Below are 113,099 nucleotides of genomic sequence, written 5' to 3' on the forward strand. Positions count from 1 at the left end.
ATGGAGATGCTGATGGCCACCTATCCCATGGTCTGAGCGCCCAACCAAAGCCGCCAAACAGGAGGTATAGATGGCTGCGTGTCCACAACCCAGAGCCACCAAGCCTGATGGCAGCACCTACCTCTTCAAGCTGGAGCGGGACTTCAGCTACGAGTCGGGCTGGCAGCTGGCACACCCTTTTTACTCAAGGTGGCTGGAGATCTCTCCAAGCGGCACCATCACGGTCCGCGCCCTCCCCAACTCCTGCGGCGATGAGAGCCCATCCCCCCCGAAGCCATGCCCCTGTCAGCCCGAGTGTACTGAGTGGGAACATCAGGCTCGCTATGTCTGGGATGGCTGCACGCCCAAGTGGAGTCTGTTCAACCTGTGGGTGATAGGCACCCCTGATGGCCATATTGACCACAGAACCATGAAGCCCTACACCTATTACGCCTCCCTGGTCCACGATGTGCTCTACCAATATCTGGATTCAGTACCGGTCAGCAAGGAGCAGATCGATCGGCTCTTCTTGCAGATGTTGGGCGACTTCAAGCTAAGAAAGCTCTATTACTTTTGCGTCAAACACCTGGCCGGACGCGGTGTGATCCAGCATGGGTTGACGCACAAGCGCTAACGGGGAATAACCCGGTTATGGCGCGGCGAGCTGGCGAGATAGCCACTTTTTCTCCACAAATTAGCCCGCCATCATGCATGAACCCCACGCCTGCCCCGCCCTTGACATACACTTACACAGTAGAGCGGGGCGCTTGATATCCAGCATCAGCAGCGGTCGAAGGAGGCGTGATGAGTAGAGGGCGACAAGAGCTATGCCGACTGTTCTGCGCTGGCTTATTGGCTTGGCTGCTGACAGCCAGTGGCTCCGCGGCACCCGCACCCGAACCCGCACCAACGGTAGCCCTGGTGGTGAAGTCGATACATAACGAGTTTTTCCAACAGATGCTCTCCGGCGCGCAGGAGTATGCCGTCAAGCACCCAGGGCAATTACACCTGCAGCTCGAAGGTGTGCAGGCCGAGATAGATGTCACCGGACAGGAAAATATCATCAAGCGACTGATAGCGCAGAAGGTCGATGCCCTGATAGTGGTACCGACCGATTCGGTAGCCATGCTACCTGTGCTGATGAAAGCGTTGGCTGCCGGCATCCTGGTCATCAATCTGGACAACAAACTGGATGATAGAGCGCTAGTGCTCGAGGGGGTCAATATTCCCTTTGTCGGCCCCAGCAACTTCGCCGGGGCACGCAGCGTTGGCAGTTTTGTGGTGCAAGCCTTGCCGCCCGGCAGCAAAGTGGGGTTGATTGAGGGCGCCCCCGGTTCCATCAATGCGCGCGCCCGCAGCGATGGTTTCCGCGCCGCCTTACGGGCCGCCAACATGCAGATTGCCGGGATCCGCTCCGGCTACTGGGAGAGGGCGCAGGGACAGGCGGCAGCGGCTGAGCTGCTCCAGGCCGAACCTGAGGTCAGGGCCTTGCTGTGCGGCAATGACAACATGGCGATCGGGGCCGCCCAAGCCGTGGCAGAAGCGGGCAAGCAGGGCAAGGTGTTGATCGCGGGTTATGATTATATTCCCGCCATTCGCCCCTATATAGCCGATGGCCGGGTGCTGGCCACCGCCGATCAGTTTCCCGGTAAGCAGGCCCAATATGCGCTCGACCTGGTGCTGAATGCCCTGGCAGTGAAGAGTAGTCAAGCCGATCTGCCCGGCATAGTGCAGACGCCCGTGAAACTGGTGACCCGACATTAAGAGGAGTCGGCGCGTGAAGATAAGATGGTTAGCTATCTGGGCACTTACCTGGTGGAACACGGCGCTGCCGGCCACCCCTGCCCCTATGGAATTGACTATTTACGCCGATGCCTATCCCCCTTTCATCCAGCATGAAGGGGGGCAGCTGAACGGCCCTTACATAGAGGCCTTCACCCAACTGGCTGCGGATCAGGGCATTCGAGTCCATTATCAGCCGATGCCGATAAAACGCGTGATGAAGCTGATCGCCACACAGCAAAATAGCTGTGGTCTGGCGGTCTATTTTGCCCCCGGCGAGGCAGAAACCCTGAGTTACGTGGCGCGAGTGGCCCCCATCACCCTGGCTGTCTATGCCCGTCGTGGGGAGGTGGGCAAGCTCTATAACATCGAGGCGCTACGCAATTATCGAGTGGGCGCCATGGATGTGTCCGAACTCAATGAACTGCTCGACAATGCCGCCATCCACTACGAACCACTCGCCAAAACCGCGAAGGGGATTGCCATGTTACAGGCGGGGCGTTTCGAATTACTGGTCACGGATGTACTTCCTGAATTGGTGCTATCGAGCCAAACCGGGCCCAAGATTGAGCGCGTGATGATTTTGGCTCGAGTCGAGCGTTGGCTGGCCTGTCATCCCCAATTGCCGGTGACAGAACTCAACGCCTTGCGTCAAGCCATGCATGATGGAGTCTTTGCCGATTCGGTGGCCAACATCTGGCAACACTACGGTCTGAGCCCTGTCTATGACGAGGTGCGCCGGGAATGGGGGATCCCCCATTAGTCAAACAAGAGGTGCCAAGAAATCGAGGCGATACGGCAAGCCCCTGCCACCGCTCAGTGGCTAAGTCCGTCCCCCGGAGCCACCCCAAGGCGATGCTTATCCGCCTGCGCGTCTCGTCACGCCCCAGCCCATCCCGCTTCGCGCCCGGTTTGCTCCTCATCCACCAGGTTGCGCACCCATTTTCTGGATCGCACCCGGGCATAACCCCCCCCCAGACGCACCAACTCCTCCAACGAGAGCACCAGATAGACCCAGTAGATGGGCAGTTCGAAATAGAAGGCCATGAGAAACCCCGAAGGCACACCGATAAGCCAGGTGGCCAGGGACTCCATGGCAAAGACAAACTTGCTGTCACCCCCGCTGTTCAGCACCCCACCGGCCACTATCATGTTGGCCACCTTGACCCAGAGAAACGCACAGAACACCAGCACACACAGTTGCCCCAAGTGCTGAACCCGGGCCGAGGTGTGGTAGAGAGCCACGTAATGGGGGGCAAGCCAGGCGACCACCCCGCCTACCAGCAGGGCCAACCCTATGCCGATGCGGATCAGCTTGTGGGCATAGTCGATGGCTCCGGCGAAATTGCCCGCCCCCAGACGGTTACCCACCAGCACGGCAGCCGCCCCCGCCAGACCGGAGAGCAGGCCGATGGCGAGCCCCTGTAGCGGATACGTCATGGTCATGGCGGCGATATCCTCCGTGCCCATGCGGCCATACACCACGGCATAACCACTCTCCCCCAGCACCCACAGCAGCTCCGTCAGCACTATGGGCAGCGCCGTAACCCCAAAGCGCCGCAGCTGCCCTGGCTCCATGCCCCACAATTGGCCAAGATGGGTCACGGCCACCACATGCCGTTGCCAATAGGCGACCACCAGGAGGATGAGCAGCTCGATAACCCGGGAGAGGCCAGTTGCGATGGCCGCCCCCATCAAGCCCAGCTTGGGGCAACCGAAGTGACCGAAGATCAGCAGGTAGTTGAGCAACACATTGATGACCACGGCACTGCTGCTGGCATACATGGGTAACTTGACGTTGCCGGTACTGCGCAACACTGCGGAGTAGATCATGGTGAACATGCTTGGTAGATAACTGATGGCCAGCAGTTGGACAAAGATAGCCCCTTCGCTCAGTACCCTGGGATCCGTGGTAAAAGGCGACATGGCCTGCTGCGGAAAAAAGCCGACACCCAACGCCAGCGCTCCGGCAAACAACAAACCCAACCCCAGGCCGAACCCCAGCAGCTGCCGGATACGCAACTTATCCCCCTGCCCCCAATACTGGGCGCAGTAGATGGAGATCCCTGTGGCCAAGCCCGCCAGCACCACTGAGACGATAGAGGTCAGCTTGGCGCTTATCCCCACGGCGGCGATGGCCACCTCCCCCAACTGCCCCACCATCAGCTGATCCGTCATGCTCAGCAGCGACATGATGACGCTCTGTAATGTAATGGGCAGGGCGATACGCAACAGATCGGCGTTAAACTGTTTATCCTTAAACATGCTCGTTTCCCTCTTCGCTTCCTTACTCTCTTTTGGAGGTGCGTGGCGTGGCGCGGCACCGGCTGTGGTCAGCGCCCTGTCACCAGGCCTATGCTCCTGCCCTTCAGCTTAAAATATTCCAATGAATCCCACCACCTTGACTCAGCGCCATCACACCTGAGCGACGTGTCTGGATGATGACAACATGCTAGGGTAGGGCTTACCCCCTCTATCCGGAGCCTGCAATGCCCAGTCAGACCCCCTCTTGGCGCCGCGCCTTGGCCGACTACATCCGCGCCCAGGCCAAGCCTGTCGATAAATACTCCCACCAGCCGCGCCTCTATACCCAGGCCTGCCAACTGGCGACCACCCCCGAGTTGGCTGGCATAGCGCTGGATGACGACATCCTCTACGCCGCCTGCTGGCTCCATGATTTGGGGGTCTTCATCGGCCACAGACCCGAAGCGCCGGAGGCGCTGGCGCAGTGGGACAATCTGGCTTACGTGCTGGCCCAGGCTCCTGCGTTGCTGGCGGGTTGGGGCTTTCCCGAGCAGAAGATCCCGGCGGTTCTGGCCGCCATAGCCGAACACCTGCCACACGCCCAACCCAGCAGCCCAGAGGCGCTCTTGCTGCACGATGCGGATCTGCTGGAGCAATTAGGGGCCATAGGCCTGTTACGGGCCATCTGCAAGATAGGGCGAGACACCCGCTACGCCACCTTTGCCGATGTGATACCTGTCATAGCGCGGGCCGCTACTCTGGTGGGCAAGTTGCACAGCCAGGCGGCACGTCAAGCCGCCGAGCCACGCCTCGCCCTGTTGCAGCACTTCCTCTTGGCCGTGCAGGCCGAAGCTGGAGATGGCCCCCTGTAATGGCGCCACTCCGAGCCACGCCATAAACCACTAGAACACCCAGCCAAGCAAGTAGGCGGTCACAGCGGCAGGATGCGGCGAGCTGAGTCACGGCGCGTCGTTAATAGGTTGCTTTAGCGCCGCTGACGATGCGCTCAAAGAGCCCGTTTTGCTTTATCCGCTCCAGGGCCCTTTGCCACAAGGCGATTTCGGCATCGGGAATATCTCTTGAGCAGGCAATATAGAGATCTGATTCAACGACCTTGAGATTGGTTTGAACCAGGGCATCACTGGGCAGGCCGATTTTTTTCAGCAGATATGTCACGCCAAGGGGGGAGTCGCTGATGGCCAGCTCGCATCGGCCCAGCAGCAGTTTGCGGTATATCTGTTCAGAGTTGTACGCGGATGTGTCTAAATTTTTGAAACCGGCCTCTTTCAAAATGGTGGAGACAAGTCCGGTTTGCCGGCAGGCAATGGTAGAGACCTTTTTAGCATCCTCTAAGGTGTTGATGACCAGCGGGCTGCCTTTCTTCTTGTAAAAATAGATGGCATCCCTGCCAATTGGCCCTATCCATTTATAGTGATGCTCCCGCTCCTTCGTCCGGAAAAAAGAGAACATCATGGTTCTTTTATTGTTATCCAGCATCTTTCTGGCGCGGGCGCTAGGCAGTACCTGAATAGGGTCCTCTCTTCCTAACTCGCTGAGAAGCGCGGTGACTATGTCAACCGACACCCCCTTTAGCTGCGACGCCTCACTGTAGTTATAGGGAGGCCACTCTTCGGTGAGGAGGGTGATCGGCTCTAATGGGGCGGCACGCGAGCCGTTGTGCAAGCAACCGCATACTACGAGAACACACAGTAGCATCCGGTACACTCTGGACGGCATATTGGCCATGTTATCGGTTCCTCCGTCCAGTGAAATAGCAAAAGCGCATAGCCAGTCACTCTGGCTCCGCGTTACGGATGGCTCAGGCAGTGCTCCACCTCAAGGATATGCGCCAAGCAGCTGCAGTAAGTATAGAAGGCGCGCTACTTGGCAGCGCAATAGGGTGCCGGTTTTATGCCCGAGGGTGGAACTCCTCATGCAGGGCGTTAAGGCGTTCGCGCGCCACATGGGTGTAGATCTGGGTGGTGGAGAGATCCGCATGGCCCAGCAGCATCTGCACCACCCGCAGATCGGCACCGTGATTGAGCAGATGGGTGGCAAAGGCGTGACGCAGGGTATGGGGTGAGAGCTCGACGCCTATACCCGCCCGCTCGGCATAGAGTTTGATGCGATGCCAGAAGGTCTGCCGCGTCATCTGCTGGGCGCGGTTGGAGGGGAACAGCACATCCGAGGAGCAGGTACCCAGCAGGGCGCCGCGCCCCTCCCGTAAAAAGCAGGCAATCCAGTGCATGGCCTCCTCCCCCAGCGGCACCAGCCGCTCCTTGTTACCCTTGCCCACCACCCGCACCACCCCCTGCCGCAGGCTGATATTCTCCATGGTGAGCCCCACCAGTTCCGAGACCCGCAGGCCGCTGGCGTAGAGCAGCTCCAGCATCGCCTTATCCCGCAACTCCAGTGGCTCCTCGGGGTTAGGCTCCTGCAGCAGGGCCTCCACCTGAGCCTCGCTCAGATCCTTGGGCAGGCGCTGGGGCAGCTTGGGGCCCAACAGCAAGGCGGTGGGGTCATCCTCTCTTAGTTGTTCACGAATAAGATATTGATAGAAGCGGCGCAGAGCCGAGAGCAGGCGCGCGGTAGAGGTGGCCTTGAAGCCCAGATCCAGACGCCAGGCCAAGTAGTCATGAAGTACGGCCGCTTGCAGCGTCAGCAGGGAGTAACCCCGCTCATCCAGCCAGCTCTCCAGTTGTTTCAGATCGCTGCGGTACGCCGCCAGGGTCTGCTCCGCCAGCCCCCGCTCCAGCCAGAGTGCATCGAGAAATTGTTCCACTAGCGTATGCATCATGCCTCCCGGCCACCCACCTTGCGAACTGGGCCCATCTTACACAGGCCCGGAGTAAAGGCGCAAAATATTGGCAAAGCCCCGGGGCAGAGCACGGGAATAGCCACACCATGAACTAGGCAGCAGTGCGGAGCACCACTGCCCCTGTTATCCAGATCGTTTCACTCCCTAAGTTTTGCTAGCATACCCGGCAGGTTCAACCGCGTGGTAATCAGCATGAAGATCGGCCTCTTTTATGGCTCCAGCACCTGTTACACCGAAATCGTCGCCGAGAAGATCCAGGCCCTGCTCGGCAGTGACCTGGTCACTCTGCACAATCTTAAAACCACCCCCATCAAAGAGATGGAGCACTACCCGCTGCTGCTGCTCGGGATCTCCACCTGGGACTTTGGTGAAATCCAGGAGGATTGGTTGCAAAGTTGGGATGCCATAGCGGAACTGGATCTGCAAGGCAAGGGGGTGGCACTGTTCGGCTTGGGTGATCAGGCCGGCTACGGCGAATGGTTCCTGGACGCCATGGGCTTGCTGCATGACAAGCTGCTGACCCAGGGGTGCCAACTGGTGGGCTACTGGCCCAACGAGGGGTATGAATTCGAGGCTTCCAAAGCCTTGGTGGACGAGGGGCGTTACTTCGTCGGGCTGGCCCTGGATGAGACCAATCAATATGACCTGACGGATGAGCGTCTGGCCCGCTGGTTGCCCCAGCTGCTCGAAGAGCTGGCCTCGCTGAATCAGGGCTGAATGGGATGAAGAATAACCTGTTCTGACCTTTACCCCAGCAGATTCCCGGCATAGACTTAGAGTTAGATGAACAAAAAACAGACAGCTTAGTGCAGTTTGAGGAGGAGATTATGATCATTGGCGGTTCGTCGCTACCCAGCGCAGGCTATGGCATCAGCACCTTACCAGCTAAACCAGCCCTCACCCCTGAACAGAAGAACGGGGTGCAAAATGCTGCGCTAGAAGCACAGGATGCTCGCCAAGCCCAGCAAGCAGAGCAACAGACGGCCAAGCGTAGCGCCGCAGTTGGCGTGGCGGAGGTTAACAACCAGAAGCAGGTGGTCGAGAGCTATGTGAATGCCAGCAAGGAGTCTTCCGAGAGCTCGGTGGAAACCAATAATCGCTCCGGCTACACACTTGAACTCTATCAACAGCAGCAAAAAGCTCAGCAGTTACAAACCGCGCAACAGCTTGTCAGCTCTCCGCTGCAAAAACGGCTTGATGAGATGACGGGGAACAGCATGAGCCAGGGCCTCTACGTCTCCACCACGGTATAAGCCGCCACAACTACCGATGGCATGGCTTGAACGACACCTCCCCCGCGGAGGTGTTTTTTCATCTGGACATCAGAGCACAGATAAACCAAGGGGCGTCAGCGCCGCCCCTTGAGACTCAGTGATTTCTAAGCGCGAAGAGCTTTACTCATTTACCACGCTCAGTTGTGGGCCTCGCAGCAAGAGGCAGAGCCCCATGGCACACAGCGTTGGCAACAGCCAGGCCAGCCCCAGTTCAAACAGCGGCAAGCCGTGGAACAGGGAGAGATCAAACCCTGCGCTCTTGAGGCCATCGAGAGCACCAAACAGCAGGGAGACCAGCAGCACCAAGCGGAATGCCAGTGCCGGATGGGCAAAGCGCTCCTTGAGGAAGGTCATCACCACTAGGGCGACCGCCACCGGATAAATGGCCACCAGCACAGGGACGGAGAGCGTGATGAGCGCCGAGAGACCCACATTGGCAATCAGGGTACAGAGCAGGCTCATGACTATCACCAAGGCGCGGTAACTAAACCGTGGCCACAGGGTATGAAAGAAGTCAGCACAAGCCGAAGTCAACCCCACAGCCGTAGTCAAACAGGCCAGGGAGACTATGCCCGCCAGGACCAACTGGCCAGCCGGACCAAACAGGTGAGCGACATAGACGGAGACTATCTCACCCCCATTGTTAGGCGTGGCCACTAAGCCACCGGAACTCGCCCCCAACTGAAACAGCGATACATAGACCAAACAGAGCCCGGCGGCGGCAATCAGACCGGCGCGCACCAGATACCGCGTCTGCAATACCGGATCGGATACCCCCTTCTCCTTGAGCACATCGATGATCAGCATGCCAAACATCAGGGCGCCAAAGGTATCCATGGTGTTATACCCCTCCAGTAGTCCCTTAACGCCGGGGTTGACCAAATAGTCACCACTGGCCGCGGGCACGACACCCTGAGGCGCTACCAAAACGGCTACCGCCAACACCAACAAGAGCAGGACTAGCACAGGAGTCAGCACCTTACCTATGGCATCCAGCAAGCGCCCCGGAGTCAAGGAGAGCCACAAGGAGAGGCCAAAATAGCCCACGCTAAACAGCACCAGGCTAGCCGGGCCCGCCTGTTGACCCAGGAAAGGTTTGAGCCCCATCTCATAGGCCACCAGGCCCGTACGTGGGGTAGCAAAGGCCGGACCTATGATGAGATAAGCCGCGATGGCAATCGCAGTGCCGACGCCAGCTGGCAGCAGTTTCGTCATGGTCAACAGGCCGCCCCCGGCTCGGGCCACCGCCAGTATAGTGGCCAGTGGCAAGCCGACACCGGTCACCAGAAACCCGAGCATGGCCCAGCTCATCTGCTCACCAGCCAGAAAGCCCGCCATAGGCGGAAAAATGATGTTACCCGCACCCAAAAAGAAGGCGAAGGTCATAAAGCCCAGACCGATTACATCGGCCATTTTCATGGTATGACTCACAGCGAACTCCAACTCTACATCAGCTAAAACCAGGGGAAATCGATAGTCTGTGGCGATAGGACACCACCAGCGCGAACAACCATCCGTGGTAGCCGATGCAGCAGGATCACCTGATGCCCAGCGTCGCAAATAAGAGAGGGAGGATAAAGCAATAATATTTTTCGGCAAGGATCTGCTTATAGCTTCAGATAGAAGTCCCGAACCATATCGCCATATATATCGGAATATTGTTTCCCGTCAGTTGATAACACAAGGTCACTCACTATTGCCTGGTTTTTATCCCTAGAGAGCAGCAATAAAAAGCGATTTGGAACTTTGCCAGCCACCGGAATTAATCGCTGGCATTGCTGCAAGAAGAGCCCCATTTGTTCTGCCAGCACAATCAACTGCTGAGCCTGAAGCACAGGCAACACCAGGGCAATGCGCCCACCCGGAGCCAATAGCCGGAGGGCATGCGCCAGGAGCGAGTGATGGTCCAGCGTTGAGGTATGGCGAGCCTGCTGGCGCGTTGCCGAGGCAAATGACTGGCCATGGGGAAAGTAGGGAGGGTTGGAGACAATGAGGTCAAAGGGGGGGGACACCAACTGCTGTAACGCCCCAGTCACCACAGTGATCCGTTCAGCCCAGGGGGAATCGGCAACATTTTCAGCTGCCTGCGCGGCAGCGGCATCATCCAACTCCACCGCGACGATTTGGCAAGGGGCACGGGTGCGTTGAGCCAGCATCAGGGCAATGAGTCCGGTGCCGGTGCCAATATCCAGGATGCGACGAACCTCAGCCACCGGCGCCCAGGCCCCCAACGCCACACCATCGGTCCCCACCTTCATGGCACACCGCTCCTGACGCACGACAAATTGTTTGAAGGTGAAAGAGTCCCCGGCCATTTTGCGCTATCGCTCCTCGTTTTTTTACCCGGCATCTGCCGCAAGAGGCGGATTTTATCACGCTACTGCCCTATAATGTCCGGCCTGAATGAGTAAACGAGTATCACCATGTCTTTCGACGCCCTTGACCTTGATCCCTCCCTGCTGCGTGCCGTCGCCGAGCAAGGCTTCACCCGACCCACCACCATCCAGCAACAGGTGATCCCGGTCGCCATGGACGGACGGGACATCTTGGCCTCGGCCCCTACCGGTACCGGAAAGACAGCCGCCTTCTTGCTGCCCACCATGCAGCATCTGCTGGACTTCCCTCGCCGCCGTGCCGGTTCAGCCCGGGTGCTGATCCTGGCGCCGACTCGTGAACTGGCGTTGCAGATCACCGAGCATGCCCGCGCCCTGGCCGCTCACACCCATCTGGTCATTGAAACCATCATTGGTGGGGTCGAACACGAGAAGCAGCTCTCCGCGCTGACCGAAACCACCGACATCATCATAGCCACGCCAGGCCGACTGATGGAGTACATAGAGGCGGAGAGCTTCGATAGCCGCGCCATCGAGATCCTGATCCTGGACGAAGCCGACCGCATGCTGGACATGGGCTTCATCGGTGAAGTAGACCGCATTGTGGCCGAAGCCCGCTGGCGCCGGCAGACCATGCTCTTCTCCGCCACCCTGGAAGGAACGGGCCTGGTCAAGTTTGCCAATGAGGTGCTCAAGGATCCGGAGGAGCTCAATGCCGACTCCCCCCGCAGTGAACGCCGCAAGATCCAGCAGCTGATGTATCTGGCCGACACCCCGGAACACAAGTTTGCCCTGCTCTGCAATCTACTGCGTAGCGAAGAGGTCACCCGTAGCATCATCTTCGTCAAGACCCGGGAGCGTCTGGCCGAGATCTCGGCCCAGCTACAAGCCAGCGGCATTAACTGCGCCTGGATCCGCGGCGAGATGGAGCAAGAGAAGCGCAGCGAGGCCATTCGTCGCTTCCGCACCGAAGAGGTGAATGTGCTGGTCGCCACCGATGTGGCCGCCCGCGGGATCGATCTGCCGGATGTCAGCCATGTCATCAACTTCGATCTGCCCCGCACCGCCGATGTCTATATCCACCGCATTGGCCGTACCGGCCGCGCCGGTAAACGTGGCACGGCCGTCAGCCTGATCGAGGCCCATGACATGCCGATGCTGGCCCGCATCGAACGCTATACCGGCGAAGAGCTGCGCCGTCGCGTGATTGACGAACTGCGACCCCAGCACAAGACCGCCAAGGTCGGTGGCAAGAAGAAGCCAGACGCCAAGAAAGAGTTAAAGCGCGACAAGCGTAAGGAAAACGTGGTGGAAGAGCCACGCAAGAAGGAGCGGCTGCGCGACAAGAAGAACAAGGGCAAGCCAGACTGGGCCAAGAAGAAGGCGGCCAAAGAGGCCAAGGCTGCCAAGTCAGCCCCCGAAGGCAGCGACAAAGCCTGAGCCCCTCTGGCCAGGTGACAAAAGGGTGAGCTTAGGCTCACCCTTTTACATTTTGCATATCACACCTGTCATTAGCAGCAGGGTAACTCACCCGTCCCCATGCTCCCCCTCTTAGGCTGCTACGCTGTTAGAAGATTTCCCATCGAGGAAACCGCCTCTTGCGTTCGACCGCCGAACGGCTGGTTCCCAGCCTGGGCTCGCCGCACAACCAGGCCACTTCCTCCGCTGGTAGGAGCCATACATGTTACGGTTCAGCCTGTTTTCTCAGCGTAAATTGGCCACTCGCGCCACCGTGCTGTTTGCCGGCGCGCTGCTGCTGCTCATTGGCAGCGGCCTGCTCTTGCTCAGTCTCTTCTATCTGAACGCTATCGACAGAATAGAGGATCAAAATATAAGAGCAGCCAATCACCAGGCGCAAAATGCCCTGCAGCTGAGCCTACGCCAGATGGCAGACCGCTCGGTAGACTGGGCCAGTTGGGATGAGACCTATCTTCTGCTCACCCAGGGAGATCCCCGCTTTTTGCAACGTAACCTAAGCCCGGCGATCATGCAGAGCAACGATGTAGATCTGATGCTATTTATCGATCGACAGGGTCACTACCGGGAAGGCGTTATCTTAAGCGAGAATAAAACCCAGATCAGCACACCCACTTCCGAACTACGCCAACAGCTGCTAGGCCCCCATGGTCTACAACCCCGACTGCAATCTCGACTGCCCCATCCAGAGTCACAATTAACCCCGGTCAGCGGCCTGCTCACACTGCAACGGCTCCCCTACCTCATCAGCATGACACCGGTTCTGACCAGCAGCCAGCAGGGGCCGGTGGCGGGTTGGATGATTTGGGGCCGCCGGCTCCCCGACTTCTTTCCGGCTCGTTATCAATCCCTGCTCCCGGCCCAGACAAGATTGCTCTTACCCGAACTCTCGCCAGCCAGGGCACAAAACGAAGTGACCGGTGCGCCAAATGAGATCGCCATTGAGCACCACCCCGAGATGCTGACTGCCTCTGCACCGATACGGGATATGAATCAGCAAGCGATTGCCTGGGTGGAGGTTCAGGCGCCACGGGCGCTCTATCAAGGTGGCAAACTCTCGCTGCAGGTCTGGTTCATGACCACGCTGCTGCTGAGCATACTGCTGTTTGGGCTCTTTTATCGTCTATTCCAACGCCAGATCTCCAGCCGTTTCACCCTGTTGGAGCAGGGGCTCGAACAGGTGTCGCAAGATGAAGGGGCCATCCACTTTCCTCTCGACGGCCAGGATGAAATTGCCCAGGCCAGCCATATCATAGCCCAACTGCAACACTCCCGCCGGCTATCGGAGCAGGGGCGCCAGCTCATAGAGCAGCAATTCAGCGCCCTGTTTCAGGGGGCATCGGTCGGCATGCTGCTCGTGGTGGATGAGCAACTGCAGAATATTAACCAGGCATCGCTACAGCTGCTGGGGTATGACCATCCTGGTCAGTTGATAGGCAGCCCCCTGGCCAAGCTGTTCACGCCAGAAGCGGGGAATCATCTCACCTCGCAAGCTCGATTCCAGCTATTGATAACGGAAGGTAAGCGCGCCTTCGAATGGGAGTTTGTTGGTCGGGCCGGCTGGCGAGTACCCTGTGAAATCAACCTGATCCCGCTCGGCACAGACCAACAGGCGGGCTGGCTCATTACGGCGCGCGACATCACCGAGCGTAAGAACAATGAGCACACTATCTACCGCCTGAGCCACTATGATGCCCTGACCGGTCTGCTCAACCGTCATCAGCTACTGAAGCGAGTCGATGCTCACCTGGCGCAAATCAATCCGCTGAAAAATGAGATATTTTCCCTGCTGCATATTGATCTTGCCCACTTCAAGCTCATCAATGAGACCTTTGGTCACACCATGGGGGATGCCTTGCTACAGCTGATAGCAGAGCGGTTGAGCCACCACTTCCCCGAGCAATGGCTGGCGCGGATCGCCGGCGATGAGTTTGTCCTCTTCCTCCCCCATCGCCTACACCCACTGCAACCTCTGCGCCTGGCCAAGGAGTGCCTGCGCCTCATCACCGCCTCGGCCTATATCCAGCAAACCGAGCTCGCCATCACGGCTTCCATCGGTATCGTTATCGGTACCACCGAATTTCATTGCGCCGAAGAGATACTGCAGGGGGCCGATTTTGCTCTCAACCGGGCCAAACAGCGCCGCCGCCCCATAGCTCTATACACCCGCCGCTTGCAGCAGGAGTCCATGCGGCTGACGCTGATCAAACGGGATCTCCCCCAAGCTATCCGCAACAACCAGCTACAGCTCTTCTTTCAACCCATAGTCGACGTGGCGAGCCAGGAGATAGTGGCCATGGAGGCTCTGGCCCGCTGGCCCCATCCCGATGTGGGTTATATTCCTCCCGCTCAATTCATCCCCTTTGCCGAGGAGAGCCAGCTCATCATAGAGCTGGGGATCTGGGTACTGCAGCAAGCCTGCAGCCTGGGCACCAGCCTCAACCAAAAGCGCCAGGCTCAGGGCCTGCCCAGCCTACAGATCCATGTCAATCTCTCCGCCCGCCACCTGAGCTGCCACACTCTCTTGCCCATGTTGCAGCAAATTCTGCAAGAGAGTGGCATGGAGTCCGATCAGCTCTGCATCGAGATCACCGAGAGTATGCTGCTGGAGCAACCCAGAGAGGCGGTACAACGGATGCACAGGATCAAACAGCTGGGCATTCACCTGGCACTAGATGACTTTGGCACCGGCTACTCGGCGCTCAACACCCTGTGCCACTACCCGCTGGACGTGGTGAAGCTGGATCGCAGCTTCGTACTGCGCCTGATGGAGGGAAAACAGGGGGAGTTGCTGGTACGCGCCATCATCAACATGGCTCGCGACTTGAAATTGGCCATAGTGGCTGAAGGGGTAGAAACCGAGCCTCAGCAGCGGAAACTGACAGACCTCGGCATCCGCGAGATCCAGGGCTACTTCTATCATGCCCCCATGCCAGCGGCCGCCCTGTTTGCCCTCTGTTTACCCCAGCAAGCCGTCGCGACACTCTTGAACCACGACCCGGCGTAGTGAGAAGAGCAGCACATGGCGTCACCGCTCGCCGCGAGCTGCCGCCTCACTCCGGCGAAACAGCGGTTTGTCGGGTGTAGAGAGTTCAGGGCAGTAGGCGTAACCCGCCAGATTGAACGCCAGCAGATCGGCTGGCTTATCCAGACGCTGTTTTATGAGGTAACGGGCCATCAAGCCTCGGGCCCGCTTGGCATAGAAACTGATGATCTTGTACTTGCCCGCTTTCTCATCCTGAAACAGAGGGGAGATACAAGGCCACTGCAGGCCACGGGGTTGCAGGGATTTAAAGTACTCTTCCGAGGCGAGATTAAGCAGCACAGGCGTCTCATGAGTGGCCAACAACCCATTTACCCGCTCGGTGAGACTCTCCCCCCAGAAGGTGTAGAGATCCTTGCCACGCGGATTCATCAAACGACTGCCCATCTCCAGGCGATAGGGTTGCATCAGATCCAGGGGACGCAGCAGCCCATAGAGGCCGGAGAGCATGCGCAGATGAGCCTGGGCAAACTCCAAGTCTGACTCGCTGAAATCCTCGACCGCCAAGCCGGTATAGACATCCCCCTTGAAGGCCAGCAAAGCCGGACGGCTGTTCTCTGGGGTAGACTCGGTTTGCCACTGGGCAAAGCGCGCCGCATTGAGCCCGGCCAGCGTGTCGCTGATACTCATCAGAGTGCCAAGCTGGGCCGGAGTGAGCTGGCGACAAACCGCCACCAGCTCACTCGCTTGCGAGATCAACTCAGGTTGGGTATAACGCGCCGTGATGAGCCTCGATTCATAATCCAGCGTCTTGGCCGGTGACAGAAGCATCAACATGGGGCGTTTTCCTTACTCTAGTGTGACATTAATCTACGGTAACATTGTTGAGCAGGCCCGAATCCAGATCCTGCCCGGAATCGAGCTTGATCATCAGGCGCACATCATTGGGTGAGTCGGCATAAGCCAGGGTTTCGTTATAACCAATAACCCCGATGCGATACAAGTCAAACAGCGACTGATCGAAGGTCACCATGCCCTGCTCCCGAGAGTGAGCCATCACCTCCTTGAGCCTGTGCATCTCGCCCTTGCGGATGATGTCCTTCACCAGGGGCGTAGCCAGCAGTATCTCAAATGCCGCCCGCCGTCCCGAACCATCCCGATTCGGGATCAGCTGCTGCGCCACGATCGCCTTGAGGTTGAAGGAGAGATCGTACAGCAGTTGGCGGTGCTTCTCGACCGGAACCAGGTGCATGATCCGCTCCAGCGCCTGGTTGGCGTTGTTGGCGTGCAGGGTCGCCAGACAGAGGTGACCCGTCTCGGCAAACGACATGGCAAACTCCATGGTCTCCTGAGAGCGAATTTCACCTATCAGGATCACATCGGGCGCCTGACGCAGGGCGCACTTGAGGCCAGAATCGAAGGATTCGGTATCCGAGCCCACCTCACGCTGGGTGATGAGCGAACGCCCATGCTGGTGCACAAACTCCACCGGATCTTCGATGGTGAGGATGTGCCCCTCTGTGCTCTGATTGCGATAGCCGATCATTGCCGCCTGGGTGGTAGACTTACCCGCCCCGGTCGCCCCGACAAACAGCACCAGGCCTCGCTTGGCCAAGCCGATCTCCCGCAGCACACCCGGCAGGAAGAGCTCTTCCATGGTCGGGATCTCGGTGATGATGCGACGCACCACCATGCCCGGGACCCCCATCTGCCAGAAACAACTGATACGGAAGCGTCCCAGCTCTGGGCGCTGCAAGGCAAAGTTGGCCTCATGAGCGACGCAATACTTCTTATAGGCCTCGGGGCTCATGGCCTCCTGAATAAACTCGGCCACCATCTCGGCATCCAGCCGTACCGTCCCCAGGGTGGTCAAGCGACCATGCACCTTGAGGCAGGGTTCGATCCCCACCGACAGGAACAGGTCAGAACCGTGATTGTCGATCAAAAGTCTCAATAAGCTATCGAGCTTCATCATCTTATCCTTAGATGCTGTTAGGGTCAGAGGCCTTGATCTTGGCATCCTGTACCGAGATCTGACCACGCGCAACCATCTGCTTGAGACACTGATCCATGGTCTGCATGCCATGGATCATCCCGGTTTGGATCACTGAGTACATCTGGGGGATCTTATCTTCCCGGATCAGGTTACGGATGGCGGGGATACCGACCATGATCTCATGCGCCGCAATCCGCCCCCCGCCGATACGTTTGAGCAGGGTCTGAGAGATAACCGCCCGCAACGACTCGGACAACATGGAACGAACCATATCCTTCTCCGACCCAGGGAACACGTCGATGATTCTGTCTATGGTCTTGGCAGCCGAGCTGGTGTGCAGGGTACCAAACACCAGGTGACCGGTTTCGGCCGCCGTCAGCGCCAGACGAATGGTTTCCAAATCCCGCATTTCCCCCACCAGTATGATGTCCGGATCTTCCCGCAGCGCCGAACGCAGGGCGTTACTGAAGCCTAAGGTATCCCGGTGGACTTCCCGCTGGTTAATGAGGCAGCGCTTGTTTTCATGCAGGAATTCGATGGGATCTTCAATGGTGAGAATGTGGTGGTGAAAGTTGTCATTGATGTAGTCAATCATGGCCGCCAAGGTGGTGGACTTACCCGAGCCTGTCGGGCCGGTTACCAACACCAGGCCGCGTGGCAGCTCAGAGAGCTGGCGGAAGATCTCTGGAGCAGCCAGCTCATCCAGGGTCAATACCGTGCTGGGAATGGTCCGGAATACGGCGGCCACCCCCCGATTCTGGTGGAAGGCATTCACCCGGAAACGAGCCAAGTTCGGCACTTCGAAGGAGAAGTCGACCTCAAGGTTCTCTTCCAGCTCCTTGCGCTGATGGTCATTCATGATGTCATAGACCAGAGCATGAACTTGACGATGCTCCAGCGATGGTAGGTTGATTTTCCGTACATCACCATCCACACGGATCATGGGTGGCACACCCGCGGAGAGGTGTAGATCCGAGGCTTTATGCTTTACACTAAATGCCAATAACTCTGTGATATCCATGTGTATCCAAACTCCCTTCAGCGAATAGCAGTGAGAACATGAGCGACATAGCGCAACATCTGCAGCAGGTACAAAAACAAATCGAACTGGCCGCACAAGCGGCCGGACGTCAACCACACACGGTCCAGTTACTGGCCGTCAGCAAGACCAAACCCCTGGCTGCCATCCTCGAAGCCTATCAGGCTGGACAGCGGCACTTTGGCGAATCCTATGCCCAGGAGGCCGTCGGCAAGGTGCAAGCCCTGCACGAAGCCGGTTTAACCGATATCGAATGGCACTTTATTGGCCCGCTACAATCAAATAAGACCAGAATCGTGGCCGAACACTTTGATTGGGTGGAGAGTGTCGACCGTCTCAAAATCGCCGAGCGCCTGAATGAGCAACGCCCGGAGGCCCTTGGCCCACTCAACCTCTGCATTCAGGTTAATATTAGCGGAGAAAGCCAAAAGTCGGGTACGACCGAAGCCGAAGTTTTTGCACTCGCCAGCAGGATTCATGAGCTACCAAGAGTAACGCTCAGGGGAGTGATGGCAATCGCCGAAAATACTGAGGATGGCGCCATACTGTCAGAAAGTTTCCGTCGTCTGCAACAGCTCTACCTGGATCTGCAGCAGCAATACCCGCAACTGGACACCCTCTCCATGGGCATGAGCCATGACCTGACCACCGCCATAGCCTGTGGCAGCACCCAGGTACGGATCGGCACCGCCATCTTCGGCACTCGCGAGTACGGTTCTCTCTAGCAGCACAAACTGGCATCATGGGCCAGGATATCGCATTCTCAGCGAGCAGACCCTCTGGCGCCATGAGAATACCTGACACTTATTCAACCAACTGAAGGACACCCATGCAGACGCTCTATTTTCTTCTCGATACCCTGTTCAACTTCTCTCTGATGGTGGTGATCCTGCGCATCTGGTTGCAATGGGTCCGCGCCGACTTCTATAACCCCTTGAGCCAGTTTACCGTCAAGGCCACCCAGCCCATACTCGCCCCCCTGCGCCGGATGATCCCCAGTATTGGCGGCCTGGATCTGGCGGCCGTGGTGCTGGCCCTGGTGGTGGCGCTGCTGAAATATGCCAGCCTCAAGTTGCTCGGTATGATCCAAGCCGACTGGCTGGGGCTCCTGATGGTGAGCGGCCTGCTGGTGCTCAAACAGGCGGGCTCTCTGCTGTTCTGGATGCTGGTGGCCCGCGCCCTACTCAGTTGGGTCAGTCAGGGCCGCAGCCCGATAGACTATGTGCTGACCCAGCTGACGGAGCCCCTGCTCGCCCCCATACGCCGCATCATACCGGCCATGGGTGGCCTGGACTTCTCAGTACTGGTGCTGTTCATCGGTCTGCAGGCGCTCAACTACCTGCTGAGTGATCTGTTTGGCCCCCTGTGGAGCATGCTCTGATGGCCCTGCGCCAGGAGGGCGATACCCTGTGGCTGGATCTCTATATCCAGCCCAAGGCCAGCCGCGACCAGTTTCAAGGGCTCCATGGCGACGAACTCAAACTGGCCATCACGGCACCACCGATCGATGGCCAGGCCAATAGCCACCTCATCAAGTTCCTGGCCAAGCAGTTCAAGGTGGCCAAGGGGCAGGTGACCATAGTCAAAGGCGAGCTCGGACGCCACAAAACGGTCACCATCTCGGCCCCCAAGCAGTTTCCCACCGAGATTGCCGAGCTGCTCGCGGCCAACCCCCAACCCCACTAAGCCGCAACGCTCACGCCCTATTTTTCCGAGCAGTTTTCCCCTGCAGTTTTTCAGGGCAGCAAAAAGGCAGCCAGCTGGCTGCCTTGGTTGTCAAAAACCGGACCTAAGGGACAATCATGCGTCGTGCTGATTACTCTGCTCCGGTGCCAAGCGGTCCGCTACCGCCACCTCGCCAGCGGGGCGGCGCACTCGGCCATCCAGCTCCTGCAATTTAGCCTTCATGATCGCTCGCACCTGCTCGGAACACTCCCGCACCTGATCTCGCTCCCACTGGGTCGAGTCGAGTGGCGGCAGCATCTCAATCACCACCTCGCCGTTGTCCCAACGATTCAGATCGATCTGTTTGGCATAACTGGAGGCAACAATGGGCACTATGGGAACCCCGGCTTGCATGGCCGTGTGGAAGGCGCCGGTCTTGAATGGCAAGAGACCACGGCCCAAGGAACGAGTGCCCTCGGGGAACATCCAGATGGCGAGGCGCTGGCCGCGGATCTTCTCGACCACCTGGCGTATGGTATCTATGGCCCGCGAGCGATTGCTGCGATCGATGAGGATGTTGCCGGAGAGGTAAAAGAGCTGACCAAACAGCGGCAACCAGAGCAGGCTCTTCTTGCCTACCGCCACCACACCGGGCCGCACGGCCCCGGTCATCACCATGATATCCCAGTTAGTCTGATGGTTGGCTACATAGACGGCTGGGCCCAGATCCCGACATGCGTCAGGAATGATGACTCGCACCTTGATCCCCAGTAACGGGCAGGCCTGGTGCATCATGCGGCAAGAGAGCCAATAGACGTTGGTGCGATGACGCGGACGCAGCAGACAGAGCAGCAGCCCCAAGACAAACCAGACCAGCATCAGCATCCCCAGCACGGCCAGACGCAGAATTTTGAGCATAATAGTCCCTCACTGATTAAGGGGGGCAGTATACCACCCGCCGCGCCCCTCGCCAGTATTACCCTATGGATGAGCCGCGGATCACTGGCTCCCTCCGCTGCCATCCGTTAGACTCGCTCGAATTGATTTTTCGCCCTGGAGCCGCCCATGCGCCATCCCCATCACTGTCCAGCCCCTACCCTGCTCGCACTGCTAGGGGGCTTGGCCCTGCTCGCGGGCTGTAGCAGCCTGCCTACCGAGCCACCTCAAGGGGTGAGTGCCAATGGTGAGAGTGGCCGCGCCACGCTGGTCGGCCCCATAGACTGGGCCAGCGTCCATCGCCTACGCACCCTGGTGCAGGATAAAAAGATCCATATTCTGGAGGTGGACTCCCGGGGCGGCGACAACGAAGCGGCCATGGCCCTGGGTTACTGGCTGCATGATGAGAAGATCAATCTGGAAGTGCCGCGCCTCTGTCTGGGGAGCTGCGCCAACTACCTCTTTCCTGCCGCCAACAAGAAGCTGATTGCCCCCGGCGCCATCGTCGCCTGGCAGGGCAACGTGCACTATCAACTGCTGCAACAGGAGCAGCCGGAGCTGTTCACCCGCCACGATGCCCCCCGCAGCAGCAATGAGCTGATCCGCCTGCGTCAACAGGCCTCGGTGGAGCAAATCTTCTTCCAGCGCATCGGCGTGGATGAGCGGGTCTGCTGGATCGGCAAACTGCCGCCCTACAATGCCCCCGGCCACTTCGTGCTGCCACCAGAGGACTTACGCCGCTTCCACATCAAAGAGGTGCGTACCGAGCTCGACTACTCGGCGCGCAGTGCGGCACGCTGGAGCCAGGAGTTCCAGGTGCAGAAGGTGGTCTTACCCTACGGCGGCGCCATCTAACATCGCCTCTCTCGGGCCATCACGACGCCGTTTACTCCTCGGCCCAGGGCATCTCGGGCAAAGAGGCCAGGAGCGCGCCGTAGTGGGTTTCGTCAAAGGAGCGGGACTCCTGCTCCATGGCCAGGATCTCGGCGGCCAGGGCGCAAGCCATCAGGCTCATGGCCTCCTCCCGCTCATGACCGGTCAGGGAGAGACGTAGCAGTGTCTCCTTTACCCGGATCGGGTGGTTATCGGCCAGCTGGTTCTCCAGCACCACCAGCAAGGTGGCCTCATCGAAGATCGCATCATCGCTCTGTTGTTCGGCTTGTGGTTCCACTCGTTCTCTCCTCTCGTTATGGGTTGTAACCATGGCGCGCCACTCAGCCGAAGCAGCGTTCGGCCCAACGGGCCAGGCCCGCGATGACGCTACCGAAGTGATCCCCTTCCACTATCTGGCTGCCGGCAAAGCGCTGCTGCAACCAAGCCCGGATCACCGGCGAACGCGCCGTGCCGCCGGTGACGAAGATCACCTGAGGCGTCACCCCCGCCTGGCGCACTGCCTCATCGGCCAGCTCGCCTATCTTCTCCAGCAAAGGCAGGCTCACCTCGGCAAAACGGCCGTGACTGAAGGGCACGCTGAGCTCCTCATTCAGCAGGGTGACAAAACGCGAGAAGTGCTCGTCGCCACTCATCTGGATCTTGGCCTGCTCCGCCTCCCACACCAGATGGTGGGTCTGCTTATGCTCGCGCACCCAACCCAGGCGCGCCAGCAACTTCGAGTCAGCCCCATCCAACACCAACTGCTTGAGTAGACGCACCGTCTCCGGCGCATAGAAACGCCCCTGAGCCTGGACGTCGTTGATGGACATGGCATCCCAAAACAGCTTACTCGGCATGGGCAAACCGCGACGATTGCTGGCATTCAAGCCACACAGGGGCATCAGCTCGGCCACCGCCAGGCGGATATCGAAATCGTTGCCCCCCAGACGCTGCCCCGAGTGCCCCAACAGATCCTCTTGCCGCGATGAGGCCAACACCCGCTCCGGCCCCATCCGCAACATGGAGCAGTCTGTGGTGCCGCCGCCGATATCCAGCACCAACACCACCTGCTCCTGGCTGAGGCTGGCTTCGAACTCCAGACCGGCCGCCACAGGTTCATACTGGAACTCCACCTGGCTAAAACCGGCCAGTGCGGCGGCCTGACTCAAGATCTGCCGCGCCTGGCGATTGCTCTCCTCGCCGCCCAAGCCCTGAAAGTTGACCGGCTGGCCGATCACCGCCTGCTGAATTTCCGCCTGCAGTTCGGCCTCGGCCCGCTGCTTGATGGTGGCCATCATGGCCGCCACTATGTCGCGAAATAGCTGGATCTGGGAGTCAGAAAGGCCGGTGGCCCCCAGAAAGGACTTGGGGGATTTGAGGTAGTAGCCCTCCTCCGGCGCCGCCAGATAGCAATCGGTCGCCGCTCGCCCCACCAGCAGTTGGTACTCCAAGCCCTCATCCTCAAGGTTGGCACGCAGACGCGGCCCCTTGGCAATGGCCAGCTCCCGCTGGCTAATAAACTGGGCTCGTTGAGCCGGCGCGACCTGGGGCAACAACAGATCGGCAATCGCATCGCGGTGGGGAGCATGCAGAGTCGAAGGCAGATAGAGCTCACGCCCTTCGAGAGGCAGACGCCGTACCAGGCCATCCTGCCAGAGCGCCACCGCACAATTGGAGGTTCCATAATCAAAACCAATCCGCATTCTTCCCCCTCAGCTCTGGGCTGCATTTTGCAAAAGGAGGTGATGGTAACGGAAATGGGCCGACCTTGCCCACCCTGGATGTGGTTTGACTTAGCGTTGGAGCGCCTGGTTAGTTGAAACGCCACTGCAACTGCAGCTTCACCTCATCGGGCTTGACGGTAAACTGCAACTGCTGGGCCTGATCCAGGCTCTGCATCTTGAAACGGACCTTGTTGCCATACAGGCGCACCGCCCCCCGATACTCGTCACCACGCCAGGAGAGCTCGGGGCGGGCATGTTTGAGTGTGAGCCCAGAGGCCTCACTCCGCGGCAGGGTTGAGGCCGCAGGAGAGAGATCACCCGCCGCGGCACGGGAGGCCAAATCGGAAGCGGTAAGAGGCAGGCTCAGGCTGACTCGGGCCCCGGCAGGGCCCGCTTTAAACACGGGCAACGACAGATCGGCATCACACTGGGGCCAGCACTTCTGTAGCTCTAGTGCCATGCAATCGGTACAAGCCAGCAACAGTACAGCCGCCAGCAACGCAAAGACTCTCATACCTGCCCTCCATAGCAGCCCCTCTATACTGGGTTTAGCACCAACAGCGACCAAGGGGAAAGCTAAAATCCTTATATATTTTTATCGTAAAAAAGCGGGAACTTTATAGAACTGGCTCTCATTTTACTGATAAAAATATAAATAAATAATCTCCATATTAATCATTTATATACATAAAAAGCGCCCGTCCTCCTGCAAGGAACGGGCGGGCAAAGTGGCTTCCACATGAAATTGCTTTCAGTGGCACTTTAAGCATAGTCAACCTCAGTCAAAGCAACCAGCTTCAATCACATCAGATTGCCTGCGATTAAGGGCGAACTTGCGCGTCGCCAGGCGCACAGAGCGTCAGGCGCCGACGGGCCATGGGGCTCTTGAAAACGCCACCATGTAGACCGACATCACATTTTGCAAAACTTGGCTAAACCTTGCAGACCACACTCCCTAGAATGGGCGCAATTGCCATCATTGAGGTATTTACCCATGTTCCAGCCCCGTCAACTGGCGCTGCTGACACTCTCCGCCCTGCTGGCCACCAGCGCCCAGGCCGAGACTATCGCCACGCCCCTCTATCTCTCCGTCAATAACCAGGCCAATGGACAACCGCTCAAGTACCGTGGCAACAATCAATATCTGGTGACCACCAAACTGGCCAAGGGTAGCTACCAGATCCAGATAGCCGACCAGGCCAAGAGCTGTGGTACCACCTTCGGTCCGGCCACCGCTGCGCCCCTGCCCTTCGGCAAGAACAATCCGCTCAGCAGCTGTGCCAAGGATCAAACCTATCAACTGAAGGTGCTGCTGGCCGGTGACTACGACTTCACCCTGGACAACACCAATCCCCAGGCTCCGACCCTGAAGGTACTGCGCGCCACCAAGGCCGCTAGCTTCAAGCGTCAACCACCCGCCGTCGACTGCCAGGCATGGGATGGCAAAGCGGTCAGTGTCAGCGTTGGTAAGAGCTGGCCCAATGGCACTGTGCTGCGCGATGCCTACTCAGGCCAAACCGCCACCGTCAAGGGTGGCAAGATCACCCTAACCCCGGCCCCCGAGAGTGAAGGCGTGCTACTGCTGGAGCCGGTCAAGAGCCAGGCACACCCCTTCAGTTGGGATAACGCCACCGTCTACTTTATGCTGACCGACCGCTTCAAAAACAGCGACCCCAGCAACGACAACTCCTTCGGCCGCAAGAAAGATGGCAAGGATGAGATCGGTACCTGGCACGGTGGTGACTTCAAGGGCATTACCGAGAAGCTGGACTACATCAAGAACCTGGGTGTCAACGCCATCTGGATCACCCCCATGGTGGAGCAGGTGCATGGCTTCGTCGGTGGTGGCGAGAATGGCACCTTCCCCTTCTATGGTTATCACGGCTACTGGGCCCTGGACTTCACCAAGATTGACCCCAACTACGGCGATGAAGCCGCGTTGAAAACCATGGTGGATGAGGCGCACAAGCGCGGCATCCGCGTCGTGCTGGATGTGGTAATGAACCATGTGGGCTATGCCACCCTGGCCGACCTGCAAGATGTGGGCCCCCAAGGCGTGGTCACCAATCAAGACAAGCTGCCAGCCCGCTGGTCAGAGTGGAAACCTGCAGGTCTCTATGGCAACTGGAATAGCGTTACCCAAAATATCGATTATCTGTCTGCCGAATGGAGCAAGTGGTGGGGCCCGGAATGGGTGCGCGCCGGTCTGCCGGGCTACCAACAGCCTGGTACCGATGATGTCACCAGCGCCGTGGGCGGCCTGCCGGACTTCCTCACCGAATCCACCAAGTATGTGAGCCTGCCGCCGGTACTCAAGGCGAAGAAAGATACCAATGCCAAGGATTTGCCGAACGCCACCATCACCGACTACCTGGTGAAGTGGCATACCGACTGGGTACGCAAGTTTGGTATTGATGGCTTCCGTGGCGATACGGTCAAGCACCTGGAACCCCAGGCCTGGGCCAAGCTGAAGAAAGAAGCCAATGCCGCCCTCAAGGAGTGGAAGGCCGCCAATCCCAGCAAGAAGGTGGACGATCTGCCCTTCTTCATGGTGGGTGAGGTATGGGATCACGGCATGAACAAGGATCTCTGGTTCGACAATGGCTTCGACTCCATTATCAACTTCGACTATCAGCGTGATGCCCTGAACAATGCCCAGTGCATGACCACGGCCGAGCCCACCTATGCCAAGTACGCGAACACCATCAATACGGATCCAAACTTTAACGTGCTGAGCTACATCTCCTCCCACGATACCAAGCTCTTCTTCGGTGACTATGAGGATGTTGCCCTGCAGCGCCGCATCGCCAACAGCTTCATGCTGCTGCCGGGTGGGGTGCAGATCTACTACGGCGATGAATCAGGCCGCGGCCTGATGAAGGGGGATGGGGTGTTTGATCAGACCCTGCGCTCCGACATGAACTGGAGCGAGCTGGCCAGTGGCGAGAAAGCCGAGCTGGTCAAACATTGGCAGAAGCTGGGTCAGTTCCGTAAGCAGCACCCGGCCATTGCCGGTGGTAGCCACAAGAAGCTGAGCGATGCCCCCTACGCCTTTGTCCGGGAAAAGGGCAAAGACAAGGTGATGGTGGTCTTCGCCGGCCGCAAGGGGTAACCCCCTCTCGATGAAAAAAGCCGACCTCAGGGTCGGCTTTTTTATGCCTGCTCGCCTCTTACAAGGCTTGTTCATAGAGATGGGCTATCTCCTCCACGTCAGGCTGTACTGGATTGGTAATATAACAGGGGTCCAGCAGCGCATTGCGGGCCAACAGGGGAATATCCTCGGCCTTCACCCCCAGATTGCGCAGGGGGTGGGCCAGATTGACATCACGCCGCAGACCCGCGAGCGCCGCTATGAGACGGATCTTCTGCTCTGGCTCACTAATCCCCTTCATAGGCAGCCCCATGGCTATCCCCACCTGCTGGTAACGGGCCGGGATCGCCGCAAAATTGAACGCCACCACATACTCCAGCAAGAGGGCATTGCACTCCCCGTGCGGCAGATCCAGCAGCCCCCCCAGGCTGTGCGCCATAGCGTGGACCAAGCCTAAACTGGCGGTGCTGAACGCCAAGCCAGCCAACAGGCTACCCAACATCATGGACTCCCGATACTGCAGCTCCAGAGGCTGGGCTAGCGCTTGACGCAACGAGCCAGAGATGAGTCGGATCGCCTCTAACGCATAGAGATCCGAGATGGGGGAGCTGGCCGTCGAAACATAAGCCTCGATGGCATGGACCAGCGCATCCATACCGGTAGCGGCCGTCAACTCAGACGACATAGTCGTGGTGGTGACCGGATCGATTAATGCCAGTGTGGGCACCATGGTCGGGCTCACTATGGCAAATTTCACATTGCTGAGCGTGTCAGTGATGATGGCAAAGCGCGACACTTCAGCCCCGGTGCCAGCCGTGGTTGGGATACAGATGAGGGGCGGCCCCGGTTTTGGCACCCGATCCAAGCCGGCAAACTGCAGCAGAGTGCCACCATTGCTAACCAGGGCACCAATACCCTTGGCACAATCCATGGGGCTGCCGCCGCCGACCACCACTATCAGGTCACACTCATGCTGGTGATAGAGTTCAACTCCCGCCATCACCTCGGCGTCCTTGGGATTCGGTGTCAAATGCGAAAACAACCAATACTCGACTCCGGCCCGCTGTAACTGTGGCAACACCCGATCCACCCAGCCCGCCTGAATGACGCCAGGATCGGTGACCAACAACACCCGTTTGGCCAGAAATTGCGTCAGGTAATCACCTAGCGTTTCGATGGCGCCCCCTCCCAAGAGATACTCGGGTGCCATATGTTTTCTGCACTCCATGGTGCCCCCTCGTTAAGCCATCCAGTTCATGTATCCCGACGGATATACAGATAGCCTAGTTCACCCATACATAAAGGTGTGTGGCGGTAAGCAATAAGGTGAAGTGTGATGGGTTGGATCTGCGGAGTGACCCCCAGCATGTTCATCCGCGCCCCCAATCGACCAGAGCCCCGATGCTCTTATCTACACCACTATCAAAGCTCAAGCAGAACATCTCCCTTGGGTCAGGCGTGGGAGCCGCTATCTCACTCGATTGCAATCGAGACCCAGAAGGAGCCCAACCCAGTCGCCACACAGGGCGTTATATATATAAATGAGATAAGCAAAGCGCTTTTTATTGGTTCGAGTAGATAAGCCGCTCAGGCATGCTGGCACCATTAAAATATTGTGGAGTCCTGTTATGAAGTTGTCTCTCGCCTCTTTGACCCTCTTCTCAACCCTACTTTTCCCCCTGAGTCAGTCACAGGCGGCCGAAGTGACACTGCTCAACGTCTCCTTCGACCCAACCCGTGAACTGTTTCAGGAGTACAACGCCGCCTTTGCCAAGCAGTGGCAAGCCAAAACCGGCGACACTCTGGTGGTCAACCAATCCCATGGCGGCTCAGGCAAACAGGCCCGCTCTGTAGGGGATGGTCTGGAAGCCGATGTGGTCTCCCTGGCTCTGGCCTATGACATCAACGCCATTGCCCAGACCCAACTCATCGATGCCAACTGGCAGAGCGCCCTGCCCCATAACGCCACGCCGTTTGCCTCCACCGTCGTCTTCCTGGTACGCAAGGATAATCCCAAGCAGATCAAGGATTGGGACGACCTGGTCCGCGATGACATCTCCGTTGTCACCCCCAATCCCAAGACCTCGGGGGGGGCCCGCTGGAACTATCTGGCCGCTTGGGGCTACGCCCTGAAAAAGAGCGGCAGCGAAGCCGAGGCCCAAAAGTTTGTCACCAATCTCTATCAGCATGTGAAGGTGCTGGACTCTGGCGCCCGAGGTGCCACCACCAGCTTCATCGAGCGGGGCTTGGGAGATGTGCTCATCGCCTGGGAGAGTGAAGCCCTGCTGGTGCTAAACCAGCCGGAGAACAGGGATAAGTATCAGTTGGTCACCCCCTCTGTTTCCATCTTGGCCGAACCGCCGGTCGCCGTGGTGAACAAGGTAGCCAAGAAACATGGTACCGAGCAGGTGGCCAAGGCCTACCTGGAGTATCTCTACTCGGATGAAGGGCAGCGCATCATAGCCAAGCACTACTACCGCCCTACCTCGCCAGCCATTGCCCAGGAGTTCAGCAAGCAATTTCCCCAGTTGAGCCTGTTTACCGTGCAGGATCTGGAAGGCAATTGGGATAAGGCCCAGAAGAAGCACTTCGCCCGGGGTGGTCTGTTCGACCAGCTCTATCAACAGGGGCGTTGAGCCCTTCGCCACCCACCTCGACAGGGAGTTCCAGATGGATGAGATAGTCTTGGTTCCCGGGCTGCATAATAGCGGCCCGGATCACTGGCAGAGCCACTGGCACCGCCATTTTCCCCACTGGCAGCGCGTCACCGGGCAGACCTGGGAGCGCGCCGAACTCGCCAGCTGGAGTAACCGGGTGGCCGAACTGCTGCAGTACAGCTCGGGCAAGGTGCATCTCGTGGCCCACTCCTTTGGCACCCTGGCCGCCATCGCGGCGGCCCGCCGTCACGCCGACAAGATCGCCAGCCTGTTTATCGTCGCCCCCGCCGACCCGGCTAACTTCGCCATTGCCGATCGGGAGTTGGCCTCTCCCCTGCCCTTTGCTGCCCGGCTAGTCGCCAGCCGCAACGATCCCTGGATGAGCGTGGAGCGTGCCCACTACTGGAGCCAGCAGTGGCAAGTGCCGCTGATTGATATAGGCGAAGCGGGTCATATCAATGCCCAGTCGGGCCATGGCGAGTGGTCAGAGGGGCTCACGCTGCTGGCCGAACTGCTGCAGGAGAGTCGCTTCCCCCAGAGTCACCAGGTCCGGGAATTAGCCCAGACTCTAGCCTGAGAGTGCTTATGCATTTTTGTGGCTAACCAGCCCATCAAGCTCGGCCGACTTAGGCTATTTATTTCTAATATATGCATGAAAAATTCACGCCTTAGCTTAAACCAACATAAAACCCCACAAAAAAGCCTCAATAGAACCTATATCATCCCCTGCGACCGGGCCAAGCGCCCATTCCTGCCGTGGCGGCGGGCTTTGGCTCACTTAGCAAAAAAAGTGCTTAGCAAATGGCTTATTGATATTTGTTTGCCCGCACGCCAATCAGCACAATCACCTTATTAAAGTGAATTTGTTTATTACAAAAGGGATGGTTATGCGATTTCGTTCCTACTCCGTGTTACCCGGTTTCGGCCCCACGCTAGGGTTCACCTTGCTCTATCTGGGGCTCCTGGTGCTGTTGCCCATCTCGGCACTGGTGCTCTACAGCGTGGTCAACCTGACGGCAGCCGAATTCTGGTTGGTGGTCAGCGAACCTCGCGTCATTGCCTCGTTCAAGTTGAGCTTCGTCGCCGCGCTTATCGCTGCGGCGCTCAACAGTCTGTTTGGCCTGATCCTGGCCTGGATCCTGGTGCGCTACCAGTTTCCCGGCCGCCGTCTGGTCGACTTGCTCATCGACCTCCCCTTTGCCATGCCCACCGCCGTCTCCGGTATTGCCCTCTGCGCCATCTTCGCGCCGAACGGCTGGATTGGTCAGCTGGTCAAACCCTTCGGCATCGAGCTGGCCTATAACCCCATAGGGGTGGTGATCGCCCTGACCTTCATCGGCCTGCCTTTTGTGGTGCGCACCCTGCAGCCCGTGCTCAAGGAGAGCGAGACCGAGCTGGAAGAGGCGGCCGCCAGCCTGGGGGCCAACCGACTGCAAACCTTCGTGCGAGTCATCTGGCCCAGCCTGGTGCCGGCACTCATCACCGGCTTCGCCCTGGCCTTTGCCCGCGCTGTGGGTGAATACGGCTCGGTCATTTTCATCGCCGGTAACCTGCCCATGGTCTCGGAAATCGCGCCCTTGATGATCATGAGTCACCTGGAGGAGTATGACTATGCTGGCGCCTCGGCCATTGCCGTAGTGATGCTCTCCCTCTCCTTTATCCTGTTGTTACTCATCAACAAGCTGCAAGCCTGGAGCTGGCAGCGTATCGGAGGAAGCCGCGCATGAGCGAGCCCATCACCATCACAGTGACACCAATTCAGCAAGTCACCCGCGAACCGGGTTGGGTCAAATGGCTGCTCATCGCCCTGGGGGTCGGCTGGTTTGCCGTCCTGCTGCTGCTGCCCCTGGCGACCATCTTCATTCAGGCGCTGCGGCCCGGCCTGCTCTTCTTCTGGCATGCCATCAGTGAAACTGATGCTCTGAAGGCCATGGGGCTCACCGGCCTGGTGACCTTGCTCTCCGTACCGATGAACCTAGTGTTTGGTCTGGCGGCGGCCTGGGCCATAGCCCGCTTCCGTTTCCCCGGACGCCAACTGCTCATCACCATAATCGACCTGCCCTTCTCGGTCTCGCCCGTGATTGCCGGTCTGATGCTGGTGCTGCTCTTTGGTAGCCGCGGCTGGTTTGGCGAGTGGTTGAGCGCCCATGACATCAAGATCATCTTCGCCACCCCAGGCATTATCCTGGCCACCACCTTCATCACTGTGCCCTTCGTGGTGCGCGAGCTGCTGCCCCAGATGGAGGCTCGCGGCCCGGAAGAGGAGGAGGCCGCCATGGTACTAGGAGCCAGCGGTCTGCAGATGTTCTGGCGCGTCACCCTGCCCAGCATCCGCTGGAGTCTGATGTACGGCCTGCTGCTCTCCACCGCCCGAGCCGTCGGCGAGTTTGGTGCCGTCTCCGTGGTCTCCGGCCACATTCGCGGCCAGACCAACACCTTGCCGCTGCATATCGAGATCCTCTACAACGAATATCAGACCGGCGCGGCCTTTGCCGTGGCCAGCCTGTTGGCGCTGTTTGGCATCTTCACCCTGTTGGGCGAAACCCTGTTGACGCGCCTGCGCGGCGCCAGCCGCCCCCATTAACCGGCTAGCCCAGCCTTAGTGTGCACAGTGCCCGCATTAATTTAGATAGGTGACCCCATGAGTATTCAGGTTCAGCAACTCAACAAGCACTTCAACCAGTATGCCGCCCTGAGCGACATCAACCTCGACTTCAAGGATGGGGAGCTGGTCGCCCTGCTGGGCCCCTCCGGCTGCGGCAAGACCACACTGCTGCGCATCATTGCCGGCCTGGAGCAGGCCGATAGCGGTCGCATCCTGATCCGCGGCGAAGATGCCTCGGACCTGCATGTGCGCGAACGCAATGTGGGCTTCGTCTTCCAGCACTATGCCCTGTTCCGCAACATGACGGTGTTCGAGAACGTGGCCTTCGGCCTGCGGGTCAAACCCCGCCGCATCCGCCCCAATGAGGCCACCATTCAGGCCAAGGTGAAAGAGTTACTGGATCTGGTGCAGTTGGGCCATGTGGCCAGCCGCTACCCGACCCAACTCTCTGGCGGCCAACGGCAACGGGTCGCGCTCGCCCGCGCCCTGGCCGTGCAACCCAAGGTGTTGCTGCTGGATGAGCCCTTCGGTGCCCTGGACGCCCAAGTGCGCAAGGAGTTGCGCCGCTGGTTGCGTCAATTGCACGATGAACTGCATGTGACCAGCCTGTTCGTCACTCACGATCAGGAAGAGGCCTTGGAAGTGGCCGATCGGGTGGTGTTGATGAATGCCGGCAAGGTCGAGCAGATCGGCACCCCGGCTGAGGTATACGATCAACCCGCCAGCCCCTTCGTCCATCGCTTCCTGGGCAGCGTCAATCTGTTCCATGGCCGCGTAGCCGGGCAGGGCTTGGGGATCGGCAATCAGACCCTCAAGGGTCACACTCCCACCCATCTGGCCCAAGGCAGTGCCGCCGTGGCCTATGTGCGCCCCCATGAGCTGCAGATCCTGCCTGCCGATGCCCAGGAGGGGGTGAGTGCCACCATAGAGCGCCTGCTGCCCATGGGGCCGCGCATCCGCGTGGAACTGCGTGGTAATGACGGCACAAATGGGGCACTATTCGAGGCCGAGTTGAGCAAGGAAGAGGTGAAGTTCCTGCTGCCGGGTCAGACGGTACAGTTAGTGGCCAAACAGGCCCAACTCTATCCAGACTATGAGATCTAATGGAGGGGCAGTCGCTGCCCCTCCTCTGCCAACTGCAAACTAGAAGGAGGGGTGGGGTGAACTTTCAGCAACTGCGCATCATCCGGGAATCCGCTCGCCGCGACTACAACCTGACCGAGGTGGCCAACGCCCTCTATACTTCCCAGTCCGGGGTTAGCCGGCATATTCGCGAGCTGGAGGAGGAGCTGGGGATCGAGCTCTTCATCCGCCATGGTAAGCGCCTGCTGGGCATGACAGAGCCTGGCAAGGAGTTGCTGATCATAGCCGAGCGCATGCTCAACGATGCCAACAACATCCGCAAACTGGCCGACACCTTCGCCAACCGGGAACATGGCCGCCTGCATGTGGCCACCACCCATACCCAGGCACGCTATGCCCTGCCTCGGGTGGTGAAGGCGTTCCGCCAGCAGTTTCCGCAGGTACAACTGGAGCTGCAACAGGCGGGCCCCGATGAGATAGTGCGCCTGCTGCAAGGGGGCGATATCGACATCGGCATCAGCAGTGAGCGCCTGGATCGCAGCGAAGGGATAGTCGCCTTCCCCTACTACCGTTGGCATCACAACATAGTGGTACCGGAGCAACACCCCCTGACTCTGGAGCCGGAACTGACCCTGGCCCAGATTGCCCAGTGGCCGATCATCACCTACCAGGCGGGGCTCACTGGCCGTGCCCGGGTCGATGACGCCTTTGCCGCCGCCCAGCTGCAACCGGAGATCCTGCTGACCGCCCAAGACTCGGATGTCATCAAAACCTATGTGGAGCTCGATATGGGGGTCGGCATACTGGCCGACATGGCCTTCGATGCCAAGCGGGACCAAGGACTGGTGCAACTGGATGCCAGCCACCTGTTTGCCCCCCATACCGCCTGGATTGGCCTGAAACGGGGTCAATACCAGCACAACTACGCCTGGCAGTTCATCCAGCTCTGTAATCCGGAATTGAGCCTGGCCGATATCCAGGCCCAGGCACTGGGCAACGAGCCCCCTCTCGATTACGAGATCTGAGGCCGCTCAGCGGCCAAAGAGGTAGACCATGGCCGCCAGGAGCAGACTGCACACCAGATTCAAGCGCAAGCCGACCCGGATCATCTGCCACTGGGGCACCCGCCCGGTGGCAAACACCATGGCGTTGGGGGGCGTGGCTACCGGCAACATGAAGGCACACGAGGCCGCCAGCGCCACCATGATGGCCATCAGCCCCGCATCGACCCCCAGCAGCTGAGCCATGCTGCCAAACAGCGGCACCATGAGGGCCGCCGTGGCGGTGTTGGAAGCCAATTCGGTCAGGAAGACCACAAAGCTGGCGATGGCCAACAGCAAGAGCCAGAGCGGTGCCCCACTCAGCCAAGTGAGCAGATGATGAGCCAGGAAGAGGCTGGCCCCGCTCTGTTGCAATACGGCCGAGAGGCAGAGACCACCGCCAAACAGCAAGAGCACCCCCCACTCGGTCTGGGTCTCGATCTGCTGCCAGCTGGCGAGCCCAGAGCCCCCCACCAGCACCACGGCCAACAGCGCCACCCCACTGTCGAACTGCTCGAAGCCGCCGAACAGCGCCGAAAGCGGTGCCGAGAAGAGCCAGAGTCCGACTATGAAGAGAAACAGCAGCAGAGTCCAACAACGGCTGGCCTGCCACTGCCACTGGGCCAGATCGGCGACCACCGGGTGATCAAGTCGGGGTTTGAGCACCCAGTAGAGCAGCCACCAACTGACCGGCAACAGCAACAACATGGCAGGCAGCCCCCAGCGCATCCACTCCAGAAAACCCAAGCCGGCATAGGCGGCAGCGATAGCATTGGGCGGGCTGCCCACCAGGGCGCCCATGCCACCTATGCTGGCGCTGTAGGCGACCCCCAGCAACACAAAACAGTGTGTGCCCGGCTCCTGCTTGGCATCCACCTCCCGCAACAGGCCAAAAGCCAGAGGCAACATGATGGCGACTGTGGCGGTATTACTGATCCACATGGAGAGAAAGGCAGTAAAGATGAAGAGCCACCACACCGCATGGCTCAGCCGTCCCCCCGCCAACTTAATGACACGCTGGGCCAGATAGCCATCCAACCCCTGAGCATGCAGCGCCGCCGCCAGGGCAAAGCCACCAAGAAACAAGAAGAGCACCGGATTGGCAAAATGGCTCAGGGCGGCAGGCAGCGACAAGATACCCAAGCCCGAGGCCAGCAGCGGCACCAAAATCGCCGTTAGGGTGACATGCATAGCCTCACTCAACCATAAGACGGCGATGGCACTCAATAAACCCAGCCCCTTGCCGATAACCGGATCAAGAGGAAGCTGGTAGGCCAGCAGCCAGAGCAGAAACAGGGCCAGTAGCAGATAGCCCACTTTGATCCCCTGCCAGTGCGCCATAGCCACCTCTGCTTCAGTCGGTCTACTTTGAGACTAGCCCGATTCCCGCCACTTACCCAAGGCGGGGGAAGCCGAGATAGCACAAAAAATGGCCAGCTTTATGCAGAGCTAGTTTGCGAGTCAAACGTGTGACAGAGGTGAAATATGAACACCCACTACGCCCAACAACAACTCAGTGAAACCTGTCGAGCCATAGGCGCCATCTTTACCTTTGATGAGGCTGAGGGTGAGGTTCGCGCCTGCATAGTCAAAGGCCAGCACTGGTGGAGCCTGATCGAAGGGCTGGATGCCGATGACAGCACCTGGCATGCCCAACTACAGCGCATTCGCAGCCAACGTTAATATTGGTTGCGAATCGCAACCAAGCTGCTCTACTATCACGCTATCAGTGATAGTAGAGGTGCCATTATGGATCCCCGTAGCCTGCGCGCATTTTCCCGCCAACTGGTTCGTGAATTAGGGCTGTTTGCCCCTAACTGCTGCCATAGCAATCTCACGCCAGTCGAAGCCCACCTCTTGATTGAGCTGGAGTCCGGCCCCTTGACCAACAACCAGTTGGCCGAGCGTCTGCGCGTCGATAAATCCAACACCAGCCGCCCCCTCACCCGCCTGCAAGAGCGCGGCCTGGTTGCCCGCCAGCCCCACGCCCTGGATGGCCGCAGCCAGGAACTCTGCCTGACCGCCGAGGGAGAAGAGGTGCTTGGCCGCCTGCATCGGGATCTGGATCATCAGACCGCCGATGTATTGGCACAACTCACACCGGCAGAGCAACAACAGCTGGGCCAAGGCTTGGCCCTCTATCTGCGCGGGCTACACCAGGCCAAGCAGCAGCAGGGCTTAACCCTACGCCCGCTCATGCCGGAGGATCAGGCCGCCATCGCCCAGGTGATCCGTCAAGTTTCCGCCGAACATGGCCTCAGTGCCGCCAAGGGTTATGGCGTGGCCGATCCCGCCCTGGATCGGCTCTACCCTAATTTTCAAGGTGAGGGCCGTGCCTATTGGGTGATCACGGATGCCAAGGGACAAGTATTAGGTGGCGGCGGCATAGCGCCACTGCAGGATGCAAATGAAGAGATCTGCGAATTGCAAAAAATGTATTTCCTGCCCGAGCTGCGGGGCAAGGGTTTGGGCAAACGCCTGATACTACAGGCCCTGGCCTTTGCCCGTCAGGCGGGCTATCACACCTGTTATCTGGAGACCACGGCGGCGCTAGCACAGGCGACACGCCTCTACGAGCAGTTGGGCTTCACACACCTGTGCGCCCCGCTGGGGAACACGGGACACTGCGACTGCGAAATTCGCATGAGCCTGGCCCTAGAACCGAGCCCAACCTATGCCCCTCCAGTCACTAGCCAGTGTGGTTGCGACGGATGACGCTATTGCGGCCACAAAGTTTCCTCCCACGAAGAAAAAATCTTTCGGCTAATAACGCTGAAGAATCATTGTGAGCCGCCCGATGATAGCTTAGAATTTGCTCAGTTTTGTAACCGGGATCACATGATGGATCTGTTAGCTCTGATACTCGATTTTATCCTGCACGTTGACGTGCATCTGCAAGCATTGATGAATGACTATGGCCTCTGGGTTTATGGCATTCTGTTTCTCATCATCTTCTGCGAAACCGGTCTGGTGGTGACACCCTTCCTGCCTGGCGACTCTCTGCTGTTTGCCGCAGGCGCGTTGACGGTGGGCACGGCTCTTGATGTCAACATGCTGGCAGGCCTACTGATCATTGCCGCCGTGCTGGGTAACCTGACCAACTACACCATTGGTCACTTCTTCGGTGACAAACTGTTCCAGAATCCTGACTCCCGGCTGTTCCGTCGCGATCACCTGGAGAAGACTCAGGTATTCTTCGCCAAGCATGGTGGCAAGACGGTGATTATCACCCGCTTCTTGCCCATCTTGCGCACCATAGCCCCCTTTGTTGCGGGTATGGGCGCCATGCACTACAAGCGGTTCATGGTATTCAACCTGGCAGGTGGGGTCCTCTGGGTTACCAGCTTCATCTATCTGGGCCACTTCTTCGGAAACATGCCTGCGGTAAAACAGAATTTTACTATTCTCATGGTCGGCATCATCATCTTCTCACTGCTACCCATGATCATCGGCTCAGTGCGTCATCGCATGAAGCGCGCTTCGGCATAACGCCTGCGGTTGATAACAGAGAGGGCGGCCCATGGGCCGCCCTCTCTATTTAGGGGTGCAGATTGAATTCCGACTTACTCTTCGAAGTAGGTGCCCCAACCATCATAGTCAACCCCATACTTCTCGCACAGGGGCAACAGGCTCTCGATCTCGGTGACGATACGCGGCGAGGCCAGGGTGCCATCCTTGCTGGCATCAAAGCAGAATATCAGCGAACCATCTTCCAACTCCACCTCTTCAGCATCGGTTACTTCGAATCCGGCCTTGAACAGATCCACCGCCAGCTTCTCCAGACGATCGAAATTATGGCTGGCGAAGTGGTGCTCGATGGTGTACTCGGAATCCGGATTGCTGCCATCTTCCAGCAGCTCTTCAATGATGGCATCCGTCTCTTCACGCCATTCGTTAATTGTGGTCATCTCGCCTCCTGGGGCTTAAGTTCAGAGTCCAGCCAGCTTCTCATCCGGCAGATCAAGATCGGTATTGTGGTTAATGCCGATGCCACGACTGAGTACAGTCTCGGCAATCGCCTTGGCCTCATCCAGTGAGTGCATCACATAGGTACCACACTGGTATTCATTGAGTTCGGGGATTTGGGCCTGACTCATCACCTGGGTCACATCGGCCATGGCATCACGCCAGGCTTTGGCTACCCGCTCTTCACTTGGCGCCCCAATCAGACTCATATAGAAGCCAGTACGACACCCCATGGGCGAGATATCGATGATCTCGACGCCATCGCCATTGAGGTGATCGCGCATGAAACCGGCGAAGAGATGCTCCAGTGTATGGATACCCTTCTCGGAGAGGATCTCCTGATTCGGCCGGCAGAACCGCAGATCAAACACTGTGATGGTGTCGTGACCCGGGGTCAGCATAGTCTTGGCCACACGTACGGCCGGTGCCTGCATACGGGTGTGATCAACTTTGAAACTGTCTAACAGGGGCATAACAAGCTCCTCTAGCTTAAATAACGGGGCAGTGAGATCACAGGGTGCACTGGCGATATTGTGCCGCATAACGGTTGGCACGCGCCTCAACTTTTCGCGCCGTACTCATCAACCAGGCTTTATTTTTGTAGCTGCCACGACGATAACCGCCCCAGCCTTCGTGATAGTTGAGATATTGGCGATAAGCATCCCATTTTGAGACGCCATTGACCTTCTGCGCCTTCCAGGTGTACCAGCCCATGAAGTCGATGGCATCGGCAAAATCATCCCGATCGGCCCAACTATTGCCGGTTTCGCGCTGGTAATCCGCCCAGGTCTCATCCTTCACCTGAGCGAAACCATAGGCTGAGCTGGGACGCCCCAGGGGGATAAACAGGAAGTAACGCATCGGCGGCTGGGCATCATATTTGAAGCTAGACTCCTGATACATCATGGCCATCGGCACCTGAGGCGGGGTTCCCCACTTTTCGCTCATCGCCTGAGCCGCCTCATGCCAATCACTCTTCTCCTGGAAGATGGCACAGAGATCCTCTGGATTGCTGGGCCGAGAGGTACTGGTGCTGCACCCTGCGGTCAGGAGCAGTAACAGCGGCAGACCCAAGCTCACCCACACTGCCCGCAGTCTGGTAGAAAAAAATGCAATAAAAAAGGCCGGCTGCGCCGGCCCTCTGCGCCTAGACATCAAACCGCCTCTTCGTTCTCTTCGCCGGTACGGATGCGGATCACTCGCTCCACCGGCGTCACAAAGATTTTGCCGTCGCCGATCTTGCCGGTGTGAGCACTCTTGACTATGGCTTCAATGCAGCGCTCGACATCTTCGTCCTGCACCACCAGATCCAGTTTCACCTTGGGCAGAAAGTCCACCACATACTCGGCCCCACGGTAGAGTTCGGTGTGCCCTTTCTGACGGCCAAAACCCTTCACCTCTGACACCGTCATGCCGCTGATGCCAAGATCGCCCAGCGCCTCACGGACATCATCCAGTTTGAATGGTTTGATGATGGCTTCAATCTTCTTCATGTGAACTCCTTACTGTTTAATTGGCGCCATAAGTATCTCACCGCGCCGCCCATGGCAGAGGATCTGGCCAATTGGGCTATTCTGACCAACTATCCGTTGCTAATACAACATGATACGCAAACCGGGTGGTAACGACCAACGCACAGAACCCATAATTTTCATCCTGAACGCAAACGGATGAAAGCGGTTATCAGGGATGATAATGAAAACCCCGCCGTATCACCAGCCACTACTGGCCCCGAGGGGGCAAGGTGACCATCTCCCCTTGCTGGGTGATGCTAAGCGCCGACTGGCCCATGGTCTGCCATGTGGCCGTGACCTGGACCGTTTTGAGCCATGCGTCATTCTGTCGATGACTCGCCACCACCCGCCACTGCAACCGACATGGCGAGCCAGAGCTGCTGCACTCTCCCACCGCCAAGGCTCTGGTGCAATCGTCACCTTCGGCGTCGTCGTGCCACTCCATGGCACACGCCTGGAGCCGCTCCAACTGGCTTTGCGCCAGAGCCCGCACCTGCTCTCGCTGAGCGGCTCGTTGCAATGCCTGGCGTAGCTGTAACTCTCCCCGGGTGATAACCAGGATGCCCAGCAACATGATGAGCAGAGCCACCATCACCTCCAGCAGGGCGAAGCCGAGTACCCGCGGGTCTCGGCGTAACATTCGGCTACCAGTCACGCCAACTCCCCGCTACCAATTCAAAGCGCCATAGGCTTGGCGAATGTTGCAACGCCACCAAGATTTCCGGCCTGTGTTCGATGACGGCACCCAGGTCAATGGGCAGGGGGCGTTGACTCACCAAAGCCCCATAGAGTCTCGCCCCTGCCGCCACGTTTACCGAGGGCTCCCCCTCATGACCCAGCAAGACTAGGAGGCCATAGAAGCGAGCATCAGAGGCTAACTGCAGCTCGCCCGAGGTCGACACCAGGATCAGTGGCTGCTCGGCACGTCCCACTTGCCCCTGCAATGCACACCCTCCTGGCACCAGAAGCAATCCACTCGTCTGGCTATCCAGAGTGTGACAATCCCTAATTCGCCGAGTGGCGAGACTCGTCAGTTGCGCAATAGCGTGGGAGGTGGCGGGAATGCCAAACAGATAGTCCAGCGGATCGGCTATGCCAGCCGTGTCTCCGCGTTCAGGAGCGACCACCCCAGAGAGGGGACGACGTAGTAACAGCGGATAGGCCAGCAACTGGCGTCGCACCACGCTATGCGCCTCACTCCCTCCCCCCTGTGCCGACAACTGCCACGCCCACCCTGTGCTAGCCAACGGCTGACTCGTCACATCGACCCGCGCTGGCCACTGGGCCTGATCGGGCGCCGCTTGATGAAACTGCACCAGCAGAGCTATGGCCTGGGCCAGATTAGCCTCTGCCTGACCCAATGCCTCCTGTTGCCGGAACTCGCTAGCCTGGGTGCGCAACTCGCTCACCTGCTGCTGCGCCGAGAAAGCCAGCAGCCCTCCCATCAACAACAGCACAAAGAGCGTCATGCTCAGGGTCACACCGCCGGTTATCGGGCGCCTACCAGCCATTACGCACCCACACCTGCCGCGTCAGAAACAGCGGCTGCTCTGGCACTCGTCTGGAGACCCCCCTCACCACCAATTGCAACAAGGGGGCATCGGCCTGCGGCTTGGTGAAACTCAATTGGGTGATCTGAATATCCCCATCTGAGCTGAGATCCTGCCATCCTCCGCCTGCGCAGCCCTGAGCCTGCTGGCTGGCCAGATCCGGCCACAGCTTTTGTTCGACCGCCTGATGCTCGCCATTGAAACGGTAGCCCGCTAGCTCCTCATCCCCCAGCACACCATCCCCATTGAGATCGCTGCGTAGCAAGAGACAAGTTTCATTCGGCAGCAACACCCCGGCGACGCTAACCTCGGCAGGCCGCCAGGGATAGGGTCGATCCAGTGGCAGCTTCGCCAACTGCTGCGCCAGAGCCTCGCCACTATAGCCAGAGCGACGTATCTCTCCTTCCACGCGATCCAGCAAAGCCACCAGGCTGAGGCGTAACTCCAGCTCAGCCTGTCGCTCGGCATAGCTGCGCACCTCTCCCAGATAGAAACAGAGCAGCGCCAGCAGCACACCCGACCCCAGTGCTATGGCCAACATCAACTCCACCAAGCCAGACCCTCGGCTCGCCCTACTCATGCACATGGCCAGACTCCTACCAGGGAAGCATCGACCGAGCAGAGACGAATACGCCCGAGCCCTGAGGTTTTGACACTGACCTGCATGGCACCACTGGCAAAAGTGACATGACCCGCCCCTAACGTGCCGCGCCGTATGCCAATCCCCAACTCATCCCCCGTATAGGCAATCTCCTGCAGAGTCACATCAGGATAATCGGACCAGTTTGCCCCTCGCAGCAAACCATCTTGGCCTATGTCACAGATAGCCGAGCAGGAGTCGCATTCCCTATCGGACCGGTCCGTGATGCGATAACACCAGCGGTTCCCGGCAAAGAAATAGATATTGATAGCCGGATCCTGTCGCGCCCTGGCCTCATTGCGTGCCAGTTGGATATGACCATACAGGCCATCAGCCGCCGCCAGCAGCTGGTGCGCTTGTCGCTGCTGCTGATAACTCGGCAGGCCCAACCCCAGTAGAATAAGCATGACGGCCAGGGTGGCCATCAACTCCAACAGGGTAAACCCCACATTCCCACTCTTCACCGCACCACTCCCACTCATCCAATCTGGAGCCAAAGAGTGTAGATAGCCCTATCCAGCTAGCCATGTCAGATATGATAGGCGCAGAGGTGAACCGCCATTTCTGTCAGCTCGCTGAAGCGGGGCCGAGCCACTCGCCTATACTGCGGGAAAACAGATGATCCTGATCAATTCACGTCATTTTTTCGGCAAAATTTACCTAACGGCCAGTTATCGACCTAAATAGTATTCCGTATGATGCTATGGTGAACTGTCGTTTCTGGCAGGCAGCAGATTGTTGGCATGGGATCTTGGGAGTATTCAGCAGATGGCAAAAAATAGTCCGACTACGGGCCGGGAGCGTCAGTTCTCCGAGCAACATAATCTCATCTCCACCACAGATGAAAGTGGCCGTATTCTCTACGCCAATGACCACTTTTGCGAGATCGCGGGCTATGAGGGTGAAGAGCTAGAAGGCGAAAACCACAACATAGTTCGCCACCCGGACATGCCCAAAGCCGCCTTCCAGGATCTGTGGACTCACCTCAAGAACAAGAAAAGCTGGATGGGGCTGGTTAAAAATCGCGCCAAGAACGGCGACCACTACTGGGTGAACGCTTATGTCACCCCCATACTCGACAACCAGGATCGACTGATAGAGTACCAATCGGTACGCAGCCGCCCATCACGCGATGAGATTGCTCAAGCCGAGAGCATGTATCAACAGATAAACGCGGGCAAGATCCCACGACGCCTGAAGTATAACTGGCCGGGGATACTCTTCCAGACGCGGTTTCTTCAACTGATCAGTTTGGCCACCCTGGCCATAGGCGCGCTCACCAGCAGCCCGGCTTGGTTGGCCACTACGGCTCTCCTGCTAGGAACACAGCTCTCCCACTCGCTATGGTGGGGTAAGCGCCTGCGCAACCTGGCCAGCATAGCGCGGGAAAACCTGCTCACCGACGTGACTCAGGTACTCTACACCGGCTCTCGGGATGAGCTGGCCGCTATCGAGATGGCGCTGCGCATGAAAAAGGCCGAGCTGAGGGCCATAGTTGGCCGCACCGGGGATACCAGCAACACCATACTGCAGGCGGCCGAGGCCGATGTGGCCAACATCCAGGGTATCACTCAAAATCTGGAGCAGCAGCTGAGCGAGACCGAACAGCTCGCCACCGCCATCAATGAGATGAGTCACTCCATCCGCGAAGTGGCGGGTAACGCCAGCGCCACCTCGGATCTGGTGAGTGGGGTCATGGATACCACTGTGCTGGGCAGACAAAGTGTTGAACAGACCATAGAGGCGGTGAACCGGCTACATGGCGAACTGAGTGAAACCACCCAGATCATTGGTGAACTGGCCAAGAACAGCCAACAGATAGAGCAGATCTTGGAGGTGATCACCAGCATAGCCGATCAGACCAATCTGCTGGCGCTCAATGCCGCCATCGAGGCGGCGCGGGCCGGTGAGCAGGGACGCGGTTTTGCCGTGGTCGCCGATGAGATCCGCGCTCTGGCCATGAAGACCCGTCTCTCGACCCAGGAGATCCAATCCATGATCCATGAGCTGCAGGGCACAGCCGGACGCGCCATGAAAACCATGGAAGCGGGGCGAGAAGGCTCTGCCGAGTGTCGTGAACGGGCGGCGGCAACAGGCACGCAGCTGCAGAGTATCCAGAAACTATTAGAGCGGGTGACCGATGCCAGCCATCAAATCGCCGTGGCGGTGGAGGAGCAGGCCTGCGTGACCGATGAGGTGAATCGCAACATTCACAACATCAAGCACTTTGCCGAGAGCAATACCGGACGCAGCCATGATGCGGTTGATCGGATAGGCCAACTGGTTGAACACCTGCAAGCGCTCTCGCGTCTGATCCAGCAATTTCAACGCTAACGCCGTCAGAGTTCTGGCGCTCGAGTAGTGGCATGCCCTTTGCAGATTCAAGCTACGAGAGTCGCTATCTGTAGAGGGCAAAGCATGAAACATTGGAACTCACACTTTAGTCAATTCCAGACCCTGAACTGGCTGATGGTCTGGACCCTGATGTGCTGTAGCGCCATCCTACTCTTCCCGGTAGAACGGCTGGGCCAGGCTGCCGCTAACTTCGTTCACCCCATGAGCCTCTATCTCTGGCTCGGGGTAATGGCCGCAGGCTCCTACTTCATCAGCCAACTGCTGTTGGTAGGCTGGGAAGTGTTACGAGTGCGTGTGCACACCAAGCTGCAGCAAAACAAGCTGGAGCAGATGATCCAGTGCCTGGACTTCAGTGAACGCGCCATACTGCGGGAGTTTATACTGCAGCGTAAAAGCGTCATCAAGCTGCCAGTGACCGAACCAGCCGTCAAAAATTTGTTGGACGCCGGCGTCCTGACCTATGCCTATGGTCAGCCCTTCTATGAAGATGACACCCAGATCAAGGCACTGATGATTGCCCTCCCAGCCCGCCCACTCATCACCTATCGCGCCGTCGGCCTCAGCAAGAGCAAGATGAGCGACGAACAGATTGAGCAGATCATGAGTTCTCGCCCCAAGTTTGCCGGCAAAAGCACCAGCCGCTGAACGCCACGAGTTAGCTAAAAACGAGGCCGGGTAGTCCCGGCCCGGTTATTCGGTACGATTCTTCAAATAACCGGCATAGTCCGGGATCTCGATGGAAAACTTCTGATCCATATGCGGGCAGTCCATCAGGAAGTCAGCCGTGGCCTCATTAGTCGCCATGGGGATATTCCACACCGCAGCCAAGCGGAGCAAGGCCTTCACATCCGGATCATGCGGCACCGCATTCAATGGATCCCAGAAGAAGATGAGCACATCGATCTTGCCCTCGGCAATCAAGGCGCCGAGCTGTTGATCCCCACCCATGGGGCCAGAGAGTAAACCTGTGATCGGCAAACCCGCCTCACGACTCAATATGGAGCCCGTGGTGCCGGTAGCATAGAGATGATGCAGCTTCAACTGTTCACTGCGCGCCTTCACCCAACGCACCAGATCCATCTTCTTGTTATCGTGGGCGACTAGGGCCAAGCGTTTGTGGGCGGCCATCTCACGGGCAATAGTTGCTTGCATCTTATGTTCCTTATAATTCATAGGCGATCAATTAGTTATCAGATCTCGCGGTAATAGCCAAGCCCTGCCCCGCAAACACAAAAAGAAAAGGGCGACCGAAGTCGCCCTTTTTCTGCATGCGCAGTTAATCGATATTATTCGATAACCTTGGCAACAACGCCGGCGCCTACAGTACGACCACCTTCACGGATGGCAAAACGCAGACCTTCGTCCATCGCGATTGGGCAGATCAGAGTTACGACCATCTTGATGTTATCGCCTGGCATAACCATTTCCACGCCTTCTGGCAGCTCGATGGTGCCAGTTACGTCTGTGGTACGGAAGTAGAACTGTGGACGGTAGCCCTTGAAGAATGGGGTATGACGACCGCCTTCTTCCTTGGACAGCACGTACACTTCAGATTCAAACTTGGTGTGCGGGGTGATGGTGTTAGGCTTAGCCAGAACCTGACCACGCTCAACGTCTTCACGCTTGATACCACGCAGCAGAACACCTACGTTCTCACCAGCACGGCCTTCGTCCAGCAGCTTGCGGAACATTTCCACGCCAGTACAGGTGGTCTTGGTGGTTTCTTTGATGCCGATGATGGCAACTTCTTCACCAACCTTGACGATACCGCGCTCAACACGACCGGTTACTACGGTACCACGGCCAGCGATAGAGAATACGTCTTCGATTGGCAGCAGGAACGGCAGGTCGATAGCACGCTCTGGCTCAGGGATGTAAGAATCCAGGGCAGCAGCCAGTTCGATGATCTTGCCTTCCCACGCTGCGTCGCCTTCCAGCGCCTTCAGAGCGGAACCACGGATGATCGGGGTGTCGTCGCCTGGGAAGTTGTACTCGGACAGAAGTTCACGAACTTCCATCTCCACCAGATCCAGCAGCTCTTCGTCATCAACCATGTCGCACTTGTTCAGGAACACGATGATGTACGGAACGCCTACTTGGCGACCCAGCAGGATGTGCTCACGAGTTTGCGGCATTGGGCCGTCAGTCGCAGCAACAACCAGGATAGCGCCGTCCATTTGAGCAGCACCGGTGATCATGTTCTTCACGTAGTCGGCGTGGCCCGGGCAGTCTACGTGTGCGTAGTGACGAGCCGGGGTGTCGTATTCAACGTGAGAGGTGTTGATGGTGATACCACGAGCCTTTTCTTCCGGTGCCTTGTCGATTTGGTCGAAAGCGAAGGCCTTACCGCCGTAAGTCTTGGCCAGCACTGCGGTGATGGCGGCAGTCAGGGTGGTCTTACCGTGGTCAACGTGGCCGATAGTACCTACGTTAACGTGGGGTTTTGTACGTTCAAATTTTTCTTTAGACACGACGTTGTCCTTCCTATGTTAGAGCCGCCCACCTCGACGGTGGGCGGTGATTACTTACTTAAGATTATTTAGCCTGACGCGCTTCAATCACCGCCAGAGCGATGTTGTTAGGAGTTTCGGCATACTTACCGAATTCCATGGCGTAAGAGGCACGACCTTGGGTAGCAGAACGCAGATCGGTTGCATAACCGAACATTTCAGCCAACGGTACCAGAGCACGGACGATCTTGCCAGATGGGCCATCTTCCATACCTTCGATGATACCGCGACGACGGTTCAAGTCACCGATCACATCACCCATGTAGTCTTCTGGGGTCTCGACTTCGACCTTCATGACTGGCTCGAGCAGAACCGGCTTGGCCTGCATGAAACCTGACTTGAACGCCATAGAAGCGGCGATCTTAAACGCCAGTTCAGAAGAGTCGACATCGTGGTAAGAACCGAAGTGCAGACGAACACCGACGTCCACAACTGGATAACCAGCCAGAGGACCAGACTTCAACTGCTCACGGATACCCTTGTCAACACCAGGGATGAATTCACCAGGAATTACACCACCCTTGATATCGTTGGTAAATTTGTAGCCAGCACCTTCTTCCAGCGGGAAGAGGTCGATCACAACGTGACCATACTGACCACGACCACCAGACTGCTTGGCGTGCTTACCCTGAATATCCTTCGCTTCGACACGAACGGTTTCACGATAGGCAACCTGCGGCTTACCGACGTTGGCTTCAACCTTGAACTCGCGACGCATACGGTCGACGATGATTTCCAGGTGCAATTCACCCATACCGGCGATGATGGTCTGACTGGATTCTTCGTCGGTCCACACGCGGAATGAGGGATCTTCCTGAGCCAGACGACCCAGTGCCAGACCCATCTTTTCCTGGTCAGCCTTGGTCTTCGGTTCAACGGCTACGGAGATAACCGGTTCCGGGAATTCCATACGCTCCAGGATGATAGGAGAAGCTTCGTTACACAGGGTGTCGCCAGTGGTGACATCCTTCAGACCGATGGCAGCCGCGATGTCACCAGCGCGAACTTCCTTGATCTCTTCACGCTTGTTAGCGTGCATCTGTACGATACGACCGATACGATCGCGCTTGCCCTTCACTGAGTTCAGAACGCTGTCACCAGAGTTCACCACACCAGAGTAGCAACGGAAGAAGGTCAGGTTACCAACGAACGGGTCGGTCGCGATCTTGAACGCCAGAGCAGAGAACGGCTCGTTATCGTCAGCATGACGCTCAGCTGGGGTACCATCTTCAAGTTGACCCGCGATAGCCGCGATGTCGGTCGGAGCTGGCAGGAATTCAACCACGGCATCCAGCATCGCCTGAACACCCTTGTTCTTGAATGCAGAACCACAGGTAACCAGGATGATTTCGTTGTTCAGCGCGCGCTGACGCAGAGCAGCCTTCAGTTCAACTTCAGTGAACTCTTCGCCGCTCAGATATTTTTCCATCAGTTCTTCTGATGCTTCTGCAGCTGCTTCGATCAGATTCTGATGCCACTCATCGGCAGCATCTTTCAGCTCAGCCGGGATCTCTTCGTAATCGAAGGTCACGCCCTGGTCAGCTTCGCTCCAGTTGATGGCTTTCATCTTGATCAGATCGATGACGCCCTTGAAGTTTTCTTCAGCACCGATAGGCAATTGCAGCGGAACTGGGTTGCCCTTCAGGCGGGACTTGATCTGTTCAACAGCACGCAGGAAGTTAGCACCGGTACGGTCCATCTTGTTGATGAAGGCAATACGCGGAACCTTGTACTTGTTAGCCTGACGCCATACGGTCTCAGACTGCGGCTGAACACCACCTACCGCACAGTAAACCATGACGGCACCGTCAAGCACACGCATAGAGCGTTCTACTTCGATGGTGAAGTCAACGTGACCGGGGGTATCGATGATGTTAATACGGTGCGGTTGGAACTGCTTGCCCATACCACTCCAGAAACAGGTGGTAGCAGCAGAGGTAATGGTGATACCACGCTCCTGCTCCTGTTCCATCCAGTCCATGGTGGCGGCGCCATCATGCACTTCACCGATCTTATGGCTAACACCGGTATAGAAAAGGACACGTTCGGTAGTAGTTGTCTTACCAGCATCAATGTGAGCACTGATACCAATGTTACGGTAACGCTCAATAGGTGTTGCACGAGCCACGATAGATATCCTCTTACTAAGGTCAGGCCTTAGATAATGAAAAATTGTGCAGACCCGAGGGCCTGCACAGTCGGATTACCAACGGTAATGAGCAAAAGCCTTGTTGGCTTCAGCCATACGATGCACGTCTTCACGCTTCTTGACAGCGGAACCCTTGTTCTCAGCGGCATCCAGCAGTTCGCCAGCCAGACGCTGAGCCATAGATTTTTCACCACGCTTGCGGGCAGCTTCAACCAACCAGCGCATGGCCAGTGCGTTACGACGCACAGGACGAACTTCTACTGGAACTTGGTAAGTAGAACCACCAACACGACGAGACTTAACTTCGACGGTCGGACGGATATGATCTAGGGCTTCTTCAAAGATAGCCATGTGATCTTTACCGCTCTTGGTAGAGATGATTTCAAGCGCACCATAAACGATGCTTTCGGAGACGGACTTTTTGCCGTCAACCATTACGACGTTAATGAACTTAGCCAGCAGCTCAGATCCGAACTTGGGATCCGGCAGAATTTTACGCTGACCAACAACGCGACGTCTTGGCATTTTGTATTCCTCGTAACTTCAGGTTTTACCCAAAACTAGAAAATAAATTTTCTAAATAACGTAATTAACGTTTGGCCTTACTCAACGGAGGAATCCATTAAGACTTAGGCTTTTTCACGCCATACTTGGAGCGGGATTGCTTACGGTCTTTAACACCGGCACAGTCCAGCGCACCACGAACAGTGTGATAACGCACACCCGGGAGATCCTTAACACGACCGCCACGGATCAGCACTACGGAGTGCTCTTGCAGGTTGTGACCTTCACCGCCGATATAGGAGGTGACTTCAAAACCATTGGTAAGACGAACACGGCATACTTTACGCAGAGCAGAGTTCGGCTTTTTTGGGGTGGTAGTATATACGCGAGTACATACGCCACGCTTTTGTGGGCACGCTTCCAGGGCAGGAACGGTGCTTTTCACAACTTGCTTAACGCGCGGCTTACGAACCAGCTGGTTAATAGTTGCCATCAAAAAGCTCCTAATAGCTTTACAAACATATGAAAAATCCTCCCCGCAGACACGGGGACGCGAAATTCTATGCGCAAGTGGTAAGTGAGTCAAGATTTATACAGAATACCACGCAAATGCCACAGAATTGGCGGCCCAAACCTGCAGAGTATAGGTCAACGATGACAATTTGCTGACAAAAGCAGCTACCAACGCAGGGGGCTGCCCTGCTCCGCCACTAGCTGCACGAAACCGGCCATATCGATCACTTGTCCCATGGCTGGACGCAGGCCGCGAGCCAACAGATCTTCGGCCAAAACATACAGGGGCAAACCGGCCTGCTGTAACTGCGGCAGAAACGCGGGAGCACAGGCAGCGATGACCCCATCCTGAGTCAGCAACAGGTGATCGCCCTCCCCGGCGAGCAGCAGACACTGCTCCAACGTCCGAGTGGCAAAGGGTGAGTCACGAACTATATGTAACATGCCAGGCTCCTTAAAACACCAGGCGCGAACGCGCCTGCGCCAGCAAAGAACGGAGCTCACATCGACTGACACTCTGAACCGGGATGGTTAGCGCATCCAGCGTCAGGCCCCGCTCGAGCAGGGAGTCAGCACAGACATAGCACTGCTCTATGTCATATAACGAAAAGAGCTTGAAGGTTGGCGTGTAGTCCCGTCCCAGCACGGCCGCAGGTTGCTGCCCCGCCAATAGCTGGTACACCCCATCCCCGATGAAGAAGACGGCGATCTCATCGCTCAGTGCCGAGCAGGCCAGCACGGCATCCAACCCCTCACGGCCCGCCGCCGAACCATGGGGCGCGGAATGAAACAGTACGGCTATATCACTCATCACCCACTCCTAGAACTGCACCAGGCGATCGACACCCAGAGCGGCTTCAGCCAGCTGTCCCAGCCCAGATAACACAAAGGGAGGTTGGACATTGGCGGCGGGCAATTGGGCCGTCGCCGCCTCGGCGGCATCGACCACCCCCCGACGCAGGGCTGCCGCGACGCAGACATCCAGCTCCACGCTATGCTCCTGAGCCAACCCCTGCCAAGCCGCGATCAGATCTTGCTCATCGCTGGCCGGAGAAGTCAGGGCGTTGGCATTGAGCACCCCCTCCTGGTAGAAGAAGACCTTACGCAGTGTATGTCCCTGAACGAGCAACGCCCGGGCAAACAGATAGGCTTGACTCGACGCCTCACTACCATAAGGCGCACCACAGACCAGCAGGGCAAAACTCAATGCCATCTTGTTACCTCACTTCGCCACGTAGGCAATGGCTTCCACTTCGACCAATACATCCTTGGGTAGACGCGCCACTTCGACGCAGGAGCGGGCCGGCGCGGCCTCACCCAGATATTTGGCGTAGACACCATTGAAGGCGGCGAAATCTTCCATATTCTTCAGGAAGCAGGTGGTCTTCACTACGGTCTGCGCCGTAGCGCCCGCCGCCTCAAGAATAGCCAGCAAATTCTTCATCACCTGCTCGGCTTGAACCTCAACGCTTCCAGTCACCAATTCCATGGTGGTGGGGTCCAGCGGGATCTGGCCCGAGGTGAAGACCAGATCGCCCAAGCGGGTGGCTTGAACATAGGGACCGATGGCGGCCGGGGCCTGATTGGTGTTGATCACCTCTTTTTGCATTCTCTGCTCCTTAGCATGTTGGGGAAAGGCCACTGCCGAACAGGGCCTGCTCAGCGCAGAAGTGTTCGCTTTCAGCGCCCGACTGTCAACCAATGCGCCACTCACTGAGCCGGTTTTAGCGATAAAAAAAGGAGCCCCGAAGGGCTCCTTACTGACAGTGGATTCGATTGACCGATCACTCGGCGTCGAAACTGCCTGCGGCATTCAACAGATCCGCCAGATTTTGCTGGGCCTCGTCCGCTGTCACCATGGGCGCGGGTGCTTGGGCAGCAGCCTTGCGCTTCTTGTGACGAGCTTCGTGGTAGGCAAAACCGGTACCGGCCGGGATCAAACGACCCACGATCACGTTCTCCTTCAGACCACGCAGATCATCCTTCTTACCAGACACGGCGGCTTCGGTCAGCACGCGCGTGGTTTCCTGGAAGGAAGCTGCGGAGATGAAGGACTCGGTGTTCAAGGAGGCCTTGGTGATCCCCATCAGCACGCGGCGATAGGTTGCCGGGCGCTTGCCTTCGGCTTCCAGCTTGCGGTTGGCGATCTTGGCGCGAGCGACTTCCACCTGTTCCCCTTCGAGGAATTCGGTGTCACCGCCGTTGATGATCTCACCCTTACGCAACATCTGACGAACAATGACTTCGATGTGCTTGTCGTTGATCTTAACGCCTTGCAGACGGTAAACGTCCTGCACTTCGTTAACGATGTAGTTAGCCACCGGGCTGATACCACGCAAGCGCAGAATGTCATGAGCAGATTCAGGACCATCGGCCAGCACTTCACCCTGTTGCACCTTTTCGCCTTCGAAGACGTTGAGGTTACGCCACTTCGGAATCATCTCTTCGTAGGCATCGCCACCATCGGTCGGCGTGATGACCAAACGGCGCTTGCCCTTGGTCTCCTTACCGAAGGAGATGGTACCGGAGATCTCGGCCAGAATAGCCGGTTCCTTCGGTTGACGCGCTTCGAACAAGTCGGCTACACGCGGCAGACCACCTGTGATGTCCTTGGTACCGCCAGAGGCTTGTGGAATACGCGCTACCGCGTCACCCACGCTCACCTGAGCACCATCTTCCAACTGGACAATTGCTTGGCCAGGCAGGAAGTACTGGGCGGAGATGTCAGTGCCAGGGATCAATACATCCTTGCCATTGGCATCGACCAGCTTCACGGTCGGACGCAGCTCTTTACCGGAGGAGGAACGCTCGTTGACGTCCAGCACTACGATAGAGGAGAGACCGGTCAACTCGTCGGTCTGACGGCTAACAGTTATACCGTCAACCATGTTCTCGAACTTGATGCGGCCTGCCACTTCCGTGATGATCGGGTGAGTGTGCGGATCCCAGTTAGCGACGATTTCGCCAGCGCGCACCGATTGGCCATCTTTCACTTCCAGTACGGAGCCATAGGGCAGCTTGTGGCTTTCCTTGGTCCGGCCCAGATCATCCATGATGGTCAGTTCGGAAGAACGCGAGGTAATAACCAGCTTGCCGGCACTGTTCGATACGAACTTGGCGTTCTGCAGCTTGATGGTACCCGTGTTCTTGACAGTAGCGCTGCTCTCAGCCGCCGCACGCGATGCCGCACCCCCGATGTGGAAGGTACGCATGGTGAGCTGGGTACCCGGTTCACCGATGGATTGGGCGGCGATAACACCGACCGCTTCACCGGCGTTGACCAAGTGGCCACGGGCCAGGTCACGACCGTAACAGTGACCGCAGATGCCGAAGTCAGTTTCACAAGTGATGGCAGAGCGCACCTTCATGCGGTCAACTGAGTTGGCTTCCAGAATGTTACACCACTGCTCATCCAGCAGAGTGTTACGTGGAATCAACAACTCATTAGTACCAGGCTTGAGCACATCTTCAGCCACCACACGACCCAGCACGCGCTCACGCAGCGGCTCGACCACGTCACCACCTTCGATCAGTGGCATCATCCACAGACCTTCGGAGGTACCGCAATCCGGCTCGGTGATCACCATATCTTGTGCCACGTCAACCAGACGACGAGTCAGGTAACCTGAGTTCGCTGTCTTCAAGGCGGTATCCGCCAGACCCTTACGCGCACCGTGAGTAGAGATGAAGTACTGGAGTACGTTCAGACCTTCACGGAAGTTCGCCACGATCGGCGTTTCAATGATAGAACCATCCGGCTTAGCCATCAGGCCCCGCATCCCCGCCAGCTGACGGATCTGAGCGGCAGAACCCCGCGCACCGGAGTCAGCCATCATAAAGACGCTGTTGAAAGAGGCTTGCTCTTCCTCTTCGCCCAAATGGTTGGTCGCCTTCTCCTTGGAGAGGTTTTCCATCATCGCCTTAGAGACACGCTCGTTGGCACTTGCCCAGATATCGATAACCTTGTTGTAGCGTTCGCCCGCCGTTACCAGACCAGATTGGAACTGCTCTTGAATTTCGGCAACTTCGGTCTCGGCCGCTTCGATGATCTGCTTCTTGGCATCCGGGATCACCATGTCGTTGATACCGACAGAGGAACCAGAGAGTGCCGCGTAATGGAAACCGGTATACATCAGTTGGTCAGCGAAGATAACTGTGTCTTTCAGGCCCAGCTTACGGTAGCAGGTGTTCAACAGCTTGGAGATGGACTTCTTGGCCAGCGGCTTGTTGGACACAAACTTGAACCAAGTTTGCGGACGGGCAGCCAGCTCGGCCTTCTCGGCCTCACTCAACACCTTGGGCTCATCGATCAGCGCATACTCCATGCCCTTAGGCAGGATCAGCGACAGGATGGCACGACCCACTGTAGTGTTCTTCAGCTCGGTGTGTGGCACCAGCTCACCGGCTTCATTCTTGCTGTATTCGGTGATACGGCACTTGACGCGGGCATGCAGTGACGCCAAGCCAGCACGGTAGACCTTCTCGGCTTCCTTCGAGCTAGCCAGCACCATGCCTTCACCCTTGGCACCCACCTTGGAACGGGTCATGTAATAGAGACCCAAGACCACGTCCTGTGAAGGAACAATGATAGGCTCGCCAGAGGCGGGAGACAGAATGTTGTTGGTCGACATCATCAGCGCACGGGCTTCGAGCTGGGCTTCCAGGGTCAGCGGTACGTGGACCGCCATCTGGTCACCGTCGAAGTCGGCGTTGAATGCCGAACAGACCAGCGGGTGCAGCTGAATCGCTTTACCTTCGATCAGGGTCGGTTCAAACGCCTGGATACCCAGACGGTGCAGCGTCGGCGCACGGTTCAGCATGACCGGATGTTCGCGGATGACTTCATCCAGAATATCCCATACCACCGCTTCTTCGCGCTCTACCATCTTCTTGGCAGCCTTGATGGTGGTCGCCAGACCACGGGCTTCCAACTTGCCATAGATGAAGGGCTTGAACAGTTCCAGCGCCATCTTCTTCGGCAGACCGCACTGATGCAGACGCAGAGTCGGGCCTACGGTAATTACGGAACGACCAGAGTAGTCGACGCGCTTACCCAGCAGGTTTTGACGGAAACGACCCTGCTTACCCTTGATCATGTCGGCCAGAGACTTCAGCGGACGCTTGTTCGAGCCAGTGATGGCACGACCGCGACGGCCGTTATCCAGCAGCGCATCGACGGACTCTTGCAGCATACGCTTTTCGTTGCGCACGATAATATCCGGCGCAGCCAAGTCCAGCAGACGCTTCAGACGGTTGTTCCGGTTAATGACCCGACGATAGAGATCGTTCAAGTCAGAGGTCGCGAAACGGCCGCCGTCCAGCGGTACCAACGGACGCAGATCCGGCGGCAACACAGGCAGCACTGTCATCACCATCCACTCCGGCTTGTTGCCAGAGAAGAGGAAGGCTTCCATCAGCTTCAGACGCTTGGTGGTCTTCTTGCGCTTGGTTTCGGAGTTGGTCTGATCCAGCTCTTCACGCATCTGGGCAATTTCTTGCTCCAGATCGATGGCACGCAGCAGCTCGAGGATCGCCTCGGCGCCCATCTTGGCTTCGAACTCGTCACCATACTCTTCCAGGGCATCCAGATACTGCTCTTCGGAGAGCATCTGACCACGTTCCAGCGCCGTCATGCCCGCTTCGATCACCACGAAGGATTCGAAGTAGAGCACGCGTTCGATGTCACGCAGGGTCATGTCCAGCAGCAGACCGATACGAGACGGCAGGGACTTCAGGAACCAGATGTGCGCCACAGGCGAGGCCAGTTCGATATGGCCCATACGCTCACGGCGTACCTTGGTCTGAGTCACTTCAACGCCGCACTTCTCGCAGATCACACCGCGATGCTTGAGGCGCTTGTACTTGCCACAGAGGCATTCGTAATCTTTTACCGGCCCGAAGATACGGGCGCAGAACAGGCCATCACGCTCCGGCTTGAAAGTCCGGTAGTTGATGGTTTCCGGCTTTTTCACTTCACCGAAAGACCAGGAACGGATCATATCCGGGGATGCCAGACCGATTTTGATACCATCAAACTCTTCGGTCTTGCTCTGGGCTTTCAAAAACTTAAGTAAGTCTTTCACGTGTGTCTCCCGTCAGGAGTTCAATCCTGGCGCCCCTTGCGGGGCGCCCTTGTCAATCTCGGCTTATAAGGGGCGCGAACCCCTTATTCTTCTTCCAGCTCGATGTTGATACCCAGAGAGCGGATTTCCTTCAGCAATACGTTGAAGGACTCGGGCATGCCCGGCTCCATGCGGTGATCGCCGTCCACTATGTTCTTGTACATCTTGGTACGACCGTTTACATCGTCTGACTTGACGGTAAGCATTTCCTGCAGGGTATAGGCTGCACCGTAAGCTTCCAGGGCCCACACTTCCATCTCACCGAAGCGCTGACCACCGAACTGCGCCTTACCACCCAGCGGTTGCTGAGTAACCAGGCTGTAGGAACCAGTAGAACGCGCGTGCATCTTGTCGTCTACCAAGTGGTTCAGCTTCAGCATGTACATGTAGCCAACCGTAACTTGACGCTCGAACGGCATGCCGGTACGACCATCAAACAGGGTGATCTGACCGGATTCCGGCAGATCGGCCAGCTTCAGCATCGCCTTGATTTCGTGCTCTTTGGCACCATCAAAGGCGGGCGTAGCGATAGGCATACCCTTGCGCAGGTTCTCGGCCAGGGTACGAACCGCATCATCAGAGTATGTGGAGAGATCCACCTTCTGACGGCATTCGCCCAGATCGTAAACTTGCTGCAGGAATTCACGCTGCTTGGCCAGATCCTGCTGTTCCTTGATCATACGGTCCAGCTTCTCACCTATGCCCTTGGCCGCGAGGCCCATGTGCACTTCGAGAACCTGACCTATGTTCATCCGGGACGGTACGCCCAGCGGGTTCAGTACGATATCGACTGGACGGCCCTGATCGTCATGAGGCATATCTTCGATCGGACAGATCTTGGAGATAACCCCCTTGTTACCGTGACGACCCGCCATCTTGTCACCCGGCTGGATGCGACGCTTAACCGCCAGGTAAACCTTGACGATCTTCAGCACGCCCGGAGCCAGATCATCGCCCTGGATGATCTTCTGACGCTTGGCTTCGAACTTGCGTTCGAAGTCATCTTTCAGCGCCAGGTGCTGTTCGGCGATCTGTTCCAGTTCGATCTGCTTGGTTTCGTCATCCAGTGCCTGTTCCAGCCACTTAACGCGACCCAGGCTTTCCAGCTTGGCATCGTTGAAACCAGATTGAACCAGCAGGGAACGCGCGCGGCTGTAGATACCATCTTCGAAGATCTTGAACTCTTCAGTCAGATCCTTCTTGGCATCACGCAGCTGCATGTCTTCGATCTCTTTGGCGCGCTTGTCTTTTTCCACGCCATCGCGGGTAAAGACTTGTACGTCAACCACAGTACCGTAGACACCGTTTGGCACACGCAGGGAGGAGTCCTTCACATCGGACGCCTTCTCACCGAAGATGGCACGCAGCAGCTTCTCTTCTGGAGTCAGTTGGGTTTCGCCCTTAGGCGTGACCTTACCAACCAGAATGTCGCCACCCTGCACTTCGGCACCCACGTAGACAATACCGGACTCATCCAGCTTGGAGAGTGCGGCTTCACCCACGTTCGGGATATCAGCGGTGATCTCTTCTGGGCCGAGCTTGGTATCACGTGCGATACAAGCCAGTTCCTGGATGTGAATCGTGGTCAGACGATCTTCTTTCACCACATTTTCGGAAACCAGGATCGAGTCTTCGAAGTTGTAACCGTTCCACGGCATGAAGGCGATACGCAGGTTTTGACCCAGCGCCAGTTCACCCAAGTCAGTGGACGGGCCATCAGCCAGCACGTCACCCGCGACAACCGGTTCACCCGGACGGACACAAGGACGCTGGTTGATACAGGTGTTCTGGTTAGAACGGGTGTACTTGGTCAGGTTATAGATGTCGATACCGGCTTCGCCAGCACTCAGCTCATCTTCATTAACCTTGATGACGATGCGTGAAGCATCGGCATAGTCGACCATACCACCGCGGTTCGCCACCACAGTTACACCGGAGTCAACGGCAACAGCACGTTCCATACCGGTACCTACCAGCGGCTTGTCGGCGCGCAGAGTCGGAACGGCTTGACGTTGCATGTTTGAACCCATGAGCGCCCGGTTGGCGTCATCGTGTTCAAGGAACGGGATCAGTGCCGCAGCGACAGAAACCACCTGCTGCGGGCTCACATCCATATACTGGATCTGATCGGCGTTCATAAAGGTGGATTCACCCTTGTGGCGGCACGGGATCAGCTCATCTTTGAGCTTGCCGTTGTCGTCCACGTTGGCGTTAGCCTGGGCGATCACATAGTTACCTTCCTCAATGGCGGAGAGGTATTCCACATCGTCGGTGATCACACCGTCGGTGACCTTACGATACGGGGTCTCGAGGAAACCGTACTCGTTGGTGCGGGAATAGACCGCCAAGGAGTTGATCAGACCGATGTTCGGACCTTCAGGAGTTTCGATGGGGCACAGACGACCATAGTGAGTCGGGTGTACGTCTCGAACTTCGAAGCCGGCACGTTCACGAGTCAAACCGCCCGGGCCCAGCGCGGAGATACGGCGCTTGTGGGTCACTTCGGAGAGCGGGTTGTTCTGATCCATAAACTGGGACAACTGACTGGAACCGAAGAACTCCTTCACCGCGGCCGAAATCGGCTTGGCGTTGATGAGATCCTGCGGCATGACCGCATCCAGATCGCCCAGGGAGAGACGTTCCTTCACGGCACGCTCGACACGTACCAGACCGACGCGGAACTGGTTCTCGGCCATTTCCCCGACAGAGCGGATACGACGGTTACCCAGGTGGTCGATGTCATCCACTTCATCGTTACCGTTACGGATATCGATGAGCTTCTTGATGACTTCAACTATGTCATCCTTGGTCAGGATGCCCAAGCCAGTCTGCTCTTCACGTTGCAGGCGGCTGTTGAATTTCATCCGGCCTACGGTCGAGAGATCGTAACGATCTTCCGAGAAGAAGAGGTTTTCGAACAGCTGCTCGGCCGCATCGCGTGTAGGCGGCTCGCCAGGACGCATCATGCGGTAGATTTCCACCAGCGCCTCGAGGCGACTATTGGCAGAATCGATGCGCAAGGTTTCGGACATGTAGGCGCCGTGATCCAGTTCATTAGTGAACAGAACCTCGAACCCCTTATGACCGCCTTGTGACATGTTGGCAATCGCTTCCAGGCTCACGGCAGAGTTGGCGGCAACAATCAGTTCACCGCTCTGCAGATTGGCGTAGTCCTTGGAGACAACTTTACCAACCACATACTCAAGCGGTACCTCGATCTGCTGCACACCCACCTTTTCCAGGTGACGGATGTGGCGAGCTGTCACACGGCGACCCTTCTCCACCACGACTTCGTTGTTAACAACGATATCGAAAGTGGCGGTTTCACCGCGCAGACGATCAGGCACCAACTCCATCATGAGCTTGCCTTCTTTGATCTCGAACTTGATGGTTTCGAAGAAGGTATCCAGGATCTCTTGAGTAGTGAAATCCAGTGCCCGCAGTATGATCGAAGCCGGCAGTTTGCGGCGACGGTCAATCCGTACGAACAGGTTATCCTTCGCATCGAACTCGAAGTCGAGCCAGGAGCCACGGTAAGGAATTACGCGAGCATTATAGAGCACCTTCCCGGAGGAGTGCGTCTTGCCCTTGTCGTGATCAAAGAAGACACCCGGGCTGCGATGCAGCTGGGAGACGATGACCCGTTCAGTACCATTCACAATGAAGGTACCGTTGTCTGTCATGAGCGGAATTTCGCCCATGTAGACTTCTTGTTCCTTGATGTCCTTGACAGTACCGGCCGCTGCTTCTTTATCAAACAGCACCAGACGCAACTTAACGCGCAGCGGGGCGGAGTAGGTCACGCCTCGGATTTGGCATTCCTTTACGTCAAATACCGGCTCACCCAGGCGGTAGCTCACATACTGCAGGGCGGCCGTACCAGAATAACTGGTGATCGGGAACACGCTGCGGAAAGCGGCCTCAAGCCCATAAGCCCCTTCCGGGTCGGCTTCGAGGAATTGTTTAAAGGAGTCCAGCTGGATGGACAACAGATAAGGCGTATCCAAAACCTGATCGCGCTTACCGAAGTCCTTACGAATGCGTTTTTTTTCGGTATAGGAGTAAACCATAGGGTTCCTCAGCTCGCTGAAAAGTGACCCACGCTGTCCCCGACGAGGACAGTTTCTTTGTATCAACACCGCTTTGTGACCAGGCATTCACCTGGCGCACTGCTAACGACTGATGGACTAAACGGTGCGGAAATCCCATCAGCTTACAGCGCAAAAGGGCCGGTGAATAAATATTCACCAGCCCTAGCCTGAAAAATTTTCAGGCCGCTAATCTGTAGGGATACAGATTACTTAACTTCAACAGAAGCACCGGCAGCTTCCAGCTCTTTCTTCAGAGCTTCGGCTTCGTCCTTGGAGACGCCTTCCTTGACCGGAGTCGGAGCGGCTTCTACCAGGTCCTTGGCTTCTTTCAGGCCCAGAGCGGTAGCGGCACGAACTGCCTTGATGACGGAAACCTTGTTAGCGCCGACAGCAGTCAGGATAACGTTGAACTCGGTTTGCTCTTCAACGGCTTCAACAACAGCCGGGCCGGCAGCAACAGCAGCGGCAGCAGAAACGCCGAACTTCTCTTCCATAGCGGTGATCAGTTCAACTACGTCCATTACGGACATGGAAGCAACGGCTTCGATGATTTGGTCTTTAGTGATAGACATGACAAAAAGTTCCTGTCGTTTGAAGTTTAATGTAAAAACAATCTGTTACAAGAATTAAGCGGCTTCGGCTTCTTTCTTGTCGCGCAGAGCTGCGATAGTACGAACCAGCTTGCCAGCTGCGGCTTCCTTCATGGTAGCCATCAACTTTGCCAATGCTTCTTCGTAAGTCGGCAGCGTTGCCAGACGATCAATTTTAGCTGCAGGGATGAATTCACCCTGGAACGCACCACCCTTGATGGAGAACTTATCGTTCGCCTTGGCAAACTCTTTGAACAGACGAGCAGCAGCGCCCGGGTGTTCGTTAGAGAAAGCGATCAGGGTCGGACCAACAAATACGTCTTTCATGCATTCGAAGTCGGAACCTTCCACTGCACGAGTCAGCAGAGTGTTACGAACAACGCGCATGTAAACGCCTGCTTCACGAGCAGACTTACGCAGAGTGGTCATCTTGGCTACGGTTACGCCGCGAGAATCGGCGGCAACAGCAGACAGTGCGCCTTTGGCAGCTTCGGTGACTTCAGCGACAATCGCTTTTTTGTCTTCGAGTCCTAATGCCATTGGCTTTAACTCCTGGAGTTTAATCTGGGCGAGCCCAGAACTGACAACAACTCCCTTTGTGAGGGAGAACTCGGTGGCAGAATCCAGAAGAAAGTAAATCTTTCTCGCTGGTGTCCGCGGCACCGTCTACGCAGGGGATTAAGGCTTGCGCCACCTGCGGTCTTGGACGGGAGTCGAGACCCCCAACCAAATAAGGGGCGGAATTTTAACTAAATTTCGCCCCTTTGTAAACGCTCAATTAAGCAGCGCTGGTAACCAGAGTAGATTGATCAACGGCAACACCGGCACCCATAGTGGTGGAGATGCTTACCTTCTTGATGAACTGCCCCTTGGAAGTAGACGGCTTGGCCTTTTTCAGGGCGCTCAGCAGGGCTTCCAGGTTTTGTTGCAGTTGCTCAGTGGTAAAATCAACCTTACCCAGAGTGGTATGGATGATACCGTTCTTGTCGTTACGATAACGAACCTGACCGGCCTTAGCGTTGTTCACGGCTTCGGCAACGTTCGGCGTTACAGTACCAACTTTCGGGTTAGGCATCAGGCCACGTGGGCCGAGGATTTGACCCAGTTGACCAACAACGCGCATTGCATCCGGAGAAGCAATAACGACGTCGAAGTTCATTTCGCCTTTCTTGATCTGTTCAGCCAGATCTTCCATACCGACCAGGTCAGCACCGGCAGCCTTGGCGGCTTCGGCATTGGCACCTTGGGTAAATACGGCAACGCGAACGGTACGGCCGGTGCCGTTAGGCAGTACGGTGGCACCACGAACGTTTTGGTCAGATTTACGAGCATCGATACCCAGGTTAACGGCAACGTCAACGCTTTCAACGAACTTGGCAGTAGCCAGTTCCTTCAGCAGGGTAACGGCTTCGGTGATGCCATACTCTTTGGTACCATCAACCTTTTCACGGATCACGCGCATGCGCTTGGTCAGTTTAGCCATTGTCTTAATCCTCTACTACCAGGCCCATGGAACGGGCAGAACCCGCGATACAGCGAGCCATCGCTTCAAGATCAGCACCGGTCATATCCGATTCCTTGGTCTTGGCGATTTCAAGCAGTTGAGCGTGAGAAACCTTACCCACCTTATCTTTGTGCGGCTTGGCAGAGCCAGCGGTGATACCAGCGGCCTTCTTCAGCAGGAAAGATGCTGGCGGAGTCTTGGTTTCAAAGGTGAAGGAGCGGTCGCTATACACGGTAATAACAACCGGAGTCGGGGCACCCTTCTCCAGTTTTTCTGTACGGGCGTTGAACGCCTTACAGAATTCCATGATGTTAACACCGTGTTGACCCAGAGCCGGACCTACGGGTGGCGATGGGTTTGCGCTGCCAGCCTTAACTTGCAGCTTGATATAAGCTGTGACTTTCTTAGCCATTTATAAATTACCTCAGAATGGGTTCTAGCGCCTCGGACCTCTTTCGAGCTCCTCATCGGCTCCCCAAGAAAAAAGGGGCAGCGAATTATAGAGAGATCCACTACCCCTGACAAGCATACCTGCGTAAAAATCAGGCTTTTTCGACTTGACCGAAATCCAACTCCACGGGAGTGGAACGACCAAAGATGAGTACGGAGACCTTCAGGCGGCTCTTTTCGTAATCCACCTCTTCGACCACACCCTGGAAGTCGGCAAAGGGGCCATCGCTGACACGAACCACTTCACCCGGCTCGAACAGGGTCTTGGGCTTCGGCTTATCGATAGACTCTTGCAGGCGATTCAGAATGGCATCCGCTTCCTTATCAGAGATAGGTGCCGGACGATCCGAGGTGCCGCCGATGAAACCCATCACGCGCGGTACGCTACGCACCAAGTGCCAGGAGGTTTCATCCATCAACATCTGCACCAGCACATAGCCAGGGAAGAATTTGCGTTCACTCTTGCGTTTCTGCCCGGCGCGCATTTCGATCACTTCTTCGGTAGGTACCAGTACCTCACCGAATTTGTCTTCCATGCCGTGCATCTTGATATGTTCTTTGAGGGACTTGGCAACCCGGCCTTCATAACCAGAAAAAGCCTGGACCACGTACCATCTCATGCGTTGCTCACTCATGGTTTAACCCTTAACTCCGGTAATCAAATCCACCAACCAGATGAGAGCCCCATCTAACAGGAACAGGAACAACCCCATGACAGCGACAACAGCAAAGATGATCAAGGTTGTCTGAACGCTCTCCTGGCGGGTTGGCCATACCACCTTACGCACTTCACGCAGGGATTCGCGACTGAACAGGATCAGTGTTTTGCCCTTTTCGGTCTGTAGCGCCACTACGGCTGCCACTACCACAGAACCCACTACGCCGACAATACGGACGAACAGTGCGTGCTCGCTGTAAACATAGTTACCCATGATAGCGGCCGCCAGGATGATGAAAACCAGGCACCACAACAGGGTATCTTTGGCCTTGCTGCCGCCCTGGATCTCAGTATTCACACTCATACAACCTACCTGTTTAAAATGACTCATTTAAAGACGCGAAAGCCCCGCACGCGGCGAGGTAAGCTGGCAGGGGCGGAGGGATTCGAACCCCCAACCATCGGTTTTGGAGACCGCTGTTCTACCAATTGGAACTACGCCCCTGCAAAACAAAGCCCCTATTATAGGGGCTTTGTTGCGTTTGTCAGCCTAGATTACTCGATAACCTTGGCAACAACGCCGGCGCCTACAGTACGACCACCTTCACGGATGGCAAAACGCAGACCTTCGTCCATCGCGATTGGGCAGATCAGAGTTACGACCATCTTGATGTTATCGCCTGGCATAACCATTTCCACGCCTTCTGGCAGCTCGATGGTGCCAGTTACGTCTGTGGTACGGAAGTAGAACTGTGGACGGTAGCCCTTGAAGAATGGGGTATGACGACCGCCTTCTTCCTTGGACAGCACGTACACTTCAGATTCAAACTTGGTGTGCGGGGTGATGGTGTTAGGCTTAGCCAGAACCTGACCACGCTCAACGTCTTCACGCTTGATACCACGCAGCAGAACACCTACGTTCTCACCAGCACGGCCTTCGTCCAGCAGCTTGCGGAACATTTCCACGCCAGTACAGGTGGTCTTGGTGGTTTCTTTGATGCCGATGATGGCAACTTCTTCACCAACCTTGACGATACCGCGCTCAACACGACCGGTCACTACGGTACCACGGCCAGCGATAGAGAATACGTCTTCGATTGGCAGCAGGAACGGCAGGTCGATAGCACGCTCTGGCTCAGGGATGTAAGAATCCAGGGCAGCAGCCAGTTCGATGATCTTGCCTTCCCACGCTGCGTCGCCTTCCAGCGCCTTCAGCGCGGAACCACGGATGATCGGCGTGTCGTCGCCTGGGAAGTTGTACTCGGACAGAAGTTCACGAACTTCCATCTCCACCAGATCCAGCAGCTCTTCGTCATCAACCATGTCGCACTTGTTCAGGAACACGATGATGTACGGAACGCCTACCTGGCGACCCAGCAGGATGTGCTCACGAGTTTGCGGCATTGGGCCGTCAGTCGCAGCAACAACCAGGATAGCGCCGTCCATTTGAGCAGCACCGGTGATCATGTTCTTCACGTAGTCGGCGTGGCCCGGGCAGTCTACGTGTGCGTAGTGACGAGCCGGGGTGTCGTATTCAACGTGAGAGGTGTTGATGGTGATACCACGAGCCTTTTCTTCCGGTGCCTTGTCGATTTGGTCGAAAGCGAAGGCCTTACCGCCGTAAGTCTTGGCCAGCACTGCGGTGATGGCGGCAGTCAGGGTGGTCTTACCGTGGTCAACGTGGCCGATAGTACCTACGTTAACGTGGGGTTTTGTACGTTCAAATTTTTCTTTAGACATGCTCGTCCCTCTAACTATCACGGTTCAGGTGGTGGCTAGTTAACCACGGTTTTTTGCGCGCGCAGTATACAACAAAAAGGCATCAGAGAAGCGGAATAGCAGACACAGCACAGACATTCAGCCTATTTTCCCTCTGGGGAGGCATAGACTATGCGAGTAGCGTTCATCACAAGGATTGGAGCGGGCAGCGGGAATCGAACCCGCGTCATCAGCTTGGAAGGCTGAGGTAATAGCCATTATACGATGCCCGCTTGCTCTCTGACCCAGACTCATAAAGCCAGAAATGGTGGAGGGAGAAGGATTCGAACCTTCGAAGGCAGAGCCGTCAGATTTACAGTCTGATCCCTTTGGCCGCTCGGGAACCCCTCCAGACGTGCGACAACAGTTCGTCACCAGACGACCCACTGTACGAGCACTGGCGCATTCTATGAGATCAAAATGGCCGGAGGCAACACCGCCTCCGCTGTTTTTTTAGCTAAACCACGGGGAAAATAGTAAAAGCCCACGGCTCGACTCGCCCTGTCGCTTGTGACAAATACCCCCTTGGTGTAATGTCCCCCCTGCAAAATGAGGGAGTATTGCATGACAATCGACACTGGCCACTTGTCTCCTTATCTGAGTTTTTCCCGTGAACAGTGGTCCGAACTGCGCGCGGCTGTACCCCTTACCCTGACGGAAGATGATCTGATCCACCTGCGTGGTATCCATGATGAACTCTCGCTGGATGAAGTTCGCGACATCTACCTGCCGCTATCTCGCCTGCTCAACCTCTACGTCAAGGCACGGCAGAGTCGCAGCAAGGTCATTGACCAGTTTCTGGGAACGACCCCTTCCCACCTACCCTATGTGATCAGCATTGCCGGCAGCGTCGCCGTAGGCAAGAGCACCACGGCGCGCATCCTGCAAGCGCTGCTGGATCGCTGGCCAGAACACCCCAAGGTAGAACTCATCACCACAGATGGCTTCCTCTACGCTAACGCCGAGCTGGAAGCCCGGGGCCTGATGAAAAAGAAGGGGTTTCCGCAATCCTATGATATGCGGCGCCTGGTCAACTTCGTCGCCGATATCAAGGCCGGATGTGCGAGTGTCAGTGCCCCCATCTACTCTCACCACATCTACGACATCATCCCCGATGCCGAAAAACGGGTGGAGCAACCGGACATACTGATCATTGAAGGGCTAAATGTCTTACAGAGCGGTATGGATTACCCCCATGACCCGCACCATGTCTTCGTCTCGGACTTCGTGGACTTCTCCATCTATGTAGATGCAGAAGAGTCGCTGCTCAAGAGCTGGTACGTGGAGCGCTTCTTGCGATTCCGCAAAGGCGCCTTTGCCGACCCCAGCTGTTATTTTCACCATTATTCGGCACTCACCGAGGCCGAATCGATCGCCATCGCCAGCAACATCTGGGATGAGATCAACTACCCCAATCTGAAGGCCAACATATTGCCAACCCGCGAACGCGCCAGCCTGGTGTTGACCAAGGGAGCGGCTCACGCCATCGAACAGGTCAAACTGCGCAAGTAACCCGCCTCGTCTTGCCGGGGCTTATTCAGCCCCGCGCAATGAGATCTCGCCCCCCACATAGGTTTGTACCCCAGAGCTGGTTTCCAGCACCAAGCCTCCCTGAACATCAATCCCTCGAGCTACTCCACGAATTTCCTGCTCACCCAATAACAGCCGCACCGGCTTGTCACGATAGACATCCAGACCATTCCAACGCTCGATGAACGGCGCCAAACCATTCTGCTCAAATTCCAACAGGGCCCGGCGCAGATGCAGGATGAGATCTGCCGTCAGTCGATTGCGCGGCACAGGGGCGGGAGTGATGGCCGCGAGTGCCGTCCAGGGCTGAGCAATCTCGGTGGCAAATTGCGCAGGCATAGCCAGGTTCACCCCTATCCCTATCACCACATGACAACTGCCACCGGCAATGGCTGACATCTCGACCAGAATGCCCGCTAGCTTTTGCCCTTGAGCATAGAGATCGTTAGGCCATTTCAACCCCACATCCCGATAACCTGCCGCCTGTAGCGTCTCAGCCAGCGCCACTCCCACCACTAGACTCAAGCCCATGGCCGCAGCCATCCCCTCCTCCAGTCGCCAGTAGAGACTGAGGATGAGCTGGCCGCCAAACGGGGAGACCCAGTGGCGCCCGCGTCGGCCTCGGCCGGCGGTTTGACATTCGGCCAAGAGACACTCACCCTTTTGCCAATCAGCCAAGCGGCTCATCATGTAACGGTTGGTCGAATCAATGACGGCGACGCAATGGATGGGGGCTTCACCAGCGTCTTGTTGTAATAGAGCGGGATCCAGCAGTTCCAAGGGCTGAGCCAGGGCATGTCCCTTACCTGAGACACTGTAAATATCCAGCCCCAGGGCCTTGAGCCCCTTGATCTGTTGGCTCACCGCCGCCCGGCTGATGGCCAGGCGCAAACCTATCTGCTCACCAGAGTGAAACCCACCATCGGCCAGCAACTGCAGCAGGGCCAGTTGCCGCTCGCTCAAGCGCTTCATGCCGTCACCTCAGCCAACTTCACCTCTGCCTGAGCGCCGATGAAGCGCACCTCAGGCTCCAGCTGTACGGCAAACTGCGCCCTGACCTGCTGTTGCACCAGGCGCGCCAGATCCAGGATCTCCTGAGCCGAAGCGCCCCCCAGATTCACCAACACCAGCGCCTGCTGACTATGCACTGCGGCCCGCCCCTGGACATGGCCCTTGAGCCCCGCCTGCTCGATGAGCCAACCGGCAGCCAATTTGACGCGACCATCTGGCTGGGCATAGCGCGGCATGGTGGGATAGCGGGCAGCCAGCGCCTCGGCTTGCTCGGCGCTGACGGTCGGATTCTTGAAGAAACTGCCCGCATTGCCCAGCACCTCAGGTTGCGGCAACTTCTCTAGCCGCAAACGGCAGACAGCGTCAAAGATCTGCTGTGGTGTCGGACTCTCCCCCAACTCCCGCAGGGGGCCATAGCCCACCACCGGCTGCCACAGCTTAGGCAAGCAAAGACCCACGGCCGTGATGATATGACTCTGTTGCCACTTGCCTTTGAAGTGGCTATCCCGATAACCGAAACCGCACTCGGCGGCGGGGATCCGCTCCAGCCGGGCCTCGAATAGGTTCCAAGCCTCTACGTAGTCACAGTAACGACAGAACTCGACCCCATAGGCTCCTATGTTTTGCACCGGTGCCGCCCCCACAGCCCCAGGGATCAGCGCCATGTTTTCCAGTCCAGCCATGCCCTGGGCCAAGCTCCAGGTTACCAATTCATGCCAGTTTTCCCCGGCGGCCACCTGCAGATGCCAGTGCGTTTCATCTTCTCGCACCTCAATGCCTCGCAGGCGGTTGAGCAACACCAATCCCTCAAAGTCACACGTAAAAAGCACGTTGCTACCGCCACCCAGGACCAGACGCGGCATGACCAACCATCGTGGCTCCACCAACAGGGCCTGCAGCTCGGCCAAGGAGGTGAAGGGGAAACCCCAGGCCGCATGGGCCTGCATGCCAAAGCTATTACAAGGCGAGAGATCAAATTGCGCGGTTGGGGTCATAGGGGCTCCTCATCAAGACGGGGCAAAGTGTACCCTATTCCCTACGTTGACCCAACGCCGAGGCATCGCGGCTCAGGCGCCGTCCCCCTGTCACTCCTGAGGTGCTTGGGTTTTGCGGCGGCCTCGCCCAGATGGTGCAGCTGTGCCTGTTGTTCCCCTGGCTGAGCGGCTACTCCTAACCGAAGGCCGCCGCTCACCCGCAGCGCTCTTATTGCCAGCCGCCTTATGACCTCTTGCCATCTTGCCCTTGCCACTACGCACAGTGGCCGCTGGCAAGGCTGCCAACAGGGAGGAGAGTCGGGAGTGGCTCTCTTTGGCCTCGCCTATTAGCTGCCCCAACTCCTGTTGCAACGGCTGCATAAAGCCCAGATAGGGCAACTCCCGCTGCTCTATGCTGTTAAGCGCCCGCTCCCAACGCGCCGTCATATCAGGCAGGGAAGCACTCATAGGCAAGGCCTGGATCAGCGCCTGTCCTGTGATCGTCGCCCGGATACTCTTGCCTTGGCGGCTCAAAAAGTTGCGCTTGAAGAGCAGCTCCAGGATCCCGGCCCGGGTCGCCTCGGTCCCCAGACCATCGGTATCGCGAAGGATGCGCTTTAACTCACCATCCTGCACATAGCGGGCAATCCCCGTCATGGCGGCCAGCAGGGTGGCGTCCGTAAACGGCTTGGGAGGCTGAGTCTGCTTTTCCACTAGCTCGCCACGCTGGCACTGCAGGGGCTGCCCCTTCTCCAGCGACGGCAACTGAGCACTCGGCTCTTCGTCGCCCTCTTGGGGCTGACGCTGTGGTAGCAACCCACGCCACCCCAGCACCAACACCTGCCGCCCCTTGGCCAAAAAGCGGCCACCGGCTATCTCGATTTCGGTCCGGGTATCCCGGCTCTGTAGGGCAGGATAGAACTGCATCAAATACTGCCTGGCAATCAAAGCGTAGAGCGCCAGCTCCTCACGGCTTAAGCTCTCGGCCTTACTCTGACGCTCTGTGGGTATGATGGCATGATGGGCCGTCACCTTGGCGTCATTCCAGGCTTGGGAGCGCAAGCTCATATCGCAACCGGTCGCGGCGGCGGCGAGATCAGGCTGTACGCTGGCGATGGCCTGGATGACAGCGCCGGCGCGCCCCAAATGCTCCGCGGGTAGGTAACGGGAATCAGAGCGAGGGTAGGTGATGAGTTTATGCCGCTCATACAGCACCTGGCAGAGATCCAAGACCCGCTGCGGGGTCAGGCTAAGCTGGCGGGAGGCATCTATCTGCAAGGCTGAGAGGTTATAGGGTAAAGGCGGCGCCTGCTTGTTCAGCTTGCTCTCGCAACCCAGCACCCGGCCCGCTTGCCCCGAGATGCGATCCACGACTTTCTGCGCCAAAGGGCGAGAGAGCACCCACCCCTCCTCATCCTGCCAGGGCTGACAGGCCTCCGAAGGGAGCCAGAGCGCGGTAAAAGCGGCACCGGCCTCCGTCAGCAGATGGGCTTTAACCTCGAAGAAGGGTTTACTGACAAAGGCGGCGATCTCGGCATCCCGTCGCACCACCAGCCCCAATACAGGCGTCTGCACCCGCCCCACCGAGAGCAGGGCCTGGCTGCCGCTGTCACGGGCCAGCAGGGTATAGGCGCGGGTCATATTGATACCATAGAGCCAATCGGCACGAGAGCGAGCCAGGGCCGAGGTGCTCAAGGGCAGAAACTCCCGGTTGCTGCGCAGAGACTCCAGGGCCCGGCGTACCGCGGGAGGGTTGAGATCGCTGATCAGACAACGCAGCATGATATCGCGCTTGGGTTTGGCCACCTTGAGGTAGGAGATCACCTCATCCACCAGCAGCTGCCCTTCCCGGTCGGGATCGCCAGCATGAACTATCTCATCAGCCTGCGATACCCAGCGTTTGAGTACACTCAACTGGGCACGACTGGCGGCTCGCGGATTCAGCTGCCACTGTTCCGGAATGATAGGCAGGGTCGGCCACTGCCAGGATTTGAAGCGAGCATCATACTGCTCAGGCTCAGCCTGCTCCAGCAGGTGGCCGATACACCAACTCACCACATCGCCATTGCCCGCACGGATAAAGCCCTCGCCTTTCTCATGGGGGCGCGGCAACACCTCGGCTATGGCTCGCCCCAGACTGGGTTTTTCGGCAATATAGAGACGCATGATCAGGCTCGGCTGGGTTTATCTGTATATAAAAACAGTATCAACCATAGACAGCCATTTGCCAAGCCAACGGAGTCAACTCATCAGTGGTAGTCACCCTCGATGAGAAAATCATCCAGCATTTCCACCAACTCGCCCCACTGCTCCACCGGTACGGGCGCATCAGGATCATCTTCATCCCCTTGCTGCTGCCAATAAAAATGGCGTAAGGCCCGTGCAAATGTCTCATGTCCTGCCGCCAGCTCAGAGAGGGGACCAAACCAGAGGATGTGCCGCAAATCCACCGATAGCTCATTGAGCTCTTCCACCAGCTGCTGATCATCGCCACAGCTTTCGACCAGATCGGTGAAACGCTCCCGGGCCGCTTCGCACTGCTCCTCATCCAGCTCACCGGTATCGGCCAGCAAATCCACATAATCGCTGAGCAGGTAATCCAGCACTTCATCTCGATCATTAAACCAGAGCCACTGATTGCCCTTGCTGCTCAGTACCGAGCCACCAAATGAATCATCGGCATGGCCTAACGCCCACAGGTCTTCCATTTGTCCACTCCCTCATCATGAAAAGCGCACACCCAAGCTCGGGTCGATAACCCGAGCTCATGAGAAAACGTTAACGAGGATAGACAATCGGCGGCGAAAAAACGAGATAAAAGAGGATCTTGAACTAGGAGAAGGCTCGCGCCAGATTGCTGACCAGAAATAACAACAGATAAGCCAAAAAAGGTGGTAAAAACAGATAACTCGACATGATACACCTCGGAATTACGTTCGATTACCTCTTAACTATCTATGCTGGTAGCGATAAATGCCAGCCAGGCTCAGGGGAAAAGAGAGAGGCTGTGAGCCAGGCTACGATTATCCGCGGCAATCAGGCGAACCAACCAGACTGGATCGGCGCCTCATGGCACCACCTGACGGGAAATAGGGTTATGCAAGGAGATCAACGTCTCGGTGGACTGGATCTCCTCTATGGCCTGGATCCGGTCGGTTAGCAGCGTGTGCAGTTCATCTATGGAGCGGGTCATCACCTTGATGAAGATGTTGTAGTGGCCCGTGGTGTAGTAAGCCTCCACCACCTCATCCAGCAGGGTAAGACGGGCCAGGGCGGCACTGTAATCACGGGCACTCTTGAGATTGATACCGATGAAGCAACAGACATCGTAACCCAACTGCCTGGCGCTGACCGTGGCCTGAGTGCCGGTGATGATGCCCGCTTGCCGCAGTTTCTCCACTCGCACATGAATAGTCGCCGGACTGACGGCCAGCCGTTTGGCTAACTCGGCATAGGCAATGCGGGCATCCTGCTGCAGGGCCGAGATAATGCTGCGGTCCAGATTATCGATTCGATGAATATCACCCATTCTGATAGCCTATTTTTAGATAAAACATCAATTTTTGCCGATTTTGTTAAACAAAAAAATGCATTCCTGGTTTTTAATGTATTGAATATTGATCTAAAAGACCAGAATGGTGATGATATGCCTCGTTAGGTTGTTTCAGCATGTTGTTCCGGAGTCACGCCCGCTGAACCTCTTCTCTGGCTACAAGAGCCGGCCGCTGAAGAGAGACTGGATCACCTGGGGTCATCGGCTCTACCCACGTTAGATGACTCTTCATTCCTCATTTTATTGGCCGGTTTTCCGGCCTTTTTCTTTTTCTGCGCCACAAGTTGGCGAATTGCACGGACAAAAAAGCCCCGCACTGGGCGAGGCTCTTCGACTATGCGAACTCTTATTCGCCGTGAAGCCGTTCGATCTGGCCACCCAGACCCCGCAGCTTGCCTTCGATATCTTCATAGCCCCGATCGATATGGTAAATACGGTCGACTATAGTCGTGCCATGGGCCACGAAGCCGGCCAAGACCAGGCTGGCAGAAGCGCGCAAGTCGGTGGCCATCACCTGGGCACCGCTCAGGTGCTCGGTGTCGCGACAGACAGCGGTATTGCCCTGCAGCTCCACGTCGGCCCCCATCCGGACTAACTCGGGAACGTGCATGAAACGGTTCTCGAATATGGTCTCGGTGACCATGCCTGTCCCCTTGGCGACCGCATTCAACACGGTGAACTGGGCCTGCATGTCGGTGGGAAAGGCCGGGTAAGGCGCGGTCGTGATATTAACTGGCTTGAGCGTACGACCGCGCATGTCCAGTTTGATCCAGTTGCTGCCCTTTTCGATCAAGGCGCCGGCATCTTCCAGCTTGACCAGCACCGCCTCCAGCAGGGAGGGATCGGTATCATGGCAGGTGATACACCCACCCGAGATAGCCGCGCCAACCAGGAAGGTACCGGTCTCGATACGATCCGGTTGCACCCGATACTCACCACCATGGAGCTTTTCGACGCCATCAATGGTGAGCGTGTCGGTACCGACACCCTGGATCTTGGCACCCAGCGCGATGAGGAAGTTGGCCAGATCGACCACCTCAGGCTCCCGCGCCGCATTTTCGATCACGGTGCGACCCTCGGCCAGTACGGCCGCCATCATCAGGTTTTCGGTACCGGTCACCGACACCATATCCATCAGGATATGTGCGCCCTTGAGACGTCCCTCGACCCGAGCCTTGATGTAGCCCTCTTCCACCACTATCTTGGCGCCCATCTGCTCCAGACCATGGATATGCAGATTGACCGGGCGCGCGCCGATGGCGCAACCACCCGGTAAGGACACATCGGCCATGCCAAAGCGAGCGGTGAGCGGACCCAGCGCCAGGATGGAGGCGCGCATGGTCTTCACCAGTTCATAGGGGGCTATGTGGTGATTGACCGCGCCGGCCAGCACTGTGACGTTACCGTTGGTTTTAACGGTGGCACCGAGAATTTCCAACAGCTTGAGCGTGGTCGCCACATCCTTAAGACGGGGAACATTGGAGAGATGGATCTCTTCATCACACAACAAACTGGCGAACAGGATTGGTAGCGCCGCATTCTTGGCGCCAGAAATGGTCACATCACCCTGCAGGGTGCAACCACCAGTAATTTTGAATTTGTCCATGAAACCCGTTCCCTCAAGAGGGCAAGATAAATTTCTTTTCGCGCTTCCACTCATCGGGAGTGAAAGCCTTGATGCTCAATGCATGGATGGCATTGGAGGCAATGTGCTCCATCAGGGGGGCATAGACGGTTTGCTGCTTCTTGACCCGGCTCATGCCGTCAAACAGCGCACCGACCACAATCACTTGGAAGTGACTGCCATCATCACCCTTGGCGTAGATCTCATCCAGCGGCAAGGCGGCCCGCAGGATACTCTCAATCTCAGTTGGTTGCATCTTTTCTCATCTCGGAAAATGAAGTGGCTTCCAGTTCAAACAGACCATCAACCCCATACAGGGTGAGCAACCGTTGCAACTGTTGCGGAACCCCCAGCAGACGCAGGCGCCCACCCAGCTGCTGCTGGGCCTTGGCCCACTTGACCAGAAACGCCAAGCCGGCTGAATCCACCGAGCTGACCTCATGGAGCATGAGCTCTGGCTCAGCAAACAGCGCCTCGCGCTCCAGCCACCAGAGCGTTACCTGCCGGGTATCGATGGCACCCTGGAGGATCATGACTTCTTCGCCCCGGTGAGGGGTTTTTTGTTGTGTTCCTCCAGCATCTGGCTGACGGCATCAATCCCCTTGTCGCGGATCATGCCACCCAGTTCGGACTGCTTGGAGGCGAGCAGGCTAACATTCTCGGCCACCATGTCAAAGGCCTTCCATTCACCGGTTTTGCTATTTTGCCGCAGCTTGAAGACCACGCTGATGTCGGGTTTACCCGGGGTAGTCACGGCCACATTCACGGAAACAATCTTGTCGCCATTGAGCGGCTTGGCCGGCTCTACCTTGATGGTCTGATTGTCATACTTGGCCAGCGCATCGGCATAAGTGGCAATTATGTAATCGGTGAAGGCGGCGGTGAAACGATCACGCTGCTCTGGCGTCGTCTCCTTGATATTGCTGCCAATCACCTTGAAGGAGGCAAATTTATTATCCACATAGGGCATCAGCTCTTCGCGGATGACTTGGCGCAGGTAGTCCGGTTCGGCGCGGATGCGCGCCTGGTCCTTATTCAGACGGCCGAAGGTCTTATTGGCCGCCTCGGTGACCAGGGCATAAGGATCGGCTGGGTAAGCCGCAGCCTGGCAACCCATGACCAGGGTCAACAACAGGGAGCAAACCGATAACATCTTTTTCAGCATGGAGCGCTACCTCATTTATTACTTTGGCTATAGAGGAACTTGCCGATCAAGTCCTCCAATACGAGTGCGGACTTAGTGTCTTCAATCCGGTCACCGGATTTCAGAATAGTCGTCCCCATCTCTTCATCCATAAACCCAGGCGTCAGCCCCACATACTGCTCCCCCAGCAACCCTGACGTAAGAATCGAGGCGGTAGAGGTACTGGCCAGTTGGTCGTAACGCTTCTGCACCTGCAGTTGCACCACAGGCGCAAAATTTTTCGTATCCAGGCTGATGTCCGCCACCCGGCCCACCACCACGCCACCGATCTTCACCGGTGAGCGCACCTTGAGACCCCCTATGTTATCGAATCGGGCATAGAGGGTGTAGCTATCGCTCTGGGCCTCAAAGGTAAATCCAGCCACCTTGAAGGCCAGCAATATACCCGCCAGGACACCCGCCAACATGAAGCAACCGACGGTGAACTCTACTTTGCTGAATTTCATTCTTTTCATCCAAACATGACAGCAGTCAAAACAAAATCGAGCCCCAGCACAGCCAGGGAGGAGTGTACTACAGTGCGCGTTGTCGCCTGGGAGATGCCCGCCGCCGTAGGCTTGGCATCATAGCCATTGAACAGCGCAATCCAGGTAACCACCAGGGCAAACATCAGACTCTTGATAAAGCCTTGCACCACATCTTCATTCAAATCCACGGCGGCCTGCATCCCGGACCAGAATGAACCTTCATCGGCCCCCAGCCAGTCCACACCCACCAGCTTGCCACCATAGATGCCAACCAGACTGAACATCAGCGCCAACAGCGGCAAGCTGATGATTCCGGCCCAAAAACGAGGCGAGACAATGCGACGCAGTGGATCTATGGCCATCATCTCCAGGCTGGAGAGCTGCTCGGTGGCCTTCATCAAACCAATTTCGGCTGTCAGGGCCGAACCCGCGCGCCCGGCAAAGAGCAGAGCCGCCACGACCGGGCCCAGCTCACGCAGTAACGAGAGGGAGACTAACGGCCCCAGGCTACTTTCCGCACCATACTCCACCAGCACGTTATAACCCTGCAACCCCAGTACCATGCCAATAAACAGGCCCGAAACCAGGATGATGAGTACCGACTGCACCCCCACCACATAGAGTTGCTGCACCAACAAGGGAAAATGTTTACGTGGCTCGGGCCGCCCCACCAAGGCGTGATACAGCATTATGGTGGCACGCCCTATCGCCAGCAGGTTTTTCATGCCACGACGGCCTAATTGAGAAATACGCTCCACCAACATCTAGAGATCCTGCAGATAATCGTTGGCCGGGTAATGAAATGGCACAGGGCCATCCGGCAGACCCTGAACAAATTGCGCCACCTCGGGGTTGGCTTCGTCACGCAGCTGAGTCGGCGTACCATGAGCTACCACCTTGCGGTTGGCGATGAGATAGACGTAATCGGCAATACTCAATACTTCGGCTACATCGTGAGAGACGATGACCGAGGTAATGCCCAGCGTCTTGTTGAGCTGACTGATGAGCTTGACCAAGACCGCCATGGTGATGGGATCCTGACCAGTAAAGGGCTCATCATACATGATAAGTTCTGGATCCAGGGCAATGGCGCGCGCCAGGGCCGCCCGACGCGCCATGCCGCCAGAGAGTTCGGAGGGCATCAACTGAGCGGCGCCACGCAGACCGACACACTCCAGCTTCATCAGCACCAGGGTGCGGATCAGCTCCTCGGGTAAGGCGGTATGTTCACGCAGAGGAAAGGCCACGTTATCGAAGACATTCAGACCGGTAAACAGGGCCCCACTCTGGAACAGCATGCTCATACGTTTGCGCAGGGTATAAAGCTCCCTGCGGGATAGCGCCGGAACATTCTGACCATCAAACAGAATCTGCCCATGATCGGGACGGATCTGGCCGCCAATCAACCGCAACAGGGTGGTTTTACCAATGCCACTGGGCCCCATGAAGGCCGTGATCTTGCCACGGGGTATGGTCAGACTGACGTTGTCATACAGGAGTCTATCACCGTGGCTGAAACTCAGATCGGAGACCTGGATTAAATCATCACTCAAATGGAGCTCCACTATTCGGTCGATTATCGCGCATAGTATAGGGAGCGTGATCATTCTCGCAACCTTAACCGGCCCTTAACCCGATCTGGTTGAGTTTTTGTTTAGGCCAGGCTGCCCCCCTCAATTCGCATCTGTCGCCCGACTCCCATATAATCGCCAGGTAACGGTTGCGGAGTCCGCGTTAATGTCAGCACAGTTTGATTATCGCCAGAGCGCCAATCGCGTTCTGGATATTGAGATTGCCGCCCTGCAGGGGTTGCGTGAATTCATCAATGACAACTTCGTCCACGCCTGCCAGCGCTTGCTAGCCTGCCAGGGTAAGGTGGTGGTCATGGGCATGGGTAAATCCGGGCACATAGCCCGCAAGATCGCCGCCACCCTGGCGAGCACCGGCACCCCGGCCTTCTTCGTACACCCTGGTGAGGCCAGCCATGGGGATCTGGGCATGGTCAGCCCGCAAGATGTGGTGATCGCCATCTCCAACTCGGGCGAGAGTAATGAAATCATAGCCTTGCTACCTGTGCTCAAACGCTGGGGCAACCCACTGATCTGCATGACGGGCAACCCCCACTCCACCATGGCTCGCGAATCCAACGTGCATCTGTGTATCCAGACCCCCCAGGAGGCCTGCCCATTGGGGCTGGCGCCTACCTCCAGCACCACGGCCACGCTGGTAATGGGCGATGCTCTGGCTGTCGCCCTACTGGAAGCCCGCGGCTTCACCGCAGATGACTTTGCCCTCTCTCATCCTGGTGGGGCCTTAGGCCGCAAGCTGCTGCTGCGCAACAGGGATCTGATGCATAGTGGTGAGCTGCTACCCGCCGTGCCCCGAGATGCCACTATCAGTCAGGCTCTGCTTGAGATGAGCCGTAAGGGACTAGGCATGACAACCGTGATCAATGGGGATGGTACTCTGCTCGGCATCTTCACCGATGGGGATCTGCGACGCATCCTGGATCAACAGCTGGATATTCACCATACTCCCATCTCGCAAGTCATTCATGTCGGTTGCATTACCGTGCCTCCCGATATGCTGGCCGCCGAGGCGGTGCAACTGATGCAAACGCGCAAGATCAACGGCTTGGTCGTGGTCGATGACAACAATCGACCACTGGGAGCCTTCAACATGCACGATGTACTCAAGGCTGGAGTAGTCTAACCATGGTCGAAACCCTATATGGCCCCATCTCCAGCGAGCTCTACACTGCCGCAGGCGAAATTCGGCTGCTGGTCTGCGATGTGGATGGCGTCCTCTCCGATGGCCGCATCTACTTGGGCAATAACGGCGAAGAGCTCAAGACCTTCCACACCAAGGATGGTTTTGGTCTCAAAGCCATCCGGGATATCGGTATCGAAGTGGCAGTCATCACAGGGCGCTCATCGCGTATCGTGGCCGATCGTATGCAGAGCCTGGGGATTGAGCATGTCTATCAAGGCCAGGGCGATAAACTGCCCGCCTTCCAGGATCTGCTGGACAAGCTGGGTCTCACGGCAGCTCAAGCCGCCTATATAGGTGACGATGTCATCGACATCCCCGTGATCCGTCACTGCGCCGTGGGGGTGGCAGTCGCCGATGCCCATCCACTGGTGCGGCGAGCCGCCAGATGGGTCACCACGCTCAAGGGGGGAGAGGGAGCGGTCCGCGAGGTGTGCGATCTGCTGCTGCAGGCCCAGGGGCATCTGGAGTCGGCCAGCGGAGCCTCGATATGAACCGACAGAATCTGGGCATACTGCTGCTGTTTATCTGCGCCTTGGTACTGTGGCGCTGGTTTGATCCGAGTCAGGATGAGCTGGATGGTCATACCCGTGCCATCTTTCAACCCAATTTTACTGCACGCCAGTTGACGACCCTGCACTATGATCAACAGGGGCAACTCAAACAGCGGCTCCAGGCCAAGTATGCCGAACACTACGACCAGCTGGAGATGACCGAGCTGGAACAGCCTGTCATCACAGTCAATGATGCCCAGGGCCGCCCTGATTGGCGCATCACGGGCCAAAAAGGGGTGCTGAATAAGGATGACAATGCCATCCTGCGTGAACAGGTGAAGATAGATAATCTACAGCCTGATAGTGCCGTGACACAGATCCGCACCGAATATCTGGAGATGGACCTAGGCAGCCAGCAGGTTCGGACCAATCTCAAGGTTGAGATGGAGGGCCCGGGTTTTCACAATCAAGGGGTTGGCTTCAAAGGCCAGCTGAAGCAAAAAATTTATCAATTACTGGGTAACAGCCATGCCGTCTATTACAACCCACCCCATTAAGTTGCTCTGTTGTCTGCTGCTATGCGCCTTTGCTGTACAGGCCAAGCAGTCAGACTATAAAGAAAAGATCTATGTAGACTCACTGCGCCAGCAGGCTGAGCTCGCCTCCAACAAGATCACCTTCCTCGATGACGTCATCATCACCCAAGGCACCATCAAGATCACCGCCGACAAGGTAGAGGTCATTCGCCATGGCGAGCAGGGGGCCGAGGAGATGATCGCCTACGGCAAGCCCGCCACCTTCTTCCAGGTGCTGGATAATGGCAAGCCAGTCAATGCCAAAGCGGATCAACTAAGCTACAAGCTCAAAGAAAAACTGGTGGTGCTGACGAATAATGCCGAGCTGAAACAAGAAGATAGCCAAGTTAATGGCGACCTCATCCGCTATGACATCGAAAAGCAACAGATGATGGCCGAAAGTGCCAAGAAGGGCTCCCGGGTGAAGACAGTGTTCCTACCCGAGCAGGTGCAGCAGCAGAACAGCAAGGGGGGTAAATAATAGATGAGCCTGCTCAATGCCCAGCACCTGCAAAAAAGCTACAAGAGCCGCAAGGTAGTCAGTGATGTCAGCCTGCAGGTAGAGACAGGCCAGGTCGTGGGTCTACTCGGCCCCAACGGCGCCGGTAAGACCACCTCATTTTACATGATAGTGGGCCTGGTACCCCAGGATGGCGGCAGCGTCACCATAGATGACATGGACATCACGACGCTGCCCATGCATGAACGGGCCCGCAACGGCATCGGCTATCTCCCCCAGGAGGCCTCCATCTTCCGTCGACTGACGGTGGAGGAGAATCTGATGGGCGTACTTGAGGTTGGCCAGAACCTCAGCAAGGCTGAGCGCTTGGATAAGATGGAGTCCCTTCTCGAAGAATTTCACATTACCCATATCCGCAAGAACCTTGGCATGAGTCTCTCCGGTGGCGAGCGACGACGGGTAGAAATCGCCAGAGCCCTGGCTGCCGAGCCCAGATTTATTCTGCTGGATGAACCCTTTGCCGGTGTGGATCCCATCTCGGTCATCGACATCAAACGCATCATTGAGCATTTACGGGATCGCGGGCTTGGGGTATTAATTACCGATCATAATGTACGGGAAACCTTGGATGTCTGTGAGAAAGCCTATATCGTCAGTCATGGTCAACTGATTGCCGAAGGCACTCCCGACGAAGTTTTGCACAATGAACAAGTGAAACAGGTCTACCTGGGCGAAGGATTCACCCTCTAGCAATTGATGCTGAGACTGATTATTCACAAGTACAGCATAAGGACACACCAACGTCGATGAAACCGACTCTACAGTTGCGACTGGGCCAATCGCTGGCCATGACGCCACAACTTCAGCAGGCCATCCGCTTGTTGCAACTCTCCACCCTGGAGCTACAGCAGGAGATCCAGCAAGCGCTGGATGCCAATCCGCTGCTGGAGCAGGAGGAGAGTGACAACCTGGACGCGCCTCAAGTGTCGGAGGAGCATGACGCTGAGCATGACAACGAACACGATGAGAGCCAGATGGACACAGGCGAGGCACTCAATCAGGATAATATGCCCGATGAGCTGCCCATGGATACCACCTGGGATGAGGTCTATACCGCCGGAGCCAATCAACCCAGTGGCCTGCCCTCCAGTGACGATGACTCCATCTATCAGGGGGAGACCACAGAAACCCTGCAGGACTATCTGCTCTGGCAGATGCACCTGACCCCGTTCAGCGAGCTGGACCAGGCCATCGCCCTCTCTATCATAGATGGCATAGATGAGTCCGGCTATCTGACCACAGAGCTGGACGACATACTGCAGGCGGTGCAGGCCGACGATAGAGAAGTCGATCTGGATGAAGTGGAAGCCGTGCTCAAGCGCATCCAGCACTTCGATCCTATCGGGGTCGCGGCCCGCAGCGTGCAGGAGTGTCTACTCATTCAGCTGGGCCAATACGCCCCAACCACACCCTGGCTCGCCGAAGCCAAGGTTATGCTGCAGGAGCACATGGATCTGCTGGGCAGCCGCGACTACCGCAACCTGGCGCGCAAGATGCAACTCAAGGAGGGGGATCTGAAAGAGGCGCTGGATATCATCCTCAACCTGGAACCTCGCCCGGGTAACAGCGTCATCCAGAGTGACTCCCAATATGTCATTCCCGATGTGGCCGTCAGCAAGAAGCACGGTAAATGGATGGTCGAACTCAACCCGGATGCCATGCCCAAGATCCGCATCAACGAAACTTACGCCGCCATGGCCCGCCATGCCCGCAACAGCAGCGACAGCCAGTTTATTCGCTCACACTTGCAGGAGGCCAAGTGGTTCATCAAGAGTCTGGAGAGCCGTAACGAGACCCTGCTCAAAGTAGCCACCTGCATAGTGCAACAGCAACAAGACTTCTTCGAGTATGGTGAAGAGGCGATGAAGCCCATGGTACTGAACGATGTGGCCGAGTCGGTGGAAATGCATGAATCCACCATATCCCGGGTAACCACACAAAAATTCATGCATACCCCCAGAGGAATTTTCGAACTTAAATACTTTTTCTCCAGTCACGTCAATACTGATAATGGAGGGGAGTGCTCATCCACCGCGATCCGGGCCTTGATCAAGAAACTGGTCGCAGCGGAAAATACGGCAAAACCCTTAAGCGATAGCAAGATCGCGGATTTGCTTACAGAACAAGGTATTATGGTAGCCAGACGGACTATCGCGAAATATCGTGAGTCTCTCTCTATACCCCCGTCCAGTCAGCGCAAACGCCTGCTGTAGACCAACAAAAAGGAAGACGTTATGCAAATTAACCTGTCAGGTCATCATATTGAAATCACCGACCCGCTGCGTGACTTCGTAAATAGCAAATTTGCCAAACTGGAGCGTCACTTCGAACAGATCAATAATGTTCAAGTTATTCTGACAGTTGAGAAGCTCAACCAGATCGCCGAAGCCAAACTCAACGTCAATGGCGGTGAGATCTTCGCTAACTCCCAGCATGAAGATATGTACGCCGCTATCGACGCTCTGATCGACAAGCTGGATCGCCAGATCATCAAGCATAAAGAAAAGTTAAACAGCAAATAAGCATGCTAATTCAGGACTTTCTCAGCAGGGACTGCACCCATGGTGCGGTCCCTTGCTCTAGTAAGAAGCGCGCCATCGAGCTCATCAGCGAGCTGGCCGCTCGCCGCCTGGGTCTCGATGAGCAGGATCTTTTCGAGCGCCTGCTGGCCCGCGAGAAGATGGGCAGCACAGGTATAGGCGGTGCCATTGCCATACCTCATGGTCGCATCCCCGACGGTCACCCGCTGACCGCAGTGTTTCTCACCCTGGAACAACCCATCGCCTTTGATGCCATCGACAATCAACCGGTCGATATCCTCTTTGCCCTGTTGGTGCCCGAGAGCGAGTGCAAGATCCATCTCAAGACCCTCTCCCTCATCGCCAGCAAGCTCAATGACAAAACCTTCTGTCGTCAACTGCGGCAAGCCGCCGATGACGATGCCCTCTACCAACTGATGATCACCCCTTGAGCAGCCTATGAAACTCATAGTCGTCAGTGGCCGTTCCGGCTCAGGCAAGACCATAGCCCTGCGCGTACTGGAAGATCTCGGCTACTACTGTGTCGATAATCTGCCTGTCTCCCTGCTGCCCCATCTGGTGCGGGAGCTGCGCGACAAGTATGACCAATTGGCTGTCAGCATAGATGTGCGTAACATCCCCGAGCAGAGTGACGAGATAGACACCCTGTTGGGGCAGATCCGTCAGGCCAGCGATATCGAATTCTCCAGCATCTTCACCGATGCCGACAACGCCACCCTGATCAAGCGTTACAGCGAAAGCCGCCGTCTGCACCCCCTGTCGCGCAAGCAGCTCTCGCTGGATCAAGCCATCATCTATGAAACCAACCTGCTTGCTCCCCTCTCCTCCAGTGCCGACCTGCGCATCGATACCAGCCACCTCAGCATCCACGAGCTGAGCGAGCAGATCTGCGAACGGGTTCTGGGCAAAAAAGAGAAAGAGCTGGTGCTGGTGTTCGAATCCTTTGGCTTCAAGAATGGCACCCCCAAAGATGCCGACTTCGTCTTTGATGCCCGCTTCCTGCCCAATCCACACTGGGTCCCCGAGCTCAAGCCCCTCACGGGTCTGGATGAGCCGGTGCGCCGTTTCTTCATGGCCCAACCCGATGTGCTGCTCTATACCCAGCAGATCGATAACCTGCTCATCACCTGGCTACCCCATCTGGAGCGCAACAACCGCAGCTACGTGACCGTAGCCATCGGCTGCACCGGGGGCCAACACAGATCCGTCTTCATCACCGAACAACTGGCGGCCAGCTTCCGCGGCCTAGGCAAGAATGTGCAGGTGCGGCACCGCACCCTGGAGAATAAACATGCCCCGCGTTGAGAAGACCCTACCCATCATCAACAAGTTGGGGCTGCATGCCCGCGCCGCCATCAAGCTGGTTCAACTCACCTCTAGCTTTCGCGCCACCATCATGGTGTGCAACGGTGAGAAAGAGGCCAGCGCCGACTCAGTGATGGGTCTGCTGATGCTGGAAGCCGCCCAAGGCCAGACCATACGCGTGGTCTGTGAAGGCGCAGATGCCGAACCCGTGATGGCTGCGGTGGAACAGCTAGTGGCCGCCCGCTTTGATGAAGCGGAATGAGTCTGACCTCCCGAAACGACAAAGGGCTACCCATGGGTAGCCCTTTGTTATGGCTATCATTCAGATAAGCTAGTTACCCGCCACCTTCATGTTTTCCAGCAAGATAGAGCCTGAACGCAGGCTGGAGCGCTCATCCCAATCACTGCCCACGGCGACCATGTTGCGGAACATCTCCTTGAGAGAACCCGCTATGGTGATCTCCTCGACCGGATAGCAGATCTCACCATTCTCGACCCAGAAACCTGCCGCGCCGCGGGAGTAATCCCCCGTGACTATGTTGACCCCCTGCCCCATCAGCTCGGTGATCAGCAAGCCGGTGCCCATCTGCTTGAGTAGCTCAGCCTGGCTTTGGCCCTGACCCGACACCTGCCAGTTATGGATGCCACCCGCATGGCCGGTGGAGCGCATGCCCAACTTGCGCGCCGAGTAGGTGGTGAGCAAGTAACTCTGCAGATTCCCCGCCGCTATGATGGTCATATCCCGGGTGCATACCCCTTCGGCATCAAAGGGGGAACTGGCCAGCCCTCGTGGCAACAGCGCCTGCTCTTCTATGCTCAACCACTGCGGGAAGATCTGCTGACCCAGAGAATCGAGTAAAAAAGAGGATTTGCGATAGAGATTGCCACCGCTGATAGCGGAGACCAGATGACCAAACAGGCTGGTGGCCGTATCCGCATTAAACAGCACAGGCACGCTGGTGGTCGCAATCTTGCGGGCACCAAGGCGCGAGACGGTACGAGTCACAGCCTCATCGGCAATGCGCTCCGGGCTCCAGAGATCCTCGATGGCACGACAGGAGGAGTAGCCATAGTCTCGCTGCATCTCACCCTCCTGCTCCCCGATCAGCACACAGCTCAAAGAGTGGCGGGAGCTGGCATAGCCTTTGACGAAGCCATGGCTGTTGCCATACACCTTGACGCCGTGATGGCTGCTGAAACCCGCCCCATCCGAGTGCTTGATGCGCGGATCCTGCCCCAAGGCATGGGCCTCGCAACGGCGCGCCAGATCCAGACCAAACTCGGGGTTAGGCTCGATGGGATGCAGCAAGTCCAGATCGGGAGCCTCCCACGCCAGCCACTCCGCATCGGCCAGACCCGCATAGGGATCGGCCGAGGTGTGCCGCGAGATCTCGATAGCGGCCTCAACGGCACGACGCACGGCGCCCGCCGAGAGATCGGTGGTGGATGAGGAGCCCTTGCGGCCATCACGATAGATGGCGATCCCTAAGGCACCATCCTTGTTGAACTCTATGCTCTCGACCTCACCACCCCGGGTGTTGACCGACAGCCCAGTCTGTTTACTGATGGAGACTTCGGCATTATCCGCCCCCAATTGACGAGCCGTCGCCAGCGCCTCGGCTACGACCGACTCCAAATGCGTCTGTTCATGACGAACTTGCTGCTGCAGATCCATAGTTACTACTGTCCGTTCTTCGTGAGCCAATCAGACTATCACAGCCCAGCACGCAACGGGAGAAACTGGTAAGATAATAGACATGTGAACAGGATAAGAAACGCCATGACTAATCAATTTGAGCAACAACAAGATGACGAGTGGGAAGATGATCTTCCCAGCAAGAGCCAGCTCAAGCGCGACTCGGACGCGCTGCAGGAGCTGGGGGTGGAACTGGTAAACCTCAAGCCCACCGAGCTGGCCAAGGTGCCGCTGGACGAAGAGCTGGCCGATGCCATCGATCTCGCCCACCGTCTGCGCGGCAAGAAGGAGGCTTGGCGCCGTAATCTGCAGTTCATCGGCCGCCTGATGCGCAGCCGGGACATAGCCGAGATAGAGCAGGCGCTGGATGTGATCCGCAGCCGCCATGTGGCAGGCAATGCGCGGATGCACAAGCTGGAACTACTGCGGGAGAAGCTGATCGAGCAAGGCGATGATGCAATCAATGAGCTGCTGGAGAAGCACCATGAGCTGGATAGGCAAAAACTGCGGCAACTGGTGCGCCAGGCCAAGAAGGAGCGACTGGAGAACAAACCGCCAGCGGCCTTCCGCGAACTGTTCCAATACCTGCGCAGTGAGCTCGAAGAGATCATCTGAGCCGGGAGCAGAGCGAGAGAGAAAAAAGGGCGAAGATTCGCCCTTTTTTGTTGCTTGCGGTATGAAGCCCGAGTGGCGTTAGCGGGTGCCGCCGACCGTTAACATATCCAGCTTGAGCGTCGGCTGGCCGACACCAACCGGCACACTCTGACCATCCTTGCCACAGACCCCCACCCCGGCATCCAGCGCCAGATCGCGTCCCACCATGGAGACCTGCTGCATGGCCTCGGGTCCGTTGCCGATCAGGGTAGCCCCCTTGAGCGGCGCGGTGATCTTGCCATCTTCGATGAGATAGGCCTCGGAGGCGGAGAAGACAAACTTGCCGGAAGTGATATCCACCTGACCACCACCGAAATTGGGCGCATAGATGCCGCGCTTCACCGAGGCGATGATTTCCGCCGGATCGTACTGACCGGCCAGCATATAGGTATTGGTCATCCGCGGCATGGGCAGATGAGCATAGGACTCACGACGGCCATTACCGGTCGGGGCGACCCCCATCAGCCGCGCATTCATCTTATCCTGGATATAGCCTTTGAGGATCCCCTTCTCGATCAGCACGTTGCACTGACCCGGCGTCCCCTCATCATCTATGGTTACCGAGCCGCGGCGACCGGAGAGGGTGCCATCATCCACTATGGTGCAGTGCTCGGACGCCACCTTCTGGCCAATCTTGCCAGCAAAGGCCGAAGAGCCCTTACGGTTAAAGTCCCCCTCCAAACCGTGGCCTACCGCCTCGTGCAGCAGCACACCGGGCCAGCCCGGGCCCAGCACCACAGGCATGGCACCGGCAGGTGCATCTATGGCCTCCAGATTAACCAGCGCCTGACGTACGGCCTCACGCACATAGCCCAAAGCCCGCATCTCGTCGCCGACCGGATCGAAGAAGTAGTCATAGCCGAAACGACCACCACCGCCTGAGCTGCCGCGCTCACGGCGCCCATTGCGCTCGGCCAGCACGGTACAGTTGAGACGCACCAGAGGGCGAATATCGGCACACAGGGTGCCATCGGTTCCTGCCACCAGCACCTCCTCATAGACGCCAGAGAGGGAGGCGATCACCTGATTCACCGCCGGATCCAGGGTGCGGGCGAAGCGATCCATCTGCTCTAACAGCGCAATTTTCTGCTGTTTATCAATGGAGTCTAGCGGGTCTATAGCCGGATAGAGCGCGGGCGGCTGGTGAGGTTGCCAGATACGGATCTCGCCACTGCCACCGCTATCGGCTATGCCGCGAGCAGCGATCACCGACTGGCTCAGGGCCAACAGGGAGATCTCATCGGAATAGGCAAAGCCGGTCTTCTCACCGCTGACGGCACGAACCCCGACCCCCTGATCTATGTTGTAGCTGCCATCCTTGACTATGCTGTCTTCCAGCACCCAGGACTCATGATAACTGCTCTGGAAATAGAGATCGCCGAAGTCGACCCTGTGGCTCATCAGTTGGCGCAGCAGACGGGCCAGCATGGCCTCATCCAGATCATGGGGTAACAGCAGGCGCTCGGTCACTTGGTTTAACAGCATCACTCTTCGTCTCTCCACCCGTTGCGCAATCTGGCATGACGCAACACGGGCATATCATGGCGGATCTTATTGAGGTAGCGCGGATCCAGCTCAGCATGGATCACGCCAATATCGTTTTCTAGCTCGGCCAGCACCTGGCCCCAGGGGTCGATGATCACCGAATGCCCCCAAGTTTGCCGCCCCCCGACATGGGTGCCGCACTGGTTGGCCGCCACCACATAACACTGGTTCTCTATGGCCCTGGCGCGTAACAGCGGCAACCAGTGAGCCTCACCCGTGACCTTGGTAAAGGCCGCCGGGACTAACAGTATCTGGGCACCCGCAGCCCGTAATTGCCGATAGAGCTCGGGAAAGCGCAGGTCATAGCAGATGGAGAGGCCCAAATCACCGAAGGGCGAGGCAACCACCTGCCACTGCTCACCCGGTACAAAACTGGCTGACTCCCGGTAACTGCCATGACCATCGGCCACCGCCACATCAAATAGATGGAGCTTATGGTAATGGCCCTGTAACACACCGCTGTCATCATAAACCAGCTGGGTGGTATGAACCCGTGTCTCGCCCGGGCAGAGGGTGGGCAAGGAGCCCGCCACCAACCAGATGCCATATTCTCGGGCCCAGGCCGCCAATTGTTGCTGGATGGGGCCCGCCCCCAAGGGCTCGGCTAAGGCCTGATAGTCGGCAGGGCCGCCCAAACAGGCAAAGTTCTCCGGCAACAGCACCAAACAGGGGCGACTGGCGGGCAGCGCGGCCAACTGGGATGCGATTTGTTGACGATTACGCTGCCAGTCTGCGGCACCATTGAGCTGGATTGCAACTACTATCATGGCTTGAGTGCCTCCTCATAGGCGCGGGGGATGTTTTTCAGCTGCCCCTTCTCCCGTCCCACCTCAATGACCTGAGGATCGCGGATATCGCCACCGATATGAAAGTTGATACGGGTGATCACATCGATCACCGGGGCCAGCAAAGTGGAGGCGGCCAGCACATAAATGCCGGTCACCGGCGTCACCACAAAGGCGGTCGCCAGTGAGAGGCCATTGGTGAAATTCGGCGTAAAGCTAAGCTGATAATCCAGCTGCTGCGAGTTCAAGTCCACCTGCCCTGCCCCGGTAATATTCCCGGCATCCCCGTCCAGACGAAAATCCTGATTATCTATGACGCCCTGTTTAGCCTTGGCAGTGAAGGCAATGCGCTTAAAGTAGAACCCCTTCTCGAATACGTCGCTGAAATCCAGGTTGAGGCGTCGCAACACGCCATTGAGCGAGAGCAGAGAGAGTAGACGGGTACCGGGCGTATCCAGCTTACGCAACAATCCGCCCTGGGTCGTAAGCGCCATGTCGCCCTGCAGAGTGCCATTATCCACTTGATAGAGCGGTCCCTGCCACTGCAGCGCCAACTTGCCTTGCGCCGGTGTTCCCACTATCCCCTGCCCCACGCCCCAGGAGAGCAGCAGACTCTCCAGACTGCCGGTGCTCAGCTTGACTTCGATGCGGCTGCTAGCCTGTTGCCCTTGTATCTGCCACTGACCTTGCCCCTGCAGCAGAGTGGTACCGTTACGCAGAGAAAAAAGCGGGACCTGCAGGGCATCTGGCTTGGGCCTGAGCTGCAGCTTGACCTCGCCCAGCTTAGCGTCATGCCATTGGCAACGATGACACACCAGATCCAGGGCCGGGATCGCGGCCAATTGTGCCTTCTGCTCTGCCAGGCTGGGCATCTCGACGGGAGGAACCACTTGGTTAATCACACTGGGGGGCATGCCCTCTGTGGTGACAGGGGAAGCGTCCCGCCAATTCAGGTAAGCCAGCTCCAATTGCCAGGGGCGGGTCGGTTGCCAATCCAGCGTGCCGGTGATTTGGTTACCCTGAACGCTAAGATGTCCCTGCTTGCCCTCACGATTGACACTCAGCAGCAGTTTGTCCCACGGCTGCGCGGCCAGTTGCACACTATTGGCGCTCACCCGATAGGCCTGCTGGCTCGGTAGCAGGGCAGGAGCCGCCGCCACCTGTTCGCCGGTTCCGCCTTGAGAGAAATCCTGCCACCAGGCCAGCCAGCCATCCAGATCCAGACGCTCGAAGGCCAGATTGATGGCGAAAGGGGCCGGGGTGAAGGGATGCTGCTGCTCGTCCTGATTGCTTAACCAGAAACGGCTGAAGCGCTGGCCCGCATGATCGAAACGGCTCTCCAGACGCAGGCCATTGTCCCAATCGGCACGGATGCGTGACTCTTTGCTCTCGCCTCTGGCCACTAGGCGTAAGGGCTGGCTCTGAGACGCCAACTTGCCATAGGGTTGTGGCAGCTCCAGCGCCAGACCGGCCAGATCCGAGGAGAGCTCAGCCTGATAGCTAAACTGAGCCTTGGGTTGCAGTCGTAGATCCAGCTTGCCCTGCCAGTTGGTTGCCCCCTGCAGGGTATCGCGCCAACCTTGGCTCCAGTTAGTGGCGCGGGCCTGCTCCCAGCGGCCATGCAACCCCAACTTGACGCGGTACTCCTGGTCTTGAGGTTCTCCCAGGTAATCCAGACGTATCGGCTGCTGCCAGAGCTCGGCCTGCAGGTTGTCGAATCGGGTCAGCCGCTCGGTGAAAAAGAGCTCGCCGCGCACCTTCTCCAGCGGCAGGCCCAGCTGCTTCACTAGCAGGCTATTGTTGGCAAACTGCACATGGCCCAGCACCTGCACCGGCTCCCCATTGATGGGGATCGCCAGTTGCAGATCGCCGGTCAAGGGTTGAGTGATGGGCAGTGCCGCCAGCGCCGCGCCCACTGACTCTTTCACGCCAGAGTGGATCAGATAGTCGCTGACTGCCTGGGCTTGCCCCGCCACATCGGCATTGATGTAGAGCACACTATCCTCGGCCAGCGTCGGGAACCAGGCATGGATATGATCCGAGCGGGCCTCCCCCAGTTTGGCCGATTGGCTCTTCATCTCCAGGGTGTCATTGGCAAATAGCAGATCCAGCGACAGGGCCGAGAGCGGACGCCAGGCCGGATCGAATTGGAAGGTGGCCTGCCGCAGCGGCACCCACGCCTGGAATACGCCACTCCCCTGATGGTAGGGAAACTCACTCAAGCGTCCATCCCAAAGAATGGTGGCACCGCTCGCCTGCCCCTGCTGTAACGCCTGGGTAAGGTAGTCAGTCAGCGGCTGTCCCATCGCTAACCTGGGGTAGTAGCGCCAGGCCTGACTCGCATCATGCAGATCGACCCGGGCCAATAGCGCCAGGTAGGGGCTGTCGTGAGCGGGCAGGGTGAGACGAAAGTCGGTATTGGCATCCAGTGCCGGTGTCACTAGTTGGATCCCCTGGCCACTCAACTCCCAGCCATCGGCTTGCCGTAACCAGCCGAGATTGGCCGTCAGCCCCTTGATGGGGATAGCTTTCGGGAAATAGGGGCCCACCCCTAAGGTCTGAGGCCCCAAGGCCAACTGCAATGCCCCGCCATCCGCCCCCAGGGCAAAATGGCCCTGCAGCGCAGAGATACCGGGTATCATCTGCCAGCGGTGCCAACTCAACTGCTCCAATTGCCCCTGCACCCGCCAGCTATCATCACTGTCACGACGGCTGAATGCTAGATCGGAGACCAGGCCGCTAGGCTGCAGGGTCTGCAAGGCCTGGGCCTGTGGCGAGTCGCCCCCTGCCAGTAGGGCCAGCAGGGGGGCGACCGCCCCCAAAGAGATAGGATCCACCTGACCGGAGAGCTGGGCCTGGCGGTAATCGAGCTGTAGCGCCCAAGGGTGCCAGGCTTGCTCATCGGCCTGCACCACCAGTTCATGACTCGCCAACTGCCAGCCATCGCTCAGGTGCAGCCATTGCAGCCGGCCACCACGCAAGGCCAACTCATGGGCCTGAGCCCCACTCCCCCAACGCAACCGGTTATCCCCCAACTGCAGCAGAGCCAGTTGCCAGGCCCCCTGCTCGCGCTCAAGCCAGAGCTGAAAATCCAGCTGCAGTGGATCCGGCTTGGTTTGAGCCGTAGAGGTTGAGGCCATGGGATCCTGGCTGGCGAGGTAGAAACTGCCCGCGAGCCGGTCAGGCTTGCGGCCATCCCCACTGAAGTCGGCAATCAGGTGGATGGGTTTGCTTACCCCCTGATGGGTCAGCGTCAGCTTACCCTCACCTCGGTGGCGTCCGGTCTGGTTTTGCCAGCGTAGCTCGGATACCTGCAACGAGCTGAGTTCACCCACGCTGGATCGCAGATGCAAGGTGCTCTGCGCGAGCGAGAACGCCTGCAGATCCTCCAGTAACCAACTGACCAAGGGGCGCCAGTCGCTATCCACAGGCGTCTGACTCCGCTCCTCTGCCCCACTTAACAACGCGCTGGAGAGCGTCAGATCGACACCACTAAATTGCAGCTCACTGACGACCCAGCGCCGCTGCACCAGGCTCTGCCACGGATCCAGGTGCAAGTTGGCTTGCTGCACCGTCAATTGCCATGGCTTATCCCCGGTTTGATGTAACGCCAGCCCCTCCAGAGCCAACCTAGGGCCATACTGACTCCAAGTCACACCGAGTCCGGCCACGTCCAGCTGGATTGCCGGATCGGGGATCAGCGCCCGCAGCAGCGGGGTGCGCTGCTCTTGTAGCCAGGGCACACCCCAACGCGCCACCGAGATAGCCAACGAGAGTACAAAGAGAAAAATGCCCAGCAGAAGCCAGGCATGGGAAGCAATACGACGCACCACTTACATCATCACCACATCAAATTGCTCTTGGCTGTAGAGCGGTTCGGCCTGAACCTTCACCTGCTTGCCGATGAAGACTTCCAGCTCGGCCAGACTATGCGACTCCTCCACATGGAGCGCCTCGGCCACAGGGAGGGAGGCATAGACCACAAACTGATCCGCATCATAGGCCCGGTTGACCCGCAAGATCTCCCGCAAGATCTCGTAACAGACCGACTCGATAGTCTTGACCCGGCCACGCCCCTTACACTCAGGGCACTGGGAGCAGAGAATATGCTCCAGACTCTCGCGAGTGCGCTTGCGGGTCATCTCCACCAACCCCAGATGGGAGAAGCCATTGACGCCAGTCTTGGCACGATCTCGCGCCAGAGCCTGCTCCAGACTCTGCAACACCCGCCGCCTATGATCTTCCGACTGCATATCGATGAAGTCTATGATGATGATGCCACCCAGATTGCGCAGCCGCAGTTGCCGCGCTATGGCTGCGGTCGCCTCCACATTGGTGTTGAAGATGGTCTCTTCCAGATTACGGTGGCCAACGAAGGCGCCGGTATTGATATCGACCGTGGTCATCGCCTCGGTCTGATCTATGATGAGATAACCGCCGGATTTGAGCTCCACCTTGCGCTCCAGGGCGCGCTGGATTTCGTTTTCCACATCATAGAGATCGAAGATCGGCGAGTCACCGGAGTAGTACTCCAGCTTGTTGGCCATCTCAGGCGCAAACTCTTCGGTGAAGAGTTTGAGCTGCTCGAAGGTGAGACGGGAGTCGACGCGGATCTTGTCCAGCTCGGCGCCGACAAAATCACGCAGGATCCGAAACGCCAGACTCAAGTCTTCATAGAGCACGCTGCAGGGCTTGTATTTGCCCCGCCGCTCCAGCACCTTGCGCCACAAGCGCTTGAGAAACAGCGTATCTTGCTCCAACTCGCGCTCCCCCACCCCTTCGGCGGCCGTGCGAATGATGAAACCACCCAGCTCATCCACGTGACGGGAGACAATATTCTTCAGCCGCTCCCGCTCCGCCTCGCTGTCTATGCGCTGGGAGACCCCCACATGGGCACTGCCGGGCATGAAGACCAGATAACGGGAAGGAAGGGTAATATCGGTCGTCAGACGCGCGCCCTTGGTACTGATAGGGTCTTTGACCACCTGCACCATGATGTCCTGGCCCTGACGGACCAGCTCGGCAATGTTGCCGACCTGAAAGTGTTCTTTTTCACGCACATCGACACATTCGGTATGCGGCACTATGTCCGAGGCGTGCAAAAAAGCCGCCTTATCCATACCAATGTCGACAAAGGCGGCCTGCATGCCGGGTAACACCCGACTGATCTTGCCCTTGTAGATGTTACCGACCAGACCTCGTTTGGCCTGACGTTCGATATGTACTTCTTGCAATATGCCATGCTCGACCAGCGCTACCCGAGTCTCGGAAGGTGTGACGTTTACCAGCAGTTCGGTCGACATTGTGACTATCCTTTCCTGCTCACAGGTGTTGTTGTAGCAGCAGATCGGTTTCCAGCAAGGGCAAGCCCACCACGGCGGTATAGCTCCCTTCGATGCGGCTGACAAATTTCCCCGCTATCCCCTGAATACCATAGGCCCCCGCTTTATCTGCAGGCTCCCCAGTTTGCCAGTATTCGGTGATCTCGGTGGCACTGAGGGCGCGGAATGTGACCTGAGTGGTCACCAGATGCAGTTGCATGCCCGCTTGGGTCGCCAACGCCACGGCCGTCATCACCTGATGAGTACGCCCGGAGAGCGCCGACAGCATGCGCCGCGCATCGGCTTCATCCATCGGCTTCTCCAGAATGGCATCATCGAGCACCACTATGGTATCTGAACCCAGCACCGGCAGGCGGCCGTCACAGGCATGCCAACCGGCTAACGCCTTATCCTGCGCCAGCCGCTGCACATAGGCTACGGCACTCTCCCCTGGCGCCAACTCCTCTGGCACATGCACGGTCAACACGACGAAGGGGTAACCCAATTGGGTCAACAACTCACGTCGACGAGGCGAGGCCGAGGCCAGATAGAGACGAGGAAGCGGAGAGGTCATGGCCATTTACCGTATATGAAATTTACGTCGCAGCTTACGCAGCGAGAGGAAGACCCAGGGCCAGAGCAGGGTGGTGCTGAGACAAGACCAGAACATGCGGTAATTCATGGTCACCACAGCGAACAGATGCTCAGCCCAAAAGACGGTCAACTGACCTAACAGGCTGATAATGCCCACCACCACGGCCTGTTGCCAGACGGAGAAGTTGCGAACCTTTTGAAACTGCATGGCTGCCACATAGGCCATAATGGCCAGCGCCAGGGCGCGCACCCCCAGGGTCGAGCCCATCAAAATATCCAGCAGCAAACCCGCAATCCAGGCGGTCCCCACATTGACTCTGTGGGGCAGGGCTATGACCCAGTAGACTATGACCAAGGTCAGCCAGTCGGGCCGATAGGGGTCAATAATGGCTGGCAATGGCAAAATCGTCAGCAGCAGCGCCAGTAGTATGGTCAGGTAGATGGAGCCTTTACCATGTCCGGTCAGATTCATTTGCTTTCGACTCCGCCACTGACAGCCGCCGGTGCCAGCGTGCCAGCCACCTCGGGCCGCGCTAGATCCGGCCACAACAGCAGTAGATAACGCAACCGATCCAGAGCGGCCAGAGGTTGTGCCTTGACGGCGGCAAAGGGTTTGCCCTCTTCATAGCTAAACTGGGTGATCTTGGCCACTGGATAGCCCATGGGGAAACGCCCTCCCAGGCCTGAGGTCATCAAGAGATCGCCGGCCTTGAGATCGGCGCTACGCGGGATGTTTTTCAGCTCCAGCTCATCCAGATTACCGGTGCCGCTGGCGATGGCACGCATATCGTTGCGCATCACCCGAACCGGAATGGCGTGACTGACGTCCGTGATGAGCAAGACTCGGCTGGTGCTCTTGCCAACGCTCACGACCTGCCCCACCACCCCTTGGTCGTTAACCACAGGTTGGCCATTGAACACCCCGTTACGTTCCCCGCGATCGATCACTATCTGGTGAATGAAGGGATCAGAGTCAACCGCCAGTATCTGGGCCACCATTTTGCGGGAATCCCCGCGCACGGGGGAGCTGAGCAACTCGCGCAACCGCTCGTTCTCTTGGGTCACCTGTCTTAAGCGCAGCAGATCGCTACGCAGCAAAAATAGCTGCTGCTCCAGCTGCTGATTATCCGCCAGCAGCTGTTCACGGGAACGGAGCTGCTCACCCAGGCCATTCGCCAGTTTACGTGGCGTGTCGGCCAGGTAGATGAGCGGGCTAGCTAGGGTGTCCAGATAGATGCGGATGCCATCAAACAGATGGAAACGGGCATCCGCGACTATGCCACCGAGCGAAAGCAGCACGGCGAAAAATAGCCTGAGTTGCAGGGACAAGCCCCGACCAAAAATAGGATTCATGCCGTCGTTCAGACGAAACCGGCCCCAAGGGGCCGGCTTCAGGGTTATTCGTAGTGGAAGAGGTCGCCACCGTGCATGTCGATGAGCTCAAGGGCTCGACCGCCACCACGGGCCACGCAAGTCAGCGGATCTTCCGCCACCACTACGGGAATGCCAGTCTCTTCCATCAGCAGACGGTCCAGATCGCGCAACAGCGCGCCACCACCGGTCAACACCATCCCCTTCTCGGAAATGTCGGAGGCCAGCTCGGGCGGCGACTGCTCCAGCGCTACCATGACGGCACTGACAATGCCACTTAGCGGCTCTTGCAACGCCTCAAGGATCTCGTTGGAGTTCAGGGTAAAGCTACGCGGTACCCCTTCAGCCAGGTTACGACCGCGCACTTCAATCTCGCGCACCTCATCGCCGGGATAGGCAGAGCCGATCTCGTGCTTGATACGTTCGGCCGTGGCTTCACCGATCAGGCTGCCATAGTTGCGACGCACATAGCTGATGATAGCCTCATCAAACTTGTCACCACCGATCCGCACGGAGGAGGAGTAGACCACCCCGTTCAGGGAGATGATAGCCACCTCAGTGGTACCGCCACCGATGTCTACGACCATGGAGCCCGTCGCTTCGGAGACGGGCAGACCGGCACCGATAGCCGCGGCCATGGGTTCATCAATCAGATAAACCTCACGGGCGCCCGCGCCTTGGGCTGACTCCTTGATGGCCCGGCGTTCCACCTGAGTGGAGCCACACGGCACGCAAACCAATACCCGTGGGCTGGGACGCATGAAATTGTTGTCGTGAACCTGCTTGATGAAGTGTTGCAGCATCTTCTCGGTCACATAAAAATCGGCAATCACCCCATCCTTCATCGGACGAATGGCGGCGATATTGCCAGGGGTACGCCCCAGCATCAACTTGGCTGCATGACCCACGGCCGCCACAGACTTGGCATTGCCGCCGCGTTCTTGACGAATGGCGACGACGGAGGGCTCATTCAGCACAATGCCTTTGCCCTTGACGTAGATCAGCGTGTTGGCGGTACCCAAGTCGATCGACAGATCGTTGGAAAACAGGCCTCTGAGCTTCTTGAACATGGTAGCGGGGGATCCTGGAATAGGGGGACTGGATAAAAACCGGCTAACTTTACCAACCCTGTGGTCATTGGGCAAGCAAACATCCGGCTAGCCTGGGGATTCCCAGGCGGAAATAGCGAGCCGAGTTCAGTTTAACAGCTCACGACGATATATGAGGCGATCATTGCCACGATAAGCGCCAAACGTAGCGCGAGCCGGCGGAAAACCGGAGAGTGAGCTCCCCTGCCAGAGGGCCTTCATCCACTCCGGTAACGTAGTCAGCGGTACCAACTCGACATACCCCCCCTGTCCGGCCCCCGGCGCAGCAAATACCAGAGCATAGCGCCCTGCCGTCGGCATAAAGTAACCCGGCACGGGGGCGCTTACACCACTACTGCCACTGCCATCACGCAGAGGGATGGAGCTCCAACTCGCCACATTCTGACCATTGAGCTGCAGAGCGGCACTGGGCAGTTGGGTGCAATTGTCTACCCCATTCACCTGGAAGCCCTGAGCCGAGCCCTGCCAATACTGCATATAGAGCGGAAGCGTCAGCGTACTCTCACCGGGGCCATTGACACTGCTGGCTAACAGACGACCATAGCGCAGATCCAGAGCCCCCAGGGTCACGGCATCGCAACCGGAGAGGGCACAACTACCCGCTTGAGTCGCCTTCATATCCGGATTGGCAATTCGGCTAAACACGGGTGACTCGTTGTCTGCGACCTGAGCCCCCAGTGCCAGCAGGCTAAAAGGGCCATCTGGCTGACCATTGGTTTGCCGGTGAAATATCAGCGGTTGATTGCTGACACTCGCCATACCGTTTTGCCAAGCCAAGGTGGCGGCGGCACTTAACCGACTAGTGAGCGCCACACCATCATCACCATTTTCCGCCACCAGGCCCAGGCTCCCCTTGGCAAAGGCCCCCCGGTAGTTTTGTGTCATCGCCCCCTTACTGTTGCGCGCAGTCAGGGTCAGGCCATAGCCAAAAGGCTGCTCCATATAGCTAAAGCCAGCACAACTGGGGCTAACCTGCCCCTGGGTCAACAAAAAATCAGTGGGGACAAAACGTCCAACAGCCGCACTGCGAGTCACTGTCGTTGCCAGATCGGCCCTGGGAACCGGCAACAGGGTGGCATCCTGATAACTGGCGTAGGGATAAAAGGTCGGGATCCAGTAACGGTAGACGCCTACCTCATCGCTAGCCACATTCATGGTGACCGTACCCGAGGTTAAATCGAATTTGCTAGTCGGCTGAGCGGGAGTCACCCCTGCTGACGGTGCCAATAACTCATGCTGCCAGCCTAGCGGAGTCGCGGCCGCACCACTGCCATTGGTGGTGAAGTTTGGCGTCACGGTGAAGGTACCCCCTTGCAGGTAACCCGCCTCGGCCGTCAGCGGGAAGGTGTCACCGGTGCGCTGGAATACACTGCAGGCCGCATACTCGGCATCACTGCTGCCATTGCAGACGGGTGCCGTGGCGGCCCGCAAACGGATGAGCGTGGGTAGCACGGCAAACGTGTCGCTACCGCTCAGACTCAAATTGCCACTGCCCCAACTGGCAGTGAGCCCCAGGGCGCCCGCATCGGTATACGCCACACGGATGTACGCTTCCCCACTGCTGCTGAAGGTCACAGGTACCACACTGTTACTGGTCACTGGGGTCGCCGTGGCCGTCGTGTTATTGCGCACGGTCGGATTCCGGGAGCCTGAGGCCGGCTGCGTATAAGTGCGACTAAAGTTGACATTCTGGGGCCCGGTCAACGCCGCCGTACAAACGGACGTTGTGCCTTGCGGCGTAGAACGGATGGCCCGCAGCAGCACATCCCCGCTCTCTTGCCCGGCATAGAGAGTCGGCACGTTGAAGCTCAGCATGCTCTCCACAAAGTTGAGGCTGCAGCTGCTATCGAGTAGACCACCACGGTAGCATTTTAGCCCACTCACAGGGGCGGGGGCTCCCGCACTGATCCCCAGGGTGACGGTGGCCGGCTTGGGGTAGCTCAGGGTGAGGCCGCTACTCTGCTGGGTAAAGGTGACGGGGTTGCTCGACCAGCTCGGGGCCACCCCGCTGACCGGCGAGGGGGTTGCCGTCAGGGTCACCGAGGCTTGGCTGGTATAGAACTGATCACAGGCGCTGTTCTGACACGCCTTGAGGGTGATGGCCGCAGGCTCGCAATTGAGGCTCTCGGTCGGGTAACTCAACTCGTAGTGATCCACCTGGTTCTGCGGCTGACAGCTGCCACCAAAATCACTGTAATTCCCCCAATTTCTCGCATCGATCTCGGCGCCACCAATCATGCGCAACGGGTTAGCTACAGTGACAGGCCCTATCACCTTGCCCTGGATCTCGATATCATTTTTTGCGCTGTAGAGGGCGGAGCTCAGGGTGGCGGTACCATTGATCGTCACCCTATCGTAAGCAATCAGGGCCAGACGTTGCCCGGCACTGATGGTAGTGGGCAGATCCTTGTTCAAGCTAAAATTACTCTGTACATAGAGCACCACCTCCCCGCTACCCTCGATGTAGAACTTGCCCTGATTCATCTGCAGATTACCAATCCAGTACTCGGCGCCAGAGGCCAGATAGAGTGTGCCATCAATGTTCAGACTCTTGATCCGCACTGGATTAGCTGCATTGGCAGGAGCAAGGTGCAATATGCCCTGATTCTGTACGCCTATGTCCCCAAACTCATTTCCACTCACTGTCTGCGTATCATTGACGTAGAGCCCTGTCGTGCTGCTGGATGTATTAAAGGAGGGCAAGATGACCCCCTGCACCGGCTGGTTAACCTTGATACAAGTGGGGCTACTGCTCTGGGAGTCGCAGTACAGCTTGGCATTATTTCCCAGGGTGAATACGGGAAAGCGCAGGCTGTCACCCGTGTTACCCCGAATGATCCCCCCACCGCCCATATCCAAAACTCCCGTGGCCATAAAGGACTGCACCGGACCTGGAAACAGGCGACATGAACCTGAGGGAACCGCAGCAAAACTCTGCGATAACATCAGCCAAGGAAGCAGCCAGATGATTAGCCAGCCGTGAAGCTTTGGTATGCCGCCCACTCTCATTCTGCGTACTCCCGTCGTTCTGCTCACCACACCACCTGACTCTCGACCGTACGGCTGACCACCAAGGTACCATTGTCGCAACGACCAATACTGGTCAGGCGATAGAGTTGCTTGCCCTCCGGCAGGGCCTGCTGCTGACAACTGAGCCGGGCCTGGCAGTGGGACAAACCCGCCTCGCTCCAGTTAAGCGTATCAGTGACGGCACAACTACCGGCCACGCTGCCGGTGGCGGGGCGCAGCAGCAGATAAAGTTGTCGCTCCATGCCACTATTGGCCGCCGCCAGGGCTCGAGCCCCCAGCAGCTCATAGCTGACGCTCTCACTGCTACTGCCCAGCAAGCGGGTCAGGGCCACGGCCAACAGACCGATCACCACTATCAGTACTATGGCGATAACCAGCATGGAGCCCCGCTGGCGGGCGAGGTAAAGTTCAGAGCTCATAGCTTACGCTCTCACTGCTACTGCCCAGCAAGCAGGCCTGGGCCACGGCCAGCAGGCCGATCACCACTGTCACCACTATGGCGATAACCAACATGGAGCCCCGCTGGCCCGCTCGGTGAGGATCAGGGTACATAATTCACCTGCATGCGACGATTAAGCACCTGCTCTCCCCCCTCCACCAACACCCGCAAGGAGAGATCCATTTGCACATTATGATTGAGGCTGGCGGGCACCAGGGAGAAGCGACTGCTGGCAGAGAGCCGCTCGGCCATCAAGCTGCCCGAGGCCGGAAAACCGGCGCTCCAATCCCAGCTCCAAGCCCCGCTGCCGGCATAGAGACTATAACGATAGAGCTGCCCCCCCCGCAGACACCAGGCCACGGGGCCAGACTCATTTAACACATAGTAGCGCCGGGCTCGGGAATCCGCCGCCCAAACAAAGCTGCCGGGTGTCACAGTGGCCGCGCCGGTCACGGTCGCGGTGGCCGCTGACGGCGTAAAGCTGGCAAGGGCCGCCACACTACCGCTGGCCGCCGGCAAGGCGCCATAGAGCTCACTGGCCAGCTGGCTATTGATGGAGAGACGCCGCCCCGGAGCCAGTGCTGATTTCTGGGGTTGCCAATAATCGGCGCCACTGTCGATCAGCTCCAGGCTGGCGTGATCCCGCGCCAATCCCAGATACCCCCCCACCCCCACCACAGGGATGAACTCGATGCAGGAGCCATCCCCCCTAGGTAGTCGCAAGCTGGCCGGATGGGCCCCGGCTACTTCCCGGCTTAAGCGTTCCAAGGCAAAGCGGGTGGTATCCAGAGCGCTCTGTTGCTCCTGGGTATCGCGGTAGAGCTGCACACCACTGCCCATAAACTGAGTGGTCATTATGCCCACCACGCCCAGCAGGATAATCACCACCACCAGCTCGATCAGGGTAAAGCCCGCGCTGTCTCTCATCCGTCTCATCAGTAGTTACTCCGATAGTCGGTCAATACCAATGACTCTTGCGAGGGCATGGTCACCGTCACCCGGATGCGCTTGGCCACATCCCCGCCGTCGCGCTCTGTCAGCCCCAACCCAGCGGGATAACTATCGATACAGAGTTGTACGCCATAGCCCTGATAGAGCGACGTATCCAGGCCTTGCACGGCCGCGACCTGGGCCCCGGTCAGCGGCGCCAGGCAGAAGAGCTGAAAATCGTCCACGTCATTGTAGAGGGTAAAGTTGGGGGTGCCATCGGCCAGCTTGGCATTGAGTTCCGCCCCCTCAGGGCCATAGGCGCTAGGGGCGGTACAGGGGCCACTGCTCTCTTCGAGATTGGCGTTGATGGCTCCGCAGTAGCGATACTTGTTCAGCGTGCTGACCCCCTGGCGATCCGAAAGCTCATCGTAGGAGCGACTCAGCACCTCCTGCAGCATGGTTTGCGCCAACTCCATGGCCCGCGCCTGATAAATGGGCTGGGGGCGGTTGCGCGCCTGCGGCAACAACACCGAGAGCAACATCAGCAAGGCAATCGCCAGCAGCACTATCCCCAGCACCAGTTCCAATAGCGTAAATCCCGACTCTCTGCTGTTAACCGCAAGCATGCAGATAACCCTCCGGCTCCAGACAAAGGCCCAGTGTGGATTCGCCCTGCACCCCGATGCGATAGGTGGCGGCCAGAGCCGTGGCACTACCATTGAGCAGGGGGCGTCCCCAGGTGTCGAAGTCGAGGCGGGTGGGGGCATTCCCCAGAGTAAGGCGCAAGCTGGCCGCCTCCTGTTGCGTCAGCCCCAGGTGAGGTGCCGCATACTGCTCTCCCGCCCCCGGCAGGCTGGCATCGCACCCCTTACTGGCTAACGAACGGCGGGGGATGCCAAACTGCACGCCAGAGAAGAGTAACAGATGGCACTCATCGCTACGGTTCATGGCCTGTATCTGCGTCAGACGCAACAGGCTAAGCAGTTGATCCCGATAGGCTACTTCCGAGAAGCCGGAGCTGGTCAGCATGCGTGGCAACCCATAGACGGCCAGGATCCCGACCAGCAGGATCACCACCACCAGTTCAACCAGGGTAAAGCCCCCTGTTGCTGCGCGCTTGCATGGCATATGAGCACCCATGGGCTAGCCGAAAATAAAACGGGGGGTGACGTTGACCGCCAACCCCCCATTAACCGAGTCGTCCCCTGCCAGCTTAGCTGACCGCCAACCCAGTGACTGGATTAACAGCCAGTTGAGGTCACCCTCACAGTGGGACGAGTACCAGAAACAGTCGGAGCAATATACGTCACGTTGCAAGATGCGGATGCGCCACCAGCCAAACTGGTTGGCCATAATGCCCAATCAGTACCGGAAGCACCTGATGCCCAATCATTGACGGATACATCAACGGCACGCCCGATACCCTCGGCGGCAGCCGTCGGATAACCAAAACCGACCATGATATTGCCGGTTGCTACCGCAACAGAAACAGTTGCGCCCGCAGCCGTATTTTCGATGCCTTGCAGCACAGACTTGGAGTAGACCAGGGAAGAGGCACTCTCCATGGCGGCTTTCATACCACTTAGGGTTGACGTCCGGGCATCACTCTGCAAGTTCAGGAACTTGGGAGCAGCCGTCACGGCCAGAATACCGAGGATGATGATGACGATGACCAATTCGATCAGGGTAAAACCTGCACTACGCTTCATACATTTATCCTTCTACTCTTGAAAAAAATCAGCTGTTATTGATATGACTGACTACCTGTCCCGAGGCGGGACGATAGCTAAAACTCTTGTACTTATCGCTGCGGTTGGCCGGATCTTCATAACGACCGCTGGCATTCTTGCTCAGCGAGTTGACCAGATAGTAACGACACAAGGAGTCGTTGCCATTGACCTCCACCGACACATAAAACTTGATGTCATTGCCAGCATTGGCCACCTGGTTGAAATCGGCTACCGCCTTGGGTGGATTCTGCAACAAGCCGTTCCAGATATTCAGGCAGCGAGTGGCGGTCAAACTACCTGGCGTCACCTCTATGGTGCTACTTGCACTGGTATCCACCGGATAACCGGGGGAGATGAGGCCGCTCTCCTCTTCACTCGAGGTGGGCGTCGTCAGATAGAAGCGGTAGCCATCGTAGAGTATGGTGTTGCGCCCCTCCTCCTTGCTGCGCCCCTTGGCTTCCCATTGGGAGCGCACCAAGAGGACCCCAGTGGCAAAGCCGCCGGCGACGCCCTCTACACTGGCATTCTTCGCCTCTTCGGTGACATCCAAAAAGCGTGGTAATGCCGTCACAGCCAGAATACCGAGCACCACAATGACGATAACCAGTTCAATCAGTGAAAAGCCTCGGGTTCGAGTCATGATCCATACCCCTGTTTCCTTACGCAAATTATAGGGTTAAGCGCCACGCAACCAAGTACTATTTTCATGCCTGATGCGGATTGACGATCACACTCCCGTGTAATTCATTGTAACGGGCAGTCAACTCACCCCATTGGAACTGACACTCACCCGCAGCAGGGGAAGCCACCTGCACCGCTTGCGATGCCAGCTCCGGTCGGTTCCCTAACAACCCCCGCCAGAGTCGCGAACAAGCAGAGTCCAGTTCGGCTTTTCCCTGTGTAGGCCGCCAGTCCTCGGGCCAGCCGGCACGATTCATCATAAACACACCCTCCGCTCCTGCCAGGGTGTGCCACAACTGCCGGGGCCGCCCCTGACTCAACCACAAACCATGCAGCAGTTCGACCCGTTCGCCATAGCTCACCATCAGTTGCTGCCAACTCACCGCCAACGCATCCTGGCGGCGGGAGTTGAACTGGCTGGCCACCCCCCACATCAGCAGTAGCAGCAGGGTCAGCGCCAGCAGGAAATGGAACAGCCCCAACACGGAGGTATCCTGCTCCTCACGTTGCCCCACTAACTGCGCCCTCGCACCGCGTTGATCATGTCCCACATGGGGGTGAAAATCCCCAATGCCAGCACCAACACCATACAGGCCACAACGACCAGCAGTATGGGTTCAATGCGGGCCGTCAGAGTACGCAAGTCATAATCCACCTCGCGCTCATAAAACTCGGCGGCTTCCTGCATCAACTCATCAACCTGTCCCGTCTCCTCCCCCACGGCAAACATCTGCATCACCAAGGGCGTAAACAGCAGGCTGTTGCCCGCGGTGCGCAACAAACTCTCCCCTCGCTCGACGCCGCTGCGCATCTGGCGAATACGTTGCCCGACGAAGGCATTATCCACCGCATCGGCCACCAGAGTGAGCGCCTGGTTCAACGGAATACCCGAACGCAACATCATGGCAAAGCTGCGGGCAAAACGGGCCAGCAGGGAGCGGTTGATGATGCTGCCAATAATCGGCAAGCGCAGTTGCCAGCGGTGCCAAGTCAATCGGCCCTCTGGCGTCCCCACCCACCAGATCCAGAGTAGAGTGACACTAATGGCTCCCGCCAGCAGAGCCCACCACCACTGGACAAAGAAGTGCGACGTGGCCAGCAGGATGCGGGTGGCGAGAGGCAGTTGTACTCCAAATTTGGCAAACATGTTGGCAAAGGTGGGGATCACATAGATGTTGAGAATAAACATGGCCGCCACGATGAAGAGCAGCACCAGGGCGGGATAACGCATGGCGGTCTTGATGCGCTTGCGCGTCTCCAGCTCCAGGGCAAAGTAGTTGGAAAGCTGCAAGAAGGCCTCTTCCAGTTGCCCCGTGTTCTCCCCCACATGGACTATGGCGATGAAGAGGTTATTGAATACTTTGGGGTGCCCCTGCATGGCCATCGAGAGGGCGCGACCATTGCCCAGCTCGCTCTCCAGAGACTGCAGGGCCCGGCGCAGTGGTTTGCTGTGGGCTGTGTCAGCCAAACCATGGATGGCGCGCATGATGGGAATACCCGCCTTGGTCAGGGCATACATCTGGCGGGTAAAGATCACCAACTCTTCCAGCGAGACTCGGCTCTCCAACAACTGCCGCCAGGCGACTCCCGGCCGCGGAGCCCGTCCAGGACGCAAGGCAGTTGGCAATATGCCCCGGCGCAGCAGTTGCTCGCCAGCTGCCTGCTCATTGGTCGCTTCCACCTGGCCACTAACCGCACGGCCTTGGCTATCGCGACCCCGATAGGCAAAAAAGGCCATCAGCTCACGACCTCGGCCAGGCGCAGCACCTCATCCACAGTGGTGATACCCTTGCCAGCATACTCCAGTGCCATCTCCACCAAAGAGCGATACTCCACATGTTCCCGCGCGGCCCGGGCAAAGCCTTCTGGATCGCCGCGCCGCAAGGCATCCATCATGGATTCATCCAGTTCAAGCAGTTCAAAGACCCCGATCCGCCCGGCATAGCCGGTAAAATTGCAACTCTGACAACCGCGACCATGGCTGAAGGTGTGCGTCTTGACGGCCTCACCAAACAGATTGTTCAACCACACCTGTTCGCTCGAGTCCAAAGGGTGGGGCTCGTGACAATCACGGCAGATACGCCGTACCAGACGCTGGGCCACGATAGCCCGTAAGGCACTGGCCACCAGATAACCGGGCGCGCCCATGTCCATCAGCCGCAAGGCACTGGAGATGGCATCATTGGTGTGCAGTGTGGTCAGCACCAAGTGGCCGGTCATGGCCCCACGCAGCCCTATCTCCACCGTCTCCTGATCCCGCATCTCCCCCACCAGCAAAATATCGGGATCCTGGCGCAGGATGGCGCGTAGCACATTGGAGAAATCAAGACCAATCTTGGGATTGACCTGCACCTGGTTGATGCGCGGAAGTCGATACTCTACTGGATCCTCCACCGTCACTATCTTGTGGCTGGGCAGGTTGAGCTCGGAGAGCGCACCATACAGGGTCGTGGTCTTGCCGCTCCCCGTGGGGCCCGTGACCACTATCATGCCGTGGGGACGCTTGAGCTGGCGGCGAAAACGCTGCAACAGCCAGTCCGGCATGCCGATATCTTCCAGACGCAACAGCCCCGCCGAGTGATCCAGCAGGCGCATCACGACCGACTCCCCATGCTGCACCGGCATGGTGGACATCCGCACATCGATCTCGTGGCCGCGCACCCGCATGTTGAAGCGGCCATCCTGCGGCAGCCGCTTCTCCGCTATGTCCAGCCCGGCCACCAGTTTCAGGCGCAACACCAGGGCCGGCGCGATCCGCACCTCGTTAAACACGCTCTCATGCAGCACCCCATCGACGCGCTGCCGGATGCGCAGCACCTTCTCATCGGGTTCAATATGAATATCCGAAGCACGCACCTGCACCGCATCTTCAAACAGGGAGCGCAGCAGTTTGACCACAGTGGCTTCACTCTCACTGCCTACCGCCTCGGCCAGCCCCATATCAAACTCGGAGAGCTGATACTCCTCCAGCAGTTGCTCGGCAAAGTTTTCGATCTCCTTGGTGCGACGATAGAGCTGATCAAAATACTCCAGCAATTGCCCCTCTCGGGCCACGGCCAGCTTGAGGCTAAGTGGTGCCAGCATGGCTTCAAGCGCATCGAGCGCCGCCAGATCCGCCGGATCCGACATCACCACATTGACCTCCAGCTCATTGCTGTTGACGGCCAAAGCGCGATAACGTCGGGCATGCACTTCGGGAATGAGCTGCACGGCCTGCGGCTGAATCGTCAGTTTGGAGAGATCGAAGAAGGGGATCCCCAGCTGCTGAGCCAAGAAATGGAGCAGTTGGGTCTCGGTCAGGAAGCCCAATTCGATGAGGGTAGAGCCTAACTTGCGCCCAGTCTGGCGCTGCTGTTGCAATGCCAACTGCAGTTGGTCATCCGACACTATGCCCTCGGCCACCAACAGGTCACCGAGCCGCATTCTGAGTCTGGGTTTACTCATCAGCCCTGCTCCAGTTGCATGCGCCTTTCGCGCGCAAAATTATGCGCGGCGGCGCTCAGACCAGAGGCAGTCTCAGCCCGTTGGTACGCTTCCCGAGCCGCCAACTGCCGCCCCTGCTTATCATAGGCAATGGCCAAACCCAACCACCAGCGCCCCTCACCCGGTTGCGCCCGGCTCAGTTGCTGATAGCTGGCCGCCGCCGCCGCATACTGACCCACCTCCTGCGCCAAGGCGGCACGAGTGGCGTAATAATCCAGGTTACGGCTCACATCCGGCTCCAGGCTATTGAGATACCCCAGAGCACTCGACTTGTCGCCCATCGACAGCGTGACCCGCGCCAGCAGCAGGCGAAAATCGGCATAGCGGGGAGCCAAGGCCACCCCTTGCTCCAGCAGGGAACGCGCCTCCTGCAGCCGCTCTTCGCCATAGAGCAAACCCGCCAAGCGTTCCCGGGAACCATGATCCAATGGCTCCTGTTGCAACACGCGAAACAGCGCTTGCCGCGCCTGATCCAGCTGCCCCTTGGCAATGGCCTGATTGGCCTTGCGCCGCTCCAGTGCCGCCTCCTGGGCCGCAGAGAGGTGCAGCTCCTCTATATCCAACGAGTTTTGCGGCGGCAGAGCCTGGCCCTGAGTCGATGCGCCCTCGGCGTAAAGATCGGGGCCCAGCAAGGCATCATCGCTGGCCTGAGCCAACGCTTTTTCCTCGGCGGCGGCCGCAGCTGGCTCGGTCGGCTCGCCATGGCTGGACGCCTCACCGAGCACGCTATCGCGTTCAGCGGCAGCTAGGGCAACACCAGCCGATGGCGAAGCCATAAGGCTAGCCTGAGCGCCAGAAGCGGAGGTAGCCGGCTCCGTAGCAAGCAGACCCTTCTCCTGCGCTATGGCAGAGGCTTGATGCGCCGGGGTTGATGTGGTTGATTGGGAGGGCAATAAGGAATAGGTCGCAATAGCCGCCGAGAGCGCAGCTGGCGTCGCTACGACCCCAGCCGACACAGGCTGGGGCACAGGCAGAGCGGCCGGCTGCAGCACACTCCATAGTCGCAACACACCATAGGCCAGCAGAGGCAAGGCCAACACGGGCCAAGCCCGCCACCAGGTAAAGCGGGAGGGGGCCGGCGGTTGATAACGCCCGGCCACGATCGACCCCTGGCGCTGCTCAAGATCCTTGAGCATCTGGTTGATTACACTCATAGCATTCCTCTTGAGAGCCGCCATAGCCCCAACACCAGCAGTGCCAATACGCCACCGAGTAGCCAGTAACCGTAGGGATAGCGAGCGATCACATCGTCGGTATCCGTCATGGCGATACGCACATGCTGGGGTCGAACTAACCGTTCACCGCGGCCATAGGCCAGCATCAGGCTCTTGTGGGCCAATATATTGATCAGTCTGGGAATGCCCCGTCCTGCGCGCCATAGCCTAGCCAGGGCGCGAGGCGAGAAGAGCGGGGCACCGAGATAACCGGAAACCTGCAGCCGGTACTCCAGATAGGCCCTGGTCTCATCCAGCAACAGCGGGCGCAGGCGATAGGAGAAGGTGATGCGCTGACGCAACTGACGTAAGCCCGGCTCCGCCAGGCGCCTATCCAGCTCAGGCTGACCAAACAACACCACCTGTAACAGTTTGCTGGATTCGGTCTCCAGATTACCAAACAGGCGGATCGCCTCCAGGGTCGTATCGGGAATGGCCTGAGCCTCATCCAATAGCAGGATGACGGGCCGCCCAGCCTGACGCAGCTCGATCAAGCGACGCTGGATGGCGTCCGTTACCACCAGATCCTGGGCTGACACCCCAATTCCCAGCTCCAGAGCCAGCGCTTGCCGTAGCTCATCCGGGTTTAAATAGGGATTAGGCAGATAGGCCACCTGATGATTGGCACCCAGCTCACCCAGCAACTTGCGCAGCAACAGGGTCTTGCCCGTCCCCACCTCACCGGTCACCTTGATGAAGCCCTCCCCTTGGGTTAGGGCCACGCGCAATACTTCGAGTGCCTCCTCATGCGGTGGCAGGCCAAAGTAAAATTCCGTGTTAGGAGTGAGGCCAAAGGGCGCTGCACGCAAACCAAAATGGGCTAGATACACGGCTTACGGTTGCTCCGGATACCACTTGTCCAACAACTGACTGGAACGCTGCAGCTCCTGCTGCCAGGTATCCCCCTCCACCACTTGGGGCCGCAACATGATCACCAGCTCGGTCTTCACATTGCTCTCCTGGCGGTTGGTAAACGCCTCGCCAAACCAGGGCACATCACCGAGCCAAGGCACCTTGCTCACCTGCTGCTCCTTGCTGGTTCGCATCAAACCACCGATGACGATCACATCCCCGGACTTGGCCTGCACCACGGTATCGGACTCACGGATCTCGCTGTGGGCCATGGGTAGCTTGTAGACGGTTCCAAGCTGGGTGCCTGTCCCTCCCAGCTCGATGGACTTCTCCTGTTCGGTCACGTCGGTGACCGAGGGGTGCACATGCAGCAGCACATTACCCACTTCATCAATCTGCGGGGTTACGTCCAGGGCTATCCCCGAGAAGAAGGGCGTCAAGTCTATGGAGGGCGAGACCACGGGAGAGCTGCCTGAGCTGGCGACTGTACTGGTGGAGACGCCGGTGACGAAATACTCGTCGCTACCCACCTTGATCACCGCCTTCTGGTTGTTGGTGGCGGTGACTCGAGGGCTGGAGAGGGTATTCACATCCCCTTGGGTCTTCAGCAGATTGACCACGGCGTTGAAATTGCCATCCGAAATCACCAAGCCCGCCCCGCCGCCCAACGCCGTGGCGATAGGATTGGTGACGGCCGGTAGCTTGACCAGACTGCCGCCGGCTATGCCCTTGTTACCATCCCAACTGGCACTCAAACTGCTCCACTGGATCCCCTGTTGATACCCCTCATTCAAGCGCACCTCGAGGATCTTGGCCTCCAATATGACCTGGCGCTTAAGCTGCCGCTCCGACTGACCAAGAAAATCCCGAACTGCTTTCAGTTCATCGGGCATCGCCTTGATGCTCACCAACCCAGCTTGCGGATTAAGGATCACCGCCCGCCCGTTGCCACTCCCCACCAGCCGCTGCAGTGCCACCTCCAGATCGCGCCAGAAGTCGCTCTGACTGCTTGTTTCTATCTGCGTGCCATTGGTATCTGTGGTCGAGCCGGAACCACTGTTGTTGTTATTATTGTTATTGTTGTTGCCGTTGTTGTTGCTGCTATCGCCATTGCTGTACGAGCCACTATTGTTCTGCTGCTCCGTGACCCCCCCCGAAGTGACGCTGGTACGGGACTTACCATGGCGGCTCATCATCAGGTAGTTGACCGAGAAGTTCTCGGTTCTGAGCCCCGCCGGGTAGACATGATAGACACTACCCACCCGACGAATATCGAAGCCATACATGCTAGCGACCGTATCCAGCACTTCACTCTGGGTGACTTCGCGCAGATCCAGGGTGATGAGCCCCTCGACGCCCGGATGGACCGCCACGCTATAGCGCCCCTCCTGCATCAAGGAGGCAAAGAACTCGGCGGCAGGCACCTCTTTGGCGGCAACCCGGAAGCGACGTTCAGCCAACGCAGGTGCAGCCATGGACTGCAAGGGGTTCGCCGGCAAGAGCTCAGCCTGGACCGCAGCGGGCACACTCAGCACCTGACTCGTCTGCTGACTCGCATCCTTCAACACCTGCTTGGCCTCGGTCGGTTGCGGATGCTGATAGGTGACGCACCCCGCCAGCAACAAGGCGAGGGTCAGTAGTGAATAGGGGTAAAAAACGAGAGGAGAGGAGTTATTCATTCGACCTTGACCTTGCTTGAGTAGAGGGGGATGCGATGTTGCTGACCATCCCGCACCAAAATAACGCCACTCGCCTGAATGGATTGCAACCGATACGCCCCGACAGGATCACCAAGATAGTAGCTCTGGCCATCGAGCACCGCCTTGTGGCGAACGGGCCCCAATAGCACAGCCTGCAGCTGGGGTAGTCGGCTGCTCTGGCTACCCTGGGTCGCCGGAACACCGCCCAGAGGAGTGGTCGGATCTTGTAAAGTCTCGGCCCCCAGCCAACAACTGGGCCACAAGGTCAGCCATAGCAACCATCTAGCCACGGATAAACTCCTTACTGGTACTCAGGGTATAGAGCTCCAACGTCACCCGGGCATTAGGGTACTGAGTCACCCGGTAATCCAGACTCCGCCAATAAAAGCGTTCGGGTAGCCCTTCCAAGGCGCGCAGATAGTGGAATAGCTCAAAATAGCTTCCCTCCAGTTGCAACCGCAATCCATGCTGAAACAGATTGCTCAGCTTGCTCCCCGCCAGCAGGGGCTCAGGCGGTAGGGAGGTGAGGCTCACCAACTTCAGGTGGCCAGAGCTGGCCAATACCCGCTCCAACACCAACGGCATCTGCTCGGCGGGGATCAAATCCAGAGTCTGTTGGCGCAAGCGCTGATCCAACTGCTGGAGTCGTTGCTCCAGGCTGGAAAATTGCACCCGCAACGGCTGACTGGGGTCACCTGACAGCCTGCTCTGCCGGGCCAGGTTGTCTTGTTGTAACTGTTGCAAGCTCTGGCTCAGCTCCCCTTCCCTGTGCTGCAGCTGTTGCCACTGCAACCAGGCGGGCTCCAGCCACAGGCTGTAACCTGGCAGTAGCATCAAGGCCGCACCCGCGACTAGCACCAGGACCCGCTCTCGTAAGCTCAGTGCCGCCACCCAAGCACAGCCAGATTGCCAATGGGCGTTCATGGTCGCTTCTCCTGTACCGTATCCTGGGGACGGCTGTTGAGTTGAAACTGCAGGTTACCCTGACTGTCCCGCGACATCAGCAACTCATCGAAACGACGCCCGGAGAGCCCCCGAGTCCCCGCAAAACGGTTCAGCCAGGCCGGCACCTCTTGGCTGCGGCTGGTCAATCCCTGCAAGGAGATCCGCTCCCCCTGCAGTTGGATCCGTTGCAAGGCGATCTCAGGGCTGCGGATCCGCGCCAGCTCTTCCAGCACCAAGGCAAAGCCCTGACTCTTTAGCAAGTTGCGGCCAGCCAGGTTGTCCAGCAGTGACTGTTTAGTCTCCAGCTCGGACTGATGTTCCGCTACCTGTTGCGCCAGGCTGGCATCGGGTTTATGGGCCTCAAGCAGCCGATTCAACCGCTCGACCTCCTGCTGCTGCGTGGTGAACGACAGCTCCAGCGCTTGAGTCGCCTGCTGCTGACTACGGAGGCGATATTGCAAGTAGAGTGCACAACTCAGGATCAACAGCAGCACGGTAGCCCAAATAAGCAATAGCTGTGGCAAAGAGCACCACAACCGTTTGGGACGAAACTCATCGGCATAGAGATTGATGCGCAGCTTCATGAGGCCACCTCACCCTGCAGCAAGGCAAAGGCGGGCAGGTACTCCAACCCAGCCGCCACCGCCGGATTGGCCAGGGCAGCGACCGGCATGGGAAAACTGGCGGCGAGATGCCGCACCAGAGCCCCCAGATCGCCAGAGTTCAGCGCCACCTGCATGCGACTGGCGTCACCTAGCTTGAGCTGAGCCGTCAAATAGTCCAGAGAGCGCTGGATCTGCAGGGTCAGGTTATCCAGCAACTCCGGAGCCTGAGCCACAATGCCCAGCTGATCCAGCTGACTAAAACCCCGCAGTTGGCGATTGAAGCAGAGCTGACCGCCGCTTATGGCCAACAGGCTCAACTCCTGACCTGGCAATTGATAGAGCAGTAATTCCAATCTGGCTGCGCGACCGGGCAAATTGGCCAACGCCAGCTCCTCTGTGGTGATGAGGCTGAGCCGGGCATGGGCATTCACACTGTCGGCGATAAGCTGCAACCGGCTCTTGGGCACGGCCACCACCGCCAGTTTGGGGTGGGAAGCGGGACTGGTAGGAAGATCGTAGTAGTCGCAGGAGAGCTGCAGCACGGGATCGGAGACAAAATCCTTGATGGCCCAAGGCAAGGCCCCCTGCAACTCCTCATCAGGCACATCTGGTTTATCAATCTGTACCTGCTGATAGAAGGCGGGGGCCAGCAAGACCAGCACCTCGAACTCAGGCTGGGCGACTCGGCTCAACAAACTGGCAATGGCTCGGGGCCACTCACCAGATCCCTGACAGGGCTCGCGCACAAAGAGCACAGAGGGCTGACGCTGCACCAGCAGCACGCACTCCTGCCCCAGAGCCAACGCTAGGGTCTGCTTGGGCTGCCTAGGCCGCTGCAGTCGTCTAAGCCATTCCATCATGGGTAAGCCAATCCTTATCATTCAATCGACTGATAATATGCCAAATGGCCCCAGATCTAAATCTTAACCACTCGACACTCCGAGCGCCTCATCTCAGAGTTCAGTTCGATTTTGTGATCTGAGTAGCTAGTGCCGCAGGTTGACCAAACAAAAACCCCTGGGCCCCGCTCACCCCCAGAGACTGTAACACCCGCCACTCATCAGCCGTCTCAACCCCAACGGCAATCACCTGCGTCTCGCCACTGGCACTCCCCCCCACCAGGGAACGCACCGCCATCTGGTTGAGTGGGCGATGACGAATATCGCGGATCAGGCTTGGATGCAGTTTGAGATAGCGCACATCAAACTCTGTGATGTAGTGAATGCTGCTCACCTCCTGGCCCACATGATCCACCGACAGGCGCACGCCCATCAGCCTCAGCTCTCGCAAGGGGATCCGCAACGTGGGCTGGTAACGACAGAGTTGTGCCTCGTTGAGCTCGATGACCAGCTGCGCTGTCTTGCGCTTACCGAGCCG

117 protein-coding genes and 3 tRNA genes (2 of these 120 running past the window's edge) are annotated in these 113,099 nt (G+C 57.8%); 37 read left to right on the top strand and 83 right to left on the bottom strand.

The annotated features are described in order from the left end of the window. From ACZYTD_RS00760 to ACZYTD_RS00775, 4 genes are all read left to right on the top strand, one after another. Positions 1-36, top strand: the 3' portion of a protein-coding gene (locus ACZYTD_RS00760; protein WP_463887892.1) for a phospholipase C/P1 nuclease family protein. Its footprint begins 768 nt before the window's first position; only the last 36 of its 804 coding nucleotides appear in the window; its start codon lies off the left edge, out of view; its stop codon occupies positions 34-36. A gap of 34 nt (positions 37-70) precedes the next feature. Beyond that, complete coding sequence (locus tag ACZYTD_RS00765; RefSeq protein ID WP_463887894.1) at positions 71-613, top strand: hypothetical protein; 543 nt, start codon at positions 71-73, stop codon at positions 611-613. A 170-nt stretch (positions 614-783) separates the two neighbouring features. Continuing rightward, positions 784-1,743: a substrate-binding domain-containing protein gene (locus ACZYTD_RS00770; RefSeq protein ID WP_463887896.1), complete on the top strand. Its 960-nt coding sequence runs from the start codon at positions 784-786 to the stop codon at positions 1,741-1,743. Between the two features lie 13 nt (positions 1,744-1,756). Continuing rightward, positions 1,757-2,524 carry a hypothetical protein gene (locus tag ACZYTD_RS00775; protein WP_463887899.1) on the top strand — a complete coding sequence of 256 codons (768 nt, stop codon included), beginning with the start codon at positions 1,757-1,759 and terminating at the stop codon, positions 2,522-2,524. Between the two features lie 116 nt (positions 2,525-2,640). Here the strand turns inward: ACZYTD_RS00775 and ACZYTD_RS00780 are convergent, their stop codons facing one another. After that, positions 2,641-4,026, bottom strand: coding sequence for an MATE family efflux transporter (locus ACZYTD_RS00780; protein ID WP_463887901.1), 1,386 nt, complete (start codon positions 4,024-4,026; stop codon positions 2,641-2,643). 224 nt (positions 4,027-4,250) lie between these two features. Here ACZYTD_RS00780 and ACZYTD_RS00785 point away from each other — a divergent pair, with 224 nt between their 5' ends. Next, positions 4,251-4,877 carry an HD domain-containing protein gene (locus ACZYTD_RS00785; RefSeq protein ID WP_463887904.1) on the top strand — a complete coding sequence of 209 codons (627 nt, stop codon included), beginning with the start codon at positions 4,251-4,253 and terminating at the stop codon, positions 4,875-4,877. Positions 4,878-4,977: 100 nt separating this feature from the next. On the opposite strand, the gene ACZYTD_RS00790 is transcribed toward ACZYTD_RS00785, so the two are convergent. Beyond that, positions 4,978-5,751 carry a substrate-binding periplasmic protein gene (locus ACZYTD_RS00790; RefSeq protein WP_463887907.1) on the bottom strand — a complete coding sequence of 258 codons (774 nt, stop codon included), beginning with the start codon at positions 5,749-5,751 and terminating at the stop codon, positions 4,978-4,980. A 163-nt stretch (positions 5,752-5,914) separates the two neighbouring features. Then, on the bottom strand, positions 5,915-6,802 hold the full coding sequence (gene xerD / locus ACZYTD_RS00795) for a site-specific tyrosine recombinase XerD (protein ID WP_463887909.1): 888 nt from the start codon (positions 6,800-6,802) through the stop codon (positions 5,915-5,917). Positions 6,803-7,015: 213 nt separating this feature from the next. Here xerD and fldB point away from each other — a divergent pair, with 213 nt between their 5' ends. Continuing rightward, on the top strand, positions 7,016-7,540 hold the full coding sequence (fldB, locus tag ACZYTD_RS00800; protein ID WP_463887911.1) for a flavodoxin FldB: 525 nt from the start codon (positions 7,016-7,018) through the stop codon (positions 7,538-7,540). Between the two features lie 110 nt (positions 7,541-7,650). Continuing rightward, positions 7,651-8,076, top strand: coding sequence for a hypothetical protein (locus ACZYTD_RS00805; protein WP_463887914.1), 426 nt, complete (start codon positions 7,651-7,653; stop codon positions 8,074-8,076). Positions 8,077-8,217: 141 nt separating this feature from the next. Here ACZYTD_RS00805 and brnQ read toward each other — a convergent pair whose 3' ends face one another. Both brnQ and ACZYTD_RS00815 read right to left on the bottom strand, forming a co-directional pair. Further along, positions 8,218-9,510 carry a branched-chain amino acid transport system II carrier protein gene (gene brnQ, locus ACZYTD_RS00810; protein ID WP_463888457.1) on the bottom strand — a complete coding sequence of 431 codons (1,293 nt, stop codon included), beginning with the start codon at positions 9,508-9,510 and terminating at the stop codon, positions 8,218-8,220. Between the two features lie 194 nt (positions 9,511-9,704). Continuing rightward, positions 9,705-10,412: a tRNA1(Val) (adenine(37)-N6)-methyltransferase gene (locus tag ACZYTD_RS00815; protein ID WP_463887916.1), complete on the bottom strand. Its 708-nt coding sequence runs from the start codon at positions 10,410-10,412 to the stop codon at positions 9,705-9,707. A gap of 102 nt (positions 10,413-10,514) precedes the next feature. On the opposite strand from ACZYTD_RS00815, the gene srmB reads away from it, so the two are divergent. Then, positions 10,515-11,870 (top strand): ATP-dependent RNA helicase SrmB, encoded by a 1,356-nt coding sequence (srmB, locus tag ACZYTD_RS00820; protein WP_463888458.1) that lies wholly within the window; start codon positions 10,515-10,517, stop codon positions 11,868-11,870. Positions 11,871-12,111: 241 nt separating this feature from the next. Further along, positions 12,112-14,913, top strand: coding sequence for a bifunctional diguanylate cyclase/phosphodiesterase (locus ACZYTD_RS00825; RefSeq protein WP_463887918.1), 2,802 nt, complete (start codon positions 12,112-12,114; stop codon positions 14,911-14,913). 21 nt (positions 14,914-14,934) lie between these two features. Here the strand turns inward: ACZYTD_RS00825 and yaaA are convergent, their stop codons facing one another. Genes yaaA through ACZYTD_RS00840 form a run of 3 tightly spaced genes read right to left on the bottom strand, consistent with a single transcriptional unit; the run spans position 14,935 to position 17,906 of the window. Then, positions 14,935-15,726 carry a peroxide stress protein YaaA gene (yaaA, locus tag ACZYTD_RS00830; protein ID WP_463887921.1) on the bottom strand — a complete coding sequence of 264 codons (792 nt, stop codon included), beginning with the start codon at positions 15,724-15,726 and terminating at the stop codon, positions 14,935-14,937. A 28-nt stretch (positions 15,727-15,754) separates the two neighbouring features. After that, positions 15,755-16,861 (bottom strand): PilT/PilU family type 4a pilus ATPase, encoded by a 1,107-nt coding sequence (locus tag ACZYTD_RS00835; RefSeq protein ID WP_463888461.1) that lies wholly within the window; start codon positions 16,859-16,861, stop codon positions 15,755-15,757. A 10-nt stretch (positions 16,862-16,871) separates the two neighbouring features. Further along, a complete protein-coding gene (locus ACZYTD_RS00840; protein ID WP_463887923.1) occupies positions 16,872-17,906 on the bottom strand; it encodes a type IV pilus twitching motility protein PilT in 1,035 nt (344 codons plus the stop codon). 38 nt (positions 17,907-17,944) lie between these two features. Between ACZYTD_RS00840 and ACZYTD_RS00845 the strand changes: the two genes are divergently transcribed. From ACZYTD_RS00845 to yggU, 3 genes are all read left to right on the top strand, one after another. Beyond that, a complete protein-coding gene (locus tag ACZYTD_RS00845; protein WP_463887926.1) occupies positions 17,945-18,649 on the top strand; it encodes a YggS family pyridoxal phosphate-dependent enzyme in 705 nt (234 codons plus the stop codon). 104 nt (positions 18,650-18,753) lie between these two features. Continuing rightward, complete coding sequence (locus tag ACZYTD_RS00850) at positions 18,754-19,305, top strand: YggT family protein (RefSeq protein ID WP_463887928.1); 552 nt, start codon at positions 18,754-18,756, stop codon at positions 19,303-19,305. Continuing rightward, a complete protein-coding gene (gene yggU, locus ACZYTD_RS00855) occupies positions 19,305-19,610 on the top strand; it encodes a DUF167 family protein YggU (RefSeq protein ID WP_463887931.1) in 306 nt (101 codons plus the stop codon). Before ACZYTD_RS00850 ends, yggU begins: the two co-directional genes overlap by 1 nt. A gap of 114 nt (positions 19,611-19,724) precedes the next feature. Here the strand turns inward: yggU and ACZYTD_RS00860 are convergent, their stop codons facing one another. Beyond that, positions 19,725-20,507, bottom strand: a complete 783-nt coding sequence (locus ACZYTD_RS00860) for a 1-acylglycerol-3-phosphate O-acyltransferase (RefSeq protein WP_463887932.1) — start codon at positions 20,505-20,507, stop codon at positions 19,725-19,727. Positions 20,508-20,654: 147 nt separating this feature from the next. Here ACZYTD_RS00860 and ACZYTD_RS00865 point away from each other — a divergent pair, with 147 nt between their 5' ends. Next, the gene (locus ACZYTD_RS00865; protein WP_463887935.1) at positions 20,655-21,380 is read left to right on the top strand and encodes a hypothetical protein; all 726 of its coding nucleotides are present in this window, start codon (positions 20,655-20,657) and stop codon (positions 21,378-21,380) included. Positions 21,381-21,411: 31 nt separating this feature from the next. Here the strand turns inward: ACZYTD_RS00865 and ACZYTD_RS00870 are convergent, their stop codons facing one another. The 3 genes from ACZYTD_RS00870 to ACZYTD_RS00880 all read right to left on the bottom strand — a co-directional run bounded on the left by ACZYTD_RS00870 (position 21,412) and on the right by ACZYTD_RS00880 (position 23,636). Then, complete coding sequence (locus tag ACZYTD_RS00870; protein ID WP_463887938.1) at positions 21,412-21,696, bottom strand: hypothetical protein; 285 nt, start codon at positions 21,694-21,696, stop codon at positions 21,412-21,414. Between the two features lie 43 nt (positions 21,697-21,739). Next, positions 21,740-23,101: a molecular chaperone gene (gene yegD / locus ACZYTD_RS00875; protein ID WP_463887940.1), complete on the bottom strand. Its 1,362-nt coding sequence runs from the start codon at positions 23,099-23,101 to the stop codon at positions 21,740-21,742. A gap of 109 nt (positions 23,102-23,210) precedes the next feature. Then, positions 23,211-23,636, bottom strand: coding sequence for a hypothetical protein (locus ACZYTD_RS00880; RefSeq protein WP_463887942.1), 426 nt, complete (start codon positions 23,634-23,636; stop codon positions 23,211-23,213). A 480-nt stretch (positions 23,637-24,116) separates the two neighbouring features. Here ACZYTD_RS00880 and ACZYTD_RS00885 point away from each other — a divergent pair, with 480 nt between their 5' ends. Then, on the top strand, positions 24,117-26,234 hold the full coding sequence (locus ACZYTD_RS00885) for an alpha-amylase (RefSeq protein ID WP_463887945.1): 2,118 nt from the start codon (positions 24,117-24,119) through the stop codon (positions 26,232-26,234). Between the two features lie 58 nt (positions 26,235-26,292). Here the strand turns inward: ACZYTD_RS00885 and ercA are convergent, their stop codons facing one another. Next, on the bottom strand, positions 26,293-27,441 hold the full coding sequence (gene ercA, locus ACZYTD_RS00890) for an alcohol dehydrogenase-like regulatory protein ErcA (protein WP_463887947.1): 1,149 nt from the start codon (positions 27,439-27,441) through the stop codon (positions 26,293-26,295). A gap of 400 nt (positions 27,442-27,841) precedes the next feature. Here ercA and ACZYTD_RS00895 point away from each other — a divergent pair, with 400 nt between their 5' ends. From ACZYTD_RS00895 to cbl, 6 genes are all read left to right on the top strand, one after another. Then, positions 27,842-28,849 (top strand): sulfate ABC transporter substrate-binding protein, encoded by a 1,008-nt coding sequence (locus ACZYTD_RS00895; protein ID WP_463887949.1) that lies wholly within the window; start codon positions 27,842-27,844, stop codon positions 28,847-28,849. A 34-nt stretch (positions 28,850-28,883) separates the two neighbouring features. Continuing rightward, positions 28,884-29,447: an RBBP9/YdeN family alpha/beta hydrolase gene (locus ACZYTD_RS00900; protein ID WP_463887951.1), complete on the top strand. Its 564-nt coding sequence runs from the start codon at positions 28,884-28,886 to the stop codon at positions 29,445-29,447. Between the two features lie 310 nt (positions 29,448-29,757). Further along, positions 29,758-30,597, top strand: coding sequence for a sulfate ABC transporter permease subunit CysT (gene cysT, locus ACZYTD_RS00905; protein ID WP_463887953.1), 840 nt, complete (start codon positions 29,758-29,760; stop codon positions 30,595-30,597). After that, positions 30,594-31,454, top strand: coding sequence for a sulfate ABC transporter permease subunit CysW (gene cysW / locus ACZYTD_RS00910; protein WP_463887955.1), 861 nt, complete (start codon positions 30,594-30,596; stop codon positions 31,452-31,454). The genes cysT and cysW overlap by 4 nt, the downstream gene beginning before the upstream one ends. Before the next feature lie 57 nt (positions 31,455-31,511). Beyond that, complete coding sequence (locus ACZYTD_RS00915) at positions 31,512-32,579, top strand: sulfate/molybdate ABC transporter ATP-binding protein (protein WP_463887957.1); 1,068 nt, start codon at positions 31,512-31,514, stop codon at positions 32,577-32,579. 56 nt (positions 32,580-32,635) lie between these two features. Then, complete coding sequence (cbl, locus tag ACZYTD_RS00920) at positions 32,636-33,583, top strand: HTH-type transcriptional regulator Cbl (protein ID WP_463887960.1); 948 nt, start codon at positions 32,636-32,638, stop codon at positions 33,581-33,583. 6 nt (positions 33,584-33,589) lie between these two features. On the opposite strand, the gene ACZYTD_RS00925 is transcribed toward cbl, so the two are convergent. Next, positions 33,590-34,939 carry an SLC13 family permease gene (locus ACZYTD_RS00925; protein ID WP_463887963.1) on the bottom strand — a complete coding sequence of 450 codons (1,350 nt, stop codon included), beginning with the start codon at positions 34,937-34,939 and terminating at the stop codon, positions 33,590-33,592. Positions 34,940-35,083: 144 nt separating this feature from the next. On the opposite strand from ACZYTD_RS00925, the gene ACZYTD_RS00930 reads away from it, so the two are divergent. The 3 genes from ACZYTD_RS00930 (at position 35,084) to ACZYTD_RS00940 (ending at position 37,087) form a co-directional block, all read left to right on the top strand. Further along, the gene (locus tag ACZYTD_RS00930; RefSeq protein WP_463887966.1) at positions 35,084-35,281 is read left to right on the top strand and encodes a hypothetical protein; all 198 of its coding nucleotides are present in this window, start codon (positions 35,084-35,086) and stop codon (positions 35,279-35,281) included. Between the two features lie 66 nt (positions 35,282-35,347). Continuing rightward, positions 35,348-36,313: a bifunctional helix-turn-helix transcriptional regulator/GNAT family N-acetyltransferase gene (locus ACZYTD_RS00935; RefSeq protein ID WP_463887969.1), complete on the top strand. Its 966-nt coding sequence runs from the start codon at positions 35,348-35,350 to the stop codon at positions 36,311-36,313. A gap of 126 nt (positions 36,314-36,439) precedes the next feature. Further along, positions 36,440-37,087: a DedA family protein gene (locus tag ACZYTD_RS00940; RefSeq protein WP_463888464.1), complete on the top strand. Its 648-nt coding sequence runs from the start codon at positions 36,440-36,442 to the stop codon at positions 37,085-37,087. Between the two features lie 74 nt (positions 37,088-37,161). Here ACZYTD_RS00940 and rraB read toward each other — a convergent pair whose 3' ends face one another. From rraB to ACZYTD_RS00980, 8 genes are all read right to left on the bottom strand, one after another. Then, on the bottom strand, positions 37,162-37,497 hold the full coding sequence (gene rraB / locus ACZYTD_RS00945) for a ribonuclease E inhibitor RraB (RefSeq protein ID WP_463888467.1): 336 nt from the start codon (positions 37,495-37,497) through the stop codon (positions 37,162-37,164). A gap of 30 nt (positions 37,498-37,527) precedes the next feature. Next, a complete protein-coding gene (gene luxS, locus ACZYTD_RS00950) occupies positions 37,528-38,037 on the bottom strand; it encodes an S-ribosylhomocysteine lyase (RefSeq protein WP_463887971.1) in 510 nt (169 codons plus the stop codon). 37 nt (positions 38,038-38,074) lie between these two features. Further along, positions 38,075-38,644: a transglycosylase SLT domain-containing protein gene (locus tag ACZYTD_RS00955; protein ID WP_463887973.1), complete on the bottom strand. Its 570-nt coding sequence runs from the start codon at positions 38,642-38,644 to the stop codon at positions 38,075-38,077. 74 nt (positions 38,645-38,718) lie between these two features. Continuing rightward, positions 38,719-39,057 (bottom strand): P-II family nitrogen regulator, encoded by a 339-nt coding sequence (locus tag ACZYTD_RS00960; RefSeq protein ID WP_463887975.1) that lies wholly within the window; start codon positions 39,055-39,057, stop codon positions 38,719-38,721. A 229-nt stretch (positions 39,058-39,286) separates the two neighbouring features. Then, the gene (locus ACZYTD_RS00965) at positions 39,287-39,733 is read right to left on the bottom strand and encodes a type IV pilus modification PilV family protein (RefSeq protein ID WP_463887978.1); all 447 of its coding nucleotides are present in this window, start codon (positions 39,731-39,733) and stop codon (positions 39,287-39,289) included. Then, positions 39,723-40,589 (bottom strand): hypothetical protein, encoded by an 867-nt coding sequence (locus ACZYTD_RS00970; protein ID WP_463887981.1) that lies wholly within the window; start codon positions 40,587-40,589, stop codon positions 39,723-39,725. The genes ACZYTD_RS00965 and ACZYTD_RS00970 overlap by 11 nt, the downstream gene beginning before the upstream one ends. Then, positions 40,579-41,208, bottom strand: coding sequence for a hypothetical protein (locus ACZYTD_RS00975; protein WP_463887984.1), 630 nt, complete (start codon positions 41,206-41,208; stop codon positions 40,579-40,581). Before ACZYTD_RS00975 ends, ACZYTD_RS00970 begins: the two co-directional genes overlap by 11 nt. Beyond that, the gene (locus tag ACZYTD_RS00980) at positions 41,205-41,732 is read right to left on the bottom strand and encodes a GspH/FimT family pseudopilin (RefSeq protein WP_463887986.1); all 528 of its coding nucleotides are present in this window, start codon (positions 41,730-41,732) and stop codon (positions 41,205-41,207) included. Before ACZYTD_RS00980 ends, ACZYTD_RS00975 begins: the two co-directional genes overlap by 4 nt. Before the next feature lie 304 nt (positions 41,733-42,036). Between ACZYTD_RS00980 and ACZYTD_RS00985 the strand changes: the two genes are divergently transcribed. Then, on the top strand, positions 42,037-43,602 hold the full coding sequence (locus tag ACZYTD_RS00985; protein WP_463887989.1) for a methyl-accepting chemotaxis protein: 1,566 nt from the start codon (positions 42,037-42,039) through the stop codon (positions 43,600-43,602). An 84-nt stretch (positions 43,603-43,686) separates the two neighbouring features. Beyond that, on the top strand, positions 43,687-44,268 hold the full coding sequence (locus ACZYTD_RS00990; protein ID WP_463887991.1) for a superinfection exclusion B family protein: 582 nt from the start codon (positions 43,687-43,689) through the stop codon (positions 44,266-44,268). 45 nt (positions 44,269-44,313) lie between these two features. Here the strand turns inward: ACZYTD_RS00990 and ACZYTD_RS00995 are convergent, their stop codons facing one another. The 21 genes from ACZYTD_RS00995 to ACZYTD_RS01095 form a co-directional block, all read right to left on the bottom strand. Next, on the bottom strand, positions 44,314-44,775 hold the full coding sequence (locus ACZYTD_RS00995) for a methylglyoxal synthase (RefSeq protein ID WP_463887992.1): 462 nt from the start codon (positions 44,773-44,775) through the stop codon (positions 44,314-44,316). A 134-nt stretch (positions 44,776-44,909) separates the two neighbouring features. Beyond that, complete coding sequence (gene tuf / locus ACZYTD_RS01000) at positions 44,910-46,094, bottom strand: elongation factor Tu (protein WP_463887994.1); 1,185 nt, start codon at positions 46,092-46,094, stop codon at positions 44,910-44,912. A gap of 64 nt (positions 46,095-46,158) precedes the next feature. Then, positions 46,159-48,261 (bottom strand): elongation factor G, encoded by a 2,103-nt coding sequence (gene fusA / locus ACZYTD_RS01005; protein ID WP_463887996.1) that lies wholly within the window; start codon positions 48,259-48,261, stop codon positions 46,159-46,161. A gap of 75 nt (positions 48,262-48,336) precedes the next feature. Beyond that, positions 48,337-48,807, bottom strand: coding sequence for a 30S ribosomal protein S7 (gene rpsG, locus ACZYTD_RS01010; protein WP_463887998.1), 471 nt, complete (start codon positions 48,805-48,807; stop codon positions 48,337-48,339). Positions 48,808-48,904: 97 nt separating this feature from the next. Further along, the gene (rpsL, locus tag ACZYTD_RS01015; protein WP_460882086.1) at positions 48,905-49,279 is read right to left on the bottom strand and encodes a 30S ribosomal protein S12; all 375 of its coding nucleotides are present in this window, start codon (positions 49,277-49,279) and stop codon (positions 48,905-48,907) included. Positions 49,280-49,464: 185 nt separating this feature from the next. Then, positions 49,465-49,743, bottom strand: coding sequence for a sulfurtransferase complex subunit TusB (tusB, locus tag ACZYTD_RS01020; RefSeq protein WP_463888002.1), 279 nt, complete (start codon positions 49,741-49,743; stop codon positions 49,465-49,467). A 10-nt stretch (positions 49,744-49,753) separates the two neighbouring features. Beyond that, positions 49,754-50,110, bottom strand: coding sequence for a sulfurtransferase complex subunit TusC (gene tusC, locus ACZYTD_RS01025; protein WP_463888005.1), 357 nt, complete (start codon positions 50,108-50,110; stop codon positions 49,754-49,756). A 9-nt stretch (positions 50,111-50,119) separates the two neighbouring features. Further along, positions 50,120-50,512, bottom strand: a complete 393-nt coding sequence (tusD, locus tag ACZYTD_RS01030) for a sulfurtransferase complex subunit TusD (protein WP_463888008.1) — start codon at positions 50,510-50,512, stop codon at positions 50,120-50,122. Between the two features lie 9 nt (positions 50,513-50,521). Further along, positions 50,522-50,908, bottom strand: a complete 387-nt coding sequence (locus tag ACZYTD_RS01035) for a RidA family protein (RefSeq protein WP_463888010.1) — start codon at positions 50,906-50,908, stop codon at positions 50,522-50,524. A 175-nt stretch (positions 50,909-51,083) separates the two neighbouring features. Next, positions 51,084-55,382 carry a DNA-directed RNA polymerase subunit beta' gene (rpoC, locus tag ACZYTD_RS01040; protein WP_463888012.1) on the bottom strand — a complete coding sequence of 1,433 codons (4,299 nt, stop codon included), beginning with the start codon at positions 55,380-55,382 and terminating at the stop codon, positions 51,084-51,086. Between the two features lie 83 nt (positions 55,383-55,465). Next, entirely contained in the window at positions 55,466-59,491 is a 4,026-nt protein-coding gene (rpoB, locus tag ACZYTD_RS01045) for a DNA-directed RNA polymerase subunit beta (protein ID WP_463888014.1), read from the bottom strand. Between the two features lie 227 nt (positions 59,492-59,718). Further along, positions 59,719-60,084, bottom strand: coding sequence for a 50S ribosomal protein L7/L12 (rplL, locus tag ACZYTD_RS01050; RefSeq protein ID WP_463888017.1), 366 nt, complete (start codon positions 60,082-60,084; stop codon positions 59,719-59,721). A 54-nt stretch (positions 60,085-60,138) separates the two neighbouring features. After that, the gene (gene rplJ / locus ACZYTD_RS01055) at positions 60,139-60,642 is read right to left on the bottom strand and encodes a 50S ribosomal protein L10 (protein ID WP_463888020.1); all 504 of its coding nucleotides are present in this window, start codon (positions 60,640-60,642) and stop codon (positions 60,139-60,141) included. A 238-nt stretch (positions 60,643-60,880) separates the two neighbouring features. Continuing rightward, positions 60,881-61,585, bottom strand: coding sequence for a 50S ribosomal protein L1 (gene rplA / locus ACZYTD_RS01060; RefSeq protein WP_463888023.1), 705 nt, complete (start codon positions 61,583-61,585; stop codon positions 60,881-60,883). A 4-nt stretch (positions 61,586-61,589) separates the two neighbouring features. After that, positions 61,590-62,018, bottom strand: a complete 429-nt coding sequence (gene rplK / locus ACZYTD_RS01065) for a 50S ribosomal protein L11 (RefSeq protein WP_463888025.1) — start codon at positions 62,016-62,018, stop codon at positions 61,590-61,592. 130 nt (positions 62,019-62,148) lie between these two features. Further along, entirely contained in the window at positions 62,149-62,691 is a 543-nt protein-coding gene (gene nusG / locus ACZYTD_RS01070; RefSeq protein ID WP_463888028.1) for a transcription termination/antitermination protein NusG, read from the bottom strand. A gap of 3 nt (positions 62,692-62,694) precedes the next feature. After that, complete coding sequence (gene secE / locus ACZYTD_RS01075; RefSeq protein WP_463888030.1) at positions 62,695-63,078, bottom strand: preprotein translocase subunit SecE; 384 nt, start codon at positions 63,076-63,078, stop codon at positions 62,695-62,697. Between the two features lie 64 nt (positions 63,079-63,142). After that, positions 63,143-63,219: transfer RNA gene (locus tag ACZYTD_RS01080), tRNA-Trp, on the bottom strand. Positions 63,220-63,269: 50 nt separating this feature from the next. Further along, positions 63,270-64,454 carry an elongation factor Tu gene (gene tuf, locus ACZYTD_RS01085; RefSeq protein ID WP_463887994.1) on the bottom strand — a complete coding sequence of 395 codons (1,185 nt, stop codon included), beginning with the start codon at positions 64,452-64,454 and terminating at the stop codon, positions 63,270-63,272. A gap of 176 nt (positions 64,455-64,630) precedes the next feature. Beyond that, positions 64,631-64,705: transfer RNA gene (locus tag ACZYTD_RS01090), tRNA-Gly, on the bottom strand. 33 nt (positions 64,706-64,738) lie between these two features. Beyond that, positions 64,739-64,823, bottom strand: a tRNA-Tyr gene (locus ACZYTD_RS01095). A 213-nt stretch (positions 64,824-65,036) separates the two neighbouring features. Here ACZYTD_RS01095 and coaA point away from each other — a divergent pair. Continuing rightward, positions 65,037-65,984 (top strand): type I pantothenate kinase, encoded by a 948-nt coding sequence (coaA, locus tag ACZYTD_RS01100; RefSeq protein WP_463888032.1) that lies wholly within the window; start codon positions 65,037-65,039, stop codon positions 65,982-65,984. 21 nt (positions 65,985-66,005) lie between these two features. On the opposite strand, the gene birA is transcribed toward coaA, so the two are convergent. The 12 genes from birA to mlaF form a co-directional block, all read right to left on the bottom strand. Continuing rightward, on the bottom strand, positions 66,006-66,974 hold the full coding sequence (gene birA, locus ACZYTD_RS01105; protein ID WP_463888035.1) for a bifunctional biotin--[acetyl-CoA-carboxylase] ligase/biotin operon repressor BirA: 969 nt from the start codon (positions 66,972-66,974) through the stop codon (positions 66,006-66,008). After that, positions 66,971-68,008 (bottom strand): UDP-N-acetylmuramate dehydrogenase, encoded by a 1,038-nt coding sequence (gene murB, locus ACZYTD_RS01110; RefSeq protein WP_463888038.1) that lies wholly within the window; start codon positions 68,006-68,008, stop codon positions 66,971-66,973. Before murB ends, birA begins: the two co-directional genes overlap by 4 nt. Before the next feature lie 90 nt (positions 68,009-68,098). Continuing rightward, a complete protein-coding gene (locus tag ACZYTD_RS01115) occupies positions 68,099-70,153 on the bottom strand; it encodes a DNA topoisomerase III (protein ID WP_463888041.1) in 2,055 nt (684 codons plus the stop codon). Positions 70,154-70,236: 83 nt separating this feature from the next. Next, positions 70,237-70,695 carry a hypothetical protein gene (locus ACZYTD_RS01120; protein ID WP_463888044.1) on the bottom strand — a complete coding sequence of 153 codons (459 nt, stop codon included), beginning with the start codon at positions 70,693-70,695 and terminating at the stop codon, positions 70,237-70,239. A 359-nt stretch (positions 70,696-71,054) separates the two neighbouring features. Then, a complete protein-coding gene (gene asnC / locus ACZYTD_RS01125) occupies positions 71,055-71,516 on the bottom strand; it encodes a transcriptional regulator AsnC (RefSeq protein WP_463888046.1) in 462 nt (153 codons plus the stop codon). 370 nt (positions 71,517-71,886) lie between these two features. Continuing rightward, on the bottom strand, positions 71,887-73,146 hold the full coding sequence (gene murA, locus ACZYTD_RS01130) for a UDP-N-acetylglucosamine 1-carboxyvinyltransferase (protein ID WP_463888048.1): 1,260 nt from the start codon (positions 73,144-73,146) through the stop codon (positions 71,887-71,889). A 13-nt stretch (positions 73,147-73,159) separates the two neighbouring features. Further along, a complete protein-coding gene (gene ibaG, locus ACZYTD_RS01135) occupies positions 73,160-73,420 on the bottom strand; it encodes a BolA family iron metabolism protein IbaG (RefSeq protein WP_463888050.1) in 261 nt (86 codons plus the stop codon). After that, entirely contained in the window at positions 73,407-73,697 is a 291-nt protein-coding gene (locus tag ACZYTD_RS01140; RefSeq protein WP_463888053.1) for an STAS domain-containing protein, read from the bottom strand. The genes ibaG and ACZYTD_RS01140 overlap by 14 nt, the downstream gene beginning before the upstream one ends. Further along, positions 73,694-74,329, bottom strand: a complete 636-nt coding sequence (mlaC, locus tag ACZYTD_RS01145) for a phospholipid-binding protein MlaC (RefSeq protein ID WP_463888055.1) — start codon at positions 74,327-74,329, stop codon at positions 73,694-73,696. Before mlaC ends, ACZYTD_RS01140 begins: the two co-directional genes overlap by 4 nt. Before the next feature lie 11 nt (positions 74,330-74,340). Further along, positions 74,341-74,814: an outer membrane lipid asymmetry maintenance protein MlaD gene (gene mlaD / locus ACZYTD_RS01150; RefSeq protein ID WP_463888058.1), complete on the bottom strand. Its 474-nt coding sequence runs from the start codon at positions 74,812-74,814 to the stop codon at positions 74,341-74,343. A gap of 5 nt (positions 74,815-74,819) precedes the next feature. Continuing rightward, entirely contained in the window at positions 74,820-75,599 is a 780-nt protein-coding gene (gene mlaE, locus ACZYTD_RS01155; RefSeq protein WP_463888060.1) for a lipid asymmetry maintenance ABC transporter permease subunit MlaE, read from the bottom strand. Then, entirely contained in the window at positions 75,600-76,388 is a 789-nt protein-coding gene (gene mlaF / locus ACZYTD_RS01160) for a phospholipid ABC transporter ATP-binding protein MlaF (RefSeq protein WP_463888062.1), read from the bottom strand. A gap of 184 nt (positions 76,389-76,572) precedes the next feature. Between mlaF and kdsD the strand changes: the two genes are divergently transcribed. From kdsD to ACZYTD_RS01210, 10 genes are read left to right on the top strand one after another with little or no spacing between them, the layout of a single operon-like run. Further along, positions 76,573-77,547, top strand: a complete 975-nt coding sequence (gene kdsD, locus ACZYTD_RS01165; protein WP_463888065.1) for an arabinose-5-phosphate isomerase KdsD — start codon at positions 76,573-76,575, stop codon at positions 77,545-77,547. Between the two features lie 2 nt (positions 77,548-77,549). Then, positions 77,550-78,098, top strand: a complete 549-nt coding sequence (gene kdsC, locus ACZYTD_RS01170) for a 3-deoxy-manno-octulosonate-8-phosphatase KdsC (RefSeq protein WP_463888068.1) — start codon at positions 77,550-77,552, stop codon at positions 78,096-78,098. After that, positions 78,095-78,655 carry an LPS export ABC transporter periplasmic protein LptC gene (lptC, locus tag ACZYTD_RS01175; protein ID WP_463888070.1) on the top strand — a complete coding sequence of 187 codons (561 nt, stop codon included), beginning with the start codon at positions 78,095-78,097 and terminating at the stop codon, positions 78,653-78,655. Before kdsC ends, lptC begins: the two co-directional genes overlap by 4 nt. After that, positions 78,627-79,154, top strand: coding sequence for a lipopolysaccharide transport periplasmic protein LptA (gene lptA, locus ACZYTD_RS01180; protein ID WP_463888073.1), 528 nt, complete (start codon positions 78,627-78,629; stop codon positions 79,152-79,154). Before lptC ends, lptA begins: the two co-directional genes overlap by 29 nt. A 3-nt stretch (positions 79,155-79,157) precedes the next feature. Next, complete coding sequence (gene lptB / locus ACZYTD_RS01185; protein WP_463888075.1) at positions 79,158-79,883, top strand: LPS export ABC transporter ATP-binding protein; 726 nt, start codon at positions 79,158-79,160, stop codon at positions 79,881-79,883. A 56-nt stretch (positions 79,884-79,939) separates the two neighbouring features. Next, the gene (locus ACZYTD_RS01190; protein ID WP_463888077.1) at positions 79,940-81,406 is read left to right on the top strand and encodes an RNA polymerase factor sigma-54; all 1,467 of its coding nucleotides are present in this window, start codon (positions 79,940-79,942) and stop codon (positions 81,404-81,406) included. Positions 81,407-81,427: 21 nt separating this feature from the next. Further along, positions 81,428-81,715, top strand: a complete 288-nt coding sequence (gene hpf, locus ACZYTD_RS01195) for a ribosome hibernation promoting factor (protein ID WP_463888080.1) — start codon at positions 81,428-81,430, stop codon at positions 81,713-81,715. 2 nt (positions 81,716-81,717) lie between these two features. Continuing rightward, positions 81,718-82,164, top strand: coding sequence for a PTS IIA-like nitrogen regulatory protein PtsN (gene ptsN, locus ACZYTD_RS01200; RefSeq protein ID WP_463888083.1), 447 nt, complete (start codon positions 81,718-81,720; stop codon positions 82,162-82,164). 7 nt (positions 82,165-82,171) lie between these two features. Then, complete coding sequence (rapZ, locus tag ACZYTD_RS01205) at positions 82,172-83,038, top strand: RNase adapter RapZ (protein ID WP_463888085.1); 867 nt, start codon at positions 82,172-82,174, stop codon at positions 83,036-83,038. Then, positions 83,025-83,300, top strand: coding sequence for an HPr family phosphocarrier protein (locus ACZYTD_RS01210; protein ID WP_463888088.1), 276 nt, complete (start codon positions 83,025-83,027; stop codon positions 83,298-83,300). The genes rapZ and ACZYTD_RS01210 overlap by 14 nt, the downstream gene beginning before the upstream one ends. 69 nt (positions 83,301-83,369) lie before the next feature. Here ACZYTD_RS01210 and pmbA read toward each other — a convergent pair whose 3' ends face one another. After that, complete coding sequence (gene pmbA / locus ACZYTD_RS01215) at positions 83,370-84,713, bottom strand: metalloprotease PmbA (RefSeq protein WP_463888090.1); 1,344 nt, start codon at positions 84,711-84,713, stop codon at positions 83,370-83,372. Positions 84,714-84,818: 105 nt separating this feature from the next. Here pmbA and yjgA point away from each other — a divergent pair, with 105 nt between their 5' ends. Further along, positions 84,819-85,349, top strand: coding sequence for a ribosome biogenesis factor YjgA (gene yjgA / locus ACZYTD_RS01220; RefSeq protein ID WP_463888092.1), 531 nt, complete (start codon positions 84,819-84,821; stop codon positions 85,347-85,349). Positions 85,350-85,427: 78 nt separating this feature from the next. On the opposite strand, the gene tldD is transcribed toward yjgA, so the two are convergent. From tldD to ACZYTD_RS01355, 27 genes are all read right to left on the bottom strand, one after another. Then, the gene (tldD, locus tag ACZYTD_RS01225; protein ID WP_463888095.1) at positions 85,428-86,876 is read right to left on the bottom strand and encodes a metalloprotease TldD; all 1,449 of its coding nucleotides are present in this window, start codon (positions 86,874-86,876) and stop codon (positions 85,428-85,430) included. Beyond that, on the bottom strand, positions 86,873-87,700 hold the full coding sequence (locus tag ACZYTD_RS01230; protein WP_463888097.1) for a carbon-nitrogen hydrolase family protein: 828 nt from the start codon (positions 87,698-87,700) through the stop codon (positions 86,873-86,875). The genes tldD and ACZYTD_RS01230 overlap by 4 nt, the downstream gene beginning before the upstream one ends. Beyond that, the gene (locus ACZYTD_RS01235) at positions 87,697-91,548 is read right to left on the bottom strand and encodes a YhdP family protein (RefSeq protein WP_463888100.1); all 3,852 of its coding nucleotides are present in this window, start codon (positions 91,546-91,548) and stop codon (positions 87,697-87,699) included. The genes ACZYTD_RS01230 and ACZYTD_RS01235 overlap by 4 nt, the downstream gene beginning before the upstream one ends. 3 nt (positions 91,549-91,551) lie before the next feature. Further along, positions 91,552-93,021, bottom strand: a complete 1,470-nt coding sequence (gene rng, locus ACZYTD_RS01240; RefSeq protein ID WP_463888102.1) for a ribonuclease G — start codon at positions 93,019-93,021, stop codon at positions 91,552-91,554. A gap of 19 nt (positions 93,022-93,040) precedes the next feature. After that, complete coding sequence (locus ACZYTD_RS01245; protein WP_463888105.1) at positions 93,041-93,613, bottom strand: Maf family protein; 573 nt, start codon at positions 93,611-93,613, stop codon at positions 93,041-93,043. A gap of 6 nt (positions 93,614-93,619) precedes the next feature. Beyond that, on the bottom strand, positions 93,620-94,105 hold the full coding sequence (gene mreD, locus ACZYTD_RS01250; RefSeq protein ID WP_463888108.1) for a rod shape-determining protein MreD: 486 nt from the start codon (positions 94,103-94,105) through the stop codon (positions 93,620-93,622). Further along, positions 94,102-94,986, bottom strand: a complete 885-nt coding sequence (mreC, locus tag ACZYTD_RS01255) for a rod shape-determining protein MreC (protein ID WP_463888110.1) — start codon at positions 94,984-94,986, stop codon at positions 94,102-94,104. Before mreC ends, mreD begins: the two co-directional genes overlap by 4 nt. Positions 94,987-95,030: 44 nt before the next feature. Continuing rightward, on the bottom strand, positions 95,031-96,074 hold the full coding sequence (locus ACZYTD_RS01260) for a rod shape-determining protein (protein ID WP_463888113.1): 1,044 nt from the start codon (positions 96,072-96,074) through the stop codon (positions 95,031-95,033). A 126-nt stretch (positions 96,075-96,200) separates the two neighbouring features. Beyond that, positions 96,201-98,987: a DUF6701 domain-containing protein gene (locus ACZYTD_RS01265; protein ID WP_463888116.1), complete on the bottom strand. Its 2,787-nt coding sequence runs from the start codon at positions 98,985-98,987 to the stop codon at positions 96,201-96,203. A gap of 158 nt (positions 98,988-99,145) precedes the next feature. Continuing rightward, complete coding sequence (locus ACZYTD_RS01270; RefSeq protein WP_463888119.1) at positions 99,146-99,562, bottom strand: hypothetical protein; 417 nt, start codon at positions 99,560-99,562, stop codon at positions 99,146-99,148. Next, positions 99,552-99,695, bottom strand: coding sequence for a hypothetical protein (locus ACZYTD_RS01275; protein ID WP_463888121.1), 144 nt, complete (start codon positions 99,693-99,695; stop codon positions 99,552-99,554). The genes ACZYTD_RS01270 and ACZYTD_RS01275 overlap by 11 nt, the downstream gene beginning before the upstream one ends. Next, positions 99,685-100,518, bottom strand: coding sequence for a prepilin-type N-terminal cleavage/methylation domain-containing protein (locus ACZYTD_RS01280; protein WP_463888123.1), 834 nt, complete (start codon positions 100,516-100,518; stop codon positions 99,685-99,687). The genes ACZYTD_RS01275 and ACZYTD_RS01280 overlap by 11 nt, the downstream gene beginning before the upstream one ends. Then, positions 100,518-101,138 (bottom strand): prepilin-type N-terminal cleavage/methylation domain-containing protein, encoded by a 621-nt coding sequence (locus ACZYTD_RS01285; RefSeq protein ID WP_463888125.1) that lies wholly within the window; start codon positions 101,136-101,138, stop codon positions 100,518-100,520. Before ACZYTD_RS01285 ends, ACZYTD_RS01280 begins: the two co-directional genes overlap by 1 nt. Beyond that, positions 101,125-101,640, bottom strand: coding sequence for a prepilin-type N-terminal cleavage/methylation domain-containing protein (locus tag ACZYTD_RS01290; RefSeq protein WP_463888127.1), 516 nt, complete (start codon positions 101,638-101,640; stop codon positions 101,125-101,127). The genes ACZYTD_RS01285 and ACZYTD_RS01290 overlap by 14 nt, the downstream gene beginning before the upstream one ends. Before the next feature lie 113 nt (positions 101,641-101,753). Then, positions 101,754-102,221: a prepilin-type N-terminal cleavage/methylation domain-containing protein gene (locus ACZYTD_RS01295; protein ID WP_463888129.1), complete on the bottom strand. Its 468-nt coding sequence runs from the start codon at positions 102,219-102,221 to the stop codon at positions 101,754-101,756. A 28-nt stretch (positions 102,222-102,249) separates the two neighbouring features. Continuing rightward, positions 102,250-102,882, bottom strand: coding sequence for a type II secretion system protein (locus tag ACZYTD_RS01300; protein ID WP_463888131.1), 633 nt, complete (start codon positions 102,880-102,882; stop codon positions 102,250-102,252). 64 nt (positions 102,883-102,946) lie between these two features. Then, complete coding sequence (locus tag ACZYTD_RS01305; RefSeq protein WP_463888133.1) at positions 102,947-103,438, bottom strand: hypothetical protein; 492 nt, start codon at positions 103,436-103,438, stop codon at positions 102,947-102,949. After that, entirely contained in the window at positions 103,438-104,661 is a 1,224-nt protein-coding gene (locus ACZYTD_RS01310; protein ID WP_463888136.1) for a type II secretion system F family protein, read from the bottom strand. Before ACZYTD_RS01310 ends, ACZYTD_RS01305 begins: the two co-directional genes overlap by 1 nt. Beyond that, positions 104,661-106,367, bottom strand: coding sequence for a GspE/PulE family protein (locus ACZYTD_RS01315; protein ID WP_463888138.1), 1,707 nt, complete (start codon positions 106,365-106,367; stop codon positions 104,661-104,663). The genes ACZYTD_RS01310 and ACZYTD_RS01315 overlap by 1 nt, the downstream gene beginning before the upstream one ends. Continuing rightward, positions 106,367-107,560 (bottom strand): tetratricopeptide repeat protein, encoded by a 1,194-nt coding sequence (locus ACZYTD_RS01320; protein ID WP_463888141.1) that lies wholly within the window; start codon positions 107,558-107,560, stop codon positions 106,367-106,369. Before ACZYTD_RS01320 ends, ACZYTD_RS01315 begins: the two co-directional genes overlap by 1 nt. Further along, positions 107,557-108,450 (bottom strand): ExeA family protein, encoded by an 894-nt coding sequence (locus tag ACZYTD_RS01325; RefSeq protein ID WP_463888143.1) that lies wholly within the window; start codon positions 108,448-108,450, stop codon positions 107,557-107,559. The genes ACZYTD_RS01320 and ACZYTD_RS01325 overlap by 4 nt, the downstream gene beginning before the upstream one ends. Positions 108,451-108,453: 3 nt before the next feature. Next, complete coding sequence (gene mshL, locus ACZYTD_RS01330; protein ID WP_463888146.1) at positions 108,454-110,151, bottom strand: pilus (MSHA type) biogenesis protein MshL; 1,698 nt, start codon at positions 110,149-110,151, stop codon at positions 108,454-108,456. Continuing rightward, the gene (locus ACZYTD_RS01335) at positions 110,148-110,462 is read right to left on the bottom strand and encodes an MSHA biogenesis protein MshK (RefSeq protein ID WP_463888149.1); all 315 of its coding nucleotides are present in this window, start codon (positions 110,460-110,462) and stop codon (positions 110,148-110,150) included. Before ACZYTD_RS01335 ends, mshL begins: the two co-directional genes overlap by 4 nt. Continuing rightward, positions 110,455-111,096 carry a type II secretion system protein GspM gene (gene gspM, locus ACZYTD_RS01340; RefSeq protein WP_463888151.1) on the bottom strand — a complete coding sequence of 214 codons (642 nt, stop codon included), beginning with the start codon at positions 111,094-111,096 and terminating at the stop codon, positions 110,455-110,457. Before gspM ends, ACZYTD_RS01335 begins: the two co-directional genes overlap by 8 nt. Then, complete coding sequence (locus ACZYTD_RS01345; protein ID WP_463888154.1) at positions 111,093-111,701, bottom strand: PilN domain-containing protein; 609 nt, start codon at positions 111,699-111,701, stop codon at positions 111,093-111,095. Before ACZYTD_RS01345 ends, gspM begins: the two co-directional genes overlap by 4 nt. Continuing rightward, a complete protein-coding gene (locus ACZYTD_RS01350) occupies positions 111,698-112,582 on the bottom strand; it encodes an MSHA biogenesis protein MshI (RefSeq protein ID WP_463888155.1) in 885 nt (294 codons plus the stop codon). The genes ACZYTD_RS01345 and ACZYTD_RS01350 overlap by 4 nt, the downstream gene beginning before the upstream one ends. 100 nt (positions 112,583-112,682) lie before the next feature. Then, a protein-coding gene (locus ACZYTD_RS01355; protein ID WP_463888158.1) for an EAL domain-containing protein crosses the window boundary here: on the bottom strand, positions 112,683-113,099 show its 3' end. 1,515 nt of this gene lie beyond the right edge of the window; 417 of the gene's 1,932 nt are visible here — the last part of the coding sequence; its start codon lies beyond the right edge, outside the window — the gene reads right to left on this strand; its stop codon occupies positions 112,683-112,685.

This window comes from Pseudaeromonas sp. HNCC25DJ180 (assembly GCF_055413345.1).

What these genes read in the sequence shown, in the direction of transcription:
- ACZYTD_RS00765 (WP_463887894.1), top strand. Translation starts at nt 71, where the DNA reads ATGGCTGCGTGTCCACAACCCAGAGCCACCAAGCCTGATGGCAGCACC.
- ACZYTD_RS00770 (WP_463887896.1), top strand. Translation starts at nt 784, where the DNA reads ATGAGTAGAGGGCGACAAGAGCTATGCCGACTGTTCTGCGCTGGCTTA.
- ACZYTD_RS00780 (WP_463887901.1), bottom strand. Translation starts at nt 4,026, where the DNA reads ATGTTTAAGGATAAACAGTTTAACGCCGATCTGTTGCGTATCGCCCTG.
- ACZYTD_RS00785 (WP_463887904.1), top strand. Translation starts at nt 4,251, where the DNA reads ATGCCCAGTCAGACCCCCTCTTGGCGCCGCGCCTTGGCCGACTACATC.
- ACZYTD_RS00790 (WP_463887907.1), bottom strand. Translation starts at nt 5,751, where the DNA reads ATGGCCAATATGCCGTCCAGAGTGTACCGGATGCTACTGTGTGTTCTC.
- xerD (WP_463887909.1), bottom strand. Translation starts at nt 6,802, where the DNA reads ATGATGCATACGCTAGTGGAACAATTTCTCGATGCACTCTGGCTGGAG.
- fldB (WP_463887911.1), top strand. Translation starts at nt 7,016, where the DNA reads ATGAAGATCGGCCTCTTTTATGGCTCCAGCACCTGTTACACCGAAATC.
- ACZYTD_RS00805 (WP_463887914.1), top strand. Translation starts at nt 7,651, where the DNA reads ATGATCATTGGCGGTTCGTCGCTACCCAGCGCAGGCTATGGCATCAGC.
- brnQ (WP_463888457.1), bottom strand. Translation starts at nt 9,510, where the DNA reads ATGGCCGATGTAATCGGTCTGGGCTTTATGACCTTCGCCTTCTTTTTG.
- ACZYTD_RS00815 (WP_463887916.1), bottom strand. Translation starts at nt 10,412, where the DNA reads ATGGCCGGGGACTCTTTCACCTTCAAACAATTTGTCGTGCGTCAGGAG.
- ACZYTD_RS00825 (WP_463887918.1), top strand. Translation starts at nt 12,112, where the DNA reads ATGTTACGGTTCAGCCTGTTTTCTCAGCGTAAATTGGCCACTCGCGCC.
- yaaA (WP_463887921.1), bottom strand. Translation starts at nt 15,726, where the DNA reads ATGTTGATGCTTCTGTCACCGGCCAAGACGCTGGATTATGAATCGAGG.
- ACZYTD_RS00835 (WP_463888461.1), bottom strand. Translation starts at nt 16,861, where the DNA reads ATGAAGCTCGATAGCTTATTGAGACTTTTGATCGACAATCACGGTTCT.
- ACZYTD_RS00840 (WP_463887923.1), bottom strand. Translation starts at nt 17,906, where the DNA reads ATGGATATCACAGAGTTATTGGCATTTAGTGTAAAGCATAAAGCCTCG.
- ACZYTD_RS00845 (WP_463887926.1), top strand. Translation starts at nt 17,945, where the DNA reads ATGAGCGACATAGCGCAACATCTGCAGCAGGTACAAAAACAAATCGAA.
- ACZYTD_RS00850 (WP_463887928.1), top strand. Translation starts at nt 18,754, where the DNA reads ATGCAGACGCTCTATTTTCTTCTCGATACCCTGTTCAACTTCTCTCTG.
- yggU (WP_463887931.1), top strand. Translation starts at nt 19,305, where the DNA reads ATGGCCCTGCGCCAGGAGGGCGATACCCTGTGGCTGGATCTCTATATC.
- ACZYTD_RS00860 (WP_463887932.1), bottom strand. Translation starts at nt 20,507, where the DNA reads ATGCTCAAAATTCTGCGTCTGGCCGTGCTGGGGATGCTGATGCTGGTC.
- ACZYTD_RS00865 (WP_463887935.1), top strand. Translation starts at nt 20,655, where the DNA reads ATGCGCCATCCCCATCACTGTCCAGCCCCTACCCTGCTCGCACTGCTA.
- yegD (WP_463887940.1), bottom strand. Translation starts at nt 23,101, where the DNA reads ATGCGGATTGGTTTTGATTATGGAACCTCCAATTGTGCGGTGGCGCTC.
- ACZYTD_RS00880 (WP_463887942.1), bottom strand. Translation starts at nt 23,636, where the DNA reads ATGAGAGTCTTTGCGTTGCTGGCGGCTGTACTGTTGCTGGCTTGTACC.
- ACZYTD_RS00885 (WP_463887945.1), top strand. Translation starts at nt 24,117, where the DNA reads ATGTTCCAGCCCCGTCAACTGGCGCTGCTGACACTCTCCGCCCTGCTG.
- ercA (WP_463887947.1), bottom strand. Translation starts at nt 27,441, where the DNA reads ATGGAGTGCAGAAAACATATGGCACCCGAGTATCTCTTGGGAGGGGGC.
- ACZYTD_RS00895 (WP_463887949.1), top strand. Translation starts at nt 27,842, where the DNA reads ATGAAGTTGTCTCTCGCCTCTTTGACCCTCTTCTCAACCCTACTTTTC.
- ACZYTD_RS00900 (WP_463887951.1), top strand. Translation starts at nt 28,884, where the DNA reads ATGGATGAGATAGTCTTGGTTCCCGGGCTGCATAATAGCGGCCCGGAT.
- cysT (WP_463887953.1), top strand. Translation starts at nt 29,758, where the DNA reads ATGCGATTTCGTTCCTACTCCGTGTTACCCGGTTTCGGCCCCACGCTA.
- cysW (WP_463887955.1), top strand. Translation starts at nt 30,594, where the DNA reads ATGAGCGAGCCCATCACCATCACAGTGACACCAATTCAGCAAGTCACC.
- ACZYTD_RS00915 (WP_463887957.1), top strand. Translation starts at nt 31,512, where the DNA reads ATGAGTATTCAGGTTCAGCAACTCAACAAGCACTTCAACCAGTATGCC.
- ACZYTD_RS00925 (WP_463887963.1), bottom strand. Translation starts at nt 34,939, where the DNA reads ATGGCGCACTGGCAGGGGATCAAAGTGGGCTATCTGCTACTGGCCCTG.
- ACZYTD_RS00930 (WP_463887966.1), top strand. Translation starts at nt 35,084, where the DNA reads ATGAACACCCACTACGCCCAACAACAACTCAGTGAAACCTGTCGAGCC.
- ACZYTD_RS00935 (WP_463887969.1), top strand. Translation starts at nt 35,348, where the DNA reads ATGGATCCCCGTAGCCTGCGCGCATTTTCCCGCCAACTGGTTCGTGAA.
- ACZYTD_RS00940 (WP_463888464.1), top strand. Translation starts at nt 36,440, where the DNA reads ATGGATCTGTTAGCTCTGATACTCGATTTTATCCTGCACGTTGACGTG.
- luxS (WP_463887971.1), bottom strand. Translation starts at nt 38,037, where the DNA reads ATGCCCCTGTTAGACAGTTTCAAAGTTGATCACACCCGTATGCAGGCA.
- ACZYTD_RS00960 (WP_463887975.1), bottom strand. Translation starts at nt 39,057, where the DNA reads ATGAAGAAGATTGAAGCCATCATCAAACCATTCAAACTGGATGATGTC.
- ACZYTD_RS00970 (WP_463887981.1), bottom strand. Translation starts at nt 40,589, where the DNA reads ATGGCTGGTAGGCGCCCGATAACCGGCGGTGTGACCCTGAGCATGACG.
- ACZYTD_RS00975 (WP_463887984.1), bottom strand. Translation starts at nt 41,208, where the DNA reads ATGAGTAGGGCGAGCCGAGGGTCTGGCTTGGTGGAGTTGATGTTGGCC.
- ACZYTD_RS00985 (WP_463887989.1), top strand. Translation starts at nt 42,037, where the DNA reads ATGGCAAAAAATAGTCCGACTACGGGCCGGGAGCGTCAGTTCTCCGAG.
- ACZYTD_RS00990 (WP_463887991.1), top strand. Translation starts at nt 43,687, where the DNA reads ATGAAACATTGGAACTCACACTTTAGTCAATTCCAGACCCTGAACTGG.
- ACZYTD_RS00995 (WP_463887992.1), bottom strand. Translation starts at nt 44,775, where the DNA reads ATGCAAGCAACTATTGCCCGTGAGATGGCCGCCCACAAACGCTTGGCC.
- rpsG (WP_463887998.1), bottom strand. Translation starts at nt 48,807, where the DNA reads ATGCCAAGACGTCGCGTTGTTGGTCAGCGTAAAATTCTGCCGGATCCC.
- rpsL (WP_460882086.1), bottom strand. Translation starts at nt 49,279, where the DNA reads ATGGCAACTATTAACCAGCTGGTTCGTAAGCCGCGCGTTAAGCAAGTT.
- tusB (WP_463888002.1), bottom strand. Translation starts at nt 49,743, where the DNA reads ATGTTACATATAGTTCGTGACTCACCCTTTGCCACTCGGACGTTGGAG.
- tusC (WP_463888005.1), bottom strand. Translation starts at nt 50,110, where the DNA reads ATGAGTGATATAGCCGTACTGTTTCATTCCGCGCCCCATGGTTCGGCG.
- tusD (WP_463888008.1), bottom strand. Translation starts at nt 50,512, where the DNA reads ATGGCATTGAGTTTTGCCCTGCTGGTCTGTGGTGCGCCTTATGGTAGT.
- ACZYTD_RS01035 (WP_463888010.1), bottom strand. Translation starts at nt 50,908, where the DNA reads ATGCAAAAAGAGGTGATCAACACCAATCAGGCCCCGGCCGCCATCGGT.
- rpoB (WP_463888014.1), bottom strand. Translation starts at nt 59,491, where the DNA reads ATGGTTTACTCCTATACCGAAAAAAAACGCATTCGTAAGGACTTCGGT.
- rplL (WP_463888017.1), bottom strand. Translation starts at nt 60,084, where the DNA reads ATGTCTATCACTAAAGACCAAATCATCGAAGCCGTTGCTTCCATGTCC.
- rplJ (WP_463888020.1), bottom strand. Translation starts at nt 60,642, where the DNA reads ATGGCATTAGGACTCGAAGACAAAAAAGCGATTGTCGCTGAAGTCACC.
- rplA (WP_463888023.1), bottom strand. Translation starts at nt 61,585, where the DNA reads ATGGCTAAACTGACCAAGCGCATGCGCGTGATCCGTGAAAAGGTTGAT.
- rplK (WP_463888025.1), bottom strand. Translation starts at nt 62,018, where the DNA reads ATGGCTAAGAAAGTCACAGCTTATATCAAGCTGCAAGTTAAGGCTGGC.
- nusG (WP_463888028.1), bottom strand. Translation starts at nt 62,691, where the DNA reads ATGAGTGAGCAACGCATGAGATGGTACGTGGTCCAGGCTTTTTCTGGT.
- secE (WP_463888030.1), bottom strand. Translation starts at nt 63,078, where the DNA reads ATGAGTGTGAATACTGAGATCCAGGGCGGCAGCAAGGCCAAAGATACC.
- tuf (WP_463887994.1), bottom strand. Translation starts at nt 64,454, where the DNA reads ATGTCTAAAGAAAAATTTGAACGTACAAAACCCCACGTTAACGTAGGT.
- coaA (WP_463888032.1), top strand. Translation starts at nt 65,037, where the DNA reads ATGACAATCGACACTGGCCACTTGTCTCCTTATCTGAGTTTTTCCCGT.
- birA (WP_463888035.1), bottom strand. Translation starts at nt 66,974, where the DNA reads ATGAAGCGCTTGAGCGAGCGGCAACTGGCCCTGCTGCAGTTGCTGGCC.
- murB (WP_463888038.1), bottom strand. Translation starts at nt 68,008, where the DNA reads ATGACCCCAACCGCGCAATTTGATCTCTCGCCTTGTAATAGCTTTGGC.
- ACZYTD_RS01115 (WP_463888041.1), bottom strand. Translation starts at nt 70,153, where the DNA reads ATGCGTCTCTATATTGCCGAAAAACCCAGTCTGGGGCGAGCCATAGCC.
- ACZYTD_RS01120 (WP_463888044.1), bottom strand. Translation starts at nt 70,695, where the DNA reads ATGGAAGACCTGTGGGCGTTAGGCCATGCCGATGATTCATTTGGTGGC.
- asnC (WP_463888046.1), bottom strand. Translation starts at nt 71,516, where the DNA reads ATGGGTGATATTCATCGAATCGATAATCTGGACCGCAGCATTATCTCG.
- murA (WP_463888048.1), bottom strand. Translation starts at nt 73,146, where the DNA reads ATGGACAAATTCAAAATTACTGGTGGTTGCACCCTGCAGGGTGATGTG.
- ibaG (WP_463888050.1), bottom strand. Translation starts at nt 73,420, where the DNA reads ATGCAACCAACTGAGATTGAGAGTATCCTGCGGGCCGCCTTGCCGCTG.
- ACZYTD_RS01140 (WP_463888053.1), bottom strand. Translation starts at nt 73,697, where the DNA reads ATGATCCTCCAGGGTGCCATCGATACCCGGCAGGTAACGCTCTGGTGG.
- mlaC (WP_463888055.1), bottom strand. Translation starts at nt 74,329, where the DNA reads ATGCTGAAAAAGATGTTATCGGTTTGCTCCCTGTTGTTGACCCTGGTC.
- mlaD (WP_463888058.1), bottom strand. Translation starts at nt 74,814, where the DNA reads ATGAAATTCAGCAAAGTAGAGTTCACCGTCGGTTGCTTCATGTTGGCG.
- mlaE (WP_463888060.1), bottom strand. Translation starts at nt 75,599, where the DNA reads ATGTTGGTGGAGCGTATTTCTCAATTAGGCCGTCGTGGCATGAAAAAC.
- kdsD (WP_463888065.1), top strand. Translation starts at nt 76,573, where the DNA reads ATGTCAGCACAGTTTGATTATCGCCAGAGCGCCAATCGCGTTCTGGAT.
- kdsC (WP_463888068.1), top strand. Translation starts at nt 77,550, where the DNA reads ATGGTCGAAACCCTATATGGCCCCATCTCCAGCGAGCTCTACACTGCC.
- lptC (WP_463888070.1), top strand. Translation starts at nt 78,095, where the DNA reads ATGAACCGACAGAATCTGGGCATACTGCTGCTGTTTATCTGCGCCTTG.
- lptA (WP_463888073.1), top strand. Translation starts at nt 78,627, where the DNA reads ATGCCGTCTATTACAACCCACCCCATTAAGTTGCTCTGTTGTCTGCTG.
- lptB (WP_463888075.1), top strand. Translation starts at nt 79,158, where the DNA reads ATGAGCCTGCTCAATGCCCAGCACCTGCAAAAAAGCTACAAGAGCCGC.
- ACZYTD_RS01190 (WP_463888077.1), top strand. Translation starts at nt 79,940, where the DNA reads ATGAAACCGACTCTACAGTTGCGACTGGGCCAATCGCTGGCCATGACG.
- hpf (WP_463888080.1), top strand. Translation starts at nt 81,428, where the DNA reads ATGCAAATTAACCTGTCAGGTCATCATATTGAAATCACCGACCCGCTG.
- ptsN (WP_463888083.1), top strand. Translation starts at nt 81,718, where the DNA reads ATGCTAATTCAGGACTTTCTCAGCAGGGACTGCACCCATGGTGCGGTC.
- rapZ (WP_463888085.1), top strand. Translation starts at nt 82,172, where the DNA reads ATGAAACTCATAGTCGTCAGTGGCCGTTCCGGCTCAGGCAAGACCATA.
- ACZYTD_RS01210 (WP_463888088.1), top strand. Translation starts at nt 83,025, where the DNA reads ATGCCCCGCGTTGAGAAGACCCTACCCATCATCAACAAGTTGGGGCTG.
- pmbA (WP_463888090.1), bottom strand. Translation starts at nt 84,713, where the DNA reads ATGGATCTGCAGCAGCAAGTTCGTCATGAACAGACGCATTTGGAGTCG.
- yjgA (WP_463888092.1), top strand. Translation starts at nt 84,819, where the DNA reads ATGACTAATCAATTTGAGCAACAACAAGATGACGAGTGGGAAGATGAT.
- ACZYTD_RS01230 (WP_463888097.1), bottom strand. Translation starts at nt 87,700, where the DNA reads ATGATAGTAGTTGCAATCCAGCTCAATGGTGCCGCAGACTGGCAGCGT.
- rng (WP_463888102.1), bottom strand. Translation starts at nt 93,021, where the DNA reads ATGTCGACCGAACTGCTGGTAAACGTCACACCTTCCGAGACTCGGGTA.
- ACZYTD_RS01245 (WP_463888105.1), bottom strand. Translation starts at nt 93,613, where the DNA reads ATGACCTCTCCGCTTCCTCGTCTCTATCTGGCCTCGGCCTCGCCTCGT.
- mreD (WP_463888108.1), bottom strand. Translation starts at nt 94,105, where the DNA reads ATGAATCTGACCGGACATGGTAAAGGCTCCATCTACCTGACCATACTA.
- mreC (WP_463888110.1), bottom strand. Translation starts at nt 94,986, where the DNA reads ATGAATCCTATTTTTGGTCGGGGCTTGTCCCTGCAACTCAGGCTATTT.
- ACZYTD_RS01260 (WP_463888113.1), bottom strand. Translation starts at nt 96,074, where the DNA reads ATGTTCAAGAAGCTCAGAGGCCTGTTTTCCAACGATCTGTCGATCGAC.
- ACZYTD_RS01265 (WP_463888116.1), bottom strand. Translation starts at nt 98,987, where the DNA reads ATGGCCACGGGAGTTTTGGATATGGGCGGTGGGGGGATCATTCGGGGT.
- ACZYTD_RS01270 (WP_463888119.1), bottom strand. Translation starts at nt 99,562, where the DNA reads ATGAGCTCTGAACTTTACCTCGCCCGCCAGCGGGGCTCCATGCTGGTT.
- ACZYTD_RS01275 (WP_463888121.1), bottom strand. Translation starts at nt 99,695, where the DNA reads ATGTACCCTGATCCTCACCGAGCGGGCCAGCGGGGCTCCATGTTGGTT.
- ACZYTD_RS01280 (WP_463888123.1), bottom strand. Translation starts at nt 100,518, where the DNA reads ATGAGACGGATGAGAGACAGCGCGGGCTTTACCCTGATCGAGCTGGTG.
- ACZYTD_RS01285 (WP_463888125.1), bottom strand. Translation starts at nt 101,138, where the DNA reads ATGCTTGCGGTTAACAGCAGAGAGTCGGGATTTACGCTATTGGAACTG.
- ACZYTD_RS01290 (WP_463888127.1), bottom strand. Translation starts at nt 101,640, where the DNA reads ATGCCATGCAAGCGCGCAGCAACAGGGGGCTTTACCCTGGTTGAACTG.
- ACZYTD_RS01295 (WP_463888129.1), bottom strand. Translation starts at nt 102,221, where the DNA reads ATGAAGCGTAGTGCAGGTTTTACCCTGATCGAATTGGTCATCGTCATC.
- ACZYTD_RS01300 (WP_463888131.1), bottom strand. Translation starts at nt 102,882, where the DNA reads ATGACTCGAACCCGAGGCTTTTCACTGATTGAACTGGTTATCGTCATT.
- ACZYTD_RS01310 (WP_463888136.1), bottom strand. Translation starts at nt 104,661, where the DNA reads ATGGCCTTTTTTGCCTATCGGGGTCGCGATAGCCAAGGCCGTGCGGTT.
- ACZYTD_RS01315 (WP_463888138.1), bottom strand. Translation starts at nt 106,367, where the DNA reads ATGAGTAAACCCAGACTCAGAATGCGGCTCGGTGACCTGTTGGTGGCC.
- ACZYTD_RS01320 (WP_463888141.1), bottom strand. Translation starts at nt 107,560, where the DNA reads ATGAGTGTAATCAACCAGATGCTCAAGGATCTTGAGCAGCGCCAGGGG.
- mshL (WP_463888146.1), bottom strand. Translation starts at nt 110,151, where the DNA reads ATGAATAACTCCTCTCCTCTCGTTTTTTACCCCTATTCACTACTGACC.
- gspM (WP_463888151.1), bottom strand. Translation starts at nt 111,096, where the DNA reads ATGAACGCCCATTGGCAATCTGGCTGTGCTTGGGTGGCGGCACTGAGC.
- ACZYTD_RS01345 (WP_463888154.1), bottom strand. Translation starts at nt 111,701, where the DNA reads ATGAAGCTGCGCATCAATCTCTATGCCGATGAGTTTCGTCCCAAACGG.
- ACZYTD_RS01350 (WP_463888155.1), bottom strand. Translation starts at nt 112,582, where the DNA reads ATGATGGAATGGCTTAGACGACTGCAGCGGCCTAGGCAGCCCAAGCAG.